We start from the raw sequence: 110,948 nt of genomic DNA, 5'->3' as shown, positions 1-110,948 counted from the left end.
GGATATTTTGGGACGGCTGCCCGAGGGCACGACGGCCGAACGGCTGCTCGAGACGATGCTGACGGCGCCCATCACGGGGAAGCTTCCGGGCCCCTGATCGATCCGGCCGCACGCAACCCTTGCCATCGTCAGGCGTTGACGCCGCATGGCAAGATCACCCCGCGCGCCCTGGAAACGTCAGAACCCGCGCAAGCGCGCGGGCAAGGCGTCCAAACATCTCAGTCCGGCACAGAAATCGGCGGCGAAAGCACGCGCGCGCCGCGCCGGCCGCCGCTATCCCAACCTCGTGGACAACATGCGCATGGCAGCGAAGAAAACGTCGAAGGCGAAAAAATCCGCGACGAAGAAATCAGCGAAGACGACCCGCAAGCGCAAGACGGCGAAGAAGACTGCAAAGACCTCGCGCAAGCGCAGCGCATCGGTGAAGGAAAAGGATCCGCGCGGCGGCCTGACCGCAGCGGGCCGCAAGGCTTTTGCGCGCAAGCAGGGCGCTCATTTGCGGCCCGGCGTCACCAAGAAAGAGTCCGAGATGACGCCGCAGGAGATGCGGCGAAAGGGAAGCTGGGCCGTCCGCTTCTACGGCCGCGCGAAATTGCCGCCGCTGGTCGACGCCAAGGGGCGGCCGACCCGGCACGCGCTGTCGGCGCATGCCTGGGGCGAGCCCGTGCCGAAGACGGCCGCGGCGGCACGGCGTATTGCCGCGAAAGGTGAGCGACTGCTGGCGCGCTATCGCCGCGCCAAGGTGAAGGCCTAGCGCACACGGGCTCATTTGGCGGGCTGCCTGCGGCGATCGATGCATGCGTTGCATCTTGAAGTTGTGATGTGTTTGGAGGAGTATGGCCATCCACAGTGTATTTCGACTGTGATTTTGGTTGGCCTTTTCCCATGTCAGACATTTCTCCTGAAGTCTTAAGCAAGCTCACTGAACTGATTAAGGCCGCCGGAGGCGTCGCAACGCCTCGTGTCGATGGTCCTACATGGCTGGAGCTCCTGAAAGGCTTCACCGAGTTTCTGAATGCGATCGCTTGGCCGGCTGCGGTCGTCCTCTGCGTGTTTCTTTTCCGTCAGCAGGTGACCAAATTTCTTGGTGACGTGGAGACTGTCAAAGTATTTGGAGCTGAAGTTTCGCGAAAAATAGACAAGCAGATCGAGCAATCAGCGAAAGAAGCCCAGGCCAAATCGGAGACGGAGCTGCGTTCCGGACCGTCCAAGGCTGACCTCGAGCGCGCCAAGACGGTCAAGGAATTGGCGGCAAACGCAACCAGCGCCGTAGTCATATCGCAAGCTGAATCTCTATCCGCAGAGTATGAGCGCGTGCGTGCGTCGATGCCGTCCGGAGGTGACCGGACACGTGCCATGGAGGTCGTCGTTTCAAAGATGCGCACGATTGGGCAGGCCTTTTTTCCATTTCGTCACGAGTTCGCCGGGTCCGCATCTCCGGGAAGGCGACTCATGGTCATTACAACGCTCCAGGTCTTTTTTGATTTCGAGATGCTTGACTGGCTGGTGCAACGCGTTGGTTCGGAAAAGCCGTTTCTGCAGTACCAAGCCCTGGTCGCCATTCTTCTCGGCATACAGGGGAAAAATGCGAAAGCTTATGTTCCGAGTCTGGAAGCTGCGGTCAGTGAATTGGGCCGGTTCAAAGCTAGCTTTGGCAGCGACACAAGTCGGACGGGTACGCTTGAGGACATCGAGAGCCTCTTGGGCGAGCTCAAGCAAGCCACCCAAAAGAGAGGCTAGTTGAGCCCAAGCCTAACGCATCGTCGCCAGCTCGACGGCGCGGCCGCGCGTGCCGATGACCTTCACCTCGTCCTTGCCGCAAGTGAAGCCGCGGGCGAACTCGTCCGCGGCCTTGCGGGCCAGCTCATTGGCGGCGGGGTTGGCGATGGCATCGACATAGGCGACGTGGCAGACCGGGCCCGGCGGCAGCCGGGTGACGACCAGCATGGCCTTGGTGTTCGGCCGTCCCTGCTTGTCGGGATCGCTGCCATCGGCGATGTGCCAGCGCTGGATGATCGCGAACGGTTTCGTACCCGCCGTCCGCCACTCGACGGTGGTTTCGGACGAGTTGAACGGGGCGAACCAGACTTTTGCCGCCGGTTCCTCCGCTGCAACCTTGCGATTGCGGCCGACCGAGACGACCTCGCGCAGATCGTCCTCGGCGATCAGCACCACGAGACCGTCCTTGCCCGGGCAGACCCGCGTGGTGCTGCCGTCGAGCTCGCTGGGCTTGCCGATCTGGCGGCAATCCCTTGGCGCTGTGGAGGAGTAGGTGCTGCCCATGGATTGGGCGGCGGCGCTGTTCAGGCCGATGCAAGCCATCAAGACAGCCAGGCCGATACTGGTCATCCGGTTCATCATGAGGCCTTTGGTGCGGGAACTCTCTCCGTCAGACGTCTTCATTGTGGGCAAGGTTCAAACAGAGGCGGGATATACCTGACAGCGGCGCGGAATCGTTCTAGAAGGGCGCCTTCCGTCGGCGCTTACCGCGCTCCGTTCGCGACATCTCATTCGATCATGCCAGCCATCGCTTCCAGCAAATCTTACCGTGTCGGCCGTTCCAAGACCGGACTTGGCCTCTTCGCCACCAAGCCGATCAAGAAGGGGACCCGGATCATCCGTTATTACGGGCCGATCCTGGACTCGCGGATTCCCGAGCAGGATGACATCGAGAACAAGTACCTGTTCGAGCTCAACGGCCGCTGGACCATCGACGGCTCGGTCCGCAAGAACCTCGCGCGCTACATCAACCATTCCTGCCGCCCGAACGCCGAGTCCGACGTCCGGCCGCGCGAGCGCAAGGTCTTCATCCGCGCCATCAAGAACATCGAGCCGGGCGACGAGATCAACTACGATTACGGCACCGACTACTTCAAAGCCTATCTGAAGCCGATCGGCTGCAAATGCGCCTCCTGCGAGACCAAGCGCAAGAAGCTGCGCGCCGAGGCCCGCGCCGAACGCACCAAGGTGAAGGCGCGCACGGAGGGCAAGGCGGAGAAGGCGGGCGCCAAGAGCCCGAACAAGGCCGCCAAAAAGAAGAAGCTCAACGGTCATGCCGTTGGCAAGAAGAACGGCCGCGCGCGGGCGTAGCCCGAAACTGGAGCCTTTGGCTCAACTGTCGTGCCCCGGCTCGACCGGGGCCTCCAGTGCGTCGCGGCTTATCCGCATATGACGACCGTCTCCGGAATACGCGGTCGCCCGGTCAAGCCGGGCGACGACTGGCAGCGGTGATGCGGTCGACCTGATGCCTCAGGCCGTCACCACACACCCGCTCTTCCGCAATCCCACATATTGCAGCTCCGCGAACACGCCGGTCGCGATCGCCTGCGCGACGACCATGAGCTCGCCGGCAAGGTTCGGCGACACCGCGCCGGAGAACAGCAGCGCAATGCTGCCGACCGTCCAGGCCGCGTTGCCGACCACGACCAGCAGCACCAGCGGCCTCGCTACGGAGGCGCGCGAGGCAAGCCAGCCGACCAGCGCGGTGTAGGCGATCAGGAACAGGCCGGTCTCACGCAGCAGCGCTTCCGGCAGGTTGAACAGCGACGCGAACGCGCTTGCGCCGAAGGTGAAGCCTGTCGCGGCGATGCCGCTGAAGATGGCGTCGGCGAGAAGCGCGCGGCGGAGGAAGGTGGATGCGTCGATCATCGTGGTCTCCATGGCTGGGTTGGGCTTGGGGTGAATTCAGTGCCGTCCGCGCCACCAGGCGCGGAGCAGGCGGGCGATGCGGAACGGGCAGAGGCTCTTGCCGACGCTGTGCTCGAAGGCCGTGACCTGCGCGACGACATAGTCGCCGGTCGAATGCACCAGCGGCTCGGGCATGTTGAGGCTGCGCGCCAGCATCCGGGTCGCGAGCGTCGCGGCCCAGGGAACAAGGCGGTCGGCGATGGTCTGGTAGAGCAGCAGCGCGATCATGGTCATCTCCTGTTGCGACCGAAGATGCGCCGTGGCGGGGACCAATTCGATTACCTCGCGGGTAATGGAAGGTCTGAAATCTGCATGCTAGGTTTTCGACCATGAACGCACATGCATCCACGGCCCACACTGAGCGAAGCCAGCCGGTCCATATCGGCGACCATTTGCGCGAATGGCGGCAGCGCCGTCGCATGAGCCAGCTTGATCTGGCGGGCGAAGCCGAGATCTCGGCGCGGCACTTAAGCTTCGTCGAGACCGGCCGCGCCGCGCCGTCGCGCGACATGGTGCTCAGGCTCGCCGAACGTCTCGACGTACCCCTGCGCGAACGCAACGTGCTGCTGGTCGCTGCCGGCTACGCGCCGGCCTTTCCACAGCGCCCGCTGGAGGATCCCGCCTTGAAATCAGCCCGCCAGGCGATCGACCTCGTCCTCAAAGCACATGAGCCCAATCCTGCGCTGGCCTATGACCGGCACTGGAATCTGGTCTCCGCCAACCGCATGGTGGCGCCGCTGCTCGACGGCATCCCGCAGCGGCTGCTCGGCCAGCCCTTCAACGTGCTGCGGCTCGCCTTTCACCCCGAAGCGCTGGCGCCGCGCACGGTCAATCTGGCGGAATGGTGCGGGCATCTTCTGGAGCGGCTGCACCGGCAATGCGAGGTGACGGCCGATCCCGAGTTGATCAAGCTCTATAACGACCTCAAGAGCTATCCAATTCCGGCGCGCGCGGCGCCGCTGTCGAGCGACAATGTCGCGATCCCCTTCAAGCTGCGGCTCGGCGGGGAGATACTGAGTTTCTTCTCCACCACCATGGTGTTCGGCACGCCCGTGGATATCACGTTGTCGGAGCTGGCGCTGGAGACGTTCTTTCCGGCGGACGAGCGCACCGCGGAGCGGCTGAAACAGATGGCGGCCGGATTGCCATAGCGGGCGTTTACAGGCAGAAGCGGGGCCCGCATAATCTGCCGATGGACACACGCTCGTCCCGGACATTGCGGCCGGCCAATCCCGTCGGCGATCTCCTGCGCGCCTGGCGCATGCGCCGTGCGTTGAGCCAGGCGGAGCTGGCGTTCGAGGCCGGCATCTCGATCAAGCATCTGAGCTATGTCGAGACCGGCAAGGCGGCAGCAAGCCGCGACATCCTGCTGCAACTCGCATCCGCCCTCGATTTGTCGCTGCGTGACCGCAACGCGCTGCTCGAGGCCGGCGGATTCGCACGGCAATATGGCGAGCGCGACCTGGCCGCGCCGGAGCTTGCCGATGCGCGCCGCGCCATCGACCTTCTGCTCCGGAGGCACGAGCCGTTCCCCGCGATCGTCACTGATCGGCGCTGGAATGTGATGCAGGCCAACGGTGCCGCCTCGCGCCTGATGACCATGCTGCTCGGCTCCGAACGCATGCAGCGGCCGCTCAATCACATGCGCATGTTTCTCGCGCCGAACGAGCTCAAGCCGTTCGTCGAGAACTGGCCGGCCGTTGCGGCTGCGCTCCTGGCGCGAGCGCGGCATGAGGCGATGGCGGCGCCGCTCGATGAGGCGCTGCAGTCAACTTGGCGCGAATTGATGCGGCTGCCGGAGCTTCCGGCGCCCGAGATCGAGGACAGCGCCGTGCCGGGGCCGCTCTGCGAGGTGCGGCTGCGCAAGGGCGATGTCGGCATCGGCCTGATCGGTGCGGTTCTGACGCTCGGCACGCCGCAGGACGTCACGCTTCAGGAGCTTCGCGTCGAGATGTTCATGCCGGCCGATGCCGCATCCGAGGCGACCCTGATCGCGCTTGCGGCTCAGGACGCCTGAGCCTGCACGGCGTCGCGCCGCTCGAAGCTCATCGCCTGCATCACTTCCGCAAACGGACCGTTGCGATCGCTCAGCGTCGCCGTCGTGAGGCCCGCGCCATTGGCCCCGACGCGCGTGGCGGCGCGGATCAATATCCATTCGCCCTCCGGCGGACGGAAGAAATAGAGGCTGATCTCCGGATTGATGAAAGTCCAGCTGCGCATGTCGACGATCTGTGCGACGCCGCTGGCGAAGTCGGCGGCCTGCACGGCCTGGAGCAGCGGCGTGTTCGGCTCGCCCTCGACCAGCGGCGCATCGAGCCGCATCCAGGCGGCGGCCGGACCGGGCTTCTCCAGCGCGCCCTCGATCAGCCGTACCGAGACGTTCTGGAAATAGCGGCTCCATTTCTGTGCGAAGGCCGGCGGCGCGGTGCCGGCCTCGGGTGCCTTGTCGATCGCCGCAGGCCTCGCGAAGGGATCGACGGGGGACTCTCCACCCTGTGCCGTCAGGAGCGCCGTGCAACGGCCGATCTCGGTTTCGCCGTCCATCAACCGCACCTGCGCAGTCTTGGCCTTGCGGCCGTCGCGCAACAATTCGGCGATGGTCCTGAACGCGCGCAGTCCCGCCGGCCGCCAGAGGTCGAAGGTCAGACGCCGCACCGCAAAGCCGGATTCGACGGCGAGGCGCTCGATGTCACGGGTCATCAGGGCGGTGGTGGCACTTCCCTGTAACATGTCCGGCGACCACGGGCCGCCGGCATGCTCCGTGGCCCGGAACTGATGGCCTTCCGGCTTGAAAATGGCGGTCATCGCGGTCTCCCTCGGGCTTGATCCTCGCCGCGAGTATCGGAGCGGGTGGGAGCAGTCACAATAACCGCAGAGGTGAAGTCCTGAGCCATGCAGGGCCGACGCCTTGCGCCGCCTCTGGTTCGGCTTATCTTGGCACGGACCCGCACCGCCCGAAGGAGGCGCCTGATATGAGCACGCTGAAACCGCTCCAGATCGATGTCGTCTCCGACGTGGTGTGTCCCTGGTGCTATATCGGCAAGCACCGGATCGAGAGCGCGCTGGCGCTCGTGCCCGACGTTCCCGTCAAGCTCAATTTCCGTCCCTTCTTCCTCAATCCGTGGGTGCCGCGCGAGGGCATCAGCCGCGAGGACTATCTCACCACCAAATTCGGCTCGGTCGAGGCCTATAAGGGCATTGCCGGCCGCGTCGTCGCGGCTGCGAGCGAGGAGGGCCTCGTCTACAAGCCCGAGCTGGTCGCGCGTCAGCCCAACACGACCGACTGTCATCGTCTGATCCTCTGGGCCGAGACGATCGGCAAGGCGCCCGAGATGAAGCAGCGCCTGATGGAGTTGTACTTCCGCGACGGCGGCGACCTCACCGACGTGAATGTGCTGGTGCAGGCGGCCGCCGATGTCGGCCTCGATGCCGGCGACGTGCGCAAGCGCCTTGCCACCGACGAGGACGTCGCGCGCGTTTCGGCCGACGCGCAGGAAGCCGCCGAGAAGGGTATCTCCGGCGTGCCGACCTACGTGTTTGCGCAGAAATACGCCGTCTCCGGCGCGCAGGATCCGGAGATGCTTGCGCGTGCCATCCGCCAGGTCTCGGCAGAGATCAACGCGCAGGCGGCGGAGTAGCTAGCTGTCCTATTTACGAAGCAGGCGAACTGCGCGGCGTGCCGCCGCGTAGGTGATGCCGTGCGCCGCGAGCGCGCCGTGAATGAGCGCCACGACCGGATCGTTCCGCCGCAGCGGGATCAGCACGTCGCCGATGGCGAAGCGTCCACGCCAGATCGGGTTGATCATGGGATGGTCGGCGCTCGCCGTGGAATCCGCGCTGGCGATGGCGGGATCGGCGCAGTGATGGCGGGTGAGGTCGAGCGTGAGCTGCACGCCCGGCGAATATCTTGCAAAGCGTTCGTCGATACCGAGCTTGAAGAAGAAGGCGCGATCCTGGTGGCGTAGCACGATGCCGGCTGCCACCGGCGTCGTGCCGGCGCGCAGTGTGATGACCTCGCACTGCGCGGTCTCTGCCAGCGCGGGGACCGCGCGGCGAATGAAGGCCGCATCGCCCGCATGCTGGATCAGCGCGGTGCCGCGCTTGCCTTTCCAGCCGCTGGCTTCGAGTTGCAGGAATGTTTCGAGGGCTGGCCCAATCTCGTCAGGCCTGCGCGCGATTTCGAAGGCGATGGGCCCATGCTCTTCGAGGCGATGGCGCTGGCGGCGAAGCTCCTTGAGCTTTTTGGCGCCGAGCGCCTCGTGCAACAGCGTTTCACCATCCTGCGTCGCGTCGAGGCTGGCGCGGATGTAGGAGGAGAGGACACGCGGCTTCAGGCCGTCGCGACTGAGAACCTCGCCGAGCGAATTCATTGCCGCACCGTCGAGCGCGACGTCGTTCAGCACGAGCGCATGCGCGCCGGCCTGCCGCGCCTGCTGCAACAGACGCGTGGCTGCCTCGACCGGCGTGGCGCGGTCAATTAGGGGGCTGCACAGCGTGCCATAGGGATGCGCGCTCACCAGTGCGGGCAGGGGGATCTTCCAGGCGCGCCAGAGCGAGATCACCGGCATCAGTCCGATCAGTCGCGACGACGAACCGTCGAATGCGGCAAGGGCCGAGGCATCGGTGCGGCCCCGCGCGGTGGCGCTCACGGCGAGTTCCCAGCCCGGCAGGTAATAGCCATTCGGCTCGATCGCCTGCTGCGCGAGCGCGCGCCATTGGCCGGCTTCGATCGCCGTGAGCGGGACGAGCGCGCGCGCTGCCGCGGCACCCCTTGCCGATGCCGGATTGATCGCTGCCTGATGCGCGATATCGACCACGTCCCGTCGTCCCCGTTCGCGCGGGCTACGCCCGTGTTACGTGGTCATGCTTAGCGCAAAGATTGGAAAATACCGTTGGGACGCCGCTTCAATTCGAATGGTAATATTAACGTCTCGTTGAGCATTCGGGCGGCAAGCCGCAGGATGCCTGACGGAAGCTCTCGACCTGGAGGATCACAATGATCGCCACACCTTTCACGCCGATGGCGTCGCTCCTTGGTGGCGCGCTGATCGGTCTGGCCGCCGTGCTCCTGATGTGGGCGACGGGACGGATCGCCGGTGTCAGCGGCATCGCGGCGCGGCTGTTTCCGCCTTACGAGGATCGCGAGTTCGCCGGCCGGCTTGCTTTCGTCGCCGGCCTCGTCGCCGCGCCCATCCTGGTGCGCATCGCCGGCGGAAGCTTGCCGGCGCAGACCATCGCGGCAGGAACGCCGGTGCTGATCGTCGCCGGGTTGCTCACGGGCTTCGGTGCGGTGTGGGGCAGCGGCTGCACATCCGGCCATGGCGTCTGCGGCCTGTCGCGGCTGTCGCTGCGATCGCTGGTCGCGACCATCACCTTCATGGCGGCGGGCATCGCCACTGTCTTTGTGATGCGGCACTGGAGCTGACGCCAATGGCAATCATCATTCAATTCGCGATCGGCCTCGTCTTCGGTATCGGGCTCATCGTCTCCGGCATGTCCAATCCTGCAAAGGTGCTGAACTTCCTGGACATCGGCGGCATTCCCGCCGGAACGTGGGATGCGAGCCTTGCTTTCGTGATGGCAGGTGCGGTCGCGGTAACCTTCATCGGCTTCAGCCGCGTATTGAAACAGGCGCGACCGTTTTTCGCCGACCGCTTCTATGTTCCGACGCGAACGGACATCGATCCGAGAATTATCGCCGGTCCTGCCATCTTCGGCATCGGATGGGGGCTCGCAGGCTTTTGTCCAGGCCCTGCGCTCACCGCGCTTGGATCCGGCTCGGCATCCGCTTTCATCTTCGTCGCCGCGATGTGTGCCGGCATGGTGCTCGCGCGCTTCATCGCGAACCTGCCGTCTTCTGCGCGTGTCGCCACGCCGGCCGATCCGCTCGAAACATGACATGGACAGGACCGGGCGAGTTATCTCGTCCGGTCCTGTCCTATTACAATTTCATTGACTACCAGCGGTCCACACCGACGCCAACGCTGACGCCGGGCGCGCGAATGCCGACGCCGCCGCGCGGACCATCGTCCCAGTCGCGATAGGTGCGGCGCTCGTAGTAGCGGTCGCGCGGCATGGTCGCATAGGAGTCGCGCACGATCACGCGCGAGCCGCCACGGGTGCGATAGCAATTGCCGGCATCGTCGCAAACGAGCCGCACTTCCTGAATGAGATCGGGGCTGGTGTATTCGCTGGTCGTGTAGATGTCCGCGGCTTTCGCGCCACTCGCCGCAGCGAGGGCGCCGACGCCAGCCAGCAGTGCGATCGTGAATGTCCTCATCGTGTCCTCCTCCAAAACTGCCCTTGGCGGTAACAAGAAGGGGAGGCAGCGATCGTTCCGGTCGAATTACAGGTTTTTCCCGGAACCTTTGCGCGTCTCGATGTAATTGTTCCTAGATCGGCTCGTAGCTTTCCGATCCGCAGATGTCGTCCGCTTCCGCGCGGCGGCGATCGACCACCTTTCCACCTGATATCGTCACGATGTAGATCTGGGTGCCGAGCGCGGAGCCGGTCGCGGAGGTGAGCTGCGCGCGGACGCAGGCCGTCCAGCCCGGTCCCCGCACCTCGCGATGGGGTGGGGCGACGTTCACCTCGCGCGGATAGGACGTGTTGAGGAAGACCACGTTGATCTGCTCGCGTACCACGCGCTTGACGTCAGGGGGCGCTTCGGGTGGCGGCTGCTCGGCCTCCTTCAGGCGCATGAATTCGGGCACCGGCGCGCGGCTATCGGCAAAGCCGCAAGAACCGAGCGCGAGGGCGCCGGCTATCAGCGCCGCATGAGCAATAATCCGCAACATCCGTGGAAGTCCCCTGCGGGCCAACAGATAGGCAGGAATGCGACCGGGCAAAGTCCCGGCCGATCAAGATTTGCTGAAGCCGGGTTTAACTGAGGGCCCGAAACTCGCGGCATTGGCTATTGCGGGATTGCAGGCTAGTTTGTGCCCCGGATGAGGGGGATTGCGCCAATGAGGATATTGGTCATAGCGGCCGCAGTGCTCGCACTGACGGCTGCGTCGGTGCAGGCGCAGGGCCGCGGCAGGGGCCAGCCGAATGAGGCCGGCCAGAAGTCGGACAACAAGCCCAAGGTCGACGAGAAGGCCTATAAGGCCGCGCTCGAGCGCATTCCCGAGCCGAAGGAGAAGTACGACCCGTGGAGCGGGGCCCGTCCGGCCGAGCCTGCCAAGAAGCCGAAATAGGTGAGGCGGGCGTTGGCGGCCCGCCTGTTCCATTCGGCCGCCGTCATCCTGCTCCTGTTGTTTTCGCTGCGGCCTGCGCCGCTCTGCTTGCGAGAGGCAGTTCGCGGAGGCCCGTAGCAAGGGGGCGTTCGCGCCGCCCTCGACGCAAGGCACGCCGGAGTTTCCGTTTACCGGCGGCCACTCAGAGGCGGGCACCTCGATCATCGACAGCGTCGTTGCGTTTCGCCCGGCACGGGTGAAGGGCCGTCGCTGTGGTCGCGCGCCATCGATCGCCCGGGCGGACGATTTTGCGTGTCCGTCGTCAGCAATGGCGTTCGCGATCATCGCGCTGATGATCACGAGCCTGCGCTGGCATCGTCGACGTCGTATAGAGCAAGCATGATGATGCGTTGTGTATGCGATGCGAACAGTAGTTCACATCGCGCGCGCTATCGTTCGAAAGCGAGGCCGATGCGCCTGTCATTGCGCCAAACGGTGCGGCAATTCCGTACGAAATTGTCGCGCGCGATCGAGAGTGTGAATGATTGCGGCAATGTGACGGGGGAATCGAGGTCGATCGCCGCGCCGCCTTCCGACATGTTTCGCACCGTGCACGCGATTCCACTGTTTTCAAAGGTGATCGTTCCACCCTTGAAAACGCGGTAACGCTGGGCTGTACGTTTCTCGATCATCCGCATTAATCCATAACGACGATTGTAAAGTAGTGCATAGAAATTACGTTGAACTAAACTCAATACTGGCGCTACTTGCACAGCGCTTCAGACTTCGTTTACGACGTTGAAGCGGTGAGTCACTCCGCCGACTTGTCCCACAATCCTTTCTTTTATGGCGTTTCGCGCCGATGGAGATTCCGATGAAGACCACGCTTTCGCTTCTGTTCGCCGCAGCGCTCTCGCTGTCATCGATGTCCGCCCACGCCGTCAAGTGGGACCTCTCGACCATGAGCTGCAAGCAGTTCCTCGAGAGCGGCGAAGACAACATCGCGGTCGTGCTGACCTGGATGGACGGCTGGTACAAGGGCGACGAAGACAACGCGATCATCGACACCGACGTTTTCATCGAGAATGCGAAGAAGTTCGGTGCCTATTGCGGAAAGAATCCGACCGTCAGCGTCGTCACCGCGGCTGACGAGATCCTCGGCAAGTAATTCTTGAAGTGTGCCGACTGAGGCGCGATCGCAATCGCGCCTCGGTCGCTCGCTGCGATACGATCGTCAACGGGAGCCGCGTTGCGCATTGCGCTGACGCGGCTCCCGTGTTTTTTAGATCACCCCGGCAACATTGCGAACGCACTCGACACCATCGCCACCGGCTTGTTGTCGGTGGCCGAGAGCAGCGTGACACGGCCGAAGCTCATGGTGCGTCCGAGCCGCACCACGCGGGCGTCGGCGAGCACGTCCGACGAGGAGACCGCGCGCATGAAGTGCGTGGTCTGGTCGACCGTCGTCATCGGACGATAGCCGCGGTTGGCGGCGAGGTTCGCGATCACCATCGCGGTGTCGGCGAGTGCCATCAGCGCCTGGCCGCACACCACGCCGCCGTTGCGGCACAACCGCTCCGAGAACGGCATGCGCAAGAGCGCCGCCGGCTGCCAGTCCGGCGCGTCCGGCGGCGGCAGGTGCTCGATGCGCTCGACCGAGAGGTTGAGATCCTGGATCCAGGGCGCGAAGACCTCGCCGAGTATGCGTCTGGCGTCAGTGATGCCGAACTCGGCTTCTGGCTGCGATGGCATTGCTGTCGTGTCCTCCAATGTTGCCGGATGTTTCGGCCATTCTGCGCGCATCGGCGCGGCAAAGTCACCCGGTCTTCCGCCGGCTCCGTCGGCTTGAAAATGCCTGACTTGGCCCGATATGATACCGGGCTTGGGAGCGGGTGGACGATGTTGCGTCAGTATGTCCTCGTGTTTTGGCTGGTAGCGCTCGGTCTCGCGCTGAACGGGTGCACCAGATGCGGCCCGATCTGGGACGACTGGCTGCATGCGCCGAAATCGTGCCGATCGGACCGGCTCTAGCGCGCCATTCGGCCCTGAGGGGCCGTTGACAGGGATGACAAGGCGCGGTTGATCCGCACCTGTATGGAAATCAAGGAGTCGATGATGAAGCTTTTCCGTATGGCGGCGGTGCTGCTGGCCGTGCTGGCGGGACCGGCCTACGCGCAAATGCCCAATCTCAATCTGCTGCAGGACGGCCCGAGCAAGACCCCCGAGGAGAAGGCCGCGGAAGCCGAGCGTGACAAGGCCTACAAGGAAACGCTGAAGAAGATTCCGGACTCCAAGGGCTCCAACGATCCCTGGGGCGGCATGCGTTCCGATCCGCCGAAGCAGGCGGCCGCGCCGAAGGCCTCGGCCGCAACCAGCGCGCCCAAGAAGAAGTCCGGCACGACCGCCAATTGACCCTTCCGCCGGATCGGAGGCGGCTGACGCCCCCGGCCGGGACTCCTCTTCGGCCGGCCTGCTTCCTACATCTTCGGAAGCGTATTGCGTTGAGGAGGAACGGCATGGCCGATCGTCCGCGGGATCTCGCCGAGCGGATGGCACGCCGGCGCAAGATGGGCGGCAAGCCGGGCGAGGGCAGCGGCGACGGCTATCTGCGCGAGACGTTCACGCTGCCGCGCGCGGCGGCGCGGGCGAGGGCGGAGGCCTTCTTCGCCCGCTACCCGAAGGCCGGCTATATGAGCGCGGTCGAGACCTGGCGCGAGCTGCCGGGCGGCGACATCGAGTTCACCATGCGGCGGCTGCCCAGCGCCGACTAGACCTCAAGCCTATTCGAAGGTTTCCGCGACGATGCGGATCCGGAACACAGGCTCCTTGGCCTCGTCCAGCAGCTCGAGATGCCATTCGGAATTTTCGTTGAGCTTGCGGGCGATGCCGGCGGCCATGTCGGCGCAGACGCTGGTCATCTGCTTCCAGGCCGCATCGCGATCGGTGAATTCCGTCGCCTGGTCCGCGCAGCCGGAATAGCGGCCGTTCCGAATTTGAAAGAAGTAGAGCGGCATGGCTCGCACCGGTCACATCATGGTCCCGCCTCCCGGGCCATGGCGCGCGCAGTCCAGTCCCAAACCAGGGGCAGATCAATTCCGGGCCGCTACGGACGAGACCTCGCGGGGCGCGTGGCCGCGGAACCCGCTTCAGGCGGTTTCTTCATGCGGTCTTGCTCCATCGCCTTCAGCTCCCGATCGATGCGCAGCTGCACGCGCCGGATCGCCAGCAGATCGATCTTCGTCTCGGTCTTGCCGGTCCTGGTCTCGTCACCGATGCGGAACTGCCACTGCCAGATGCCGGGAAGCGCCGTCTTGGCAATGGTGAACTCAACGCCCCTGTGATTCATGGTCACCTCCACGATTCACCCCCATGTCCCCTGAACATGCTGGGCGTCACGATATTCCCGCGACAAGCGAAATTTGCCTGCATGGCGATTCATCCCCAGTCCGCCGCGCCACCGTCCGCGCCGAGGAACTCTGTTCATGGTGGGAGAACCACGGACGGCCGCAGGCGAGCGCGGTCCGGGTTCCACCTGTGGCTGATGGAACCCGGGCTGCACGCCGCGGCCATTCGAAGCGAACAGGAGTGTTTGACTCTTTTCCACTTTTGCGTGTCATGCATCTATGCTCTGCTGCCGTCGATGGTTGGTTCGAGCGTAATGTCGCGGAAGAGGAAGGCGTGAGCTGGCTCAGACATCTTGTGCTGCGCTGGGGTGCACGGAATTTCTCGCTGACCTGCCCCCATTGCCGGCATCCCGCGTCCTCACCGACGTTCAAGCGCGCGCGCTTCATGCTCGGTGACGATACGCTTTGTTGCGAAGAGTGCGGCGAGACCAGCGTCGTCACGTTCTGGCGTTTCGAAGGACTATCGTGCGGGTCCGATTGCACTGAAGCGATGCGGCGCGCGCCGCTCTCCGATTCGCGGCACTGATTCTTTCTACGCGGGCGCTGCGATCCGGCGCTGTGTCTCGAAGCCCGCGCCATGCGCGCTGCGGCATGTGCCTTGCTTGGCCCCATGACGGCAAACAACATGGGCGCGTCATGCTCGGCATTCCCCGCCGCTACTCTCATTTCGTCTTCGGTGTCATCCAGTCCGGCCTGACCTCGCTGATCGCGGCGGGAATCGCCAGCTTTCCCGCACGGACCGCGACGGTCTTCCTCGCGCACTGGATGGCGTCGTGGCTGATCGCATGGGCCGCGATGCTGCCGATCGTGCTGTTGGCCGCGCCCGCGATCCGCGCCTTCTCGCTGCGGCTGACGCGGGAGGAGAGGGCTCCGTGAAGCGGCGGGCAAGCATGAAAAAACCCGCTTGGGGAGAGCCAAGCGGGTGAAAGGTTATTGGAGGCTGAGGTGCTGGGCTGCAACACCATAGCGAGACGACCCTAGCCGGTTGAGCTTACGACAGCCTGACAGGGCCCGGCGGCTTCCAGGGGCCGCGCGCGTCCGTGCCTGCAAACAGAAAACCCCGCTCTGGGTGGAGCGGGGTCCTCGACTGTATGGAGGCCCGGTGTTGGTCCACCGGACACAGCCAGACTAGGAGACCAGGCTTACGGGTGCCTGACGGCGGCACCGGAATCCGCCAAGGCCGCACACTGGCCCCGCACCGGTCCCAATTCGGCCATCTGATCGCACCACTGGAGCCACACCCCTCGGCGAGATTTCGTCGTCTGGTGACGCCATGGGGGAAACGTGGCGCGCCGGCAGCGGGGTGGCATCATGGATAACGTAGAGCGGTCATTCGCCGCCGCGACGGCGGCTGGCTTCGTCGTGCTGGTGATCGGCCTCGTGCTGCTCGCGGTGCTGTAGGGCGGTCCGGCGAGCGTGCCGAGAGGCGCTCCGATCCTGGGTGGCCGCCCAGGACGCCGACGCGCTCATCTAAAAAATGGAAAACAACCCCATGCACAGTAGGGTGCTGGGAAATTTCATTGCGCAATCAATGGCTTATTTGAGGTGTTTAGATGCCTCAATCGCCCGAAACTGTCTCCGAGGCGACCCGACTGGCTTCCCCGGGTCCTCGACATGAACAGAAGGCCGCTCCTGGCGGCCACCCTTTGCGACGCGCAGTCCCGACCGGCCGGTGCGGGCGGCTTCTGCCCATCGCCGGCGCAGCGTCTGGTCAGATCCAAAGCCGGTCAGGCTTAGTGGACCTTGATCTCGCCGAGGGGAAGGCGGAGTTCGGCGGCGCGCTCTTCGCGGTCCTTCTTGCGAAACTCGTTCTCCTTCCGCTCGAACTTCACCATCTCCTCCTGCGCCGCCTCGAGGAGGTGATTGCGCCTGACGGCTTCGTTGTGCGTGTCTTCCGTCATGATCCAGATCCCCGTCGTTGCGATCCCATCCGGGAGAAAGCCGGACACCGCAGAAAGGTTCGGTGCCGCAGGATTGCGGAATTATGACGGCGCTCAGCCAATGCGTCTTTGATGCGCGTCATCTTCAGTCGAAGGCTGACCCGTGGCGGCGATTGAATGCTTGCGAAACCATTTTGGCCGGCTCGCCTGGATGAGAAGCATTGCCCCAAAATACACGTTTAAGTAAGCTTGAACGGTGAGAGGCGCACATGACCGAGCAGAAGGAAGTCGAACACAGCTGCCCCGAATGTGACGGGACGGGTCAGGACACCGGCATGAAACCCATTCGCCTTGGTGAAAAGATCGAGTTTCGTCCCTGCACGAAATGCGGTGGATCGGGCAAAATCAAAAAGGCCGCCAGCTAAGGCGGCCTTTCTTTGAATCGCTTCACTGCTAGTGGCAGGGCTTGCCCCGCATCTGGGCGTACCTGCTGTGGCAGCCGTCGTGCAATTGAGACCTCTTCGTAATCTTTGCGCCGGCTTTCAGTGTGCCCGATGACGTCGCGGCATTCGAGATCTGGGCGTGCGCTGACATCGATCCGGCGAAGACGGACAGCGCGAGAGCGATCCTGATAATTGACTTCATGATGCCTCCTGAGGTTGTTCGAACAGTACGTTATGTAGCGCTACAAAAATTAGCGTTACATATTGTAGCGTTAAAATTCAAGGTCTCCTTCGGAAGCGGAAGAAGACCCGGCGCCCTCTCGGTGGAGGCTGGAAGATTTCATTTCGAAGATTTTGAAACCTGGGAGGCGCCGCTGTCGCAAAGCAGCGGCCCTTTGCTTGGGACCCGCAGAGGGGAAAGAGGGCGCTCAGGGCTGGCCGTCGCCAGGGCGGCCATTCCCGCCGGGGATAGAGGCCGCCGACTGAGGCTGGTGGTCGTCCAAATCCAAATTCGGACAACCCGGGGCCGGTGGTGTCCTGATTGGGGCGCCCCGACAATCGATTTAGGACACTGCGTTTTCACATAGGATAACGCGCAGGGCCTCAATCTATGCTTGCATGGGATTTCTTGGCACTCTTGCCAGCCCCGGAGTGCCGGGCAGAAAGCAAAAACGCCGCCCGCTTAAATAATCGCGGCTTTCCAGCCCCGGGTGGGTTAGCAAAACCCGGTACTGATTAGTCTGCACAAGTTGTGCCAAGGTTTTATGTCGCGTTAAGGGACACCCGCGGACGGGAACTGGGCACCCAAATACCGACAGCCTGTGGTTTCAAATCGTTTTGCCGAGGCAGCCAACTGGGGCGGCCTTACTCCTGTCCTTCTTTGGGAAAGGGCTCTTGTTTGGGAAAGGGCTCTCGGGTTTTGCGGCCCAGGAAGGTGCTGGGCGGTGGCAGTTTTGCAATCGCCCGCTCCAGCTCGGTCGCGATGGCCCGGTAGCGCGCGAGCAGCCTCGCGAACAGATCGCGCCTGATTTCACTTGTCGCGGAATCATGAAGCCGCTCGCATTCGGCGATCTGCTCGCGAAGCATCGCCAGATGCGCAAGCATTTCTTTCATGAGGCGGGTGCTCCCCTTTGGGAACCATCTTAGCGCTAAAGCAAATCAGGGCAGCTTGAAACTGAACTTAGGGCACTGGGGTCGCATACGGACAGCACCAAAATCCGCAAAAGAACACATTGCGAACAGAGAACAGATGGGGTACATTGCTTTTATCGACGAGCCGCCTCGCCAATCGTTTGTCCCTCACGCGAATCCTCGCCATAAGGAGCACGACCCAATGTCCGCCACTGCCCTGCGTATCGTCGAAGGATCTTCCATGGACAAGAGTAAAGCCCTGGCCGCCGCGCTCTCCCAGATCGAGCGCCAATTCGGCAAGGGATCGGTGATGAAGCTCGGCAAGAGCGACCGCTCCATGGACATCGAGGCGGTCTCCTCCGGCTCGCTCGGGCTCGATATCGCGCTCGGCATCGGTGGCCTGCCCAAGGGGCGTATCGTCGAGATCTACGGGCCGGAATCTTCGGGCAAGACCACCCTGGCGCTGCATACGGTGGCGGAAGCTCAGAAGAAGGGCGGCATCTGCGCGTTCATCGACGCCGAGCACGCGCTCGACCCGGTCTATGCCCGCAAGCTCGGCGTCAACATCGACGAGCTCCTGATCTCGCAGCCGGACACCGGCGAGCAGGCGCTGGAGATCTGCGACACGCTGGTTCGCTCGGGCGCGGTCGACGTGATGGTGATCGACTCGGTCGCGGCGCTGGTGCCGAAGGCCGAGCTCGAAGGCGAGATGGGCGATGCGCTGCCGGGTCTTCAGGCCCGTCTGATGAGCCAGGCGCTGCGCAAGCTGACGGCCTCCATCAACAAGTCCAACACCATGGTGATCTTCATCAACCAGATCCGCATGAAGATCGGTGTGATGTACGGCTCGCCGGAAACCACGACCGGCGGCAACGCGCTGAAGTTCTACGCCTCCGTCCGCCTCGACATCCGCCGCATCGGCGCGATCAAGGAGCGTGACGAAGTGGTCGGCAACACCACGCGCGTCAAGGTGGTGAAGAACAAGCTGGCGCCGCCCTTCAAGCAGGTCGAGTTCGACATCATGTACGGCGAGGGCGTTTCCAAGATGGGCGAGATCCTCGATCTCGGCGTCAAGGCCGGCATCGTCGAAAAATCCGGCGCCTGGTTCTCCTATGACAGCCAGCGCCTCGGCCAGGGCCGCGAGAACTCGAAAGCATTCTTGAAGGCCAACCCCGACATCACCGCCAAGATCGAGACCTCGATCCGCCAGAACTCCGGCTTGATCGCGGAGCAGATTCTCGCAGGCACGCCCGAGCGCGACGCCGACGGCGAGGAGCCGGCGGAGGAGTAAGCCGTAACGCGAAAAATTTTCGCGAGAAGCGGGCGTTGAGGACGTTGAGTTGCCGACGTCGTCAGTGCCCGCTTCGTTTTGTGATATAGGAGATACCGGATCAGTTGATGAGACCGGGATCGCCGTGAGTTAGAATCAATCCGAGGTCATAGCTGCTCGCCAGATCATTATTGAGACGGCGAAGGGCATACTTTCCGGAAGCGTGTCCCCGGTGGAAGGTGCCAGGACAATTGCAAGGCACAGCTTTAGGGCACGCCTCGAAGAAGATCCCGATCTCCTGCCCTTTGTCGGAATTGCTTCGGAGACCGAATCCTTGCCACTTGGACGCGATAGGGCGCACTGGCAGGCGCAAGCGCTCGCTGATCTCCAGGGCAAGATCAATGAATCCCAAGCCTGGGCGCTCACAGTTGCGAGCACTCATTGCCAGAGCCTTGTGGCGCGATCGCAAAGTCTGATGTGTTGGCCCGGCGGCGAGGGTCGTAGGGTGGATTAGCCGAAGGCGTAATCCACCACTATTCGTCTCTGCGGCAGCAGAAGCGGTGGGTTACGCCGGCGACTGCGCTTTGCGCAGCCGCCAGCTAACCCACCCTACGAAGTTACTCCGCGGCTTCCGCGTAATCGCTGACCGGCGGGCAGGAGCACACGAGGTTGCGGTCGCCATAGACGTTGTCGACGCGGCCCACGGGGCACCAGTATTTGTCGGTGCGCGAGGTGCCGGCAGGGAAGCAGCCTTCGCTGCGGGTGTAGGCGCGATTCCATGCATCATCCGCGATGTCGTGCACGGTGTGCGGGGCGTTCCGCAGCGGCGACGCCTCGATCTTGAAGCGGCCGGCCTCGACCTCGGCGATCTCCTTGCGGATCGCGATCATGGCGTCGCAGAAGCGATCCAGCTCCGCCTTGGATTCCGATTCGGTCGGCTCGATCATCAGCGTGCCCGGCACCGGGAAGCTCATGGTGGGCGCGTGGAAGCCGTAGTCGATCAGGCGCTTGGCGATGTCGTCGACGGTGACGCCGGACGTCGTCTTCAGCGGCCTGGGATCGACGATGCACTCATGCGCGACGCGGCCCCGGGCGTTCTTGTAGAGCACCGGGAAGTGCGGCTCTAACCTTGCCGCGATGTAGTTGGCATTGAGGATCGCGATCTCGGTGGCGCGCTTCAGGCCGTCGCCGCCCATCATCAGGATGTAGATGTAGGAGATGGTCAGGATCGACGCCGAGCCGAACGGCGCGGCCGAGACCGGGCCGACCGGAGCTTCACCGTTCGTCACGGGGTGGCCGGGGAGGAATGGCGCAAGATGCGCCTTGACGCCGATCGGGCCCATGCCGGGGCCGCCGCCGCCATGCGGGATGCAGAAGGTCTTGTGCAGATTGAGATGGCTGACGTCGGCGCCGTAATCGCCGGGCCGGCTAAGGCCGACCTGCGCGTTGAGATTGGCGCCGTCCAGATAGACCTGGCCGCCATGGCCATGGACGATGTCGCAGATCTCGCGGATATGCTCCTCGAACACGCCATGCGTCGAGGGATAGGTGATCATCACCGCGGCGAGATCGTTCGAGTGCTTCTCGGCCTTGGCGCGGAGATCATTGACGTCGACGTCGCCGTTCTTCTCGCAGGCGACCACCACCACGTCCATGCCGACCATCGCGGCCGAGGCCGGGTTGGTACCGTGGGCGGAGGAGGGGATCAGGCAGATTTTTCGGTGTGTCTCTCCGCGCGCGGCGTGATAGCCGCGGATCGCCAAAAGCCCGGCATATTCGCCCTGCGCGCCCGAGTTCGGCTGCAGCGAGATCGCGTCATAGCCGGTGATGTCGCACAGCCATTTTTCCAGCCGCGCGAATAGCGCGTGATAGCCCTTGGCCTGTTCGCGCGGGACGAACGGGTGCAAGGAGCCAAACTCCGGCCGGGTCAGCGGCATCATCTCGGTGGTCGCGTTCAGCTTCATCGTGCAGGAGCCGAGCGGGATCATCGCGCGGTCGAGCGCGAGGTCGCGGTCGCTGAGCTTGCGCATGTAGCGCAGCATCTCGGTCTCCGAGCGATGTGCGTGGAAGACCGGATGCGTCAGGAAGGCGGTCCCGCGCTTCAGCGCCTCCGGCAGCGCCTCGCGCGTGGTCGCGTCGATTTCGGCGTAAGCGAGCGTGCCGCCAAACGCGCGCCAGACCGCTTCCACCGTTGCCGGCGTGGTGGTCTCGTCGAGCGCGATGCGCAGTGCGGTGTCACCGACACCCAGATTGATCTTCTCGGCGGCCGCGCGCGCGACGATCTCGGCGCGCTTGGCCCCGGCATCCACGCTCAGCGTGTCGAAGAAGGCCTCCGACTGCGGCGCAAAGCCGAGCTTGCGCAGGCCGGCGGCCAGCACGGCGGCGCGGCGGTGCACATTGCGCGCGATCTGCGTCAGGCCCTCGGGGCCGTGATAGACGGCGTACATCGAGGCGATCACGGCGAGCAGCACCTGCGCGGTGCAGATGTTGGAGGTCGCCTTCTCGCGGCGGATGTGCTGCTCGCGGGTCTGCAGCGCGAGGCGATAGGCAGGCTGCCCACGCGAGTCCACGGAGAGGCCGACGAGACGGCCGGGCAGCGAGCGCTTCAGCGCATCGCGCACCGCCATATAGGCCGCGTGCGGTCCGCCATAGCCCATCGGCACGCCAAAGCGCTGCGCCGAGCCGACAGCGATATCGGCGCCGAGCTCGCCGGGCGAGGCGAGCAAAGTGAGCGCCAGCAGATCGGCGGCAACGATCGCGAGTGCGCCCTTGGCCTTCAGAGTAGCGATCGCGGGCCTGAGGTCGCGTACCGCGCCCGAAGAGCCCGGATATTGCAGCAGCGCGCCGAGCACGTCGGTCTTGTCGAGATCGGTGAGGGGATCGCCGACGACCAAGGTCCAGCCCAGCGGCTCGGCGCGGGTGCGCATCACCGCCAGCGTCTGCGGATGCACGTCCTTGTCGACGAAGAAGGCTTTCGCTTCGACCCGTGAGTGCCGCTCCGCGAGCGCCATCGCTTCGGCCGCCGCGGTCGCCTCGTCGAGCAGCGAGGCGTTGGCGACGTCGAGCCCGGTGAGGTCGCAGATCATGGTCTGGAAGTTGAGCAGCGCCTCCAGCCGGCCCTGGCTGATCTCGGGCTGATAGGGCGTATACGCCGTGTACCAGGCCGGATTCTCAAGGATGTTGCGCTGGATCACCGCGGGCAAAATCGTGCCGGAATAGCCTTGGCCGATCAGCGAGGTGAAGACCTGGTTCTGCGCGGCGAGTTCGCCCATATGCGCGATCGCCTCGGTCTCGCTCAAGGGCTTGCCGAGATCGAGCGGGGAGGTCTGCCGGATCGAGGCCGGCAGCGTCTCCGCCATCAGTGCGTCGACGCTCTTGGCGTTGACGGTCTCGAGCATGGCGGTGACATCGTGCGCCGAGGGGCCGATGTGGCGGCGAACGAAGGAGGTGGCGGTGTCGCCGTTCGATTTGCGGTGCGCGGTCATCATGGGTCCTCGCTAAATTTCGCTGTCGCTGTCATGCCCCGCGAAGGCGGGGCATCCAGTACACGCAGGCGTCACGGCTTGAGCCGAGAAGCTGCGGCGTACTGGATCGCCCGCCTGCGCGGGCGATGACACCGAATATGAGGTCACAGTTCGCTTCATCTCACGCCGTATGTGCCTTGTAGGCGGCTTCATCCATGAGGCCGCCGAGCTCGCTCTTGTCGGCAATCCTGATCTTGAAGAACCACGCCTTGCCTTGCGCGTCCGAGTTCACCAACGCCGGCTCGGCGGCCAGCGCGTCGTTGGTCTCGAGCACTTCGCCGGAGATTGGCGCGTAGACATCGGAGGCGGCCTTCACCGATTCCACGACGGCTGCGGCTTCCGCCTTCTTCAGCGTGCGGCCGGCCTTGGGCAGCTCGACGAACACGACGTCGCCGAGCTGCGACTGGGCGTAGTCGGTGATGCCGACGGTGGCGACGTCGCCGTCGATGGCCAGCCATTCATGGTCGGAGGTGTACAGCGTCGTGGTCATTTTCTTGTCCTCAGCGTTTGTAGGTGTTTTTCACGAAAGGCATGGCGGCGACCGTGAGCGGCAGCCGCTGGCCGCGCACTTCGGCGAAGACTTGCGTGCCGAGCGCGCTCTGGCTGGTGGGCAGATAGCCCATCGCGACCGGCGCATTCAGGCTCGGGCCGAAGCCGCCCGAGGTGACCGTTCCGATCGGCTCGCCGCCGGCGCTATCAGCAAACAGCAGCGCGCCCTCGCGCACCGGGGCGCGGCCCTGGGCGAGCAGGCCGACGCGGCGGCGGGACGCGCCGTTGTCGAAGTGGGCGAGGATCTTTTCGGCACCGGGAAAGCCGCCGGCGCGGGCGCCGCCGGTGCGGCGGCTTTTCTGCACCGACCATTCCAGTCCGGCCTCGACCGGCGTGGTCCCGGTGTCGATGTCGTGCCCGTAGAGGCAGAGACCAGCCTCCAGCCGCAGGCTGTCGCGGGCCCCCAAGCCGATCGGCATCACATCGGGATTGTCGAGCAGCGTCTTCGCCAGGTGCTCGGCATCGGCAGCGGGGACCGAAATCTCGAAGCCGTCCTCGCCGGTGTAGCCGGAACGCGAGACGAAACAGTCGATCCCGGCAACCCGGTGCGGACCGGCATCCATGAATTTCATGGAGGGCGCCTCTGCACACAATTTCGCCAGCACGGATTCCGCTTTCGGGCCCTGCAAAGCGATCAGGGCGCGGTCGGCAAGCGAATCGATGACGCAGTCGCCGGAGAGGTTCGCACGCAGATGCGCCTCGTCCTCGGCCTTGCAGGCGGCATTGACGACCAGGAAGAGGTGATCGCCGAAATTGGCGACCATGAGATCGTCGAGGAGCCCGCCATCGGCATTGGTGAACTGGGCGTAGCGCTGCCGTCCCGGCGCAATCGCCACGATATCCTGCGGTACCAGCCGCTCCAGCGCGCGGGCGGCGTCCTCGACCTTGCCCGACTTCGGCCGGAGCGCGATCTGGCCCATATGGGAGACATCGAACAGGCCGGCGGCGTTGCGGGTCTGGAGGTGCTCCTTCAGGACGCCCGCGGGGTACTGCACGGGCATGTCATAGCCCGCGAACGGCACCATCTTGCCGCCGAGCGACACGTGAAGGTCGTAAAGGGGGGTACGTTTCAGGGAATCTTTGTCGTCACGCACTGACATCACAGGGGCCCTCGGCGGTTCCCCGGGAACGATTTCCCGTGGACACCAGTCGAAGCCCCATCTGTCGCTGTGCCTGAGAGTATTATCCCGTCGGCGGACGTCGTCCGGGACTAAGCCCGTCGGCGCCTCTTTCCAGATGTCGTCAAAGCCACGCGGTCCTTTTGCCTGAGAGTTTCCGGGGCGGTTGCTCCTTCGGCGCCGGCTGCCTAAAGCCGGTCTCTCCCGACGTGGCCGTACGATACAGATGGGTACAGACCACAGGGCAGCCAAGCCTGTCAACGCGGCAACGGCGCCTTTCAACGGGATTGAGCGCCTGCGGCAACCCACTGATCCGTCTGCACAGTTTCTGGACAGCGAAGCTGGCCTTGTCTAAAAGCGCTTTGGCCCGCAGATATCAGCCCAAACTCAGCGGTTTGGATGGCTGGGAAGCGGGTCCAAGCACACCCGATTGGATGAACATGAGCGGCGTCAACGAGATCAGGTCGACCTTTCTGAACTTCTTTGCCGAGAACGGCCACGAGATCGTGTCGTCCTCGCCATTGGTGCCGCGCAACGATCCGACGTTGATGTTCACCAATGCCGGCATGGTGCAGTTCAAGAACGTCTTCACCGGCGTCGAGAAGCGCCCCTACCAGCGCGCCACCACGTCGCAGAAATGCGTGCGCGCCGGCGGCAAGCACAACGACCTCGACAATGTCGGCTACACCGCGCGCCATCTCACCTTCTTCGAGATGCTCGGCAATTTCTCGTTCGGCGACTACTTCAAGGAGCGCGCGATCGAGCTTGCCTGGACGCTGATCACCCGCGAGTTCGGGCTCAAGAAGGACAAGCTGCTCGTCACCGTCTACCACACCGACGACGAGGCGGCCGGCCTGTGGAAGAAGATCGCCGGCTTCTCCGACGACCGCATCATCCGCATCCCGACCTCGGACAATTTCTGGGCGATGGGCGACACCGGCCCGTGCGGCCCGTGCTCGGAGATCTTCATCGACCGCGGCGATCACATCTGGGGCGGGCCTCCCGGCTCGCCGGAAGAGGACGGCGACCGCTTCCTCGAATTCTGGAACCTCGTGTTCATGCAATACGAGCAGGTGACGAAGGAGCAGCGCGTTGACCTGCCGCGTCCCTCGATCGACACCGGCATGGGCCTCGAGCGCATGGCCTGCATCATGCAGGGCGTCGAGAGCGTGTTCGAGACCGACCTGTTCCGGCACCTGATCGACGCGACCTCGTCCGCTCTCGGCAGCGGGCCGAACGAGCAGACCGTGGCCTCGTTCCGCGTCATCGCCGACCATCTGCGCTCCTCGGCCTTCCTGGTCACGGACGGCGTGCTGCCCTCGAACGAGGGACGCGGTTATGTGCTGCGCCGGATCATGCGCCGCGCGATGCGCCATGCGCAGCTGCTCGGTGCGAAAGAGCCGCTGATGCATCGCCTGGTCTGGGCGCTGGTGCGCGAGATGGGCCAGGCCTATCCCGACCTGATGCGCGCGGAGAATCTGATCGAGGAAACGCTGCGGCTGGAAGAGACCCGCTTCCGCAAGACCCTGTCGCGCGGCCTCGCCATCCTCGACGAGAAGAGCGCTGGTCTGAAGAAGGGCGACATGTTCGACGGCGACGTCGCCTTCACGCTGTACGACACCTACGGTTTCCCGCTCGACCTCACGCAGGACGCGCTGAAGTCGCGCGGCATCGGCGTCGACCAGGCCTCGTTCACCGACGCGATGGAGCGCCAGAAGGCCAAGGCGCGCGAGTCCTGGAAGGGTTCGGGTGAAGCGGCGTCCGAAGCGATCTGGTTCCCGCTGCGGGAAAAGCTCGGGGCCACCGAATTTTTGGGCTACGAGACCGAGAGCGCTGAAGGCGTTGTCGCGGCGCTGGTGAAGGATGGGCAGGAAGCCACGAGCCTGAAGGCCGGCGAGACCGGCGCGATCGTGCTGAACCAGACGCCGTTCTATGCGGAGTCCGGCGGCCAGGTCGGCGACACCGGCGTGCTGCTCGGGGACGGCGGGATCAAGTTCCGCGTCACCGACACGCAGAAGAAGCTCGGCGATTTCTTCGTTCACGTCGGCACATTGGAGAGCGGCGAGCTGAAGCTCGGCACCGCGCTCCAGCTCGAGGTCGATCATTCGCGGCGATCCTCGATCCGCGCGCACCATTCGGCGACGCATCTGATCCACGAGGCGCTGCGCCAGGTGCTTGGCGATCACATCGCCCAGCGCGGCTCGATGGTCGCGCCCGACCGGCTGCGCTTCGACTTCGTGCATCCGAAGCCTATCACGGCGGAAGAGCTCGCGCGTGTCGAGGACATCGCCAACGACGTGGTGCTGGAGAACGACGAGGTCACGACCCGCGTCATGGGCGTCGATGAAGCACGTGAGGCCGGGGCGCGCGCCCTGTTCGGCGAGAAGTACGGCGACGAGGTCCGCGTGGTCTCGATGGGCAGGACCGCGCGCGAGCGCGGCGCCAATGCGCTCGGCTGGTCGGTCGAGCTCTGCGGCGGCACCCATGTTCGGCGCACCGGCGATATCGGCCTGATCACGCTGACCGGCGAGAGCGCGGTCGCCTCCGGCGTGCGCCGCATCGAGGCGCTGACCGGCAATTACGCGCGCAGGCATGCCAACGAGACCATGGCGCTGGCGAAGACCGCGGCTAGCGAACTGCGCACCTCGATCGACGACGTCCCGGCGCGCATCGCCGCGCTGATGGACGAGCGCAAGAAGCTCGAGCGCGAACTCTCCGACGCCCGCAAGAAGCTCGCGATGGGCGGGGGCGGTTCTTTCACCGGGAACGGCGCAGCCGCGGGCGTGCGCGATGTCGGCGACGTCAAGCTGATGGCGCGCGCGGTCGAGGGCATCGAGATGAAGGATCTCAAGAGCCTTGCGGACGACGGCAAGAAGCAGATCGGCTCTGGCGTGGTCGCCATCGTCGGCGTCACCGAGGACGGCAAGGCCGGTGTCGTGGTCGGCGTCACTGCCGACCTGACCTCGCGCTTCAATGCAGTCAATCTGGTGAAAATCGCTTCCGAGGCGCTCGGCGGCAAGGGCGGCGGCGGCCGGCCCGACATGGCGCAGGCCGGCGGCCCCGACGGGGCCAAGGCGCCCGAGGCGCTCGCGGCGATCGAAAAAGCGATGGCAGGCGCTTAAATTGCGATGCGCCTCGTTCCGCGAGGACATGGGCTTCGCGATCCGAACTTGAGGGATCGCCTCTACGAATTGCTGGAGCACGATCCGCTGGCCTACTCCGCCGGATCGCGCTTCATCCAGCTGATCATCGGCGTCATCGTGCTCAATGTCGCGGCGATGGTTCTCGCCTCGGTGCCGGAGCTCGATGATCGGTTCGGCACGCTGTTTTCGGCGATCACCATCCTGTCCGTGATCGTGTTCGCGCTGGAATATGCCGCGCGAATGTGGACGGTGGCGGGCCATACGCCGCGCACGGGCTCCGCGCTCGCCGACCGGCTCGGCTATGCCTTCTCGGCGCTCGGCATCATCGATCTCATGGCGTTCCTGCCCGCCGCAATCGTGCTGACCACGGGGCGGCACGCGACGCTGGCCGCGCTCGGCGTGCTGCCGTTCTTCAAGCTGATACGTTATTCGCCGGCGATGCGCTCGCTGCTCGCCGCCGTGCATGCCGAGCGGCGCGCGCTGATCGGCTGCATCGTCATCCTGATCGGCGCGGTCCTCACGTTTGCCTCGCTGCTCTACGCCATCGAGCGCGACGTGCAGCCGGACAAGCTCGGCACCATCCCGCAGGCGATGTGGTGGGCGATCGTGACCCTCGGCACCGTCGGCTATGGCGACGTCGTGCCGGTGACGCCGCTCGGAAAATTCATCTCGGTGTTCGCGATCATCTCAGGCTTCGCCATGATCGCGCTGCCGGTCGCGATCATCTCCTCTGCCTTCGCCGAAGAGGTGAGGCGCCGCGACTTCGTCGTGACCTGGGGCATGCTGGCGCGGGTGCCGCTGTTCTCGCATCTGTCGGCAGCTGAAATCGCCGACATCATGCGGCTGTTGCGGGCGCGCACCGTGGAGCAGGGCGAAATTCTGGTGCGGCGAGGTGATGCCGCCTCGTCGATGTATTTCATCACCGCCGGCGAGGTCGAGATCGCGCTGCCGAGCCAGCAGGTGCGGCTCACCGACGGGACCTTCTTCGGCGAGATCGCGCTGCTGCACAAAACCAAACGCAGCGGCACGGTGACGGCGACGCGCAAGACGCGGCTGCTCGTGCTCGACGCCCAGGATTTTCACGCCCTGATCGCGCGCATGCCGACGCTCGCTGACCACGTCCAGATGACCGCGAAAGCGCGGCTGGAGGAGAGCGGCGATCTCGCGGCGGCAGAGCTCGCGCAGGCCGAGCGCGAGGTCACCGACCGCTGAGCGGTCAGCCCTTCTTCAGGAAGACATACTCCGCCGAATACGGCGCGCTTTTGAACTCGCCGGCCTTGTCGCAGGCGCCGTCGAGCTTGCCGCCATGGGTGTTGATGCGCTGGACCGTGGTGACGGGTGTGAGCACGCCGCTGCCGCGGCGGGAAGCGACCTCCAGCTTCAGCCAGGGGATGTCGGCGGGCGTTGCGCCCGGCGCGTTGCCAATGGCCTTGCCGACCACGGCGCTGCCGTCGGCGAGCTCCCAATTCGGGCCGGCATAGTGGCGGCCGATGGTCTTGCCTTCGGCGAGCAGCGTTGCGATCGGCTCGCGAAAAGCCCAGGCGAGCTTGCCGTCGGTGCCGGCCTTGCACTCATAGACCTGCGCGCCCTCGGCGTGGACGCTGAGCACGACGGTTTCGCCGGGCGCGGCGATGGTATCGGGAAGTGGCTCGGCGGCGGCCGGGCCGGCCATCGCGGCAAGCAACATCAGGCAGGGGACGGCTGGCTTGATCGACATGGTCGCATCTCCGCGCGAGGGGTCTCAAAAAAAGGGCCGCGCTTTTGGCGCGGCCCCTGATGATGTCTGGCCCAGTCGGGCGAAATTGCGGATGGCAGCTTAGGCCGCCAGCGCCTTCGTCAGGTTCTCCGAGACCTTGTCGAGGAAGCCGGTGGTCGAGAGCCAGCGCTGGTCGGCGCCGACCAGCAGCGCGAGGTCCTTGGTCATGTAGCCGGCCTCGACGGTGTCGACGCAGACCTTCTCCAGGGTTGCCGCGAACTTGGCGAGCTCGGCATTGTTGTCGAGCTTGGCGCGGTGCGACAGGCCACGGGTCCAGGCGAAGATCGACGCGATCGAGTTGGTCGAGGTCTCCTTGCCCTTCTGGTGCTCGCGGTAGTGGCGGGTCACCGTGCCGTGGGCGGCTTCGGCCTCGACGGTCTTGCCGTCGGGGGTGAGCAGCACCGAGGTCATCAGGCCGAGCGAGCCGTAGCCCTGCGCGACCGTGTCGGACTGCACGTCGCCGTCGTAGTTCTTACAGGCCCAGACATAGCCGCCGGACCATTTCAGGGCGGAGGCCACCATGTCGTCGATCAGGCGGTGCTCGTAGGTCAGGCCCTTGGCGTCGAATTCCTTCTTGAATTCGCGGTCGAAGACGTCCTGGAAGATGTCCTTGAAGCGACCGTCATAGACCTTCATGATCGTATTCTTGGTCGAGAGATAGACCGGGTAGTTGCGCAGCAGGCCATAGTTCAACGAAGCGCGGGCGAAGTCGATGATGGAGTCGTCGAGATTGTACATCTGCATCGCGACGCCGGAGCCCGGGGTCTTGAACACTTCCTTCTCGATGACGGTGCCGTCCTCGCCGACGAACTTCATCGTCAGCGTGCCCTTGCCGGGGAACTTGATGTCGGTGGCGCGGTACTGGTCGCCATAGGCGTGGCGGCCGATGATGATCGGCTTGGTCCAGCCGGGAACCAGGCGCGGCACGTTCTTGCAGATGATCGGCTCGCGGAAGATCACGCCGCCGAGAATGTTGCGGATGGTGCCGTTCGGCGACTTCCACATCTGCTTGAGGTTGAACTCCTTCACCCGGGCCTCGTCCGGGGTGATGGTGGCGCACTTGACGCCGACGCCGACCTTCTTGATGGCTTCGGCGGCGTCGATGGTGACCTGATCGTTGGTGTGGTCGCGGTACTCCATGCCCAGGTCGAAATAGAGCAGCTCGACATCGAGGTACGGGTTGATCAGCTTGTCCTTGATGTACTGCCAGATGATCCGGGTCATCTCGTCGCCATCGAGTTCGACGACGGGTTGGGACACCTTGATTTTTGCCATGATCGGGAAAGCCTTCTTGGGAACGGCGCCGCCGGCGCCAAATTGAATATCCGCCGCCTCTTAGCACCTGATAGCAGCGGGTGAAAGCCAAGTGATTATGCACTTTTAGCTCATCCAGCTTCCACAGATGGGGGGCGGGATGGGGCCCGGCCGGAGGGGCGGACGTCAAGTTTCAGACGAGATTCAAAAACCGAATCTAACCCCGTTATTTTCCTTGAGAATTCTGTCAGGACAGGCAAACGACAGGCGAACCGGCAAAGTCGGCCCCATGGCCACTTTGAATCATTTCCTAAGAAGGCCCTGCCAAGGCCTTGAGAACCAGTGTGAAAGCGAAGCGAGATGTCGGGGACTGACAAGAGCAAGGCGGGCCTTTCCCTCGACGGTCCCATCGTGATCCTGGTCGAGCCGCAGCTTGGCGAGAATATCGGCATGGCCGCGCGCGCCATGGGCAATTTCGCGCTTGGTGCCTTGCGCATCGTCAACCCCCGCGACGGCTGGCCGAATATCGCCGCCCAGCGCGCCGCGGCCGGTGCCGACCATATTCTGGAAAAGGTCGAATTGTTCGACACGGTCGAGCAGGCGGTCGCTGACCTCGACCTGCTGTTCGCCACCACGGCTCGCCCCCACGACCAGGCCAAGCCCGTGGTCGGGCCGGAGGCCGCCGCCGGCGAGATCGCCGGGCACGTCGCGACCGGCGGCAAGGCCGGCATCCTGTTCGGCCGGGAGCGCTGGGGTCTGACCAACGAGGAGGTCGGGCTCTCCAACCGCATCATCACCTTCCCGGTCAATCCGGGCTTTGCCTCGCTGAACCTCGCCCAGGCCGTGCTGCTGGTCGGCTACGAATGGTTCAAGCGCGCGACCTCGGGCGAGCTGCCGCACGCCATGCCGGAGCGCTCCGAGCGCGCCTCGCAGCACCAGATGCAGGCCTTCTTCGACAACCTCATCCGCGAGCTCGACCGGGTCGAATTCCTGCGCCCGGCCGAGAAGCGCGACACCATGCTGGTGAATCTGCGCAACATCTTCAGCCGGATGGAGCCGACCAAGCAGGACATGCACACCCTGCACGGGGTGGTCATGGCGATCGCGGAGGGGCGCAAGGGCCCGGCCAAGGGCGGTGTGCTCGACGGCGAGCAGGCCACGCGCCTTCGCGCGCTCCTGGCCGAGCACGGACAGGGCGGCGTGCCCGACAGCGGCTCCACGGTGCGCGGCCTCGCGCGCCTGCTCCGCCGCAACCCGACCGACGCCGAGCGCCTGCTCTGGCAGGCGCTCACGCGCGACCGCCGCTTTGCCGGCCAGTTCAAGCGCCAGACCCCTGTGGGTCGCCACATCCCGGACTTCGTTTCTTTCCCGCACCGGATCGCGATCGAGCTGGTCAATCCGGGTGAGGGCGAGACCATCGCCGCCGACCGCGCGTCGCGGCGGGCGTGGCTGGAGGCGCGCGACTATCGGGTGATCGACATTCGCGCGTCGGATGTGGAGCGCGATCTCGAGGCGGAGCTGGTGCGGCTTGCCGGGATGGTCGAGCAGGCGACGTAGGTCTCGTAGGGTGGGTTAGTCCTGCGGCTGCGCGAAGCGCAGTCCGCCGGGCGTAACCCACCTCTTTACTATCCGCGTGGACAGAGAAGTGGTGGGTTATGCTGACGCTAACCCACCCTACGAACCTTGCCTCAGGCAGCGCCTGCGACCGGGCCTTTCTGACTGCTCTGCTGGAGGCGACGCAGCGCGGCGAGGTTGGTCTCGACCGAGGCGAGGCAGCAGCGCGACTTGCCGCTCGACTTCGCTTCGTAGAGTGCGGCATCGGCGACTGCGAGCAATTCGTCGACCTCGGCGCCATGATCCGGCGACATCGCAATGCCGACGCTGGCGCCGACACTGGCGCGCACCTCGCCGCGCAGCTCATAGGAGACGGCAACCTCGCGGATGAGGCGGTATCCCATCTCCTGCGCCAGTTCGGCGGTGACGCCATCGACGAGTACGACGAATTCGTCGCCGCCCATCCGGGCGACCACCGCGCCGTCCGGCAGCGCCCGGCGGACGCGCCCGGCCACCGCTTTCAGCACCTCGTCACCTGCCGCATGTCCGAACGTGTCGTTGATCGGCTTGAAATTGTCGAGATCGAAGAACATCACCGCGAACCGCCGTTCGGCATGAACCAGGAGTCGCGCACCGAGCGCCTCGACGAAGCCCGCGCGATTGAGCAGGCCCGTGAGGGCGTCATGATGGGCGCGATGGCTGTTCTCGCGCTCGGCACGCATGGTGGTGACCAGCATCCGGTTGAGGCGGAAGGCAGCGGCCGTCATTGCGGCCAGATACATCGGCACCTGCAGGTAGACGATGTAGAACAGCGGTTCGGCCGAGAGCGCAGCGCCCGGGACGATCGGACCGAGGCTCAGCAGGATCATGGTCCCGGCCAGCCGCGGCGCGCTGAAATTGCGGAAGCAGATGCCGCCGACCATTGCTGCAGCAGACAGGGACGCCAGCATGGCGACGACCCAGTCGCCGCTGGCGAGGCTGACAATGATGCCAAATCCGACGCTGGCGCTCCAGGCGACCGCGAGCAGGAGATGAAGGTCGGTCGGCGTCGGGCGATGGGCGCGTGCCCTGCGCTGCGCGAGAACCAGCACGACCAGGCGGGCCAGGCAGATCACGATCTCCATGACCAGCCAGGCAATGAACGGTGCAGTCTGCTTCCGGCCCGCGATCACGGCGGCGACGGCAATGGTGTTGACGGCGCCCGCGGCAAAAACCGGCAGCGATCCATAGAGCTGGGCAATGAGTGCTGCGCGGATGTCGTCGGGCACGCTGGGCCCCGGCTCGGCCAGCCAGCGCGTCAGGCGCCAGCGCGGCGCACTGTAGAGTCCCTTGTCCGATTGCATGGCAGAGCGTCCCCGTATTCCGGGCGCCAACAACGATGACCGCTCCTAACAGCCTTTTAAGGCGGTTGTCGAATGCTTGCCGTGCTTGACGCAAGGTAAACCGCCGCCAGCGCGGCCGTGCTGGTGCAGGCGAATGCGGATCGATGCAGGCTGGCGAGGATCACTGATCGAACGCTCCGTAAGTTGGGTTGGCCGAAGGCGCAACCCACCAACTTCGTCCTGCGTTTGCTGAAGCATGTAGATTACGCCGGCGGACTACGCTTCGCGCAGCCGCGGGCTAATCAACCCTAAGCACCTATCGCCCGAGCTGCACGTCGCGTTCGACGGCAATCCATGTTGTCCTCGCCACCGCCAGCAACTTCCCGGCTTCATCATGGGCCGCAGCGTCCGCGGTGCGCTTGCGGCCGTCGCGGCCGGTGGGCCAGGCCGTGATGATGCAGCGGTCGCCGGGGCGCGGGCGGGCCTCGATCCGTGCCGACATCCGGCCGAGCAGGAGGGGCGTCTTGTCGTAGGTGCCGGCCTGCGGATTGCAATTGCAGGCAAAGCCGGTGGGACAATCGAGTGCCGACCAGAGGAATTCGGGAGCGACCAGGCCGTCCTCGGCGGCCAGGTTCGCATCCGGTATCCAGCTCGCTGCGAGAACGGGAGTCTGTGCATGACGGCTGAGCGGCCCGGCGAAGATACGCAGGCCGTCGCCTTGTGCCCTTGCGGGGCCACATACGAAACAGTTCGGCAGCGGATGCTCGTCCGGCTCGAACAGCGCCAGCAATTCGGCCGCGCGGGCCTTCTCGAAGCTGGCTGTCTCCACGCGTGCAAGCTCGACGCTCGTCGCACGTCCGGTCGCGACGACTTTTGTGCCGTCGCGAAGCTCCCATGTCGCGTCGTTCGTCGCCACCGCATCGAGCGGCGTGCCCAGGGGAGGCGGTGCGCGCAGCGTCACTTCCGCAGCCCCAGGAATATGCCGGGCCAGCCGGCCGCAGACGTAACCGCCGTTGCCGGAGTTCGGAGGACCGCAAAAGCGCTTGTCGATGATGATCTCTGTCATCGGTCTCTTTTCTCCTGCCGTCGGCAGCTCATCTTACCTGATTTTGAGGACAATTCTTCCCTGAACCGTCCGATTGGCTACCGCGTGCATGGCGTCGCCGGCCTCCTCCAAAGGGAGGACGCGATCGATATGCGGACGGATTTTTCCGTCGGCCAGCCATTGCACCAGCTTGTCATTCATGCGCGCGGCCTCCGCGGAGAATTTCTCCGCCCAGGCGCCGGCGAACACACCCAGAATGGAATAGTTCTTCAGAAGCGGCAGATTCATCGGGATCTGTGGAATTTCGCCGCTGGTGAAGCCGATCGGCATCAGCCGTCCGCCCCATGTCATCAGCCGGGCCATCTGCTCGAAAATCGCGCCGCCAACATTGTCGAAGCCGATATCGACGCCGTCGCCACCGGTGATCGACTTGATCCGGTCGCGCAGATCTTCGCTGCGATAGTTTACGACATCGCCGGCCCCGTAACTCCTCACCAGGGCAGCCTTGTCGTCGGAGCCGACGCCGGCGACGACGCGCAGGCCGAGATGGCGGCCGAGATCGACGGCGGCAAGGCCAACGCCGCCGGCAGCGCCGGTGACGAACAGCGTTTCGCCGCGTTGCGCCCGTGCCCGCTCCACCAGCGCATAACAGGCCGTGCCGTAATTGTGCAGCACCGTCGCCGCGGCTTCGAACGCGACGCCGTCGGGCAGCCGCACGCTCTTCGATTCCTTGGCAATCATCCGTTCGGCGTAGCCGCCGGTCCATGCGCTGCAGGCAACGCGATCGCCGGGTGCGAATGTCGTGACCTTGTCGCCGACTGCGACGACGACACCGGACGCTTCGGTGCCGGGCACGAACGGCGTCGGCGGCCGCATCTGATAGAGGCCGGAGACCAGCAACTGGTCCATGAAGCTGACCGAGGCCGCATGGACGTCGACGAGAATCTCGTCGCCGGCCGGTTTGGGCTCGTCGATCTCGCCGAGGCACAGGTCTTTCGGCCCGGTGAACGCGCTGCAGAGGATCGCTCTCATCGTGGTGCTCCAGCAGGCCGGCGACCTTCCGTCTCGCGACGACCGAAAAGACGCGGCACCAGCATGGGAACGCGCCGGCGATAGTCCTGATAGGTCGCGCCGAACTCGGCGATCAGATCACGCTCCTCGAACTGCAATGCGACCAGGATGTACGCCGTGTTCGCGATCGCGAACAGCAGATGGCCTGATGTCATCTCGGGTGTGGCCCAGAACGCGAGCAGAAAGCCCAGCATGAGCGGGTGCCGCACGATCTTGTAGAGCAGTGGCGTCCTGAAGGACTGGCCTGATATCTCGGCTCCGCGCAGCGCGACAAAAGCCTGGCGCAGGCCGAACAAATCGAAATGATCGATCATGGTGGTCGCGGCAAACGCGATCAGCCAGCCGAGCCAATGCACGCCGGTCAGCAACCAGGCCGCTATTCCACTGGCCTGCCAGATCGGTGTTGGGATCGGACGCCATTGCCAGAACAGCAACAGCAGGATCAGGCTGGAGAGCAGCACATAGGTGCTGCGTTGACAGGCTGCGGGAATAAATCCGGCCGACCATCGCTTGAAGGCCGGGCGGGCCATGACGCTGTGCTGGATGGCGAACAGGCCCAGCAGCAGCAGGTTGACGACGATGGCCTCGCTCAAACCGGTTTGGCTGCCGACGTCGATCGACTTCGGCACGACATAATTGCCGACGAAACCGAGCGCATAGAGAAATGAAACCGTGAATACGGCATAGCTCACGATGGCGTAGAGCAGGATTGCGAGGCGCGCGAACATGGTTTTTCCTATTGTGCCTGATACGGCGGTGCCGCATGCGGGAGCCTGAATCGCTCGATGGCTGTCAGGCTCGATCTCGCCAGACCGTTACCGCCGGACCGTCCCCCGTGCGTCCCCCCGGGGACGCCGGCCGGGGAGGGAGGATCTCATGACGGCTTTCTCGCTCGGCACGTTCGGGTTCCCCGAGGTCCACGCTGACGGCCGCACGATCAAGCTGAACCTGCGCAAGGGCCTTGCGCTGCTGGTCTATCTCGCAGAGGCGAAGGGCGCGGTTGCGCGCGACGTCATCGCCACGCTGCTGTGGCCCGAAACGTCCCGCGAGACCGGTCTCGCTCGATTGCGACGGCTGCTTCACCGTGTCGAGCTCACGCTCGGCCAGCCGGTTTTCGAGACCGACCGCACCAGCGTGCGATGGTCTCCCGAGGTCGCGTTGAAGCTCGACTCGCAACTGTTCGAGAGCGCCTGCAACCGCGGCGCGTTTGAACAGGCCTGCCGGATTTACCGGAGTGACTTCCTCGCAGGCTTCGCTCCGGAGGACTGTCCTGAATTCGACGATTGGGCGTTCTTTCGCCGGGAGGCGCTGCGGGGGCGGCTCATGCATGCCTTGGAGCGTCTCGTGCAGGACAGGAATGCCGCCGGCGATCATTTTGCCGCCATCCTGTATGCGGGACGTCTGGTCGAGCTCGATCCGCTCAGCGAAGTCTATGGCCGGCATCTGATCCGCAGCCTGCTGCTGGCCGGCGATCGAAGCGCGGCGGAGCGGCAACACGCAGCGCTCACACAGCGGCTGCGCGACGAGCTTGGCGTTGCGCCGGAAGCCGAGACGGAAGCGCTCATGGCTCCTGCGGCCGCGCCGCTGCGCGATGCAGTGCCGGCAACACGCTACGTGAAGGGCGCCGGCGTGCATCTGGCGTATCAGACCTATGGAAGCGGCGCGCTCGATATCCTGGTCATGCCCGGCTTCGTCTCGCATGTGGAACGCGCCTGGGAGCATCCGGCGAGCCGGACGTTTCTGGCCTCATTGACGAGGCTTGGACGCCTGATCGTTTTCGATCGCCGCGGCATCGGCCTGTCCGACCGGGTCGGGTCGGCTCCTGATATCGACGTCACCGCGGAGGATATCGGCACCGTGCTGCGCGCGGCGGACTCGCGCCGCGTCGTGTTGTTTGGCGCATCCGAATGCGGGCCGGCCTGCATTAAATTTGCGGTCGATGAATCCAGCCGCGTCGCCGGGCTCATCCTGTTCGGCGCACTGGCAAAAGGCTGCTGGTCAGAGGACTATCCGCACGCGTTGCGCGCCAGCCAGTATGACGCCTGGAGGAAGCATCTCATCGCGCAATGGGGCGGCCCGGTCGGGATCGAGGCCTTCGCGCCGAGCCTTGCCAACGATCCGCAGGCGCGCGCCTGGTGGGCGGGACTATTGCGCGCAGCCTCCAGTCCCGGCGGCATCTCGGCCGTGCTGGAGGCGTTTCGCGACGCCGATGTGCGGCACCTTCTGCCGCGCATTGCCGTGCCGACATTGGTGCTGCACCGGCGGGACGACAAGGCCGTGCGCATTGCCGCGGGCCGCGATGTCGCGAGCCGCATCACCGGTGCAGAATTCGTCGAGCTCGACGGCAATGATCACTGGTTCTTTGCCGGCGATCAGCAGCCGGTGCTCGATGCGATCAAGCGATTTACGGAGGCTTTGCCACGTGGAGCGAGGGCGCGGGCGTGAAACCCCAGCCTCATTTATTGGCACGTTTCGTGCCTCCCAAAGCGGCACGAACGATGCGCCACAATGTCTAGCCAAGGGAGACCCTGACATGAAACGCGAAGACCTCACCGAAAAGCTGCTCGACATCAAGCGCGAGAAGGGCTGGAGCTGGAAACACATCTGCGAGAAGATCGGCGGCTATTCCGAAGTGCTGATCGTCGGCGCGATCATGGGCCAGATGAAGCTGACGAAGCCGCAGGCCGCCAATGCCGGCGAGCTGTTCGGCCTGTCGAAGGCCGAGACCGCGATGCTCAACGAGGTGCCGATGCGCGGCACCGGCACGCCGATGCCGCCGACCGATCCGCTGATCTATCGCTTCTACGAGATGGTGATGGTGAACGGCCCGGCGTGGAAGGCGCTGATCGAGGAGGAATTCGGCGACGGCATCATGTCGGCGATCGATTTCGACATGGGGATCGAGCGCGTCGCCAACCCGAAGGGCGATCGCGTCAAGATCACGATGTCGGGCAAATTCCTGCCGTACAAATATTACGGCGCCAGCGGCAACGTGCCGGAGTACGGCTTCAAGGAGGAGTGATCTGGGCGAATGGCGGATTGCGAGTAGCGAACAGGGTTCGGTTCGCTACTCGCCACTTCCTTGTCCGCCTATTTCCCCGCCTTCACCTCGGCCGCCGCCACAGCGATCAATTCGCTCATCTTGGCGCGAATCGCCTGCTCGGTGACGGCCACGTTCTTGGCGGCGAAATCGGCCATGACCTTGCGCAGCACGTCGGCGTCGCCGGCTTCCTCGAAATCGGCGGCGACCACCTCCTTGGCGTAGGCGGTGGCGGCATCGCCGGTGATGCCGAGCTTCTCGGCTGCCCAAAGCCCGAGCAGCCGGTTGCGGCGGGCTTCCGCCTTGAATTTCTGCTCCTCGTCGAGGGCAAATTTCTTCTCGAAGCCTTCCTCGCGTTTGTCCAACGTGCTCATGCCTTTTCCAATTCCCTCTGACTGGACCCGGTGGCCCTCGTTGCGAGGGCCCCGGCGCATGCCTAGATAGGGGGCACGAATCGGCAAAACAACGAGCCGTTAAGCCGCAGGCAAGACGGTATAAGTTGATGCCGGACGGCCGGATCGATTGTGCTGGGACAGCCAATCGGATAGGTTGCCTGAAGGCTAGGTTCCCGTTCTGTTTCCAATGGTTCCAGATGGGGTTCCCGGCCGTTCACGGCAGCTCCGCTGTGGGTCGTAACCTGGTAACCGGAGCACACCAAATACATGGATTTCAACAAAACACGGTACATCCCCATGAGCCGTCGGCGTCGTATTTATGAAGGCAAGGCAAAGGTTCTTTACGAAGGCCCGGAGCCCGGCACCCTGATCCAGCACTTCAAGGATGACGCCACCGCGTTCAATGCGAAAAAGCATCAGGTGATCGAGGGCAAGGGTGTCCTCAACAACCGGATCTCGGAGTACCTGTTTCAGCACCTCAACGACATCGGGGTGCCGACCCATTTCATCCGCCGCCTCAACATGCGCGAACAGTTGATTCGCGAGGTCGAGATCGTGCCGCTCGAGGTGGTGGTGCGGAACGTTGCCGCCGGCTCGCTGTCGCAGCGCCTCGGCATCGAGGAGGGCACGCAGCTGCCCCGTTCGATCATCGAATTCTATTACAAGAACGACCAGCTCAACGACCCCATGGTGTCGGAAGAGCACATCACCGCCTTCGGCTGGGCCACGCCCCAGGAGATCGACGACATCATGGCGCTTGCCATCCGCGTCAACGATTTCCTCACCGGCCTCTTCCTCGGCATCGGCATCCGCCTCGTCGACTTCAAGATGGAGTGCGGCCGCCTGTTCGAGAACGAGATGATGCGGATCATCGTCGCCGACGAGATCTCGCCGGACAGCTGCCGTCTGTGGGACATCAAGTCGAACGAGAAGCTCGACAAGGACCGTTTCCGCCGCGACCTCGGTGGCCTGCTCGAGGCCTATACCGAAGTCGCCAAGCGCCTCGGCATCCTCATGGAGAACGAGCGTCCGCAGGGCACTGGCCCGGTGCTGGTGAAGAGCTGAAGAGGATTTTGACGTGAAGGCACGTGTCACCGTTACCCTGAAGACGGGCATCCTCGATCCGCAAGGCAAGGCCATCGAAGGCGCGCTGAAGTCGCTCGGCGTCGACGGCGTCGCCAGCGTCCGCCAGGGCAAGGTGTTCGACATCGAGCTCGCCGGCGCCGACAAGGCCAAGGCCGAAGCGGCGCTCAAGGATGCCGCCGACAAGCTGCTCGCCAACACCGTGATCGAGAACTATCGGGTCGAGCTGCTCTGATGAAGGCCGCCATCCTCGTCTTCCCCGGCATCAACCGCGAGCGCGACATGGCGCGCGCGCTGAAGCTCATCTCGGGCCATGAGCCCGCGATGGTCTGGCACGCCGAGACCTCGCTGCCTGCGGGCACCGATCTCGTGGTGGTGCCGGGCGGCTTCTCCTACGGCGACTATCTTCGCTGTGGGGCGATTGCGGCGCGGTCGCCGGTGATGGACGCGGTGCGCGACTATGCGGCCAAGGGCGGTCTCGTCCTCGGCGTCTGCAACGGTTTCCAGATCCTCTGCGAATCCGGCCTGCTGCCCGGCGTCTTGATGCGCAATGAGCGGCTGAAATTCATCTGCCACGACGTGCATCTGCGCGTCGAGCGCTCCGACACGCCGTTCACCCGCGGCTACAATGCCGGGCAGGTGATCCGCGTTCCCGTCGCACATGGCGAGGGCAATTACGAGGCGGACGAGGAGACCATCAAGCGGCTCGAAGGCGAGGGGCGGGTGCTCTATCGCTACTGCTCCGCCGACGGCGTGGTCGATGAGGCGCACAACATCAACGGCGCGGCGAATTCCATCGCCGGCATCGTCAACGACAAGGGCAACGTGCTCGGCATGATGCCCCATCCGGAAAACCACGTCGAAGACATCATGGGCTGCACCGACGGCCGTGGCCTGTTCGCCGGCCTCACCGCGCATCTGGAAAAGGCCGCGTGATCCCGTTCCTGCTGAAGCGCGCGCTCGCCGCGGTCGCGGTCATTGCGTTCGCGACTGCCGCGTTCGCGCAGGATTTTCCCAAGCGCCCGATCACGATGATCGTGCCGTTCGCGGCCGGCGGCACCTCGGACGTGATCGCGCGCACGGTTGCCGAGCAGATGGGCATTGCGCTCGGCCAGACCATCGTGATCGAGAACGTTGCCGGCGCCGGCGGCTCGACCGCGCTGGCGCGCGCCTCCCGCGCCGAGCCCGATGGCTACACCATCGCGATCGGCAATGCCGGCACCAATGCCGCGACCTACACGATCTATCCAAAGCTGCCGTTCACGCCGGACTCCTTCGTGCCGATCGGGATGGTTGCGAAGACATTCGGCATCATCGCGCTGCGCAAGGATTTCCCGGCGAAGGACCTGAAGGAGTTCATCGCCTACGCCAAGGCCAATCCGGGCAAGATCAATCTCGGCCATGCCGGCGTCGGCTCGTCGAATTACCTCATTTGCAAGAGCTTTGTGACCGCCGCCGGCATCGATGCGACGCTGGTCGGCTATCGTGGCGCCGCGCCCGCGCTGACCGACGCGGTCGGCAGCCAGATCGACGGCGTCTGCGACGCGGCCGCCTCGGTCTCGCAGTCGATCAACGAGAAGCTGGTGAAGGGCCTCGTGGTCGGCTCGACCGTGCGGCTGGCGACGCTGCCGGATCTGCCGACGTCTGCCGAGGCGGGCCTGCCGGATTTCGAGGCGCAGGGCTGGAACGGCCTGTTCGCGCCCAAGGGCACGCCACCGGCCGTCATCGCCAAGCTGAACGCCGCCGCGCGGACGGCGGTGGAAACCGACGCGGTGAAGAAGCGCTTCGCCGATCTGTCGACAGTTGCGCCCGATCCCGACGAGCATACGCCCGACGTGCTCCAGAAGCTCGTGACACGCGACGTCGAAAAATACCGGAAGATGCTGGCGGACGACGCCAAGCAGTAGCAGCTTTGGCTGCGATCTCATGAACCTCGATCGTATTTGAAGCGACTGACTCCTCGCCGTCATCAAGGCGCGCGGGTCCGGGGTCGCTGATTTCTGCCGGTGTAGACAACTCAAAGTTGTTTCATCGCGTCAGTTGCGATATCAGGAAGCGTGCGCTGTCGTTGTGCTCCCGGATGTCACATGCCCGTCGCTTTGGTCGTTCTGCTGCTGGATATCACGCTGATCTATCACGCATCGCGAACCGGGCGGCTACGGCCCTGGGCCTTCATCATCCTGCTGGTGCCGATGATGGGCGCGCTCGCCTATATCGCGGTCGAGCTCATCCCGGAATGGTTTTCCAGCCCCGGCGCACGGCAGGCGCGGCAGCGCGTCGCCAACCGGCTCGATCCCGAGAAGCGCTATCGCGAGCTGTCCGACCGGCTGGCGGCCACCGACACCATCGCCAACCGCGCCGCGCTGGCGGAAGAGTGCGCGAAGATCGGCAGATTCAGTGAAGCGGAAGCGCATTACGACCACGTCCTGAAGCTGCCGATGGGCCACGATCCCGCTTATGCGCTCGGCAAGGCGCAAGCCGAGTTTTCAGCCAAGCGTCCGGCCGACGCGCTCGCGACGCTGGACGACCTCCAGAAGCAGTGGCCGGACTTCGACTCCGCCGACGCGCATCTGCTCTACGCCCGCGCGCTCGCCGAGGTCGGCCGGCTCGACGAGGCGCTGGAGGAGTACCACGCCGTCTCCGGCTATTTCCCCGGCGCCGAAGCGCGGGTGCGCTACGGCATGCTGCTCCAGATGGTCGGCCGCAGCGCCGAGGCGCGAATGGTCTTCAACGAGCTCCTGATCCAGATGCGGCGCGCGCCAAAGTATCTGCGCGAGGCGCAGGCCGAGTGGCTGTCGATCGCCGAGAAGCAGCTCTCGACCTGAGGAGGTGCACCAGCCGAATGGCTTCAGCCTGAGAATCTCACAGACACCAGCGATATCCAGGGCACGAAGGTGATCAGCAGCAGGCCCAGGAACAGCCAGGCGAGATAGATCCAGATTCGGCGCATGCCGGCGTCCGGCGACACGCCGCCGATGCTGCAGGCCGCGTAGTAGCAGAGCCCGAACGGCGGCGCGAACAGGCCGAGGCCCATGGCGAGGATCACCACCATCGCATAGTGCACCTCGTTGATCCCGAACGTTGCCGCCACCGGGAATAGCAGCGGACCGAACAGCACGATGGCCGGGATGCCCTCCAGCACGCTGCCGAGCACGATGAAGGCGACGACCGAGATCAACAGGAAGCCCCAGGCGCCGCCGGGCACGCCGGCCATACGCGCCGCCAGATCATGTGAGAAGCCGGATTGCGCCAATGCCCATGCCATCGCGCTGGCAGCTCCCACGATGAACAGGATCGACCCGGACAGCGAGGCAGTCTGCACCAGCATCGGCAGCACATTCTTCCAGGCCAGGCTGCCACGATAGATGACCAGGCCGAGCACGAGGCAATAGGCGATGCCGATCGTCGAGACTTCAGTGGCGGTCGCAAAGCCCTCGACCACCGCGCTGCGGATCAGGAACGGCAAGGCCAGGGCCGGCAGCGCCGCCCAGAACGTCTTCGCCACGACAGACATCGGTGCCCGCGCGACCTTGAGCGCGGCGTTCTCCTCCGCGCCCGCCCGGTAGCGCGCGACGAAGGCGAGCACGATCGCCAGCACGATCCCCGGCAGGATGCCGGCGGTGAACAGCGCGGCGATCGAGACACCGGTGACGGAGGCGATCGCGATCAGCACGATCGACGGCGGAATGGTCTCGCTCATCGCGCCTGACGCCGCGAGCAGCGAGACCAGTTCGCCATCCTTCATGCCGCGCTTGCGCATTTCGGGAAACAGCACCGGCGCGATCGCCGCCATATCGGCGGTCTTCGAGCCGGAGATGCCCGAAACCAGCAGCATGGCGCCCAACATCACATAGGAGAGCCCACCCCGGACATGGCCGAGCATAGAGGCGAGGAATGCGACCATGACGCGCGCCATGCCGGTCTGCTCGACCAGTTGTCCCAGCAGCACGAACAGCGGCACCGCGAGCAGGATCAGCGAGCTCATGCCCTCGTCGATCCGCCCGACCACGACCAGCAACGGCGTCCGCGTCGTGGTCAGCAGGAAAGCGACGGTCGCAAGACAAAAGGAAAACGCGATCGGCACGCCCGCCATCACAGCGCAGCCGAGCAGACCGACGAAGAAGATCAGCAGGTTCCAGTTGCCGAGCGACTTCAGCGAGGGGCCTGCGAAATAGAGCACGCCGGCAATCGCCGCAAACAGGATTGCGACGGCAAGCAGGTCCTTCGCGGATCGCTTGACGAGGGTGAGGCAGATGCTGGCGAGCGCGATGATGCACCCGACCGGGATGGCGGCCGCACGAACCATGCCGGACCAGCCGAGCGCCGGCGTCTCCACAAAGGCCTGATCCTCCACATAGTCCAGCGCCGGATGCAGGATGATCGCGAGGAACAGCGCAACCCCGCCGGCCGCGAGCGTCGAGGCCCAGGCCTCCGCACGCGGCGACAGGTACGACGTGAAGAAGGTCAGGCGCATATGCGCCGAGCGCTGCACGGCGATCGCGCTGCCGAGCATCGCCAGCCACAGGAACAGGATGGAGGCGAGCTCGTCGGACCAGATGATCGGCCGGTGGAAGATTCCGCGTGCGACGATGCCGGCGAACAGGATGACGACCTCGGCGACCACGGCGATCGCCGCCGGAATCTCCACCAGCCAGCGCAGCGACTGCTCCAGCCAGCGTCCGCGCAACGGTCGCGCCTCGCCGAGCGTCACCGTCTCCGGCATGCCGATCACCGCGCTCATGCCAGCGCTCCGGCCGCGGCCTCCAGAATCTTCCAGTTGTCCTCGCCGAACTTGCCGCGCCATTCCTTGTAGAAGCCGGCGGCCGACAGCCCCTTGCGGAACGCCTCCTTGTCGGAGACCTCGAAGGTGATGCCCTTGGCGGTCAGCTGGTCCTTCAGTGTCAGATTGAGCTTGGCGGTATCCGCGCGCTGCTCCATCGCGGCCTGGTCGAATTCACGCCGTACGATCGCCTGCAACTCGTCGGGCAGTGCCTTGACCGAGCGGCGGTTGCCGAGAATGAAGAATGGATCCCAGATGTGGTTGGTCTCGGAGATGTATTTCTGCACCTCGTAGATCTTGCCGGCCTCGATGGTAACGAGGCCGTTCTCCTGGCCGTCGACGAGATGGGTCTGGAGCGCCGTGTACAATTCGTTGAAGTTGATCGAGGTCGGGTTGGCGCCCAGCGACTTGAACAGCGAGGTGAAGATCGGCGAGACCGGCACGCGGATGCGGTAACCGGCGAGATCGGCCGGCGTCTTGATCGGCTTGGTGAACGACGAAACCTGCCGGAACGTGTTGTCGGCGGGCTTGGCCATCACCAGCGCGCCGGTCTTCTCGATCTGGCTTGCGATCAGCTTGCCGAGGTCTCCGTCCATCGCATTCCAGACCTGGCCGTAGTCCGAGAACGCGAAGCCGACATTGGCGATGCCGGCGATCGGCGCTACCGTCGACAGCACGGAGCCCGCGATGTTAAGGAAATCGACGCCGCCGCTGCGGATCTGGGTCAAGAGATCGGTGTCCGAGCCGAGCTGCGAGGCGGGAAAGAACTTGATCTCCAGCCGGCCGCCGCTCGCTTCCCTGATCCGCTTCACGGCCTGATCGAGGCGGGTGTTGATCGGCTGCGTCAGCGACTGGCCGGTGGCGAGCTTGTATTCGAACTCCGCGGCCTGCGCCGGCCGGGTGCGGATCGCGACCAGTGGAACGGCCGCAGCCGCGACCATGAAGTTGCGCCGTGAAATCCTGTGGCCCTTGCCCGACATCGTTGGTCCTCCCTGATGATCTTGTGCGGCGCCTTTGTCGGCGCACGTGCTCGTTGCCGCGCGCGGTCTTCGCCGCGCCGGTGTCGTCAAAATCGCTGTGGCTGGTGAAAGGGCCTCGCCCTGCGTTCCTTCCCCCCGGGCGGACCGGCGCTCTGCGCCCGTCCTGTTTCCTCTGTCGGCACCCGTCTGCCGCGGGTTGCCTTGAGCCTGAAGCCTAGATCGCTGGTCACGCACGACAATTGAATTATATTCGCCGTCACTTTAGCTGACCTAAAAGGTTTCCTGATGCAGATACCGTTCCGCGCCATCATTGTCTTCCACGCGGTGGCGCGCGCGGGCAGCATTTCCCGTGCGGCGGACGAATTACGGGTGACGCCTTCGGCCGTCAGCCAGCAGATCCAGGCGCTCGAGCTGCACCTCGGCACGGCGCTGACCTCGCGGGTCGGGCGTAACATCACGCTGACCGAGGCCGGCGAGCGCTATTTCGAGATGATCAGCCGCGAGATCGAGCACGTCACCGACGTGACGCAGCATGTCCGCGGCATCCGCTCCGCCACCACATTGACGGTACGCGCAGCCCCGAGCGTGTCGAGCAAATGGCTGCTGCCGCGGCTCGCGAGCTTCGTTGATGCCAATCCGGACATCGAATTGCGGCTCGACGGCACCAACGAGCCGACCGATTTCCGCAAGGAAAATGTCGACCTGGAGATCCGCCACGGCGAAGGCGGCTGGGCCGGTCTGTTCGTCGAAAGCCTGGGCAAGGAGCGCTTCTTTCCGCTGTGTGCGCCTTCGTTCTTTGCGGCGGGCAGCCTCGTAGCCCAGGACCTGCTCGAGCACCGGCTGATCCATTCGGTGAAATCGCAGATGCAATGGCCGCGCTGGTTCACGGAGGCCGGCATCGAGCCTGCGGAACGCTGGAAACGCGTGCTGTTCGACCGCAGCCACATGGCGATCGACGCCGCCGTCGACGGCCTTGGCATCGGGCTGGAAAGCGAGCTGCTGGCCTGGCGCGAATTACGCGACGGCCGCCTGGTTTGCCCCGTGAAGAACCCGCCGGAGGTCGCGCTGACCACGCAATGGATCGTCTGCCCGCACGGCCATCTGCGCCACCGCAAGACCCGCACCTTTCTCGACTGGCTGCGCGCGGAGCGCGACGCCTGGAGCGCGCGCTAGCGCATCATCCGGAAAGGTCTGAAGCGGTTTTCCCAGCGACCGACGCGAAGCGTTCGCGTGGAGATCATGCGCGCTGAGGGCATGCCGATTGTTTAGCGCGCCTACATCGTTGCGGCAGATAATCTGAATTGCCCTCGGATTCGCCGCTGCCTAACGTTTCCGTGCAAGGCGAGCGCGGCCGGACGTCACGGCCGCAACAACGCCGTCACCCGAGGAACGCTTAAGGAAATCCAGATGAATCTCCATCGCATGCTGCTGGAGCGCAAGGCGGCCGGCAAGCCTGTTACCATCGGCCTGATTGGGGCCGGAAAATTCGGCCTGATGTTCCTGTCGCAGGTGCGCCAGACCGACGGCATGCATCTCGTCGGCGTTGCCGACCTGAACACCTCGCGCGCCCGGGCGCAGCTCAAGCTCGGTTGCTGGCCGGAAGAGCAATACGCGGCTGCCACGATCGACGATGCGCTCAAGCATGGCCGCACCGTCGTCACCGACAACGCCGATGCGCTGATCACCCATCCGGCGATCGAGGTCATCATCGAGGCGACCGGCGATCCCGGCGCCGGCATCCGCTTTGCGATGAAGGCGATCGAGAACGGCAAGCACATCGTGATGGTCAATGTCGAGGCGGACGCAGTCGCAGGTCCGATCCTGGCGCGCAAGGCCAAGCAGGCCGGCGTCGTCTATTCACTCGCCTGGGGCGACCAGCCGGCGCTGATCGCCGATCACGTCGACTGGGCACGTGCCGCCGGATTCAAGGTCGTCGCCGCCGGCAAGGGGACGCGCTATCACCCGACCTATCACCAGTCGACGCCGGATACGGTCTGGGACATCCTCGACAAATACATGAAGATCAAGGATCGCAACTCGATCAACCCGAAGATGTTCAACTCCTTCGTCGACGGCACCAAGTCGGGCATCGAAATGACGGCGGTGTGCAATGCGACCGGGCTGCATGCGCAGAGCGAGGGGCTGTCGTTCCCGCCGGCAACGCGGTTCGAGCACGCCGAAATCTGCAAGCCGAAATCCGACGGTGGCATGCTGGAGAAGTCGGGCGTCACCGAGGTCACGTCCTCGGTCTATCGTGACGGCACCGACGTCCCGCAGAGCCTCGTGATGGGCACCTATGTCGTGTTCGAGACCGACAGCGCCTATTCCGAGGAATGCTTCCGCGAATACAGCATGCTGCCGGACAAGACCGGCAAATACGCCTCGTTGTACCGGCCGATCCATATGATCGGGCTCGAACTCGGTATCTCCGTGGCTTCTGCGGCGCTGCGCAAGGAGCCGACCGGTGCGCCGATCGTGTTCAATTCGGACGTGGTGGCGACCGCCAAGCGCAAGCTGAAGGCCGGCGAGATGCTCGACGGCGAGGGCGGCTTCTGCGTGTGGGGTAAGCAGACCCCGGCCGACGCCTCTCTGAAGCAGGGCTATCTGCCGCTCGGCCTCGCCCACCAGGTCAAGCTCAAGACCGACATCGCGGAAGGCCAGCGTCTGAGATGGGAGGACGTGGAGTACGATCCCAACAGTCTCGCCGTGCGGGTGCGCCGCGAGATGGAAGCGGCCTTCCGGCAACCCAACATGGCGGCTTGATTGGCGCCCGCTACCGCCACTTGAGTCGTTCGGCCGGCACCGTCATCGCGGCGACGCCGGCCATGACCAGCAATAGCCCCAGTGCCAGGTTCGACGGCACGCTCTCGCCGAGCAGCAGCACGGAGAGGCCGACGCCGATCGGGATGCGCAGATAGCCTTGTGCGTTCGTGGTCAGCGTGCCGAGGCGGCCGAGGCAGACGTAGAACAGCATCAGCCCCAGCGCGCTGGAGACGATGCCCATGACGATGGTGGCGACGATCGCCGTTGGTGTCGGGTGAAGCGTCCAGGGCTGGTCGATGATGAGCGAGGGCGGCAGCAGCACGAGGCCGCCGAACAGCAGCGAGCCGGTGGCCACCACCATCGGATCGTATTCGGAGAGGCGGAGGCCGAAGATGGTCGCGCAGGCAAAGGAGATGGTGGCGAGCAGGATCGCGATCTCCGCCACGATCTCGCTGCCGAAGCCGCGCAGCGCATCGAGGCCGACGATGACGATGGTGCCGGCAAGGCCGAGGATCGCGCCCGCGAGCTTCAGCAACGTCGCCGGCTCGTGCCGCGTGATCAGCGAGGTGATCAGGAAGGCGAAGATCGGCGTCGTCGAGGCCAGCACCACCGTGTTCGATGCCGGCACATAGAGCTGCGACCAGGTGATGACAAGGAACGGAAAGGTCGAGTTAATCAGCTGCTGGACCGCGAACAGCTTCCAGGCCTTCACATCCGTCGGCAGGCTGACTCCGCGCATCCACAGGATCGCGAACAGGAAGGCGGCCGCGATCAGCGAACGCGCCGAGATGAAGGTCACAGGCGGGATCGTGTCCAGCGCAAGCTTGGCCAGCGGATAGGTCGAGCTCCAGCAGCAGGCCAGCGCGAACAGCAGCGCGTAATCGCGCCAGTTGCGCGCGCCGGTGGCGGGTATGGACGGCAACGGCGATGCTACGGAGGCTGCCGTGCGCCCCGCCCTCGATGTGCTCTGCGGCACCTTGGTCTTGCTCCCCGGCGCGACAGCGCTCGGCACAAGTCTGGGCGAGGGGGCGCCAAAAGGGAAGGCGCCGAGCTATGCGTTTGGCTGAGGTTGCGCCTTCCGCTTCACCCGCTTGATCGTCCCGGAAAAGGTGAACAGCTGCCTGTTGCCTGACATCATCTTGCCGCGCAGGAAAATCAGCGAACCGCCGGCCCGGCTCACTTCTCCGGTACATTCGATCAGCTCGCCCTCCCGTGCCGCGTCGAGGAATTCGCAGGTAAAATTGGTCGTCACGGCCCGTCCGTCCAGGACGTGGGTGGCGATCGCAAACAGGGAGTAGTCGGCAAAGGCCATGTAGCAGCCGCCATGGACGTTCCCCGAGCCGTTGAGGTGCTTTTTCTCGACCCGGAAGGCGCTGCGGACGCTGCCGTCCTCCTCGATCCGGTGCCAGAAGGGGCCGACATGGGACTCAAAACTGTCGCGAATCCAGGTCCGCCAGCCCTGGAATTCCCCCTCGGTGGCGATGTGGAGGTCGGGACGGCGGGGCGGGGGCGTTTTGGTGAGTTCGTGCAAGGAAATGGGCCTTCAATTGCGGGTCTTTTGCCCTTAAATCCGATCCTTACGCGCGGTGCAATTCCTGTTCCCGCAGCCCCCCGCCGCAAAACGTGGGACAGCGGGAAAATGCGCCATAAAGGGCTTTTCCAAGCCGTCCGATGTTCCTAAGAACGGCCAACCGCCGCCGAAAGCCTCGAATCCATGAAGAACGAACCCAAGATCACCCCCGAACTGGTTGCCGCCCACGGGCTCAAGCCCGACGAGTATGAGCGCATCCTGAAGCTGATCGGGCGGGAGCCGACCTTCACCGAGCTCGGCATCTTCTCGGCGATGTGGAACGAGCATTGCTCGTACAAGTCCTCGCGCATCCATCTGCGCGGCCTGCCGACCAAGGCACCCTGGGTGATCCAGGGCCCCGGCGAGAATGCCGGCGTGATCGACATCGGCGACGGCCAGGCCGTGGTCTTCAAGATGGAGAGCCACAACCACCCGAGCTACATCGAGCCCTATCAGGGCGCGACCACCGGCGTCGGCGGCATCTTGCGCGACGTCTTCACCATGGGCGCGAGGCCGATCGCCTGCCTCAATGCACTGAGCTTCGGTGCGCCCGAGCATGCCAGGACCCGGCACCTCGTCTCCGGCGTCGTCGCCGGTGTCGGCGGCTATGGCAATTCCTTCGGCGTGCCGACCGTCGGCGGCCAGGTGCGCTTCCACACCCGCTATGACGGCAACATCCTCGTCAACGCGATGGCCGTCGGCCTCGCCGACGCGGACAAGATCTTCTATGCGGCCGCCTCCGGCGTGAACATGCCGATCGTCTATCTCGGCTCCAAGACCGGCCGCGACGGCATCCACGGCGCCTCGATGGCCTCGGCCGAGTTCGACGACAAATCCGAGGAGAAGCGCCCGACCGTGCAGGTCGGCGATCCCTTCGCCGAAAAGCTGCTGCTCGAGGCCTGCCTCGAAATCATGGAGAAGGGCTGCGTCATCGCGATCCAGGACATGGGCGCGGCGGGCCTGACCTGCTCGGCGGTCGAGATGGGCGCCAAGGGCGACCTCGGCGTCGACCTCGATCTCGACGCGGTGCCGACCCGCGAAACCGGCATGAGCGCCTACGAGATGATGCTCTCGGAAAGCCAGGAGCGCATGCTCATGGTGCTCAAGCCCGAGAAGGAAAAGGAAGCCGAGGCGATCTTCACGAAGTGGGGGCTCGATTTTGCCATCGTCGGCTACACCACGCCGAGCAAGCGCTTCGTGGTCAAGCATGGCGGCGACGTGATGGCCGATTTGCCGATCAAGGAGCTTGGCGACGAGGCGCCGCTCTATGACCGCCCGCATGTCCCTTCCGCCGCGCTGCCGGTCGTGCATGCGCGCGAGGTACCGGCGCCGATGGCCGTCGGTGCCGCGCTGGAGAAGCTGATCGGCACGCCCGACATGTGCAGCAAGCGCTGGGTCTGGGAGCAGTACGATCACGTCATTCTCGGCAACACCGTGCAGCGCCCCGGCGGCGATGCCGCCGTAGTGCGCGTGCAGGACGGGCCGAAGGGCCTGGCGCTGACCGTCGACGTCACGCCGCGCTATTGCGAGGCCGACCCGTTCGAGGGCGGCAAGCAGGCGGTGGCGGAAGCCTGGCGCAACATCACCGCGGTCGGCGGCAAGCCGCTCGCGATCACCGACAATCTCAATTTCGGCAATCCCGAGCGGCCCGAGATCATGGGCCAGTTCGTCGGCTGCCTGAAGGGCATCTCCGAAGCCTGCCGCACGCTCGACTTCCCGGTCGTCTCGGGCAACGTCTCGCTCTACAACGAGACCAACGGCCGCGCGATCCTGCCGACGCCTTCGATCGGCGGCGTCGGCCTGCTCGACGATTTCACCAAATCGGCTTCGCTGGCCTTCAAGGCCGAGGGCGAGGCCATCCTGCTGGTCGGCGAAACCCACGGCTGGCTCGGCCAGTCGGTGTATCTGCGCGACATCTGCGGTCGCGAGGAGGGCGCGCCGCCGCCGGTCGATCTCGCCGCCGAGAAGCGCAATGGCGATTGCGTGCGCGGCATGATCCATGCGGGCACCGCCACCGCCGTGCACGACCTCTCCGACGGTGGTCTCCTGATCGCACTCGCCGAGATGGCGATGGCGAGCGGCATCGGCGCAAAACTGCTGGCGGCGCCGACCTCGCTTGTCTCGCAGGCCTACTGGTTCGGCGAGGACCAGGCGCGCTATCTCGTCACCGTGCCGGAAACCGAAGCCGGCCGCGTGCTCGCGAAGATGCGCGGCTGCGAGGTGCCCTGCGTGCGCATCGGCACCACCGGCGGCGATGCGATCACGATCGCGGGCGAAGCGCCTGTGACGATTGACAGCTTGCGGAAGTCATTCGAGCGCTGGCTGCCGGAGTATATGGGCGGGAAGGCGGCTTAGGGCGCCGCCGCAGTCTCAGTCCCGTAGTCCGGATGGAGCCAACGGGTCGGCGCGAAGCGCCGCCTGATGACAGGCTCCGCGAAATCCGGGCTACGACCATTGCGCTCGCAATGATGGAGACCGTCAGTGTCACAGCACCTTCGTTGCCCCGGGGATCTGGCGCAAGGCGCGCGTTAGCGCCCAACTGAACGCGACCGTCAGCACGAACCCGATCGTCGCCTTGACGATCGCTGGCAGGTCATAGTCGAACAGCCAGTATTGCAGCCAAAGCGCGATCGGGTAGTGCACCAAAAACATGCCGTAGGCATCCGCCTGCATCGGATCGAGTAGCCTGGCCGAGCCTGATTGCTTGAACCTCTGGAAAAAGGCCAGGATCAGAAACATGATGGCCACGCTGAAGACAGCGAAGCAGATGGCGTAGAGCCCCTCATACCAGTTCGGCAGCGGCGACGGATTTCCCAGTATTTCGCGCTTGATGAAGATCAGCACCCAGAGCAGGCAATACGGAACGATCGCCAAGACCATCCAGTCCCAGCTGACCTTCGCCATCCGGCCGTCCGCCGCGAGCAGGCCGCGATCCATATTCGCGACTCCAATGCCGGCACCGAAAAAGAAGTAGCTCGCATAGAGCATCACACGCCCGTGCTGCAACGAGAACGGCCCGAACTCGAACCAGCTGCTAGGTCCATAGTACATCAGCCCGGGAACATAGAACGCTGCGGTGACGGCAAGCATGACCGCGAAGAACAACTCGGGCCGACGGCGACCGTCCAGCGAGAGGCGGTTGATCGGATCGAGCAGGTTTGGCGACAGCCGATGCAGTATGCAGGCCACCACGTCGAAGCCGAGCAGGACCCAAAGGAACCAGATCGGCCCGCTCGGCCACGGTCCCTTCGTGACCATATTCCACCAGTATTCCGAAAAGCCGATCTCGGGATGATGTCGGAGCGAGATGGCGTAATAGGCGAGCGGAATGATCGTGAATGCGCAGATCACGAATGGCAGGCCAAGCCGAAGCAGGCGATCTGCCAGATAGTTCAGCGCGCCCTTGCGGGCGATGCCCGACCACGCAAACAAGCCCGACAGGAAGAAGAACATCGCCATGAAGAAGCTGTCGGTGGCCAGCACGATCATATCGAAGCCGAAGAAGAATTTCGGGTCGGTATGACCGAAGTAAGTATAGGGGATGACGGCATGGTGCAGCAGCACCACCAGCGTCAGGAAGGTACGGGCACGATCGAGCGCCTGGTTGCGCGTCTTGCTCTTTGGCGCAGCATGCGCTTCCGTGCCGATCGTCGCAGAAGGTGAGATCGTGGTCATGGTCGCCCCGGTTGCGTCGTTCTCCCAACCGGACTGTGCAGCCGGGAACCCGATTCAGCAAGGGCAGTTTCGCTCATTCGTCGCTTCCGACCGGCTCCTCTGGAACCAGTCCCGCGTCGCGAAGTTAGCGTTCGCGAAATGGTTGAGGGCCGCTTGAGGTGGCACCGAGGTCTCGGAGTTGGCTATGACGATCCTGAAATGGGCGCTGATCTTTCTCTTGATCTCGATCGTGGCCGGCGTGCTCGGCTTCACCGGCATCTCGGCCGCCTCGGCCGATGTCGCCCGCTTCCTGTTCTATATCTTCGTCGTGATCTTCCTGGTGCTGCTGATACTGGGGCTCACGATCTTCAGGGCTTAGCCGGGCAGACGATCAAATCGGGACAGCGCGCCGACCTGGAGGCACCGCCCTCAATTGCCTGCGAACGGTCTTACGCGGGCCGCCAACTCCGCCAGAAACTCATCGGGACGGTTGAACGGAATGAAATGATCGCCGCCGCGAATCCAGACAAATTCCTTATGCGGGGCTCTGATCTGGTTGAAATACTGCTCGGCAGGCCCGCCTGGCGTCACGCCATCCGCATCGCCCTCAAAAAAGAACATGGGTATCGAAAATTCGAATCCGATCGAAGCCATGTCGTGCTGAAACATCGGACCGTCTCTCCCGGTCAGATACTTTTTGGAGAAGGCGTCGCCTTTGCGCCAGTAGTACCAGTCGAGCAGCGAGAAATCCGGCATGAAGAGCGGCGGGATCAGGCCGGCCGGCTGGAGGCGATCGGCGGGCGGCAGGGCCAACACGCTGCTCCACTTTTCCGCAATCAGGCGATTTTCCTGGGTCATGGTCGGCCGTGCGGCGACCGGCGCCAGCTCTGCCAGCGCCTCGCTGTTTCCAGTGGACGCCGCCCGCGTTTGCAGGCGCGCGATCGTGAGCTCGAATGCCTTCTCGAAGGTCGTCCTGCCAACCACCTGGCCAGTGCCGACATAGGCATAGAACAGTTCCGGACGTTGCTTCGCCATGTGAATTCCCAGGAATGAACCCCAGGAATGGCCGACCAGGATGATCCTGTCCTTGTGCAAATGCGCCCGCAGATATTCGGTCAGCTCAAGACCATCCCGAGTCATTCGCTCCAATGTCATGGTCGGCGCGAGCGCATCTCCAGCGGCGCCGTAAGTGCGGCCGGTGCCGCGCTGGTCCCACTGCACAACGGTGAACTGCTTTTCCCAGCGCCGCCAGCCCGACGTGATCGGCAAGGTGGTGCCTCCGGGCCCGCCGTGGACGAACAGGAGAACCGGATTGTTCCGATCCTCGCCGCGGATTTGAACCCATTGCCTGATGCCGCCGACGTCGACGAAACTGCCCTCCTGCACCCCCATGGGGGAATGGATGGCGAGAGTTTCCGCAGCAAGGTGCTGGCGATAGGCACGAAACCCGAGGCCCGCGGCGACCACCGCGATGACGACGCCGGTTGCTCCGAGCAACGAGATCCCAATCAGTCGTCCGGCCTTGTGCGGCATCAGTGGCCTGCATCGACTGAGAGGAGGCGATCCATGATTGCCCTGGCGTCACAGCGCCGTGAGACTACCCCACTTCCTCGATCTTCACCTTGTCCGGATAGAAGGCGAGATGGCCGGAAATCTCCGCCATGGCGGGGAAGGGCGTCTCATAGGTCCAGATCGCGTTGTCGAGCGTCTTGCCGTCGGCCTTGACGCTGTAATAGCTCGCGTCACCCTTGTAGGGGCAATGGGTGACGCGGTCGGTACGCTCGAGCAGAGCCATGTTGGCGTCCTCCCGCGGCACATATTGCACCGCCGGATATCTGGCCTCCTTCAGCGTCAGCGCCTTGCTGGTCTCGGCGATCACGATGTCGCCAGCCATGACGCGGACGCGGCGGGGGTTTTGGGTGATGGTGATGGGGTGGTCGGGCCCTGGAAGCTTCATGACTTCACGCCTTTTCGATCAATCTGCCGCGCGCGGCACTTTGTCGTGCCTTTATCCTGGTGGGATCAGGGATATAGTGCCGGAAAGCGTGACGTAGAAGGCCGTTCACGCTAAGTTTGCCCTGCCGGCGAGGGGACCCCGGCAGCGATTCGACGACGAGACTGAAAGCCGAGACAAGGAGCACGACCCGAATGCCCATGGACGCCCACGATATCGAGGCGATGATCAAGGCAGCGATCCCCGATGCCGACGTGACCATCCGTGACCTCGCCGGCGATGGCGATCATTATGCCGCGACCGTGATCTCGGAATCCTTCCGCGGCAAGTCCCGCGTCCAGCAGCACCAGATCGTCTATCAGTCCCTGCGCGGCCAGATGGGCGGCGTTCTGCATGCCCTGGCGCTGCAAACCGGGGTACCCGGGAGCCCCGGGGCCTGATCTGATCCGCGTGACGGGGGGATGACGATGGCTGCGGACAATCCTCGCGGCGCGATGTTTCGCGTCATCGCGCCGAACCAGCACAGCCGCGTCACCAACGCCGAACTGTTCTTCGACCTCGTCTTCGTGTTTGCCGTCACGCAGGTCTCGCACACCCTGCTGCACCATTTCACGCCGCTCGGCGCGGTGCATGTCACGGTGCTCTTCCTCGCGGTGTGGTGGGTATGGGTCTACACCGCCTGGGTCACCAACTGGCTCAATCCCGAGCTGACGCCGGTCCGCATCCTGCTCTTCCTGATGATGCTGGGCGGCCTCGTGCTGTCGACGACGATCCCGACAGCCTTCGAGGGACGGGGCCTGTGGTTCGCGATCGCCTACGCGACCATGCAGGTCGGACGGACCGCCTTCTGGCTGTTCGCGACCCCGCGCCACCGGACCGCCGTCCGGCACAATGCGATCCGCATCCTCGTCTGGCTCTGCGGCTCCGCGATCTTCTGGATCCTCGGCGGCCTTGCGCATGACGAGGCGCGGCTGTGGTTCTGGATCGTGGCGCTGACGATCGAATACATCTCGCCGGCGGTCCGCTTCTGGGTCCCGAAGCTGGGCTTCTCGTCGGTCGAGGCCTGGGCCGTCGAGGGCGGCCACATGGCCGAGCGCTGCTCTCTCTTCGTCATCATCGCGCTCGGTGAGGCCGTCGTCGTCAACGGCGCGACCTTCGCCGAGCTGGAATGGACCGCCAGCAACATGCTGGCCTTCGTCTCCGCGCTGGTCGGCGCGATCGCGATGTGGTGGGTCTATTTCCACAAGGGCGCGGAGGCCGGGTCCGAGCGCATCTCGAAATCCACCGAATCCGGCCGGCTGGCGCGGCTCGCCTACACCTATCTGCACATGCCGATCATCGCCGGCATCATCCTGACCGCGGTGTCGGACGAGCTGGTGCTGAAGCACCCGACCGGCCACTCCGATGTGCGCACCATCGTCAGCACGATCGGTGGTCCCTTGGTGTTCCTGGTCGGCACCATCCTGTTCAAGCATTCGATCCGCGGCTTCCTCCAGCTCTCGCACGGCATCGGCATCATCCTGCTGCTGGTGCTGTGGTGGTTCGCCGCCGATCTCTCGCCGCTCTGGCTGTCGGTCGCGACCAGCGTGATCATGATCGTGGTCGCGGTGTGGGAGTCGATGTCGTTGGGGTCGAAGACGGAAGAGGCCGAGGAGCATTGAACCGCGCGCGGGGGTAGCGCCCGAGCGCGCGCCTCGTCCTTCGAGACGACCGCTCCGCGGTCTCCTCAGGATGAGGCTAATCGGCATCGATGCCCGTTGAGACTGCTGCCGCGCACTCCGTCCTCATCCTGAGGAGCCCGCGTAGAGCGGGCGTCTCGAAGGATGGGCCGCAGCAAACCGCTCTGGCCGCGCCGGAGTTTCTACTCCGCCACCTCCAGCGCGTGTACCGAGAACATCTTCGCCGCATCGGTCCAGCTTTCGCGCACCCGCCAGCCCGCACCCTGCGCCAGCGTCGCAAAACGCTCGAGACTGTATTTGTAGCTGTTCTCGGTATGAATGCTCTCGCCGGGGCGGAACGAGAAGCTGGTGCCGAGCAGGCGCACGGTCTGGCTCTTCTTGCTGATCAGATGCATCTCGATGCGGTGCCGCTCGCGATTGTAGATCGCGCGATGGGTGAAGGCGGACAGGTCGAAATTGCCGCCGAGCTCGCGGTTGATCCGCACGAGCACATTGAGGTTGAAGCGCGCGGTGACGCCGGCCGCATCGTTGTAGGCGTCATAGAGCACGCGCTCTTCCTTCTCGAGGTCGGCGCCGATGATCATCTGCGCACCCTTGCCCAGGATCTTGCGAGCGCTCTTCAGGAAGGCCTGGGCTTCGTGCGGCTCGAAATTGCCGATGGTCGAGCCGGGAAAGAAGCCGACCTTGGGCATTGACGCGACTGCCCGGGGCAGCTCGAACGGCGTTGTGAAGTCAGCCGCTACCGGATAGATGCCGAGCGAGGGAAAATCCCGCTTCAGGCCGTCGGCCTGTGCCGTCAGGAAGTCGCCGGATATGTCGACGGGCACATAGGCCGCGAACTTGCAGTGGTTGAGCAGCAGGCGGACTTTTGTGGTCGCGCCGGCGCCGAACTCGACCAACGCCGCATGCTCCGGAATGATCTTCGCGATCTCGCTGCCGCGCTCTTTCAGGATCGCAAGCTCGGTGCGCGTCGGGTAATACTCCGGCAGGCGCGTGATCGCCTCGAACAGCTCCGATCCGGTCGCGTCGTAGAAATATTTCGGCGACAGTTTTTTCGGCTGCTGCGAGAGGTCCCCGATGGCCTCCCGGGCGAATGCGGTGGTCTGCTCGTCGGGGAGATGGGCTTCGGCCAAAGCGCTGGCGTGCACATTCATGATACTCTCCTGAACGCGCTGTCCGGCGCGCGGTTGTCGTCGGATGAGAACTAGTCGTAGTCGGCGAGCCGCAGTCCGGTGAACTGCCAGCGATGGTGCGGATAGAAGAAATTGCGATAGGTGATACGGCTGTGCCCTTCCGGGGTTGCAAGCGAGGAGCCGCGCAGTACCAGCTGGTTGATCATGAACTTGCCGTTGTATTCGCCGAGCGCGCCCTCGACGGCGCGATAGCCGGGGTAGGGCGAGTAGGACGATCGCGTCCACTGCCAGACGATGCCGAAGGCGTCGTTGAGCTGGCCGGCGCGGGCCGCGACCTCCCATTCCATCTCGGTGGGCAGATGCTTTCCGGACCAGCGCGCGTAGGCATCCGCTTCGTAATAGCTGACATGGCAGACCGGCGCGTCGGGATCGACCGGCCTGAGGCCGGCCAGCGTCATCACATGCCACTGGCCGTCGATCTCGCGCCAATGGCCGGGAGCGTCCCAGCCCTCGTTGTTCACGGTGGCGGAGCCGTCCATCAGCCACAGCGTTGCGGTCCGGTAGCCGCCGTCGCGCATGAAGGCGAGCCATTCGCCATTGGTGACGAGATTGCGTGCGACCCTGACAGGGCCGACGAGGGCACGGTGCGCCGGCTTCTCATTGTCGAAATGGAAGCTGTCGTCGACATGGCCGACGGTGTGGATGCCCTCGTTCAGCGCCAGCCAGTCCTCACCCGCGCGTGTCGAAGCCGGGAAGCGCCAATCCGGATCATAGGCCGGCGGGATCGGGTTCTGCGCGAACGCGTGCAGGATGTCGGTGAACATCAATTCCTGATGCTGTTGCTCGTGATTGAGCCCGACCTCGATCAGCGGTGCGATCTCGCGAAGCTTGTCCGCGCCGGCTTCCCGAAGGAATTTTACGACGGCCGCGTCGACGTATTTTCGGTAGGCGCCGACCTGCTCAGCGCTGGGGCGGGTGATGTCGCCGCGGTGATTGCGGGAATGGCGCGGGCCGGCACTGACGTAATAGGAATTGAACAGGAACGCGAAGTCGGGGTGGAAGGGCCGGTAGCCAGTCGTGTGCTCGCCGAGCAGGAATTGCTCCCAGAACCAGGTGGTGTGTGCCCGGTGCCATTTCGTCGGGCTCGCATCCGGCATGGACTGGATCTGCTGGTCTTCGGGCGACAGCGGCGCCGCCCGGCGCTCCGTCTCGTTGCGGACGGCAAGAAACGCGTCTTCCAGCCTCCGGGCGAGGCCGCCCAAATCGGTCGACAGTGACGAAAGCGGGGCGGTGGCCGTGGCGGAGGCTGGTTTCGTCACGTTTTTCTCCAGACAGGACAAGAGAACGTTGTTGGCGTTGCCCGGTTCCAAAACCTGGGTTTGTCCTAGATAGGGGCTCCGTGACGGTATGAAAGTCCTGCCCGGCGATGATATTCGTTCCATCATGCAATGCGGCCGGCATGGCCTGGACCGGCCGGCCAGGGGCCGTTGGCCGGCTGTTCGCCGCCATTTTACTTTGGATGCACAACGGTTTGGGCTACATATATAGGCAGGTATCGGGTTAGATCGGCTGAGCCGACCCGAAGGAATCGTTGAGGGCTCCGCCCCGGAAGGACACGGATATGAGCATCGAGGAATTCATCGCCAACGAAGTGAAGTCGAACGACGTGGTTCTGTTCATGAAGGGTACGCCGCAATTTCCGCAGTGCGGTTTCTCCGGCCAGGTCGTCCAGATTCTCGACCATATCGGCGTTGGCTATAAGGGCCTCAACGTCCTCGAATCCGCTGAACTGCGTAATGGCATCAAGGAATACTCGAACTGGCCGACCATCCCGCAGCTCTATGTGAAGGGCGAGTTCATCGGCGGCTGCGATATCGTCCGCGAGATGTTCCAGGCCGGCGAACTGCAGCAGCTCTTCTCCGAGAAGGGCGTCGCGGTCGCGGCCTGAGGCTTGACCCGGCTGACGCGCCGGATCGGCGGCGCTGAGCTCGAGGTCATCGTCGCTGACATCACGACACTCGGCGTTGACGCCATCGTCAACGCCGCAAATTCGTCTCTCCTTGGCGGAGGCGGCGTGGATGGTGCGATCCACGACGCTGCCGGTCCCGAGCTTCTGGCCGAGTGCCGGACGCTCGGCGGATGCCCGACCGGCGATGCCAGGATCACCAAGGGCTACCTTCTGCCCGCGCGCCATGTGATCCACGCGGTCGGCCCCGTCTGGCACGGTGGTGGCCGCGGCGAAGCCGAGGCGCTGGGCTTCTGTTATCGCCGCGCGCTTGAGCTCTCCCAGGCCAACGAGCTGAACTCGCTGGCCTTTCCTGCGATCTCGACCGGGGTCTATCGCTTCCCGGCCGACCAGGCTGCGAAGATTGCCGTTCATGCGACCATTGAAGCGCTGCCGGCTGCGCCGCTGGTCGCCCGCGTCATATTTTGTTGTTTCTCGGAGACAAGCGCCGCTCTCCACACGGACGTTTTGGCGCGCTACAGCAGCCCTTGTGCCTGATGGGACGGTCAGTACACTCCGCCGGACCATGTTCCGGGGAGGGGATATGATTTTGCATTTTGGACTGCGCTCGTTGGTCTATGGCGCGTTGATGTCGCTCGGTGCGATGTCGTTCGCGCAGGCGGAAGGCACCTACGAGATTCCCGCCGGTGCGCATTTCAATCAGGACAAGCTCGCCAAGATCGGCGAGTTCTTCAAGAACGAGGTCGCGACCGGCAAGATCGCCGGTGCAACCGTCTTGATCCAGCAGCATGGCAAGCCGGTCTTCCGCGAAGCCTTCGGCGTGCAGGACGTGGTGAGCAAGGCGCCGATCACGGACAAGACCATTTTCCGCCTGTTCTCGATGAGCAAGGCGATCACCTCCGTCGTCGCGGTGCAGTTGATCGAGGACGGCAAGATCAAGCTCGACGATCCCGTCTCAAAGTACATTCCTTCGTTCGCCAACGTGAAGGTCGGCGTCGAGAAGAAGGCCGAGGACGGCTCCAAGTCGCTCGAACTGGTGCCGCCCACGCGGCCGATGACCGTGCTCGACCTGATGCGCCACACCTCCGGCGTCACCTATGGCTTCTATGGCGACAGCCTGGTCCGCAAGGCCTACCGGGACGCCAAGATCTATGACGGCGATTTCGACCTCGCCGAGTTCGCCGAGCGCATCGCAAAGCTGCCGCTGCACAACCAGCCGGGCGCGCTCTGGCAGTACGGCCATTCCACCGACATTCTGGCGCGCGTGATGGAGATCGCGGCCGGCAAGCCATTGATCGAGATCGAGCAGGAGAAGCTGCTGGGTCCGCTCGGCATGGTCGATACCGGCTTCTTCGTCACCGCCCCCGAGAAGCAGAAGCTGCTGGCGCAGCCGGTGCCGAACGACAGCGATTTCCGGGTCGGCCGGATCAACGATCCGACAGTCGTCAAGAAGATCCAATTCGCCAGCGGCGGCATGGTCACGACCATGGCCGACTATGCGCGCTTTGCGCAGATGCTGCTCAACGGCGGCAGTCTCGACGGCAAGACCATTCTCAAGCCCGAGACGTTCAAGCTGATGGTGACCGATCAGGTCGGCCCGAACTCCGGCGTCGATCGCGATTATTTCTATTTCCCCGGCGACGGTTTTGGCTTCGGCCTTGGCCTTGCAGTCCGCACCGATCCCGGCAACGCCAAGCCGCCGCCGCCCGGCGATCTCGGTGAATTGAAGTGGGACGGCGCCTCCGGCTGCTATTTCGTGATCGACCCCAAGCAGGACATGTTCTTCGTGCTGCTGGAGCAGACCCCGACCGAGCGCCAGCGCGTGCAGCGGACATTGAAGCAGTTGGTCTATGAAGCCATGGAGAAGTGACAGGTCCGGGCGCCGCGCGATCATCGCGGCGCTCGTTCTTCTGGTCGGCGCCGTCGGTGCGAAAGCGGGCTCAGAGGGGCGCGCGGCGCGCGCCTTCTCGCCCGAAGGCCTGGCAAAGGTCTCGGATTTCATCCGCAACGAGATCGTCACCGGCAAGATCCCCGGTGCCATCCTGCTGCTCCAGCAGCACGGCAAACCGGTCTATTTCGAGAATTTCGGCGTCCGCGACGTTGCGACCGAGATGTCGATGAGCGCGGACACGATCTTCCGGCTCTATTCGATGTCGAAGCCGATCACCTCGGTCATGGCGATGATGCTGGTCGAGGAGGGCAAGCTTTCGCTCGACGATCCCGTCTCGAAATACATTCCGGCCTTTGCCGGCATGAAGGTCGGCGTCGAGAAGAAGGCCGAGAACGGCAAGGTTTCGATGGCGCTGGAGCCGGTGAATCGTCCGGTCACGATCAAGGACCTGATGCGCCACACCTCCGGCCTGTCTTACGGCTGGTATGGCGGGGGCATGGTGCGCGAGCTCTATGCCGACGCGAATCTCTTCAACAGCGATCTCAGCAACGCCGACTTCGCCGCGAAGATCGCCAGGTTGCCGCTGGTCGAGCAGCCGGGCACCGTGTGGGATTACGGCTTTTCCACCGACGTGCTTGGCCGCGTCGTCGAGGTGGTTTCGGGAAAGACGCTGCTCCAGTTCGAGAAGGAGCGGCTGCTCGATCCGCTCGGCATGACCGAGACGGCGTTCTTCGTCGCCGATCCCGCCAAATTCCCGCGCATCGCCGAGCCGATGCCGGAAGATCGCAACATCAACCCGACAACGCCGGTTCGCGACATCAGACGGCCGGTAAAATGGGAATCGGGCGGCGGCGGCATGGTCGGCACGATCGGCGACTACGCCCGCTTTGCGCAGATGCTGCTCAATGGCGGCACCTATGAAGGCCGGCGCTATCTCAAGCCCGAGACCATCGCCCTGATGGCGTCGGACCACATCGGCCCCGGGACGAAGATCGCACGCGACCAGAACTATTACCCAGGCGAGACGAGTGGCTTCGGCCTCGGCTTTGCCGTGCGCACTTCGGTGCCATCGGGTACATCGTGGCCGCTTGGCGAATATCGCTGGGACGGCGTCGGCGGCACGTTCTTCTTCATCGATCCCGAAGACGATCTGTTCGGGATCTTCATGGTGCAGACCCCGACACAGCGCGGCCGGATTCAATTGTCGCTGAAGACGCTGATCTATCAGGCGATGGGGCGGTGATCGCGGTTTGCTTGTAGCCCGGATGAGCGAAGCGACATCCGGGGTCACCGCGAGTGACGTCCCGGGTATCGCTGCGCTCACCCGGGCTACGAGACGGAGCCTTACGCCCCGCGCACGATCTCGCGCACGTGCCCGATCGTCTCCTCGATCTGGCTCGCATTGACGTCGAGATGGGTGCAGGCGCGGATGCGGCCGTCCATCATCGCGAGCGTCACGCCGCGCTGACGAAGTGCGGCAACCATCTTGTCGCCGGGAATGCCGGCGCCGTCAGGCTTGAAGAACACGAGATTGGTCTCGGGCTCCTGCACCTCGACGCCCGCGATCTGCGACAGCCCGCGGGCCAGGGCGCGCGCATTGGCGTGGTCGTCGGCGAGGCGGTCGACATGATGGTCGAGCGCGTAGATGCAGGCGGCCGCACAGACGCCGGCCTGCCGCATCGAGCCGCCGAGGCGCTGCTTCCACTGCCAGACCGCGTCGATGAAAGCGCGCGAGCCTGCGAGCACGCCGCCGATCGGCGCACCCAGCCCCTTGGAGAAGTCGATCCAGGCGGAGTCCCACCCCGCGGTCATGTCGCGCGGGGAGATGCCGCTCGCCACGGTGGCGTTGAGCAGGCGCGCGCCGTCCATGTGGGTGATGAGGCCATGTTGCTTGGCGATCGCGACGATCTCGTCGAGCGCGGACTTCTTCCAGATCGTGCCGCCGCCGATATTGGCAGTCTGCTCGACGCTGACCACGGTCTGCGGCGGCTGATAGCGCGTGCGCGGGTGCAGCGCCTTGCGGAACGTCTCCGGCGTGAACTGGCCGTCGGGTCCCTTCAATTGCGTGACCTGGAAGCCGCCGATCGCGGCATGCGCGCCGCCTTCGCGGGCGATGATATGGGCGGTCTCGTGGGCAAGGATCTCGTCGCCGGGACGGCAATGCACCAGCGTCGCCGTGACGTTGCACATCGTGCCCGAGGGCATGTAGACCGCGGCCTCCTTGCCGAGCAGCGCGGCGACGCGCTCGCACAGCGCATTCACGGTCGGATCGTCGCCGACCTGCTCGTCGCCGACCTCGGCCCGCGCCATCGCCTCGCGCATCGCAGCCGTCGGCCTGGTCTGCGTGTCCGAGAGCAGATTGATGCGCACCGGCGGCGCTTTGGGATCGATCGGGGGAGGGGTGTAGAGCATGGCTGGTCTCGTCATTTGGTCGAACAATTGCGACGTGTTGCGTGCGTGTCCTGATGACCTGTACTAGCCACGAGAACGTTGAGCGACGCGCTGTCGCGCGGCGAGGAGGATTTGGTCTGGCGTGCCGGCTGTGAAGATATTGCAATCAGGCAGAGCGAACAGCCCCTGATATCGGCAGATCTGCTCATCGCGGGAGAGGGGCTCCCACGCTCGAAGCGCCGCTTCAGTTGGCGTTGCCGAAGGCAGAGAGTTGGCGAACTGGTGGGCCATGCGAGACATCGATGGCATGTTACCAAACGAAAAGGCCCCGGAAAACCGGGGCCTTTGAATGTCGATCTGCCGAACTATCAGCGCGAATAGAATTCGACGACCAGATGCGGCTCCATCTGCACCGGGAACGGCACGTCGGAGAGGCCGGGGATGCGCGCATACTTCGCGGTCATCTTGCCGTGGTCGACTTCGAGATAATCGGGAATGTCGCGCTCGGAGAGCTGGCTGGCTTCGAGCACGTGGGCGAGCTGCTTGGAGGCTTCCTTGACCTCGATCACGTCGCCGACCTTGAGCTGGTAGCTCGAGATGTTGACCTTGCGGCCGTTCACCTTGATGTGGCCGTGGTTGATGAACTGGCGCGCGGCGAAGATCGTGGAGACGAACTTGGCGCGGTACACGACCGCGTCGAGACGACGCTCCAAGAGGCCGATCAGGTTCTCGCCGGTGTCACCCTTGAGGCGGCTCGCCTCGACATAGATGCCGTGGAACTGGCGCTCGGAAATGTTGGCGTAGTAGCCCTTCAGCTTCTGCTTGGCGCGCAGCTGCACGCCGAAGTCGGAGAGCTTGCCCTTGCGGCGCTGGCCGTGCTGGCCGGGGCCGTATTCGCGGCGGTTCACGGGGCTCTTCGGGCGGCCCCAGATGTTCTGGCCCATACGGCGATCGATCTTGTACTTCGCCTCACTGCGCTTAGTCATCGCGTCCTCTTCAGGTACATGGTTTGAGGAAACGCGCCCTCCTGTGTGACGGGCTGGGCCCGGCACCGACAGGTCCGATCCCCAAAGCATAGGGGACAGGACCACGGGTCGCGAAACGCTTCGCGGGCCGAAATCGGCCCGCGAGCAGGCGGCTTTTAGGGGAATGTAGGCCGTTCTGTCAATGCGAATGGCCGTAAAATCAGGTCGCTACGGCCCGGATCGGCTTCGGGCCTGCCGTCCGTAATTCGGCAGCGATTTCAGTGTTCAGGACCTGTTCCAGCCGGGTCAGAACCCGGGCGATCGGGGCGGCGTCGGTGACCCTGTGATCCCAGCGGATGACGACATGGATGGTCTGGTCGGGCTCGACCACCCCATAACTGACGATGTAGGGGCCCGGCGTGACCGGATGGAGCTCGCCGCCGCCATAGGCGGCCACCGAGCTCACCGCGAAGCTGCCGAACCAGTTGCCCCGCTGTCGGCCGAAATTGAGCCCGATCGCCCAGGACAGGCGCCGTAGCGGCAGCGGCAGGCGGGTCGCCCGCATGATCTTGCGGAACATCGGGACGTCCTCGATCGGGGCCGTCTTGGCGCGCCGGATCTCGGCATCGACCGCGGCCAGCGCCATGGCCTCGGGGGCCGCGATTCGCTGCGGCATCACGCATTCCTCGCCGTCCTCGACCCGGGCGATCGCTACCGACGCCACGCTGTTCGGCAATTCGTAGAGCATCGGCCAGGGCCATTTGGCGTAGACGGTGCGCAAGACCGGCTCGTCCCTGGCCACGATGGCGAAGGCCTTGACGAATATCGCGGCCCAGCCGGCCGGCTCCATCGCGCCCGCGCGGGCCTCCAGCAGGGGGCGGATATCGAGCGAACGGGAGAGCGAAACGAACGGCACGTCCATCGACGCGCGCATGAGGTCGCAAATCAGGCGGCGCGGCAGTGAAATGGTCCTGGCTTTCCCGCGCATCGCTCTCCGGTTCCCGCGGATTAAAATATGTGCAGCGAGCAGGGTTCCGCTCGCCGCCCGCTCTAGCACGAACCAACCCGGTTGGGCCCGGTCGGTTCGCCGCACCATCAAGGCGCCGGCGTGGCCAGCGGCTTGGTTTTGTCGAAAATATAAATACCTATTATTTTCAGAGGCTTATCGCCGTGAGTCTTGGCGTCGTGCACGACGCCCGCCGGGATCACATAGGAATCGCCCGCCTTCAACTGCTTTGCCGGCTGTCCGTCAACAAGCAGTTCGACTTCGCCCTCCAGAACGTAGCCCGTCTCGACGCCGGGGTGGGTGTGCCGGCCGGCGGCGCCGCCTGGCGGGACCTCGGCGATGGCGGTGACGGTCGTGTAACCGTCCGGAAATTCGATCTTCTGCAGCGGGGTGCGCTTGATGCCGGGCTGCTGGGCAAGGGCCGTGAAGGCGAGGCCGGTGAAGGCAAGGCTGGCGAAGGTCAGAGCGAGCAAAGTCTTTTTAGGCATTGTTTCCTCCCTGGAACGGCCGACCCTAGCAGCGCCGCCATTCCCGGCAAGGTGGCAATCGGCCTGTTCAGCGCCTGATGCCGTCGAATGCGGCCATGATGCCGCGCTGGAACAGCGACCAGTCGAAACCGAGGGCGATCGCGCGGTAGCCGCGGTCGATCAGCTGGTTGGCCTGGTCGGCGGTGCGGGCGACGCCGCCGATCGGCACGCCGCTTTTGAGGATGCCGGCCTCGGCGCGGGCGACCAGCTCCAGCAATTCCGGATCGTCCATCTGCCCGCGCTTGTTGATGGATGTCGCGAGATCGCCGGGGCCGATCACCGCGACGTCGATGCCCGGCGTCGCCATGATCTCGTCGATGCGGTTGACGGCATCGACATGCTCGATGGTGATCATGCAGATCATCTCGTCGTCGGCCGCGGCCATGTAGTCCGGCATCGACTGGCCCCAGCGGAACGGCGCGTGGAAGGGACCCCAGAGACGGTCGCCGCGTGGCGGATAGCGCACGCTGCGCACCGCCTTCTCGGCTTCGGCGCGATTGGTGATCATCGGGAAATTGATGCCGAAGGCGCCGATGTCCATCGGCGCCTTTGCAAGCCACGGCTCGTTCGCCGCGATCCGCACCAGGGGCGTGCATGGCGTGCCGGTGGTGGCCGCGATCATCGCGTGCGCTTCGGTCAGTCCAATCGGGCCATGCTCGAGATCGACGATGATCCAGTCGAGCGAGCGCGCCATGATCTGCACCATCTGCACGCTCGGGATCGTCGCGATCGCGCCGAAGGCCGGGCGGCCCTCGCGCCAGAGCTGGCGGAGACGGTTGAGCGGTAGTGTCGGGACCGACATGGAGAAGACCTGCGCGGAGATGACGACGGCGGAGCCTAGCAGCGCGTCGTGAACCCGAAAAGTCAGGCCGGCACGCGGCCGCCGAAGAACGGCGTCAGCGTGGCGCTGAGGCCATGCGCGCGGTTCGAGGTGAAGATCATCTCGGCGCCGGATTGCGCGATGCCGCCGATGCGCGCCCCGAGCAGGTCGGAGACGCGGCGGGCGATGGCCGGCGCCGGATCGATCCAGTCGACCGGCCAGGGGGCGAGCCGCTTCAGCCGGTCGAGCAGCAGCGGATAATGCGTGCAGGCGAGCACCACGATGTCGGTGCGCGCGCCCGCATCCTGGGGATCGCCGACGAAGCAGGGGGTAAGTTCGGCGAGGATGGCATCGTCGCTGACGGAAGAGCCGCTGAGCGCGGCTTCAGCCAGCGAGGCCAGTTCGGGCGAGCCGACCAGTGTCACCTCGCAACCCAGCGCGAAATCGCGGATCAGCGCCTTGGTGTATTCCCGCTTCACCGTGCCCTTGGTGCCGAGGACCGAAACGCGCCGGGTCTTCGACTGCGCGCAGGCGGGCTTGATCGCTGGCACGGTGCCGACGAAGGGCAGGGAATATGCGGCGCGCAAGTGAGATAGGACCAGGGTGGACGCCGTGTTGCAGGCGATGACGACGAGCTCGGGATCGTGCGCGGCGATCAGTTCCCCCATCAGCGGCACGACGCGGGCGATGATCTCGTCCTCGCTGTGGTGGCCGTAGGGGAAGAAGGCGTCGTCCGCGACATAGACGTAATGCGCGTCCGGGCGTGCGGCCACGACCTCACGGAGCACCGTGAGTCCGCCAAGGCCGGAATCGAACACCAGGATCGTCGGAGAATTGGTCACGTCGCTACCTTAAGGGCACCATGGTTACCATTCGGTTTTTGGGGCGGTTTTGCGGCGGGGCCGTTTGGGACCAGTTTGGAACGATTCAATTTCAGGATTACCGCAAGTTCCCGCTATCAGCAGCTCCGCTGCGGACGGGGACATATCCGCAAAACTCCGGAGAGCCGACATGATCAGAAACACCAGTAACGGCTGGGGCAGCATCTCGCGGTGGCTGCACTGGGGTCTGGCCCTGGCCATCATCGGGATGATCGGCTTCGGCTGGTGGATGAACCACATCCCGGCCCGTCCCGACCGCTTCTTTTACCGCTCGATCCACGCCGATATCGGCTATGTGATCCTGCTGCTCACGGTGCTGCGGCTGGTCTGGCGCGCCGTCAACCCGACGCCGGCGATGCCGACCGAGACCTCGCGCTGGCAGAAGATCGCGGCGCATGTCAGCCATGGCGCGCTCTATCTCGCCGTGATCGTCGTCATCATGCTCGGCTGGGCGCATTCCGGCGCGCACACGCCCGACTATTCGGACTTCTTCGGCCTGTTTCACGTGCCGCAATTCACCTCGCCGGACCGTGCGGCGGCGGGGGCCTATGAGGACCGCCACATCCTGTTTGCCTATGTGCTGCTCGCGCTGATCGGCATCCACCTGCTCGCCGCGCTCTGGCATCACTTTATCCGCCGCGACCGCGTCGTGGCGCGGATGGTGACCGACGAGGCGGGGTAGGGGCACGAGGTCTCGGTGTTGTGGCAGCGCGTTTCTATCCGACGCTGTCATGCCCCGCCTTCGCGGGCGATGACAGTGAAGCTTCGCTGCGCGCGCAATGACGGAGTAGGATGAGCCGTCACGGCTTATCCAACTCACGGTCGCAGGAGGCGTCATGCTCACCGTCCACCATCTCGGCAAGTCGCAATCCGAGCGCATCGTCTGGCTCTGCGAGGAGCTGGGAATTCCCTACGAGCTGAAGTGCTATGCCCGCGATCCCGTCACCATGCTGGCGCCTCCCGACTACAAGGCGCTGCACCCCATCGGGGCGGCGCCCGTCATCACCGACGGCGATCTCGTGCTCGCCGAGTCCGGCGCCATCGTCGATTACATCATGGCCAAATACGGCAATGGACGCCTTGTGCTCCGCCCTGATGATCCTGATTTCGCGCGTTTCCTGTACTGGTTTCACTTCGCCAACGGCACGTTGCAGGCCGGCATGGGGCGGCTGATGATCCTGAACCGGCTCAAGCTTGCCGGGGACAATCCGATGCTGGTCGCGACCAGGGGGCGCGTCGACCGCGCTTTCGACCTCGTCGATGCGCGCGTACGGGATGCCGAATATCTGGCGGGCAACACCTTCACCACCGCCGACATCATGATGGGCTTCTCGCTCACCACGATGCGCTACTTCCAGCCCTATGATCTCGAGCGCTGTCCGAACGTTGTGGAATATCTCGGTCGTATCGGCGCCCGCCCGGCCTATCGGCGGGCGATGGAAAAGGGCGATCCCGGTATGGCGCTGCTCCTGGACTGAGCGGCGGCGCCGGTCACGCGATCCTGTTGGTGGTGGCCGCCCGCTCGGTCGCGAGCTGCTTCTGCAAGCGGTCGATGTTCTGCAACAGGCGCTGGCTGGTCAGCACGAGGAAGTAATAGCCGAACTGCGGGTCCTGGAAATAGATCTCGAGCAACCGGTCATAGGTGATCGTCAGCACCTGGCCGTCTTCGATGCATTCGATCGTTCCGGTGCGGCGGTTGTCCGGCGTCAGGAAGCCGAGCTCGCCCATCAGGGCGCCGGGCCCGATCTCGACATTGATCTCCTTGACGAGGAATTTGCCGGTGACCGTGAGCAGCATCTCCTTGGCTGGATCGCCCAGCTTGAAGAGCGTGTCGCCGCGGCGATATTTGCGCTCGGTCATGAACGGCTTGAGCCACTCGATGGACATGTCGCCTTCGGCCGCATGGCGCGCCTTCTTGACGAGCTTGAGCATCTGCCGCAGCCGCAAGGCGTTGATCGGAAGCAGCAGAAGATAGAGGAGGAACGTCGAGACGTTGGCCGAGAGCGCGCCGAAAACGGCGAAGAGCGCACAGCCGATCATGTTGGCGACGCGCAGGGGCACCATCGTCCGCATCAAGAGCGTGGCGACGAAGAAGCCGGCGCCGACCGCGGCGAACAGATTGGCCAGCGTGATGTTCTGAACAAAGATCTCCAGCAGCCGGTTGAAGATCGCATCGTAGGTGACGTTGTTGGGATCGAGGCCCATCTGGATCAGGATCTTCGCGATCCTGAGATTGTCCGTCGCCGCATCGAGAATGCGGTCGAGGATCGAGGAAATGTCTGCACTGCCGGACGGCATGGTAATGTTCCCGCGTAAGGCCTTCAGTCCCGGTCGATACCCGTATAGCCGAAATCGAATGACGACCGCTTGAATGAAGCCTCAGGCCGTCCTGTCGCAAGAGGCAAATTTTAGCCTGATCGGGCGTTTCGGCAATTGCCCCTTGGTTGTGCGTATGGCCGCGGCGCCCCCGTGATTCGGGGGCGGAGGGGTGCGGGCTTTGGCGTCGTGGACGGACCCGGGCGCACCGGCGACGTGAGGCGCGGGCAATCTCCGCCTTACGGCTTGGCGGCGGGCTGGATGACCTGCTGTTCGACGAGGGTCAGGTGCCCCGGCAGCGCTCCGGCACGCAGCAGCATGGCGACGCTGTTGGCCTCCTCGAGGGTAAAATTGCCGGAGATCTGGCCCGAGCCGCCGGTGATGGGCTCGCGGATCACGGGGGCGGAGATCACCTTGCCGTCGAGCACGATGGCGAAGGGCTTTCCGATGTTCTCCGCGGTGACGTGGGCAAAGCGCCGCGTGCCGCGGCCGTTGAAGCGGAACGAGGCGATCGGGTCCTTCGTGCCGCTGGCAAATCCCGGGCCGGCATAGCTGATGTCGTCGCCGTCCAGTGCGCTGTCCGTGGCCACCAGATAAGGTCGCTTGTCCTTGAAGCCGAGCAGAATTTCCGTACCCGTCGGTGGCGTACCGGATTGCGCCTGCTCCGGCGGCATCGAGAGATCGACCAGGCGGAAGCTGACCTTGACCTTCCGGGCGAAGATCGCGGTGATGCGCTCGGGGTCCGTCACGCCGGGCAGGAAGATGCGGATGCTGTTGGTCCCGTCAGGGACGACGCTGACAAGCTTGACGCCGGCGTCCTTGAGGCGCTGCTCGATCATGGCGATGGAATCTTCGACGAGGTCATTCAGCCGTGCGGCGGATGCCGCATCGGTCGGTGCGAGCCTGACCAGTCCGTCGCCGCTGTCTGTCACGTTGAGCGCATGCGATGGCAATCCCTCCGCGGCTGAGGCGAGCTTGCGTTCGAGCTGTTCGCGGCCCTTGGCGTCGGCGATCTTCAACTCGACGCCGCCGTCGCGGATCACAAGACCGGAGAAGGCGATCTTGCCCTCGCGCAGGGTCTTGACGACGTCGTCGCGCAAATCCGTGACGACGCTCTCGCGCAAGCCATCAGTATCGACCTTGTAGACGATGCGCGATCCGCCCAGCTTCTCCATCTTGTCGCCGACAAAGGCCACGATCTTGGCGCGCATCTTGTCGAACTGGCTGTCCGCGGCGAGCGTCGCGCGGGGCAGGGCGATTGCCGCTGCCATGGCGAGCACGACGATCAGCCGTGTGATGCGCTCTCGCAGGGGCGTGGTCATGATCACCTCAAGTCTTGCGGCAGGACGCTGGCAGGCGAGTCCAATGCATGTTCTTGGTCCCGGGATCGGGCGCGGAGGTTCAAAGGCCTCTCATCCGGGTGCTACGACCGTAGCCGTTAAGTCATGGACGAACGCTCAATCATCCATCATTCTGTCCGCGCTCGACCGACCATCGGTCGAGGCCTCGCCGAACCAAAATGTCAAAAAGACACCGGGCGGGGACAAGCACTGAGGGAGGACAGAATTCCATGGCGGGCATCCACGCGCTCGATCGCTTCATCGGCAACGACTATCCTGACCTGGCGACCGACGCCGAGGTTCGTACCTTCGAGCAGGTCCCTTACGCCGATCGCGTCGCGGCCGAGAGCACTTATGACGCCGTCAGGTTAGGGGCGGCGCGCAATCCCGACGGGGCCGCGATCCAGTTCCTGCAAAATGCCGATCCGGCCGATACGCCGGTCGTGGTGACGTACCGCGATCTGATCGCGCGCGTCACGCAGGCCGCCAACATGTTTCACGCCCTCGGCGTGGAGAAGGGCGATGTCGTCAGCTTCATGTTGCCGCTGGTGCCGGATGCCTTCGTGACGCTGCTCGGTGCGGAGGCAGCGGGCATCGCCAATCCCGTCAATCCGCTGCTCGAGCCGCACCAGATCGCGGAGATTCTCGAAGCCGCGAACACCAAGATCCTGGTGGCGCTGGGGCCGATGCCGGGCACCGACATCTGGCAGAAGGTCGAGCAGATCCGCCCTTCACTCAAACACCTCAAGGCGATCGTGCAGGTGTTCGGTGGCGGCGATCCGGAGAAGGGCATCTTTGCCTTCAGCGACCTGATCAAGCAGCAGCCGTCCGATCGGCTTATCAGCGGGCGCAAGATTCTCGGCAGCGATATCGCTGCCTATTTCCACACCGGCGGTACCACCGGCACACCGAAACTGGTGCGGCACACCCATGCCAATCAGGTCTACCAGGCCTGGGCGCTCAATCTGCTGCTGAAGACCAGGCCGGGCTCCAATCTGCTGTTCGGCATGCCGCTATTCCACGTCGGTGGATCGCTGACGCAGGTGCTGCTGACGCTGTCGAGCGGCGGCTCGCTGGTCGTGCTGTCGCCGAGCGGATGGCGCAATCCAAACTCGGTGAAGAACATCTGGGGGCTGGTCGAGCGCTTCAAGCCCGAGGCGCTGTCGAGCGTGCCGACGGTGCTCGCGGCGACGCTCGCGGTGCCACCGGGTAACGCTGACATCTCCAGCCTGAAATATGCCGCCGGCGGCGGTTCGGCGATCCCCGTCGCCGTCGGCTCCGCGATCCAGGACAAGCTCAAGCTGCCGGTGGTTGAGGTCTACGGCATGACCGAGACGTCGAGCGTGCATACGCTGGCTTATCCGTCACGGCCGATTCGGCTCGGCTCGGTCGGTCTTCCCATGCCCTATGCGCGGGTGCGCATCGTGCAGCTCGATGCCGACGGCCGGCTGATCCGCGACTGCGCGCCTGACGAGATCGGTGTCGTCATCATGGCGGGGCCCGGCGTGTTCGGCGGCTATCTCAACGACGAGCACAACAAGGGCGCCTTCGTCGACGAGGTCTGGGTCAATTCCGGCGACCTCGGCCGGCTGGACGCCGACGGCTATCTCTGGATCACCGGCCGCGCCAAGGATCTCGTGATCCGCGGCGGCCACAATATCGATCCGGCGCCGATCGAGGAGATCATGTTTCGCCATCCCGCCGTTGGCTTCGCCGCGGTGGTCGGTCAGCCCGATGCCTATGCCGGCGAGTTGCCGGTCGGTTACGTGCAGCTGAAGCCGGGCGCCAAGATCGAGCCGGGCGAGCTGGAGACGTGGGTGCGCGAGCGCACGCCGGAACGCGCGGCTGTTCCGGTGCAGGTCATTCCGATCGATCCGATGCCTGTGACCGGTGTCGGCAAGGTGTTCAAGCCGCAGCTGCGCTGGGACGCGGCGCAGCGGGTGTTCACCAAGGTGCTGTCGCCGCTCGCCGCGCGCGGCATCGACTGCAAGGTGAAGGTCGGCGCCCACGGCAGCCATGGCTCGATCGCCACCGTGACGCTGGCGGGTCTGCCGGCGGACCAACGCGAGGTGGTGACCGGTGAGGTGGACACGCTGCTTGCGCCCTTCGTGATGCGGCACGAGGTGGTTTTCGCCTGACCGGCATGGCCCAGCCGGTAAGCCCAATGGGGCCGCGTACGGCGCGGCCCCAACTCTCCGATGGGACAAGCATCGCCGCTACCCGCGGATCGCCGCATTGGCTCTTTCGGCCGCGCCCGTCATCGCATCCTTCGCCGATTTCGCACCATTGACCACTTCATTGACGCCGATCATGAAGGCGTCGAGGATCGGTCTCGATTGCGGATGGAAGAGGATTGCCTTGGCGCGGTCGACATCCGCATTCTGCAAGTTGGTCAGCGCCGCCTCGGCGGCCTGTGAGCCGAATGCCTTCTTGAAGCCCTCGCTCGACCAGGCCGACACGCGTGTCGTCGCCAGCCCCGCTGCAGCAGTCTGCAGCGAGGTCGCCTTGCTCGTCGCCCAGAGCAGGAACAGGAAAGCCGCCCGCTTGTTTCGAGATTTGGAATTGATGCACGCCTGCCAGTGCGACATGAAGGGGACGGGTCCGCGACCGGCGAGATGCGGAAAGATTGCAAACCCGGCCTGGTTGGCGACACGGCTTTTCGCTGGATTGGAGATGTCGGTCGCGAAGTTGCTGCTGTCGATGGCCATGGCCGTCCGACCCTGCAGGAAGTCGTCCAGCACGTGGTACCATTCATAGCTGCCGACGCCGGCAGGCCCGGCCTGACTGAGCAGCTGTCCGTACATCTCGACGGCCGCTATCGCCTGCGGGCTCGCGAAAGCGACCCTGTTGTGCTCGACCATGGCCCCACCGTAGGAGAACACGAAGCCCATGGCCGGTGGGGAGGAATTGCCACCGGCCTGGGCCCGCATGGCGATTCCCGACATGCCGCTGGTCTTGACCGCCTTGGCGGTGACAAGCAACTCTTCGAAGGTCTGGGGAATCGGCTGGTCCTTGGCTGCCAGCGCATCCTTGTTGATGAACAGGGTCATCGCCTCTGAGGTAATCGGGACGGCGTACCGTTCGCCGTCCGACCACAGCGGGAAGGCTCGGGCCGTCTTGAGCAGGTCGTTCTCGTCATACCAGGCGGGGTCGGTCAGCGACCTGTTGGAAAAATAGCCGTTCAGCGGCTCCAGCCATCCGTTCGAGATGCCCTGGCCATAGGTCGTGAACATGAAGACATCGGGCGTGCTACTGCCGCGAGCGAGCCTGATCGGCAGCGCGCCGAGATAGGTGGTTTCCAGCTGGAAATCGATGGTGACGTTGATGCCGGTGAGTATGGTGAACTCCGGCAGCAGCGGCGTGATCGCATTCGACCACGGATGGATTGCACCCGAAAGCGCGATCGACTGTCCCGCAAATTGCTTCCAGTCGATCGCGGCGCTGGCGTGGGTCACGGCGGCGCCTTGGGCAAAACTCCACCGCGGCAGCGCGCCAAGGGCCGGCAGCACCGCCCCCGCTGCGCCCAATCCCCTGATGAAACTGCGCCGGCTGGCCGGCATTTGACGGTTCAGTGTGTTTTCACCCTGCGCCATGCCAATGCTCCTTCACCAAGGCAGTCATTCATGACACGTGAGCGGGCCGCCGCACCCTGCGACATCGTGGCCCTCGCCAGACGACTTACGGGGGCCGAAGCCGATGTAACCTGATCAGTTTCCCGGCTCACCCATGCGGGCCTATCCATGCTATCATCCTAGCAATGCTCTGGCCTTGGCACCAGAAGACGCGCCGGTCACGCCAGCATGACCCTAGGCAGATGTCAGCGCCTGCTCCGGCCCTGTCTTCGCGATGGTTTGCGCGTCCGCTGATCCTTGCGGTCGCAGTGCTCGTGGGCCTGTTTGTCGCGACCAGCTTGCTCGGCCTGCAATATTGGCAGGAGCGGCAGGCAGCTCACCACTTCACCGAGCATAGCCGCCAAGTACTCGAAACGCTCGATCGGCTGAGGGCGATCATCGCGGAACTGGAGGCCGAAAGGCGCGGGTATCTCATGACCCTCGACCCCGCCTATCTCAAGGCCTACGGCGTTTCCGACGAAAGTGTACGACGGGAAGCTCAGGCGCTGCAGACGCTGGTCGCAGAGGATCCGTTGCAGGGCCTTCGGGCCGGACATCTGGCACTGACCGTTGCCGCAACGCTGCGCGAGATCGACGAGCTGCTGAAGACGGCCGGCAAGTCCGGACTGGCCGCGCTGGCAATGATCCGCAGCATGGACGAGATCCGCTCGCAAATCGACCAGATGGTGGATCACGAGCGCTTTCGGCTCGCCGACCGGGAGGCGCGCGCCGAGGCATTCGAGCATCGCTGGACCTCGCTGATCGCCGGCGCCGTTGTTCTCGTCGTCGCGCTGGCCGGAGCGGCGCTGGCGCTCGCGCGGCTCGAGGCGAAACAGCGGAGAAAGGCGACCGAGGAGAACATCCAGCTTCAGAGTGATCTTGCTGCACGGGATATCAAGATCAGGCGCCTGTTCGACGCCAACATCATCGGCATCATCATCTGGGAGGTCGAGGGGCGCATTCTCGAGGCCAATGATGCGTTCCTGCGCATCGTGGGATACGACCGGGAAGATCTCAGCTCAGGGCGCCTGCATCGGACCGACCTCACGCCGCCGGAATGGCGCGACCGCGACTTGCATACCGTGGCGGAACTAAAGCGGCTCGGGACGGCCCAACCATTTGAGAAGGAGTATGTGCGGAAGGACGGCAACCGTGTGCCCGTGCTGATCGGCGGGACCATGTTTGGAGAAGGTACGGATCAAGGCGTCGGCTTTGTCCTCGATTTGACGGCCCTCAAGCGGGCGGAAGCCGAAGCCCGCGAACACGAGCGACGCTACCGTGAAGCCCTGATGGAGCTCGCGCACGCAAATCGCGTCACCACGATGGGGCAGCTCACCGCTTCGATTGCCCATGAAGTCAACCAGCCGATCGCCGCGATCGTTGCGAACGCCGAGGCCGGGCTGAATTGGCTGGAGGCTCAACCGCCAAATCTGGAGCGGGTTCGACAGTCGTTCGACTGGATCACCGGTGACGGCATGCGAGCCGGCGACGTCATCGGCAGGATCCGGGCGCTCATCAGGAAGGCGCCCCCGCAAAAGGAGGATATGGAGATCAATCAGGCGGTGCTTGAGGTCATCGCGCTGACGCGCAGCGAAGCGTTCAAGAACGGCGTCTCGGTGCGAACGCAACTTGCCGAAGGCCTGCCGCCCATTCAGGCAGATCGCGTTCAACTCCAGCAAGTGGTGCTCAACCTGATTGTCAACGCGATCGAGGCGATGGCCGCGGTCGGCGAGGGAGGACGCGAGTTGCTGATCAGCACCGGTCGGGATGCATCGAACGGCGTGCACGTCACCTTGCGGGATTCCGGTCCGGGGCTGGATCCGAAGAATGTAGAGTGCCTGTTCGAGGCCTTCTACACCACCAAGCCCACAGGAATGGGGATGGGTCTCGCCATCTGCCGCTCGATCATCGAGGCGCATGGCGGACAGTTGTGGGCCGGCGCAAACGAGCCCCGGGGCGCCGTCTTTCAGTTCACCCTGCCTTTCGCGCCAGACGAGACCGCATCTCGCCTGCTTCACTCGGGTGAGCCAGCGGATCTACGCTCTGCAGCCCAATGACGGGCCCTGCGTACCCCTTTTTTCCGGAGTCTGGTTCGGATGAGCGAAGCATGGTGACGCCTTGCCGCATGGTTATGAGCAGCCTTGAAGCACGTTGTGTGATGAATGTCACATAGGGGAGAATTGGCATTCGGCAATGATCCGAATAGTCTCATGGAATTGCATCCGGGGGGGGGCGCACGTGATTTCGCTTCGGTTATTTGCTTTGTTGATATTTGCGATGGGCTTCGCTTGCGGACCGGCACATGCCGACCGGCGGGTCGCGCTCGTCATCGGCAATTCCGCCTACAAGAGCGCGCCCAAGCTCGGCAATCCCGTGAACGATGCCACGCTGGTCGGCGGCATGTTCAAGAAGGCCGGCTTCGACTCCGTGGACGTCAGGCTTGATCTCAGCGCCAGCGAGATGCGGCGCATGCTGCGTGAGTTTGCCGGCAGGACGCGCGATGCGGACATGGCGGTGATCTATTACGCCGGCCACGGTATCGAGCTCGACGGCAACAACTACCTCATCCCGACCGACGCAACGCTGGAAACGGACGGCGACGTTCTCGACGAGACCATCCCGGTCGAGCGCGCATTGTTCGCGGTCGAGCCGGCCAAGCAACTGCGCCTGATCATCCTCGACGCCTGCCGCGACAATCCCTTCTCAAAGACCATGAAGCGCACGCTGGCCTCGCGCGCGATCGGACGCGGCCTGGCCAAGGTCGAGCCGACCAGCCCCAACACCATGATTGCCTTCGCCGCGAAAGCCGGTTCGACCGCATCCGACGGCGATTCCAGAAACAGCCCGTTCGCCGTCGCGCTGGTCGAGCACCTGCCGAAGCCCGGCCTCGATCTGCGCAAGGCCTTCGGCTTCGTGCGCGACGACGTACTCAAGGCTACCGGCTACAAGCAGGAGCCCTATGTCTACGGCTCGCTCGGTGGCGACGACGTGCCCCTGGTTGTAGTCAAGCCGGTCGCGACCGGTCCGCAGGCCAACCCGCAAGACGCTATTCGCAGGGATTACGAGCTGGCGCTCCAGCTGGCCACGCGAGATGCCTGGGAGGCGTTTCTGGCGGCGTATCCCGATGGGTTCTACGCCAACCTCGCCAAGGGCCAGTTGAACAAGATAGGCGCTGAAGAAACGCGCGTGGCGGCCGAGCAAAAGGCCAGGGCGGCCGAGCAGGAAAAGACGAGACTGATTGCCGAGCGCGCCCAGAAAGCCGAGCAAGAGAAAGCGGCCGCGGCGGCCAAGGCCGCCGAGGAGGCGCGGATCGCGGCGGAGAAGCAAAAGCAGATCGAGCAGGCGAAAGCCGAAGCAGCCGAGCGCGAGCGCAAGGTGGCCGAGGCGGCGGCTGCGAAGGCGCTGGCCGAGAAGCAGGCAGCGGAGAAAGCCAAGGCCGAGCTTGCCGCCAAGCTGGCCGCGGAGAAAGCGGAGCAGGCTGCAAAGCCGGCGGCCGATCGTCAGATGCCCGAGGTCGAGCAAAAGGTTGCGGCCCTTTCGCCTGCGCCGGCATCGACATTGTCAGCGGCCGATCTGACAAAATCCGTGCAGAGCGAATTGCGCCGCGTCGGCTGTCTGTCCGCCGCAGCTGATGGCGATTGGAACGGCACATCTCAGCGCTCGCTGACACTGTTCAACAAATATGCCGGCACCCAGTTCGACGTGAAGCTTGCCAGCGTCGACGCCCTCGATGCGCTGAAGGCGAAGCCTGGACGGGTCTGCCCGCTCGTGTGCAATTTCGGTTTCAAGGCCGACGGCGATCAATGCGTGAAAATCACCTGCCGCGCCGGCTATCGCGTCGGTGACGACAACGAGTGCGAGAAGATCCAGGAGAAGAAGCCGGTCGCGACGCGCGAGGATTCGAGGAGGCGCGATACGGACCGAAAACAAACCGAGGGCGCGCCATCGACGCCGCAGGCCTCGGGACAGATGATCTGCAACAATGCCGGATGCAGGCCGATTGCCAAGGGATGCCGGCTCGGGACGGCCAATCATCCGTCCAATCCTGCCGCAAAAATACCAGCCGAAATCTGCAACTAGCGACGAAGCGTAACCTTCGGGCGGACGACGCGAGGCTTGCACGCCTCGCTGCAAGCGAGCATCATCCCTAAAAAAATGGGGGAAACCGATGCCTCGACTCTCGCGCCGCCGCCACCTTCAGCAATTGTCGGCCGTGTTCGGGTCCGCTGCGCTGTCCGGGTGGTCGAGGTCCGCATGGGCTTCTGAAGCCGACATTCCGCCCGAGGGTATCGGCAAGGGCATCAAGCACATCTCCTACAGCGACATCGGCGGTCGGCCCGACAGCGTGCAGGTGATGTTCAACCGGCAGCATGTCTATGTCGGGCACATGTTCAGCGACGGCGTGACGATCCTGGACGCGTCCGATCCGCGTGCGCTGAAGCCGGTCAATTTCTTCACCGCGGGACAATACACCCGCACCCACCATCTCCAGGTGGCGGAAGACATGCTGCTGCTTGCGAACGGCGCCAACATCGTCGCGATGCAGTCCTACGACAACATGCGCGGCTATTTCGAGAACACGCTGGCCGACAGCATCACCAAGGCCAAGAAATTCCGCTGTGGCCTCTCGATCCACGACATCTCGAAGCCGGGCGAGATGCGCGAGATCGCGTTCCTCGAAATGCCCGGCTTCGGCATCAATCGTCTCTGGTGGCCGGGCGGCCGCTATGCCTATGTGTCGGCGCATTTCGACGGCTTCACCGACCACATCCTCTGCGTGGTCGATCTCAAGACCATCACGAAGCCGGAGATCGTCGCGAAATGGTGGCTGCCGGGCATGAACCGCGCGGCCGGCGAGCCGGCGACACCCAAGGGCAAGCGCTTTGCGCTGCATCACATGATCACGGCGGGTGATCGCGGCTATGCCGCCTGGCGTGACGGCGGTTTCACCATCCATGACATCAGCGATCCCACCAATCCGAAGCTGCTGTCCCACATCAACTGGTCGCCGCCGTTTGCCGGCGGCACGCATACGCCGCTGCCGCTGCCCAAGCGTCAGCTCGCGATCGTCGCGGATGAAGCCAATGCCGACCAGTGCGCTAAGGGCCTGTTCCACACATTCGTGCTCGACGTGCGCGCGCCGCAAAATCCGGTGCCGATCGCAACTCTCCCGACCCCGCGCGATCGCGACTTTTGCGCGAACGGCACCTTCGGTCCGCATAATCTGCACGAGAATCGTCCGGGCGCATTCCAGAGCGAGGAGACGATCTTTGCGACCTACAACAATGCCGGCGTCAGGGTGTTCGACGTCAAGGACGCCTTTGCGCCGAAGGAGATCGCGTATTGGGTGCCGCCGACGCCGAAAAAGCTGATCGATCCCCGCCCGAACGTCGCGCTCGCAGCCAAGACCTGTGACGCCTATGTCCGGCCGGACGGGCTGATGTTCGTCTCCGACTGGAACGCCGGGATGCACGTGCTGCAGTATGAAGGGTAAGGTGCTGCTCCGGTGACGCTGCCGTAGGGTGGGCAAAGGCGCGCAGCGCCGTGCCCACCATGCGCAATGGTGGGCACGCTTTCGCTTTGCCCACCCTACGATACTAACCCACCCTGCGAATGCCTATGCCGGCATCCGCGTCTCGACCAGGCGCGCCCAGAACGACGCGCCATGGCCGAGGATGTTGTCGTTGAACACGTACGCCGGATGGTGGCACTCGTTGCCGTCGCCCATGCCGACCAGCACCATCGCGCCGGGACGCGCTTCCAGCATGAACGAGAAGTCCTCGGCGCCCATCATCGGAATGAACCTGTCGTTGACGCGCTCGGCGCCGACGATGTCGCGGGCGACGTCGGCGGCAAGGCCGGCCTCGCGCGCATGGTTCATCGTCACCGGATACATCCGCGTGTACTTGGTCTCGGCCGAGCCGCCATAGGCACGGGCGACGCTCTCGGCGACCTCGCCGATGCGGCGCTCGACGAGATCGCGCACCTCGGGATCGAGCGTGCGCACGGTGCCGCCGAGCTCGGCGACTTCAGGGATGATGTTGAAGGCCGTGCCGGAGTGGAATTGCGTGATCGAGATGACGGCCGATTTCAGCGGATCGACGTTGCGCGCGACGATCGATTGCAGCGCGTTGACGATCTGCGAGCCGATCAGCACGCTGTCGACGGATTTGTGCGGACCGGCGCCGGCGTGGCCGCCCTTGCCGCGGACGATGATCTGGATGTTGTCCGAGGAGGCGAGCATCGCGCCGGGCGTGGTCGCGAAATGGCCCTCGGGCAGGCCGGGCATGTTGTGCATGCCGTAGACCTCCTCGATGTTCCAGCGCGTCATCAGCCCGTCCTCGACCATGGCCTTGCCGCCGCCGCCGCCTTCTTCGGCGGGCTGGAAGATCATGATCGCGGTGCCGTCGAAATTGCGCGTCTCGGTGAGATATTTGGCGGCGCCCAGCAGCATGGCGGTGTGGCCGTCATGGCCGCAGGCGTGCATCTTGCCGGGGACCTTGGAGGCGTAGGCGACGCCCGACGTCTCCATGATCGGCAGCGCATCCATGTCGGCGCGCAGGCCAATGGTCTTGCCCGAGGCGGACTTGCGGCCGCGGATCACGCCGACGACGCCGGTGCGGCCGATGCCGGTCACCACCTCGTCGCAGCCGAATTCGCGCAAGCGATCGGCGACGATGCCGGCGGTGCGATGGACCTCGTAGAGCAGCTCCGGGTTCTCATGGAAGTCATGGCGCCAGGCGGCCATTTCGTCGGAGAGGGCGGCAACGCGGTTGACGATGGGCATGAGGGGATCCGTTTCTGATGTGCTGTAGCCCGGATGAGCGACGCGACATCCGGGTCTGTGCGAGTGAGGTCCCGGGTATCGCTGCGCTCACCCGGGCTGCGCAAGCGCCGCTCAGCTCTCGCCGAACACGCGCTTGAAGATCGTGTCGACGTGCTTGAGGTGGTAGCCGAGGTCGAACTGCTCCTCGATCTTGGCGTCGGTGAGATATTTCTTCACCTCAGCGTCCTTCTTCAGGAGCTGGAGGAAGTCGCCTTCGCCGCGCCAGACCGGCATGGCGTTGCGCTGCACGAGCTTGTAGGCGTCCTCGCGGCTCGCGCCCTTCTGGGTCAGCGCCAGCAGCACGCGCTGCGAGTGCACCAGGCCGCCGAGGCGGTCGAGGTTCTTCTGCATGTTGGCGGGGTACACCAGCAGCTTGTCGATCAGGCCGGCGAGGCGCACCAGCGCGAAATCGAGCGTCACGGTCGCGTCCGGGCCCATCATGCGCTCGGCGGAGGAGTGCGAGATGTCGCGCTCGTGCCAGAGCACGACGTTCTCCAGCGCCGGCGTCACATAGGCGCGCACCATGCGGGACAGGCCGGTGAGGTTTTCCGACAGCACCGGGTTGCGCTTGTGCGGCATCGCGGAGGAGCCCTTCTGCCCTTCGGAGAAGAACTCCTCGGCCTCCAGCACCTCGGTGCGCTGCATGTGGCGGATTTCCACTGCGATGCGCTCGATCGAGGAGGCGATGACGCCAAGCACCGAGAAATACATCGCGTGGCGGTCGCGCGGGATCACCTGCGTCGAGATCGGCTCGGGCACGAGGCCCATCGCCTTGGCGACATGTGCTTCGACGCGCGGGTCGATCTGCGCGAAGGTGCCGACGGCGCCGGAGATGGCGCAGGTCGCAACCTCCTTGCGAGCCGCGATCAGGCGCTCCTTGGCGCGGGTGAATTCGGCGTATGCATAAGCGAGCTTGAGGCCGAAGGTGACGGGCTCGGCATGGATGCCGTGGCTGCGGCCGATGGTCGGCGTCATCTTGTGCTCAAAGGCGCGCTTCTTCAGCGCGGCCAGCACCTTGTCGAGATCGGCGAGCAGGAGGTCGGCGGCGCGGGTGAGCTGGACGTTGAGGCAGGTGTCGAGCACGTCGGAGGAGGTCATGCCCTGGTGCACGAAGCGCGCTTCGGGGCCGACGATCTCGGCGAGGTGGGTGAGGAAGGCGATGACGTCGTGCTTGGTCTCGCGCTCGATCTCGTCGATGCGGGCGACGTCGAAGGTGGCATCCTTGGCCTTGGCCCAGACCGTCCTGGCGGCCTCCTTGGGGATCGTCCCGAGCTCGGCGAGGGCGTCCGCCGCATGCGCCTCGATCTCGAACCAGATCTTGAACCGGGTCTGCGGCTCCCAGATCGAGGCCATTTCGGGACGGGTATAGCGGGGGATCATGGGACGGCTCCAGGAGAGGTGGGCGGGCGGCCCGAAGGGGTGCGACCTGCCAAAATGCTTTTTACGCCGTGATTTAACAGAGCGGGCGGGGCGAAACAAACAATCTGGGCCTGGGAAGAGGGGGATCGTCGAGCTATCCACCGGGCCGGCCAACCAGGACGAGCGCGGCCGGAGCGATCCGTCCGCAAAAATCAGCTGTCAATCACGGATCATTGACTGACAGATATTGAAATCTGTCAGCGAGACGTGTATATCCGTTCACGGACGCTCCGATTGGGCGTCCCGTGGTCATCCCGCCCGGGGAGCCCGAGGTCCGAAACATTTGCGGATCGCGGGACGTAATTCGGAGGTGGGGACCGCGGACGAATGGAGACTTAAGACAATGACGACCGAAATCATCAACTTCACCGGGACGATTGGGCATTGGCTCAATTTACTGGTGGCGCGCCAGATCGCGGCGCAGGCTGCAAAACTGCCTCATTAGGGCGAGAGCTTTCCGAAACGACCGGCAGGGGCGCTTCGGAAGCAGCTCGATCGCCGGGTGAACCCTGAACGGGAACAAGGTGCTGGCATGAATGAAGCCGTTGTCCTGACGCCGGAGCGGATCCTCGAAGTCACCGAGGACGTTCTGCGGCGCTACGGACTTGCCAAAGCCACCGTGGTTGACGTTGCCCGTGCGCTCGATGTGAGCCACGGCAGCGTCTATCGCCATTTCCCGAGCAAGGCCTCGCTGCGCGAAGCTGTTGCCAAACGCTGGCTGGACCGCATCGACGCGCCGTTGCGCCAGATCGCCGAGGAGAGGGGCCCCGCGCCCGACAGGCTCGATCGCTGGCTGCGCATGCTGTTCGCCGCCAAGCGTTCGCGCGTGCTCGACGACCCCGAGATGTTCGAGACCTATCTGACCCTGGCGCGTGAGGCCTGCGCGGCCGTCAGGTGCCACAAGGACACCATGATCGACCAGATCTCGGCGATCCTGTCCGACGGCGTCAAGCAGGGCGTGTTCGAGGTGGGCGACGTCAAGGCGACTGCGCGCGCGCTGTTTGACGCGACCTGCCGCTTCCATCATCCGGCCCATGCCGACGAGTGGAAGGACGCAGATCTGCCGGCGCGGGTCGATGCGACGCTCGCGCTGGTGCTGCGCGGGTTGAAGGCGGCCTAGACCGATACCCTCCCTCCAGAACGCGTAAGAGCCGATTCAGCCTTTTGCCTTGCGCAGTAGGGTCTCCTCGCGAAGGGGCGCCGAGGGGGCAGATTGTCTCCGCGCGTGAAAACCGGCGCCGGACGCTGGGACAACCGGCGGGCTCTGCGGATATGCATTCACCGCGATTTCGACGGCGTCCTTTGACCGCCTCCGAAGGCGGTAGAAAGTTAGCTCCTGATCGAGTGCGGGGCAGTGGAAGTGGACGACGGCCGTATCCGGTAAGCGGCAGAGTTCGTCGATGAGTTCACCCACCGTGAGGAGCGGATGATCGACGACCGTTCGGTGCATAGCCTTACTCATGGCGCAACTCCTTCACTCTGCTGCTAACCAAAGCGCGACGGTGTCGGTTCCATTCCGCTCGCCCGAAGCGCTGGATAAAGATGCGAATTGCGCGCTAGAGCGCGGATCCCGACCGCAAGCCGCGCGACCGCAATATGCCGAACGGGTCTTCCCGCCCGGCCAGTCTGCGATACGTTGCAAGGTCGTCAAGCGTCGGACCCTCCCCACGTCTGGCATTCCCACTCGTTCCAACCGAAATCGACGTGCCGAGGCCGGCATAGAGATAGTTGTCGCCGAACGCCTTCTTGAGCGCGGCAAAAGTCGGCTCACCGGTGCAATGTCCTGGTGCTACGGCGTCGACCTTGAACCTGTCCTTCAGAGCGGTCACAACTTTTGCGATGGCCTCGTCAGGTGCGACGACCAGATGAAATCCGCCTGCGATGAGATGAATCCTGGGATTGATGATGCTTGCCGCCTCGACGATGCGCTCGATCCCGGGGTGCGAACAACCGACCAGAAGGATTACACCGTCTGCCGTGTTGACAGCCAAGGACAGCTCCTTGAGCTCTCTTGTCCCGGGCGCGTCGGAGATCAGCGAAATGAGCGTGATACCGGGAGCAATCTCGGTCGTCTGATCGATCAGCTCGAAGTTCGCGTTGGCCCATGCCGAGCCAAACTTCATCACTGCCGGGGGCTTGCCTCCATAGTACCGCATCTCCGGCGGCAAGGCCTCGTCTTTCCGGTAGAAGCCGGAAGGCAGCGAAGAGCCGTAGATGCCAAACCCTTCCTTCGGCGCGTAGATCTTGACGGTCGGATTGACGCTCAGGACGTAGGACAGACCCGCCATGTGATCGGAGTGGCGGTGCGAAAGAACGACAAAGTCGAGGTCAGAGAGATTGACGCCCTTGGCCTTCACGTTTGCCGCGAAGATGTCGGGATCGTTACCCGTATCGAACAAGATGCGTTTTCCCGCGATCTCGACGAGGGCGGAAAAACCCCAGTCCTTTGTCATCGCGTCATTCGTGCCGAAGGCGTCGTAAAGAATGGTGATCTGGTCTTTCGCCTCGGTTGCTGCGCATTCGGTGGTTCCGGTCGCGAAAACGGTGAAGGCGATCAGTGCCGCAAGAAGACTGTCCCTGATGGTCATGGAAGCGTCTCCTGCTGTTGTGCGAAACATACAACGGGAACGAGGGTGGCTTCGATGCCGTGCCGGCGATCGAGCCTAGCACAATCTGAGGGAGGCTGGAGATCTTCGTTGGGGCAGCAGAGCTTTGATGAGGGGGCCTTGGGAACTTATGCGAGCAGGCCGTCGCTAAGCTTTAAATCCTCGTCAGCCCGCAACTCGCCGCCAGCCGTACGAGCTGTGCGTCGGTGCGCGCGCCGGTCTTGGTCTTGATCAGGTAGTGATAGTTCTGCACCGTCTTGACGCTGAGATTGAGATGCGCAGCAATCTGCTCGGTGGTCGCGCCGCCGGCGAATTGCCGCAGGATCTCGATCTCGCGCTCACCCAGCTGATCCAGCGCCGAGCCCGCCGACAGGCTGTCCTCGGCCAGAATATGGGCGATGTCGTCGCTCATGGCGCGCTCGCCGCGCGCGACGCTGCGGATCGCGGTGACGACCGCGGATGGCTCGCTGCTCTTGGTGACGAAGCCACTGGCGCCCGCGCCGAAGGCGGCTTTCACCAGCACGGCTTCGTTGTGCATGGTGAAGACGAGGATGCGCGCCCGCGGGCTGCGCGCGCGGATGTTGCGGATCGCCTCCAGCCCGCTCGCCCCGGGCATCGAGATATCAAGCACGACGACATCGGGGTCGTGCGTCTTGAAGGCGCCGTAGGCGTCCGCCGCATTGTCGGCTTCCGCCACGACATGGAGATCGCCCTGACTCTCCAGCACGCGCCGGTAGCCTTGCCGCACGATCGGATGGTCGTCGACCAGCAGCACGGAGATGCCTGTTGCCGCAACCTCGCTCATGCCTTCCTCACGCGGCAAGCGGAATGGTGGCGGCGACGCTGAGGCCGCGATTGGCGGGGAGGATCGACAATGATCCGCCGGCCGCCGCGACCCGCTCGCGGATGCCGGTGAGGCCGAAGCCGGCCGACTGCGCCACGCGTGCCGCATCGCCGCCGCCGTCGTCCTCGACGCGGATCAGCAACGCGTCGTCGTCACCGGCGCGCCGCTCGATGCGCAAGGAGATCTCGCGCGCCGAGCTGTGGCGCAGTGCGTTGGTCAGGCATTCCTGGGCCACGCGATAGGCGGTGGTGGCGGCCGGGCCGCTGATGTCGGTGAGGTCGCCCTTGACGTCGAGCCGGATGGTCGGCTGCGCCGCGCTTTGCGAGCGCCAGCTGTCCACCAGATTCACGAGGCTCGCTTCCAGCCCGAGCTCCTCGGGCAGGGGATTGCGCAGGCGTTTGAGCGCATCGCGCAGCGAGGCCATCAGATGATGGGTGGCCTGAGAGATCATGCGCGCGTCCTGCGCGATACCGTTGTCCTTGCTCTCCTTCGCGCTCGCCATTTCGATCGTGTTCGCGAAGGCGAGGATGGCGGAGAGATTTTGGCCGAACTCGTCGTGCAGCTCGCGGGCGAGCGCACGGCGTTCGTCGTCGCGGATCTCGATCAGCCGCCTTGTCAGCGCCGCGCGTTGTTCGGTGGCTTCCTCCAATCGACCGCCAAGCTCGCCGACGGCGCTGCCGATCATCGCCAGCTCCATCGAGCGGAAGCGCGGGAGCTTGGTGCGATACTGGCCCCGCGCCATGCGCTGGAGCGCGGTGACGATGGTGCGCGCCGGCGCCAGCGCGTGCGCGATGGCAAGCGACGCCAGGAGCGCGATCGCCGCCGCCATCAGCAGCGCGACATCGACCACGTTGAGGAGATACTCCCAGGCAAGCGAGATGGCCGCTGCGGCATCCGGCGTCGCGACGACCGTTCCGGCAGTTGCCGCGCGGGGGCTGACGGGCCTTATCACTTCGGCATGGCTGCCGAGGAAGACGGGGACAATTGCGGCGAACCAGTGCGGCGGCGTCTTGCCCAGCCCCACGCTCTGGCCGCAGAGCGGCCTTTCGAATGCGATGGCCGGCTGGAACTCGACGCACACGCCGGGCGAGATCAGCTTCATCGTCTCCAGCGTGCGCCACTCCGGAACCGGCAAGAGCTGCTCGCGGGTTCTGCTGCTGCGCAACAAGAACTCGTGCCAGTACAGTGCCTGAAGCGCCTGCGCGACCCGCTGCGCCGAGGCCGCAGTCGCCCGGTCGACGCTGCGATAGGCGTCGAACGTGGCCCAGACAGTCGCAGCGCCAAGGCAGAGCGCGACGATGAGAAGCAGACGGGCGACAAGCTGAAGCACGAGGCGCATGCGATCATCCCCGACGTTTGGTAAGGTCAGCCTAACAACGCCGCCGCGCCTTGCCAATTGCGGGAGCGGCAGGATTTGCTGCTCGGGCAAATTTCCCAAGCCGGATTGGGCATGGCTCTTTGGACCGGGCGCGGCGGCTTTGATCTAATGGGTGAGGAATCGTTGCAGGCGAATCCCTGCAGGTCAGGAGCAGTGCAGCATGAGTTCGATGACGATTGGACCGATCGCGGGCCAGGCTGCCGACCCATCCGAGCGTAGCGCGCTGCTGTTCTGGATGATCTTCACAGGGCTGTCGATCTTCGCCGTCGTGCTGCTGTGGCGGTTCGGCCTGATCCGCCTGATGCTGACATCGGACCGGACTTACATTTCCAGCGTCATCGCGCTGCTCTATGTCCTGACCTGCGGCCACTGCTTCCTGCGGACGCGGGCGATCGCCCGTGAAGGCGCCGCGGCGCGGCGTTGCCGCGAGGCGCTCGCGGCGCCCGGCGGCAGCAAGGTGCTCGATGCCGGCACGGCGAAGCTGCCGCGCGGGCTGGTGCGGGACCATATCGAGAGCCTCGTGACGAAAGCGGCCGCACAGGACTACCGGCCGGTCGACCAGACGCTGCTGCTGCGGAATCTCGCCGACCGGCTGCGCGGCTCCAACGGGTTCGGCGCCTTCGTCTCCGACACGCTGATGAAGCTCGGCCTGCTCGGCACCATCATCGGCTTCATCATCATGCTGGCGCCGATCGCGGGGCTGGATGCCGCCGACAAGGTCGCGATGCGCTCCTCGATGGGGCTGATGAGCGACGGCATGGCGGTCGCGATGTACACGACGCTGGCGGGCCTCGTCGGCTCGATCCTGGTCCGTATCCAGTATTACATGCTGGATGCCGCGACCCAGCGGGTGTTCTCGGACGCGGTGGTGCTGACCGAGACCTATGTGACGCCGGTGCTGGAGCGCAAGGGCACTGGGACGCCGTCATGATGGATGATTTCGGTCTCTATCCGCGCGAGGAGCCGTTCGATCCGCTGGGCGTGATGCTGTTCAAGGCGCTCCAGGTGATCGCCTTCCTGTTCTTTCTCGCCCTGCTTGCGGTCTCGCCCGATGCAAAGGACGGCAAGATCGACTCCAAGGCCGAGTTCATGATCACGCTGGACTGGCCGGACAACCACCCCGACGATCTCGACCTGTTCGTGCAGGACCCTGCCGGCAACGTTGCCTGGTATCGTCACCGCGAGGCCGGCTTCCTCACGCTCGACCGCGACGATCGCGGCGGGGCCAACGACTTCATCATGGTCGCCGGCAAGAAGATTGCCTCGCCCATCCGCGAGGAGATCGTCACGCTGCGCGGCATCCTCGCCGGCGAATACACGGTGAACGTCTCGCATTTCGTCGCGACGACCGGCGAGCCCGTGACGGCCAATGTGAAGGTGCAGAAGCTCAATCCGACGGCGCAGGTGGTCTTCGACAACAAGTTCACGCTCGACCACACCGGCGATGAGAAGACCGCGGTGCGATTCCGGCTCGACACGGAGGGCAAGGTCGTCGATGTGAATCAGCGGCCGAAATCGCTGCTCGAGACGTTCCGTAGCAGCTGGCGCAACGGCGCCGATCTCGACCCGAGGACCGGTGTGAGCAGTAACGCCAAGAGGATACGCCGTGACTAATCTGCCAACGGTCATCCTCACGCTGTCGGTCGCCTACGCCGTGATCGGCGCGCTGCTGCTGGTCGTGCTGGTCTATGCGCGGCTGCACTGGTCGTTCAAGGCCGTCGCGGTAATCGTGACCAGCGCGTTCTATGTCGTCAGCTTCACGGAGATGCGCGGGCTGCTCGGCTGGGCCAGCACGGACCGGCTGCCGACCACCTTCAAGCTGCTGAAGGCCCGCATCGTCGAGCCGCATTCGCTGGAGGGCGATCCCGGCTCGATCTATCTCTGGGTCGAGCAGCTGGACGAGGACAATCGCCCGAGCGGCGTCCCGCGTGCCTTTCGTGTGCCCTACAATGACAGGCTGGCCGACAAGACCCATGCCGCCGAGAACGAGATCGCATTGGGACATCCGCAAGGCGGCCGCGCCGCCGATTTCGGCGGCGGCGACGGCAGCCTGATCGATATGGTCCGGGAATATGTGACGCCGAAGACCATTTTGGAGACCACCGGCGGCGATTCCTCGACCGGCGAATTCCTGGCACCGCCGGCCGGCGCGCAGGGCGCCGTGTTCACGCCGATCCCGCCGCCCCGGATGCCGCCGAAGGACGAGCAATAGGCCCTTCACCATTGCGTCAGGCTAGCGCTGGAAAACGGACCGGCGCTGGCGCATCTTCTTGACGTCCCTCAATTTGGCCTTATCGGCTCCCGATAAGGTTTGAGGGTGGAGGGTGCGTGCTTCTCGCTGTCTTCTCGGATATCCACGGCAACCGGCAGGCGTTCGAGGCCTGTCTGAAGGTGGCCCGCGCGAAGGGCGCGGAGCGGTTCGTCCTGCTCGGCGACTTCGTCGGCTATGGCGCCGACCCGGAATGGGTCGTGGATACCGCGATGGAGCTGGTCGGGGAGGGCGCCGTCGCCGTCCGCGGCAATCATGACGAGGCGGTCAACACCACGACCGAGGCCATGAATGCGGAGGCGCAGATCGCGATCGAATGGACGCGCGGGCGACTCGACGTCGCGCAGCGGCGGTTCCTCGCCGAACTGCCGATGCTGGTGGAGGACGCCGATCTCCTGTTCGTGCATTCGGAAGCCTCCAGCCCGCAGCGCTGGCACTATGTCCGTTCGACGGCGGATGCCGCCAAGAGCCTGATATCGACGCCCGCCCATGTCACCTTCTGCGGCCACATCCACCGTCCGGCGCTTTATTCGATGTCGGTGACGGCGAAGATGACGGGCCTCGTGCCCAAGACCGACGTCTCCGTGCCGCTGCTGCGCGGGCGGCAATGGCTGGCCGTGCTGGGCTCGGTCGGCCAGCCTCGCGATGGCGATCCATCCGCGGCCTTCGTGCTGTTCGACACCGTGTCGTGTCAGATCACCTATTGCCGCGCGCCCTATGACATCCAGACCGCTGCGAGCCGCATCCGCGAGAACGGCTTGCCGCATTGGCTGGCCGACCGGCTGTCGCAGGGGCGCTAGAGGCCGATGCCGCAATCCCTGGTCAAATCGGGCGCCGAGATCGACGGCTACACTATCGGCGAATGCGTCCATGCCGGCGGCATGGCGACGCTGTGGACCGTCACCCATCCCGGCATCGACGTGCCGCTGCTGATGAAGATTCCGCGGGTGTCGGAGGGCGAGGATCCCGCCGCGATCGTCTCCTTCGAGATGGAGATGATGATCCTGCCGCGGCTCGCGGGACCGCACGTTCCGTCCTGTTTCGGCACCGGCGATTTCGCCCACCAGGCCTATGTCGTGATCGAGCGCATCGTCGGGACCACGCTCTACAAGCGGCTGCCGGACCTGCCGCTGCCTTATGACGAGGCGCGGCAGCTCGTCGCCAAGGTCGCGACCGCGCTCGCCGATCTGCACCGGCAGAACGTGATTCATCATGACATCAAGCCGAGCAGCATCATGTTCCGCGACTCCGGCGAGGCGGTGCTGATCGACTACGGCCTGTCGCATCACGACCACCTGCCTGATCTGCTGCAGGAGGAATTCCGCCTGCCTTACGGCACTGCGCCCTACATGGCTCCCGAGCGATTACTGGGGGTGCGCGACGATCCGCGCAGCGATCTGTTTTCGCTCGGCGTGCTGCTCTATTTCTTCACCACCGGCGAGCGGCCGTTCGGCGAGGGCGAGACGCTGCGCGCGATGCGGCGCCGGCTCTGGCGCGATCCGCATCCGCCGCGCGGCCTGCGCGCGGACTATCCGCCCTGGCTCCAGGAGATCGTGCTGCGGTGTCTCGAGATCGAGCCGGTGTGGCGCTATCCGACCGCCTCCCAGCTTGCCTTCGATCTGGCCCATCCGGATCAGGTCAAGCTCACCGCGCGTTCGGAACGGTTGAAGCGCGATCCCCTCAGCGTCGCTTGGCGGCGGCGCTTCAACCAGGGTGTGATGGCGCCGCGCGCGAAATCGGACGTCGCCGCGCAAATCGCCTCCAGCCCGATCCTCGCGGTGGCGCTCGACACGGTGGAAGGCGCGGGCGAGCTGAACGAGGCGCTGCGCGTGACGACCGAGCGCATTCTCGCGACGCTGCCCTCGGCGCGGCTCGCCTGCGTCAACGTGCTCAAGCTCAACCGCATCGCGATCGACCGGACGCTCGACGAGCAGGGCTCCAACAAGCATATCGACCGTCTGGTCGCGCTCCGGCATTGGGCGACGCCGCTCAAGCTGGATGAGAGCCGGTTGTCGGTCCACGTGCTGGAAGCCGTCGACCCCGCCGCGGCGCTCCTGGAGTTCGCCGAGGTCAACCAGGTCGACCACGTCATCATCGGCGCGCGGCAGAGCTCGTTCCGCCGCACGCTGCTGGGCAGCGTCTCGGCGAAGGTGGCCTCGGAAGCCGCCTGCACCGTCACCGTGGTGCGGCCGCCGCGGATGGCTGGGGATGCGGATGAGGCGGCCGGATAGGGCCGCGCCCCTGGATCTTGGAAGAGATCAGGCCGCGTGGGCGGCGTGGACCGAACGCTTGCGGCGGATCGGCCAGCAGAATTGCGGGCCGGGCTCGCCGTGATCCGCGCTGCCGCCGAAATACTGGATGATCTCGCGGCAGGGCTCGCAGTTGAAGAGGTTACGCGACGCGGATGCCTTGGTCATTTCCTTCAGGCAGTTCGGGCAGTGCGGTTTCATCAGGCAAGAGTCCGATCAAGAATTTCAATACCGGTGCGGTGACCGGAACGGGTAGTCCGGGTCCGCCGTCTCGGGCCCGGTGTCGTCGCGCATCTCGCCTTCGGTGCGTTCGAGCTGGCCGAAGAAATAGTCGAGGTCAGGATGCGGGCGCCGCGGGATGCGGCACCTGCGCTTCGGCTGACGTTTCACGAGCGCGATCCGCACGGGCTCACGCCCGGTGCGGGTTGCGACGGACGATGCGGGCCGAACGTGCCGGGACCTGCACCGGTCCGGCCGACGGGCCAAACACAACAAACGCACAAAAACCAAGCCACAACGCCACGCCAGTCCAAACCAGGGTCGTCGTCATGATGTGCTCCCGCGAAACAGGCAAGAATCACTAGCAGTGATTTGCGCGAATCAGGGAAGTCCGGAGGAGTACGGACTGAGGTTGCAATCTTAGCAATTGCGCGCTGCTGCGACCGTAAGAGCCGCAGTTTTTCGCGTGTGCTGCATCTTTCCCGTGCGCGCGCCTTCGAGAATATCCCGGACGCGCGGAGTGTCTCGAACACAGCGAAACCCGTAGCGGCCGGTGTAGTCGGTATCGGGCGAACGGGTCGATCGCCCCGACGCGAAGTTGAGGTGGCCGGCGCCACGGCCGATGTCGAGGATTTCAAGGACTGCGTCCATGGCCTCGAACGGCGTCTGGCTCACCGTCCGTCTGCCCCAGGCCGTTCGCAGGATCAGCGCGCGGCGATCGGTGATCAGATAGAGCGTCTGCAGGTCTTGCAGCAGCAGCACCAGCGGAGCTGCAACCATCGCAACTCCGAGCATCGCGAGAGGATGGGCCGCCTGGTCGATCCAATCGTTCCTGACGGCGACGACGGTCAGCAACAGCCAGGGGAATCCGATCCACCACAGAAATCGCCACATCATCATCCGGGCGACGCCGTCGGGCCGGCCCTGCCAGACCACGTGCTCGCCGTCCTGCAAGGCCTCGGCGAGCAGGCGCCGCAAGCCTGCGGAAAACGGAGTGGCGCGGATTTCATCCATTGCCATTGGTCGCAGCGGCCACAAGGCCGGTTCGGACCGCGAATGGCCGTCAGATGGCCTCGCCGCGCGCCCCTAGCGCCGCGTTGCGGATCGCGGCGATGTTGGTCTTGTAGGCGTCCTGCGTGCCGCCCTTGAACACGGAGGTGCCGGCGACGAAGGCGTTGGCGCCGGCTGCGGCGAGGGGGCCTGCGACGTCGGGGCCGACGCCGCCATCGACCTCGATGTCGATCGGCCTGCCCGCCGTCATCGCGCGGATGTCGCGGATCTTGGAGATCGCGGAGGGGATGAAGGCCTGGCCGCCGAAGCCGGGATTGACCGACATCACCAGCACGAGGTCGACGAGGTCGATAACGTATTCGAGCACGCTGATCGGCGTGCCCGGGTTGAGCGAGACGCCGGCCTTCTTGCCGAGCGCGCGGATCGCCTGCAGCGAGCGGTGCAGATGGGGACCCGCCTCCGCATGCACGGTGATGTGGTCGCAGCCGGCCTTGGCGAAGGCCTCGAGATAGGGGTCGCAGGGCGAGATCATCAGATGCGCGTCGAAAATCTTCTTGGTGTGCGGGCGCATCGCCTTGATGACGTCGGGGCCGTAGGAGATGTTGGGCACGAAGTGCCCGTCCATCACGTCGAGATGGATCCAGTCGGCGCCGGCGGCGTCCACCGCGCGCACCTCCTCGCCGAGCTTTGAGAAGTCCGAGGCCAGGATCGAGGGCGCGATTGCCAGGGGGCGGGGGGCGAAGGCTTGGGTCATGGCGCGGTTTCCCGTGGCGGCCGTGAAGGATGGACCTCGCCTAACATGGGCCTCCACGCCGGGCAATGCAGGGGTGGCGTGCTTCCTGTGGGCGGAAATTTCTGCCGCGACCGGCATGAATTGCCGGTGTTCCCTCGCCGCGGCAAGCGCGGCGAAGTCGGATTTCATTGAGCTTTTTACGCTGGCACGACGCTTGCTGACTTCACCTCCAGAACATTGGTCGCGGCGTGCCGCATCGGTTGGAGTTGTGCAATGTTGTTTGCCCTTGGCGCCGTATCGAGTGCGCTCGACGCGATCCAGTCGCTGACGAACTCGAAGTCGTCCTCGTCGACCCAGAAGACGGGATCTTCGCAAGGCGCGACCAATCCGTTCGCGATCGACAGCGGCAGCAGCACGACCAGCGGCGCGACCTCGTCGGTCAATGCAGGCAAATATCCGCAGATCTCGCCGGAGACGATGAACGCGCTGTTCGCGGCGCAAAGCCAGTCGACGGACAGCACGAGCAGTGCAACGACCTCGACGAGCTCGACCTCATCGACGTCGACGAGCCGTGACGCGGCGCTCAAGGACCTGTTCTCGCAGATCGACGCGGACGGCGACGGCAGCATCACCAAGTCCGAATTCGAGAACGCGCTCGGCGCCGGCGGCACCAACCTCGCGCAGGCCGACGACGTCTTCTCGAAGATGGATTCGAATTCGGACGGCAGCGTGAGCCTGGACGAGATGTCGAAGGCGCTGAAGAGCGGCCATCACGGTCACCACGCGCAAGGCGCGGGCGACTCCGGCGATGGATCGGATTCCTCGTCGAAGTCCGGCGGCGGATCGACCTCGACCACGACGACCGCGGCCGACGGCTCGACCACCACCACCGTCACCTATGCCGACGGCTTCAAGATGTCGACGACGGTCCCCGGCGCTTCTTCCCGTAATTCGGCCTACGATCTGTTCGCGCAGTTCATGCAGCAGCAAGGCGGGCAGGGGCAGGGCGCCTCAACGGCAGCCGGCTCGTCCATGTCGATGAGCGTTTGAGCGAGAAGCCCTCTCTCCGCACATCAAGCTGTCATGCCCCGGCTTGACCGGGGCATCCAGTACGCCGCGCCCTCTCGGTTCCATCACGCCCGTCTCTGGAATACTGGATCGCCCGGTCTTCGCCGGGCCATGACGCGCGTTGCGTGGCAGGAGGCGAATGCCCCTTACCCGCCAAACCGGTCCTTCCACGCCGGCAGCGCGCCGGGGAACGGCAGGGCTGTCGCGCTGTAGATGCCGCGTGCGACCGCGCGCGCGACCACGTTGGCGGCGACCGTGCCGAGCTCGGTGAGGCCGACCAACGGCTCGATCGGCTTCTCGCCGGTCGCGGCCGCGAACAGCACGTCGCCGTCGGTCGGGGCATGCACCGGGTAGATGGCGCGGGCAAAGCCGGTGTGCGCGATCATCGCAAGCCGCTTGGCCTGGGGCTTGGTCAGCACCGCGTCGGTGACGACGGCGCCGATGGTGGTATTTTCGCGCGCGCTCGCAGCGGGACCGCCCTTGATGCGCATGCGGAGCATGTCGTCGGTGAACTTGTCGGGCAGGCCGCGTCCGCCGAATTCGCCTGCTACCTCGAACGGCGCCGCCCAGAACCACGGCCCGTTACCGACCGTGACGGTGCCCACCGCGTTGACGGCGACGATCGCTGCGACCTTGACGCCATCAGGTGTCACCGCCGAGGCCGAGCCGAGCCCGCCCTTGAACGTCGCAGTGGTGGCACCGAGGCCGGCGCCGGCGCTGCCGAGCGCGAAGTCGGCGCCGGCGGCGGCCGCCGCTGCGTAGCCGAGGTCACGATAGGGCGAGAAGCGTCCCCAGGCCTTGTCACCGCCGTTGAGGAGATCGAACAGGATTGCGCCCGGCACGATCGGGATCAGCGCTTCGCGAACCCGGTGGCCGCGGCCCTGCTCGGCGAGCCAGGCCTGCACGCCGCCGCCGGTATCGAGGCCAAAGGCGGAGCCGCCCGACAGCGCGATCGCGTCGACGCGCTCGACGGTGTTGGCGAGATCGAGCAGCGCGTCCTCGCGCGTGCCGGGCCCGCCGCCGCGAACGTCGATCGCCGCGACCGCGGGGGCATCGAAGATGATCGCAGTCGCGCCGGAGGCAACTTTGGCATCTTCGGCATGGCCGACGCGGACGCCGGCGATATCGGTGAGCAGATTTTTCAAGGCCGGCACTCCATGCGCTTCAGGCATCAGCGATAGCGCACTGCTGCAGCAGGCTCAACTCGCCAGCGCGGTCCTGAGCATCTTGGCAAGCTCGGATTTGCGGTAGGGCTTGGCCAGCAGCAGCACGCCGGAATCGAGCCGGCCGTGATGGACGATGGCGTTCTCGGTGTAGCCCGATGTGAACAGCGTCTTCAGGTCGGGACGCCGTCGCGCCGCCTCGTCCGCGAGCTGGCGGCCGTTCATGTGGCCCGGCATGATGATGTCGGTGAAGAGCAGGTCGATCCCCTTGTCGGCATCGATGATGGTGAGGGCTTCGGCCGCGTTGGCGGCCTCGAGCGCGGCATAACCGAGGCTCTTGATCTGGGTCACGACGTATTGCCGCACCAGCGCGTCGTCCTCGACGATCAGGATTTTCTCGTCGCCGCCGGTGATGGGCACGTTCTGGAGCGCCTCGAACTCGGCCTCCTGCGCGCCGCTCGAGCGCGGCAGGTAGATCTTCACGCTCGTGCCGTGACCTTCCTCGCTGTAGATCTTGATGTGGCCGCCGGACTGCTTGACGAAGCCGAACACCATGCTGAGCCCGAGGCCGGTGCCCTTGCCGACCTCCTTGGTGGTGAAGAACGGGTCAAACACCCGCTCGACCAGGTCCGGCGGAATGCCGGTGCCAGTGTCGCTGACCGCGATCATCACATAGCTGCCGGCGACGACGTCGGGATTCATGCTGGCATAGCCGTCGTCGAGGAAGATGTTGCGGGTCTCCAGCACCAGGGTGCCGCCGTCCGGCATGGCGTCGCGCGCGTTGAGCGCGAGATTGAGGATCGCGGTGGAGAGCTGGCCCGGGTCGACCAGCGCCGGCCAGGCATCCTCGGTGAGCTGCGGCATGATGGTGATCTGCTCGCCGAGGGTCGGGTGCAGCAGCTTGGCGGCCTCGAGCGCCAGCGCATTGACGTCGATCTCGCGCGGCTGGAGCGGCTGCTTGCGGGCAAAGGCGAGCAGGTGCTTTGTCAGTTGCGCGCCGCGCTCGGCGGCGTCGTCGATCAGCTTGGTGATGGCGGCGAGCTCGGGACGGTCGGCCACCGCATCAGCGAGGATGCCGATCGTGCCGGTGATGACGGTCAGCACGTTGTTGAAATCGTGGGCGACGCCGCCGGTCAGCTGGCCGATGGAGTCCATCTTCTGGACCTGCCTGAGCTGGGCTTCTGCGGCTTGCTTCTCGGTGAGGTCGCGGCCGATGAAGAAATGGCGCTTCACCGGCTCCGACCAGGTGCCCATCCAGTTCAGCGTCACCTCGTGACCGTCGTAATGGTAGTAGCGCGCCTCGAAGCTGCGCTTGACCGCGCCACGCCGCGCCGCGCGCATCTCGCCCCGCGTCTTGTCGAGGTCATCGGGGTGAATGAACTCGATGGCGCTGTGCCCGATCATGTCCTCCGGCTTGAACCCGAGGATGTCCTTCACGCTGGGGCTGATCTGGATGAAATTGCCGTAACCGTCCGTGACGAGGATCAGGTCCTGCGAGGTCTCGAAGATGCGCTGGCGCTCCTCGATCTCGCGGTTGAGGGCGGATTCCGCCCGCTTCCGCTCGGTGATGTCGCGGGCGACCTTGGAGGCGCCGATGATCTTGCCGTCGGTCGATCGCAGCGGGACTTGGCTCAGCAAGACGTCGATCGGCTGGCCGCTCTTGTGCAGCCGCACGGTCTCGTGCTGGTCGATGACCTCGCCGTTGCGGGTGCGGGCCAGCATTTCGGCGACTTCCTCGCGCTGCCCCTCGGGCATGATGATGTCGACCTGGCGGCCGATCGCCTCGTTGGCGGAGTAGCCGAAGACGCGCTCGGCCGCGTTGTTCCAGGACGTGATGGTGCCATCGAGCGACTTGGTGATGATGGCGTCGTTGGAGGATTCGACGACGGCGCTGAACAGCCGCTCGCGCTCGGCATAATAGTTCCGCTCCGAGCTCGACTGCCGCTGTAGCGCACCGACCATGCCTGCCGTATTGGCCTGAAGGCGCACGTTCTCGATGAGCAGCACCGCGAGCACGAAGCTCGACGCGCCGAGGCCGTAGAGCCGGCCGGCATAGAACCCGAGGTCGAAACGGGCGACGTTGACGATCGCCGACAGCGCAATGTCGAACAGCCAGGCGCACATCGTGACCATCAGCCAGACGTCGATCACCGTGTGCGGCTTGCGAAACCACAGCGTGACCAGCGCGGCGAAGCTCAGGGACCACACGAACGACACCACGCCGATCATGGTGGTGGTGTAGTGGCCGTCCTTGAGCAGCACCGGCAGCAGGCCGTGCTGCGCAGTCACCAGCCAGGCGAAGACGGTCATCGCGACGATCACGCCGGCGACGGAGAGTGCTATCGCGGAAGCTGTCGAGCCTTCAATTCTGCCGCCGCCATTGCCGTCCTTCAGCCAGGCATAGGACAGCACGAACAGCGGGAAACCGCCGTGCCAGATCATGTAGAGCCAGACGGTGGTCTGCGGGCCTGCACCGAACAATCCGGCCGGGGCGAACAGTCCGGGGAAGGTGAGGGCATGGGTCACCGCGGCGGCCGCGGTGAACAGATAGCCGGTCGCCAGCAGCAGCAGCCCGCGGCTGCGCAGTACGGCGAACTGCGACAGCAGCAGAACGGCGGTGATGATGTCGCTGACCGCGAGCGCCGACTGGTAGCTCGCCACGAAGGCCGGCACCTGTACGAGCGGCATTCCTGCAAAGGGTACCGCCAGCGCGAACAGGATCGCGCTGACGCCGACGATTGCCAATGCCGCGGTGCGATCGCTCCGCGTAGCCGGCAAGGTCGACAGGAATGTGCTTCGGTCGTTGGGCGCTAGCACGTCGATCTCTCGTAAGCCGGCATGATGACCTCCTACGTCAATCCCTTCCGGCCGGGAAGCCGTTACCTTCATGGTAGCGCGCTCCGGGCGCGCATCCTGACAGAAAGCGGGTGCGACTCAACCGAGGGTTACAGCTTACTTAACTTGGAGGGGGACTCGGAACGGGTAACTGGTAAGAGGTGCTTTACTAGGATCGACTCATACTGCCTTGCCGTCCCTTTGCGGTGAATTGAACCAAATAATGATATGAATCCGGGAGTTGTTCCCTATGCCCCGTGTCCTCATTGTCGACGACCAGAAGGACGTCCGCGCCATGGTCGCGATCGTGCTTCGGGTCAACCGGTTCGACGTGGTCGAGGCCGATAGCGGCGCAGCGGGCCTGAAGGCCTTCAGCGAGGACGCCTTCGATGCTGCGATTGTCGACATTTTCCTGGCCGATACCAGCGGCGTCGACGTCATGGTGGCCATCCGTGAGCGAGTTCCCGGGTTTCCGATCGTCGCGGTCTCCGGAATGACCGCGCTGGATTTCATGGGCGAGGCGCCTGGTCTTGCCGACGTGGTATGTTTGCAAAAGCCGTTTCGGCCGAACGATCTCCTGCAAGCACTCCGGAAGGCCCAGGCTGCGGCGGGCGGCGAGCTCTCTGCAGCGGTCTGACCGTACGGCAAAAGAAAACGCCCCGGCGAACCGGGGCGTTGGGATCGAAAAGGTCAGGCATCCTGTCTCAGGTGCCGTTGCCCTTGATCTCGGCGTAGCCGCCCTTGGCGTCCCACTTGTAGACGACATAGTCGAGCTGCTTGATGTCGCCCTTGGCGTCATACTCGATCGGGCCGATCACGGTGTCCCACTTGCCGGCCTTGATCGCCGCCATGACCTTCTTGGCGTCAGTGGTGTTGGCCTTCTTCGCCGCCTGCGACCAGACCTGCATCGCCGCGTAGGTGTAGAGCGTATAGCCCTCGGGGTCGATGTTCTTGGCCTTGAAGGCGTCGACGATCTTCTTCGCGGTCGGCTTGTTGCGCGGATCGGGGCCGAAGGTGAACAGCGTGCCTTCGCCGGCCGGGCCGGTGATGGAGGCGTACTCCTTGTCGGCGAGCGCATCGCCGGCCATCAGGATCGTCTTGAGGCCCTGGTCACGCATCTGGCGCAGGATCAGGCCGCTCTCCTGATGGTAGCCGCCGACATAGACGAGGTCGATGTTGTCGCGCTTCAGGCGCGAGACGATCGCGTTGAAGTCCTTGTCGCCCTTGTTGTAGGACTCGTACATCTTCTCGGTGATGCCGGCCTTGTTGAGCGCCTTCTTGGTCTCATCGGCGAGACCCTTGCCGTAGGTGGTCTTGTCGTTGAGGATGGCGATGTTCTTGCCCTTGTAGTTCTTGGCGATGTACTGCGCGGCAACCAGGCCCTGCTGGTCGTCGCGGCCGCAGACGCGCGCCACGTTCCACAGCCCGCTATCGGTGAACTTCGGGTTGGTGGAGGCCGGCGTGATCTGGAGTACGTTGCCGTCGGCATACGCTTCGGAGGCGGGGATCGACGACGACGAGCAATAGTGCCCGGCGACGAACGGGATTTTCGCGCCGGCGATCTTCTCGGCGATCGAGCGTGCCTGTTTCGGGTCGCAGGCGTCGTCCTCGACGGTGAGCGCGAGCTTCTTGCCGTTGACGCCGCCGGCGGCGTTGATGTCAGCCACGGCCATCTCGGCGCCGTTCTTCATCTGGCGGCCGAAGGCGGACTCGCCGCCGGTCATCGGGCCTGCGACTGCGACGGTGACATCCTGCGCGAACGCCGCGCTCGACAGCGCGAGCGACGCGCCGAATGCCAGACCGATGAGCTTCAGTGATTTCATGAGATACCTCGCGGGTGGTCGCCTGTGGAAGTTGCCGGGTTCGCCCCGGTTCAAACCGGCGCCATTCTTGAATGAATCCTGGGAGAAGTCACCGGCAAAATACGGGCACTGGCGGAGATATCTCGCCACATTCGGCCGCACGTGCTCCGCACCGGGTGCCGCTCTGGGCAGCCTCAGCCGTGCCGGCCGCCTTCCAGGTAGGCGGCGCGAATCTCGGGGCGCTGCAACAACTCGGCGCCGGTCCCGGCCAGCGTGATCAGGCCGTTGACCATGACGTAGCCGCGATGGGCGAGCTTCAGCGCATGGTTGGCGTTCTGCTCGACGATCAGCACGGTCAGGCCGTCCTGCCGGTTGAGGGTGCGGATCGCATCGAAGATCTGGCGGGCGATCAAAGGCGCCAGGCCGAGAGAGGGCTCGTCGAGCAGAAGCAGGCGGGGACGGCTCATCAGGGCGCGGCCGATTGCCAGCATCTGCTGCTCGCCGCCGGACAGCGTTCCGCCGCGCTGGGCGTAGCGCTCCTTCAGGCGCGGAAACAGCGTGAACACGCGTTGCAGCGTGGCCTCGCGTTCCGCGTCCGTGCATTCGGTGGCGTCCGCCCCCATCTGGAGGTTTTCCGCCACGCTCATGCGCGGGAAGATGCGGCGGCCTTCCGGCGATTGCGCGATTCGCAGATGCGCGATCTCATGGGTCGGAACGTCGGTGATGTCGCGGCCTTCGTACAGGATCTGGCCGGAGCGGGCGCGCGGCTTGCCGAAGATCGTCATCATCAGCGTCGACTTGCCGGCGCCGTTGGCGCCGATCAGGGCGACGATCTCACCGGCATTGATCTCGACGTCGACGCCTTTCAGCGCCTCGATCTTGCCATAGGCGGCGCGCAGCCCGCGGATCGCGAGCAGGGGAGCTGGCGACGTCACGACCCGCTCTCCATCACTGCCACGGCCTCTTCCTCGTCGGTGCCGAGATAGGCCGCGATCACCTTGGGATCGTCGCGGATCTCGCGCGGCGAGCCTTCCGCGATCTTGACGCCATGGTCCATCACCACGATCTGGTCGGAGATCTCCATCACCACCGACATATCGTGCTCGATCAGCAGGATCGAGGTGCCGAGCTCGTTGCGGATCGAGAGCAGGAGCTCGCTCAAGGCGGCGCTCTCGCGCGCGTTGAGACCTGCGGCGGGCTCGTCCAGGCACAGCAGCGCGGGCTCGGTGCACATCGCGCGCGCGATCTCGAGCCGGCGCTGGTCGCCATAGGCGAGATTGCCGGCCGCGTCGTCGGCCCGATCGAGCAGATGGACCCGCCTGAGCCAGTCGGTGGCGAGATCGATCGCGCGCTTTTCGGCCTCCCGGTAAACCGGGGCGCCGACGAGGCCCAGGAAGGTGAAGCCGGAGGCGCGCATCAACGCGTTGTGCTGCGCCACCATCAGGTTTTCCAGCGCGGTCATGCCGGGAAACAGGCGGATGTTCTGGAAGGTGCGCGCCACCCTGGCCTGCTTGGCGATGCGGAAATCGTTGAGCCGCTCCAGCGCGACCACCTTGCCGTCGTCATGGGTGAGGCGAATGGCGCCGCCGCTCGGCTTGTAGAAGCCGGTGATGCAATTGAACACGGTGGTCTTGCCGGCGCCGTTCGGTCCGATCAGCGCGGTGATCTTCTTCCGCTCGGCCGCAAACGACAGGTCCTGCACGGCGACGATGCCGCCGAAGCGCATGGTCAGCCGGTCGACGCCAAGAATCTTGTCGCTGGTCTTGTCGCCGCTCATCCGTGCCCTTCCTTGACGAGGTCGGAGGAGATCGCCTGCGCCTTGGTCAGATACACGGTCGGTGCGCGATGGCCGATCAGGCCGCGCGGCCGCCAGATCATGATCAGCACCATGGCCATGCCGAACACCAGCATGCGGTAGGTCTCGAGGCTGCGGAACAGCTCGAAGCCGCCGATCATGGCCAGCGCGGCGAGCGCGACGCCGAGCTGCGAGCCCATGCCGCCGAGCACGACGATTGCTAGCACCAGCGCCGATTCCTGGAAGGTGAAGGATTCCGGGCTGATGAAGCCCTGGCGCGTTGCGAAGAACGCGCCGGCGAAGCCGCCGAACATGGCGCCGGTCGCGAACGCCGTGAGCTTGGTGGTCGTGGTGTTGATGCCGAGCGCGCGGCAGGCGACCTCGTCCTCGCGCAGGGCTTCCCATGCGCGGCCGATCGGCAGGCGACGCAGCCGGATCGTCACCCAGTTGGTGAGCAGCGCGAGCGCCAGGATCAGGTAGAACAGGAAGACGATGCGGTGGGTCGGCGAATATTCGATGCCGAGTTTTGCCGCGAGCCCGTTGTCGCTGTTGTCGAGCGGGATGCCGAAGAAGGAGGGGCGCGGAATGCTGGAAACCCCGTTGGGCCCGCCGGTGAGTTCCTGCCAGTTGATGATGACGAGGCGGATGATCTCGCCGAAGGCGAGCGTCACGATGGCGAGATAGTCGCCGCGCAAGCGCAGCACGGGGAAGCCGAGCAGCACGCCCCAGAACGCGGCGAGGATGCCGGCAAGCGGCAGGCAGACCCAGAACGACCAGCCGAAATTGGTCGCAAGCAGCGCGTAGGAATAAGCACCCACCGCATAAAAGGCGACGTAGCCGAGGTCGAGCAGGCCGGCGAGCCCGACCACGACGTTGAGGCCCCAGCCCAGCATCACGTAGGTGAGCACGAGGATCGCGAGATCCAGGATGTAGCGCTGGTCATAGAAGATGACCGGCACCAGCAGCGTGAAGATCAGGAGCGCGGGTGCGAGGTAGCGGCCGACGAACGATATTCCGCTCTGCACCGCCGGCGGCACCAGCTTCTCTGCGCCGGTCGGGCCGATCCATTGCCTGAGCAGCTCGATCACGATCGAGCCGCCGAACACGGCGGCCACGAGGGAGGCGACCTCGCCGAAGCGCGTCCAATAGGTGAGCTGGCCGTCGGAACCCGCTTCGGTGCGGATGCCGACCATCAGCGAGAACAGCACCAGCGCGATCAGGGCGTTGATGAAGGCCGTCTTCAGGAGAGCGGGGATGCCCGTTGCAGGTTTGGCCGTGTTGGTCGAGGGAGCTGTCACGCGTGACCGTCAGACTTTTTCGACTTCGGGACGGCCGAGCAGGCCGGTCGGCATGAAGATCAGCACGACGATCAGGATCGAGAACGCCGCGACGTCCTTGTACTCGACCGAGAAATAGGCCGACCAGAACGTCTCGATCAGGCCGATCGCGAGACCGCCCAGCATGGCGCCGGGCAGCGAGCCGATGCCGCCGAGCACGGCCGCCGTGAACGCCTTGATGCCGGCGACGAAGCCCATGAAGAAATCCACCAGGCCGTAATAGAGCAGGTACATCAGGCCCGCGACCGCGGCGAGCGCGGCGCCGATCACGAAGGTCATGGAGATGGTGCGGTCGACGTTGACGCCGAGCAGCGCCGCCATGGTCTGGTCCTGCTCGCAGGCGCGCATGTCGCGCCCGAGCCGGGTGCGCGACACCAGCCAGGTGAAGAGCGCCAGCAGCACGATGGTGGTGACGACCACCATGATCTGGATGTTGGAGAGCTGGATGACGAAGCCGTCCGTGCTCTCATGCAGGGTGTAGCCGCCGGTGATGAAGGGCGGGATCGGCTTGACGCGCGCGCCCTGCGCCACCTGCGAGTAATTCGTCAGCACGAATGACATGCCGATCGCAGACAGCATCGGGGCGAGACGGAAGGAATGGCGCAGCGGCCGGTAGGCGATGCGCTCGATGGTCCAGCCATAGAGCGCAGTGATCGCCATCGCGACCAGCAGCACCACAAGCAGGATCACCGGGATCGCAGTCAGGCCGAGCGAGACCAGGATCAGGAAGGTGATCAGGGCGATGAAGCCGCCGATCATGAAGACATCGCCATGGGCGAAATTGATCATGCCGACGATGCCGTAGACCATCGTATAACCGATGGCGATCAGGCCGTAGATCGAGCCCAGAACGAGACCGTTGATGAGCTGCTGGGCGAAATAATCCATGGGCTGCCGTTACCAAACCTGACGCGGCTCAAAGGGAGCTATTCGAGAGAGTGTGCTTGAGTTTCTTCTCGGGCCCCGGCAGCCCCTAAGCATTCTTCCCGTTTTGTAACAGGAGGGAACTGGCGGCTGCAACTGGCCGGGCATCGACATAAGGGCTTGTACAGAGGTCATTTCATTACGAATGTCATCTCCGGGGTTCCGCAGCTGCGAGGAACCGGGTTCCGCACAGAACCAAAATGGATGGCGGCCGTTGTTTCCCCTCTGGCGTCTAACAAGGGAGTTTCCCCCATGACGAAGCAGCAGAACCAGAATCCGGGCCAGCAGTCTCAGAACCCCGGCCAGCAGCGCCCCGGGCAGCAGCAGGGCGGCGGCCAGAAACCCGGACAGCAGCAGCAGGATCCGCAGCGCCAGGGCGAAAAGCCCGGCCAGCAGCAGGGCGGCCAGCACGGTCAGGACAATTAGTTTGGGAGCACAGGAGGACGGGGCCCCGCCGAAAGGCGGGGCCTTTTCTTGGGACACGCCCGCCCGGCGGGCCGGTTAAGGTAAACAAAGGGTTTAAATTGCCGCCATAGTCTGATGCGAGTTAGCTCCCCGCAAAGCCTTCCCATTGAAGGCGCGTAAGCTGGCGAAGCGGGAAGCGGTATGTTCAGGAATTGGCGGATCGGTTCGGTCAACGGCGCCCTGCTGGCGGCCTATTTCATTCCGGCCTGGACGCTTGTGGCCTTCAACATCATGGTGGCGCCGGTGCACGGCCTCTATGAGCGGCCGAGTGTCGCGGTGGCGCTGTTCCTCAGCGACCATCTCCAGATGGCGGGGATGGACACGGTGCGTGCCGCCTGGCTGCTGGCGCTGGGCCGGCTGACGGTCGTTGCGTTCTTCGCCATCTATCTGGTGCTGCTGTGCATCCCTCGTGTCCGCAAGAACGGCGGCAGCGACGAGGCGCTCGGCATTGCGCTGGCAATCGGTAGCCTGATCTCGTTCACGAGCATGGTGATGGCCTCGAAGGTCGGCGAGCTGGCCGCACTCCGCCTGCACGCCACCGAGCTGTTGCTCTTGCTCGGTGCCGCCATCGTCGTGGTGATCGAACGGCCGGACCCGGCGCCCAAGATCGTTCAGGAGACCGTCGAGACCGCAGCGCCGCTAGGTCTTGAGCAGGCCGAGCTCCTGCACAATCGCTGAGGCTTCCTTGACGGCGTGATTCACCGCCGGCACGCCGCAGTAGATCGCCTGCTGCAGCAGGATTTCCTTGATGTCGTCGGGCGTGAAGCCACCCTCGGCGAGCGCCGCGCGCACGTGCAGGCGGAATTCGTCCCACTGCCCCAGCGCGACCATGGTGCCGATCACGAGCACGCGCCGCGTGCGCTCGTCGAAATGCGGCCGTGTCCAGATCTCACCCCAGGCATAGCGCGTGATCATGTCCTGGAAATCGGTGTTGAACGCGTTGCGACCCGCGATCGACTTGTCGACCCAGGCATTGCCCAGGACTTTCCGGCGCACGTTCATGCCGGCATCGCGGCGCTTCTGGTCGTCCATGTTGTTTCCTCCTTCGTCATTGCGAGGAGCGTAGCGACGAAGCAATCCAGTCTGTCACCGCGGAGGGATTTCTGGATTGCTTCGCTGCGCTCGCAATGACGACGTTGTGTGGTCAGCGTTGCGTCAAAAAGCCCACCACCGCGTCGGTGAACGCGTGCGGCTGCTCCACGTTGGAAATATGGGCGGCGTCGATGATGGTCATGCTGGCGCCGGGAATGTTCGAGCGGATCAGCTCACCCGCCGAGATCGGCGTCGCCATGTCGTGGCGGCCGGCGATCACCAGCGTCGGACTCTTGATCTTGGCGAGCATCTCGCGCTGGTCGAGCGTCGACAGCGCCTCGCAGCAGGCGAGATACCCCTCGACAGGGGTGGCGAGCAGCATCGACTTCATCCTGGCGGTGATATCAGGCTCGCGCTCGCGGAAATCCTGCGTCAGCCAGCCCGCGACGACGGCGTCGGCAACCGCCGCGATGCCGCCCTTCTTCACGGCGTCGATGCGTTCCAGCCATTTGGTCGGCTCGGCATAATAGCAGGAGGTGTTGGCGAGGATGAGCTTGCCGAATCTTTCAGGCGCATTGGCGCCCAGCCATTGCCCGACCATGCCGCCCATCGACAGGCCGCACCAGTGCACCTTCTCGATGTTGAGGTCGTCGAGGATCGCCAGCACGTCGCGGCCGAAGCGCTCCATCGTATAGGGGGCGGGCGGCACGTTCGACTTGCCGTGGCCGCGGCGGTCGTAGCGGATGACGCGGAACACCTGCGTCAGCGCCTTCATCTGTGGCTCCCACATCTGCAGCGTGCAGCCGAGCGAGTTCGACAGCATCAGCGTCGGCCCGCCATCGCGGCCCTCGACGGAGACGTTGATCAGGCAACCGTCGGCATCGATCATGGGCATGCGGCGTCTCCGTATCTATTCGCGATCGAGGCTGTCGAGCAGCCGGTCGATCAAAGCTTGCGATGCCCCTTGATAGGCCATCGGCTCGAACAATGCCGCAATTTTTTCCGGCGTCAGATGCGCGGTGACTTGCGAATCGGCCGAGAGCACCTCGCGCAGATGCTTCTTCTCGGCGACCGCGCGCTTGCTCGCGGCTTCGACGAGATGATGCGCATCGCTCTTGCCGATCTTGTCGGCCAGCGCAAAGGTGACCGCTTCCGCCATGATCAGGCCGTGGGTCGCATCGAGATTGCTGCGCATGCGCGCGGCATCGACGTCAAGGCCCTCCGCGATGTCGACGATGGCGGCGAGGGCGCCGGAGGCGACCAGCATCAATTGCGGCAGCGTCGGCCATTCCGCATGCCAGGGGCCGGCGCTGCGCTCATGGTCTTGCACCTGAGCCGCGAACAGCGTCGCAGCGAGTTGCGGCGCCATGGTCGCGGCGCCCAGCGCGCTTGCGGCTGCTACCGGGTTGCGCTTGTGCGGCATGGTCGAGGAGCCGCCGCGGCCTTCGCCGGCGGGCTCGAAGGCTTCGCCGACATCGGTCTGCATCATCAGCGAGACGTCGCGCGCGATCTTGCCGCAGCTTCCTGCGAGAATCGCAAAGCATGATGCGGCTTCCGCGATCCGGTCGCGATGGGTGTGCCAGGGCGCTTCCGGCAGCGGCAGGTTGAGCTCCTGCGCCAGCCGCTCTGCCACCGCGAGGCCCTTGTCGCCGAGCGCGGCGAGCGTGCCGGCGGCGCCGCCGAATTGCAGCGCAAGACCCTCGCGGGAGAGCCGCCGCAGGCGGCAGCGGGCGCGGGCGAGGCTTGATGCGTATTCGGCGGCCTTCAACCCGAACGGCATCGGCAGCGCGTGCTGGAGCCAGGTCCGTGCCACCATCGCGGTGTTGCGATGGTTGCGCGCCAGCGCCGCAAAGCCCCTGATGGCGCGGCTGAGGTCGGTGTCCAGCACCTCGATGCCGGCGCGCAATGTGAGCATGGTCGCGGTGTCGATGACATCCTGGCTGGTCGCGCCCCAATGCACGTAGCGCGCGGCCTCGGCGTCAGCCTTGCCGACACTGGCGGTCAGCGCCTTGACCAGCGGAATCGCAAGATTGCCGGATCGCGTCGCGGCCTCGGCCAGCGCGGCCATGTCGAAGGTATCCGCCTTGCAGGCGGCCTCGATAGGGCCCGCCGCGGATGCGGGAATCACGCCGGTGGCGACCTCGGCCCGTGCCAAAGCTGCCTCGAAATCGAGCATGTTCTGGAGGGTAGACCGGTCGTCGCAGACCGCGCGCATGGCTGCGCTCGACAGCATCGGCGCGAGCAGGGGGGAGAGGGATGTGCTCATATCGTGCGGGACCTAACCACCATGCCCCGCCTGTGCCAATCCCAAACCATCAGCGCAAGCTTTTTGCAGTTGCGAATATGCATTGCACGTGACCCTGGGCCGCCCTTTCCTTTGCGGCCTCCGTGCGTTACTTGATCAGCATTATAGTGACGCATCCCGGGAGGCACCCCATGGCCATGACAATGAACGGCGAAGTCCAGCTTGCGGCGCCGCGCGAGGCCGTGTGGGAGAAGCTCAATAATCCCGAGGTGCTGAAGGCTTGCATCCCCGGCTGCGAGGAGCTGGAGAAAACCGACGACGGCGGCTTTCGCGCGACGGCGAAAATGAAGGTCGGGCCGGTGTCGGCGCGCTTCAAGGGCAAGGTCACGCTCTCCGATCTGGACCCGCCGAACGGCTACAAGATCTCCGGTGAAGGCGAGGGCGGGGTGGCCGGCTTTGCCAAGGGCGGCGCCGTGGTCAAGCTGGCGGAGAAGGACGGCGGCACGCTGCTCTCCTACGACGTCGAGGCGCAGATCGGCGGCAAGTTGGCGCAGCTCGGCCAGCGCCTGATCAACGGCACCGCCAAGAAACTGGCCGACGAATTTTTCGCGAACTTCGCCAAGGCGGTACAGGGCTGAACCCCGGCTTCAGCACTGC

The 110,948-nt window shown here is 64.8% G+C and carries 114 protein-coding genes, 2 pseudogenes and 1 riboswitch (1 of these 117 only partly in view); of the genes and pseudogenes, 55 read left to right on the top strand and 61 right to left on the bottom strand.

Annotation, left to right across the window (positions count from 1 at the left end; translation table 11 throughout):
- The 3 genes from NLM25_RS29680 to NLM25_RS29670 all read left to right on the top strand — a co-directional run.
- Positions 1-97 carry the 3' portion of a TetR/AcrR family transcriptional regulator gene (locus NLM25_RS29680; RefSeq protein ID WP_254139347.1) on the top strand. Its footprint begins 641 nt before the window's first position, so the window shows 97 of its 738 coding nt (coding positions 642-738); its start codon lies beyond the left edge, outside the window; its stop codon occupies positions 95-97.
- A gap of 48 nt (positions 98-145) precedes the next feature.
- A complete protein-coding gene (locus tag NLM25_RS29675; RefSeq protein ID WP_254139346.1) occupies positions 146-754 on the top strand; it encodes a DUF6321 domain-containing protein in 609 nt (202 codons plus the stop codon).
- 131 nt (positions 755-885) lie between these two features.
- Positions 886-1,740, top strand: a complete 855-nt coding sequence (locus NLM25_RS29670) for a hypothetical protein (RefSeq protein WP_254139345.1) — start codon at positions 886-888, stop codon at positions 1,738-1,740.
- Between the two features lie 12 nt (positions 1,741-1,752).
- On the opposite strand, the gene NLM25_RS29665 is transcribed toward NLM25_RS29670, so the two are convergent.
- Complete coding sequence (locus NLM25_RS29665; protein ID WP_254141288.1) at positions 1,753-2,358, bottom strand: hypothetical protein; 606 nt, start codon at positions 2,356-2,358, stop codon at positions 1,753-1,755.
- 159 nt (positions 2,359-2,517) lie between these two features.
- Between NLM25_RS29665 and NLM25_RS29660 the strand changes: the two genes are divergently transcribed.
- Complete coding sequence (locus tag NLM25_RS29660) at positions 2,518-3,090, top strand: SET domain-containing protein (protein WP_254121202.1); 573 nt, start codon at positions 2,518-2,520, stop codon at positions 3,088-3,090.
- A gap of 159 nt (positions 3,091-3,249) precedes the next feature.
- On the opposite strand, the gene NLM25_RS29655 is transcribed toward NLM25_RS29660, so the two are convergent.
- Together NLM25_RS29655 and NLM25_RS29650 are read right to left on the bottom strand one after the other, a co-directional pair.
- Positions 3,250-3,648, bottom strand: coding sequence for a hypothetical protein (locus NLM25_RS29655; protein ID WP_254139344.1), 399 nt, complete (start codon positions 3,646-3,648; stop codon positions 3,250-3,252).
- A gap of 36 nt (positions 3,649-3,684) precedes the next feature.
- Positions 3,685-3,915 (bottom strand): hypothetical protein, encoded by a 231-nt coding sequence (locus tag NLM25_RS29650; RefSeq protein ID WP_254121198.1) that lies wholly within the window; start codon positions 3,913-3,915, stop codon positions 3,685-3,687.
- A gap of 101 nt (positions 3,916-4,016) precedes the next feature.
- Here NLM25_RS29650 and NLM25_RS29645 point away from each other — a divergent pair, with 101 nt between their 5' ends.
- The gene (locus NLM25_RS29645) at positions 4,017-4,838 is read left to right on the top strand and encodes a helix-turn-helix domain-containing protein (protein WP_254139343.1); all 822 of its coding nucleotides are present in this window, start codon (positions 4,017-4,019) and stop codon (positions 4,836-4,838) included.
- Positions 4,839-4,879: 41 nt separating this feature from the next.
- Positions 4,880-5,704, top strand: coding sequence for a helix-turn-helix domain-containing protein (locus tag NLM25_RS29640; RefSeq protein WP_254139342.1), 825 nt, complete (start codon positions 4,880-4,882; stop codon positions 5,702-5,704).
- Here the strand turns inward: NLM25_RS29640 and NLM25_RS29635 are convergent.
- Positions 5,692-6,492, bottom strand: coding sequence for a thioesterase family protein (locus NLM25_RS29635; RefSeq protein ID WP_254139341.1), 801 nt, complete (start codon positions 6,490-6,492; stop codon positions 5,692-5,694). The genes NLM25_RS29640 and NLM25_RS29635 overlap by 13 nt on opposite strands.
- Positions 6,493-6,659: 167 nt before the next feature.
- Between NLM25_RS29635 and NLM25_RS29630 the strand changes: the two genes are divergently transcribed.
- A complete protein-coding gene (locus tag NLM25_RS29630; protein WP_254139340.1) occupies positions 6,660-7,325 on the top strand; it encodes a DsbA family oxidoreductase in 666 nt (221 codons plus the stop codon).
- A 9-nt stretch (positions 7,326-7,334) separates the two neighbouring features.
- Here NLM25_RS29630 and NLM25_RS29625 read toward each other — a convergent pair whose 3' ends face one another.
- Positions 7,335-8,504, bottom strand: a complete 1,170-nt coding sequence (locus NLM25_RS29625; RefSeq protein WP_254139339.1) for a GNAT family N-acetyltransferase — start codon at positions 8,502-8,504, stop codon at positions 7,335-7,337.
- A 179-nt stretch (positions 8,505-8,683) separates the two neighbouring features.
- Between NLM25_RS29625 and NLM25_RS29620 the strand changes: the two genes are divergently transcribed.
- Positions 8,684-9,112 carry a YeeE/YedE family protein gene (locus tag NLM25_RS29620; RefSeq protein WP_254139338.1) on the top strand — a complete coding sequence of 143 codons (429 nt, stop codon included), beginning with the start codon at positions 8,684-8,686 and terminating at the stop codon, positions 9,110-9,112.
- 5 nt (positions 9,113-9,117) lie between these two features.
- The gene (locus NLM25_RS29615; protein WP_254139337.1) at positions 9,118-9,585 is read left to right on the top strand and encodes a DUF6691 family protein; all 468 of its coding nucleotides are present in this window, start codon (positions 9,118-9,120) and stop codon (positions 9,583-9,585) included.
- Between the two features lie 58 nt (positions 9,586-9,643).
- On the opposite strand, the gene NLM25_RS29610 is transcribed toward NLM25_RS29615, so the two are convergent.
- Together NLM25_RS29610 and NLM25_RS29605 are read right to left on the bottom strand one after the other, a co-directional pair.
- Positions 9,644-9,967 (bottom strand): hypothetical protein, encoded by a 324-nt coding sequence (locus NLM25_RS29610; RefSeq protein WP_254121187.1) that lies wholly within the window; start codon positions 9,965-9,967, stop codon positions 9,644-9,646.
- 112 nt (positions 9,968-10,079) lie between these two features.
- A complete protein-coding gene (locus tag NLM25_RS29605) occupies positions 10,080-10,484 on the bottom strand; it encodes a hypothetical protein (RefSeq protein ID WP_254121185.1) in 405 nt (134 codons plus the stop codon).
- 168 nt (positions 10,485-10,652) lie between these two features.
- On the opposite strand from NLM25_RS29605, the gene NLM25_RS29600 reads away from it, so the two are divergent.
- Positions 10,653-10,883, top strand: coding sequence for a hypothetical protein (locus tag NLM25_RS29600; protein ID WP_254121183.1), 231 nt, complete (start codon positions 10,653-10,655; stop codon positions 10,881-10,883).
- A 428-nt stretch (positions 10,884-11,311) separates the two neighbouring features.
- On the opposite strand, the gene NLM25_RS29595 is transcribed toward NLM25_RS29600, so the two are convergent.
- Positions 11,312-11,554, bottom strand: a complete 243-nt coding sequence (locus NLM25_RS29595) for a PilZ domain-containing protein (protein WP_254139336.1) — start codon at positions 11,552-11,554, stop codon at positions 11,312-11,314.
- 182 nt (positions 11,555-11,736) lie between these two features.
- Here NLM25_RS29595 and NLM25_RS29590 point away from each other — a divergent pair, with 182 nt between their 5' ends.
- Positions 11,737-12,030 carry an HdeA family protein gene (locus NLM25_RS29590; protein ID WP_254139335.1) on the top strand — a complete coding sequence of 98 codons (294 nt, stop codon included), beginning with the start codon at positions 11,737-11,739 and terminating at the stop codon, positions 12,028-12,030.
- Positions 12,031-12,149: 119 nt separating this feature from the next.
- Here the strand turns inward: NLM25_RS29590 and NLM25_RS29585 are convergent, their stop codons facing one another.
- The gene (locus tag NLM25_RS29585) at positions 12,150-12,614 is read right to left on the bottom strand and encodes a PaaI family thioesterase (RefSeq protein ID WP_254139334.1); all 465 of its coding nucleotides are present in this window, start codon (positions 12,612-12,614) and stop codon (positions 12,150-12,152) included.
- A 363-nt stretch (positions 12,615-12,977) separates the two neighbouring features.
- Here NLM25_RS29585 and NLM25_RS29580 point away from each other — a divergent pair, with 363 nt between their 5' ends.
- Both NLM25_RS29580 and NLM25_RS29575 read left to right on the top strand, forming a co-directional pair.
- Positions 12,978-13,274, top strand: coding sequence for a hypothetical protein (locus tag NLM25_RS29580; RefSeq protein WP_254121175.1), 297 nt, complete (start codon positions 12,978-12,980; stop codon positions 13,272-13,274).
- A 104-nt stretch (positions 13,275-13,378) separates the two neighbouring features.
- A complete protein-coding gene (locus NLM25_RS29575) occupies positions 13,379-13,633 on the top strand; it encodes a hypothetical protein (protein ID WP_254121173.1) in 255 nt (84 codons plus the stop codon).
- A 9-nt stretch (positions 13,634-13,642) separates the two neighbouring features.
- Here NLM25_RS29575 and NLM25_RS29570 read toward each other — a convergent pair whose 3' ends face one another.
- Together NLM25_RS29570 and NLM25_RS29565 are read right to left on the bottom strand one after the other, a co-directional pair.
- Complete coding sequence (locus NLM25_RS29570; RefSeq protein ID WP_254139333.1) at positions 13,643-13,876, bottom strand: DUF6894 family protein; 234 nt, start codon at positions 13,874-13,876, stop codon at positions 13,643-13,645.
- Between the two features lie 89 nt (positions 13,877-13,965).
- On the bottom strand, positions 13,966-14,208 hold the full coding sequence (locus NLM25_RS29565) for a hypothetical protein (RefSeq protein ID WP_254121169.1): 243 nt from the start codon (positions 14,206-14,208) through the stop codon (positions 13,966-13,968).
- A gap of 23 nt (positions 14,209-14,231) precedes the next feature.
- Here NLM25_RS29565 and NLM25_RS29560 point away from each other — a divergent pair, with 23 nt between their 5' ends.
- Both NLM25_RS29560 and NLM25_RS29555 read left to right on the top strand, forming a co-directional pair.
- Complete coding sequence (locus NLM25_RS29560) at positions 14,232-14,792, top strand: hypothetical protein (protein WP_254139332.1); 561 nt, start codon at positions 14,232-14,234, stop codon at positions 14,790-14,792.
- Between the two features lie 110 nt (positions 14,793-14,902).
- A complete protein-coding gene (locus NLM25_RS29555) occupies positions 14,903-15,142 on the top strand; it encodes a DUF2798 domain-containing protein (protein WP_254121165.1) in 240 nt (79 codons plus the stop codon).
- An 857-nt stretch (positions 15,143-15,999) separates the two neighbouring features.
- Here the strand turns inward: NLM25_RS29555 and NLM25_RS29550 are convergent.
- On the bottom strand, positions 16,000-16,167 hold the full coding sequence (locus NLM25_RS29550) for a hypothetical protein (RefSeq protein ID WP_254121163.1): 168 nt from the start codon (positions 16,165-16,167) through the stop codon (positions 16,000-16,002).
- 248 nt (positions 16,168-16,415) lie between these two features.
- Here NLM25_RS29550 and NLM25_RS29545 point away from each other — a divergent pair, with 248 nt between their 5' ends.
- On the top strand, positions 16,416-16,571 hold the full coding sequence (locus NLM25_RS29545) for a hypothetical protein (RefSeq protein ID WP_254121161.1): 156 nt from the start codon (positions 16,416-16,418) through the stop codon (positions 16,569-16,571).
- An 882-nt stretch (positions 16,572-17,453) separates the two neighbouring features.
- Here NLM25_RS29545 and NLM25_RS29540 read toward each other — a convergent pair.
- Positions 17,454-17,702 carry a hypothetical protein gene (locus NLM25_RS29540; protein ID WP_254139331.1) on the bottom strand — a complete coding sequence of 83 codons (249 nt, stop codon included), beginning with the start codon at positions 17,700-17,702 and terminating at the stop codon, positions 17,454-17,456.
- Positions 17,703-17,922: 220 nt separating this feature from the next.
- Between NLM25_RS29540 and recA the strand changes: the two genes are divergently transcribed.
- Positions 17,923-19,011: a recombinase RecA gene (recA, locus tag NLM25_RS29535; protein ID WP_254121158.1), complete on the top strand. Its 1,089-nt coding sequence runs from the start codon at positions 17,923-17,925 to the stop codon at positions 19,009-19,011.
- 596 nt (positions 19,012-19,607) lie between these two features.
- On the opposite strand, the gene gcvP is transcribed toward recA, so the two are convergent.
- From gcvP to gcvT, 3 genes are all read right to left on the bottom strand, one after another.
- Entirely contained in the window at positions 19,608-22,475 is a 2,868-nt protein-coding gene (gcvP, locus tag NLM25_RS29530) for an aminomethyl-transferring glycine dehydrogenase (RefSeq protein ID WP_254141287.1), read from the bottom strand.
- A 160-nt stretch (positions 22,476-22,635) separates the two neighbouring features.
- Positions 22,636-23,004 carry a glycine cleavage system protein GcvH gene (gene gcvH / locus NLM25_RS29525; RefSeq protein ID WP_254121153.1) on the bottom strand — a complete coding sequence of 123 codons (369 nt, stop codon included), beginning with the start codon at positions 23,002-23,004 and terminating at the stop codon, positions 22,636-22,638.
- 10 nt (positions 23,005-23,014) lie between these two features.
- Positions 23,015-24,163, bottom strand: coding sequence for a glycine cleavage system aminomethyltransferase GcvT (gene gcvT / locus NLM25_RS29520; RefSeq protein WP_254139330.1), 1,149 nt, complete (start codon positions 24,161-24,163; stop codon positions 23,015-23,017).
- 144 nt (positions 24,164-24,307) lie between these two features.
- Positions 24,308-24,398: riboswitch (glycine riboswitch) on the bottom strand.
- A 223-nt stretch (positions 24,399-24,621) separates the two neighbouring features.
- On the opposite strand from gcvT, the gene alaS reads away from it, so the two are divergent.
- Both alaS and NLM25_RS29510 read left to right on the top strand, forming a co-directional pair.
- A complete protein-coding gene (gene alaS / locus NLM25_RS29515) occupies positions 24,622-27,303 on the top strand; it encodes an alanine--tRNA ligase (protein WP_254139329.1) in 2,682 nt (893 codons plus the stop codon).
- Between the two features lie 6 nt (positions 27,304-27,309).
- Positions 27,310-28,536, top strand: a complete 1,227-nt coding sequence (locus tag NLM25_RS29510; protein WP_254139328.1) for a cyclic nucleotide-gated ion channel — start codon at positions 27,310-27,312, stop codon at positions 28,534-28,536.
- A gap of 4 nt (positions 28,537-28,540) precedes the next feature.
- Here the strand turns inward: NLM25_RS29510 and NLM25_RS29505 are convergent, their stop codons facing one another.
- On the bottom strand, positions 28,541-29,041 hold the full coding sequence (locus NLM25_RS29505; RefSeq protein ID WP_254139327.1) for a DUF3455 domain-containing protein: 501 nt from the start codon (positions 29,039-29,041) through the stop codon (positions 28,541-28,543).
- A 99-nt stretch (positions 29,042-29,140) separates the two neighbouring features.
- Positions 29,141-30,355 carry an NADP-dependent isocitrate dehydrogenase gene (locus NLM25_RS29500; protein WP_254121139.1) on the bottom strand — a complete coding sequence of 405 codons (1,215 nt, stop codon included), beginning with the start codon at positions 30,353-30,355 and terminating at the stop codon, positions 29,141-29,143.
- 339 nt (positions 30,356-30,694) lie between these two features.
- On the opposite strand from NLM25_RS29500, the gene NLM25_RS29495 reads away from it, so the two are divergent.
- Positions 30,695-31,891 carry a TrmJ/YjtD family RNA methyltransferase gene (locus tag NLM25_RS29495; RefSeq protein WP_254139326.1) on the top strand — a complete coding sequence of 399 codons (1,197 nt, stop codon included), beginning with the start codon at positions 30,695-30,697 and terminating at the stop codon, positions 31,889-31,891.
- A gap of 131 nt (positions 31,892-32,022) precedes the next feature.
- Here NLM25_RS29495 and NLM25_RS29490 read toward each other — a convergent pair whose 3' ends face one another.
- The 4 genes from NLM25_RS29490 to mddA all read right to left on the bottom strand — a co-directional run bounded on the left by NLM25_RS29490 (position 32,023) and on the right by mddA (position 36,054).
- Positions 32,023-33,231, bottom strand: coding sequence for a GGDEF domain-containing protein (locus tag NLM25_RS29490; RefSeq protein WP_254139325.1), 1,209 nt, complete (start codon positions 33,229-33,231; stop codon positions 32,023-32,025).
- 295 nt (positions 33,232-33,526) lie between these two features.
- Entirely contained in the window at positions 33,527-34,276 is a 750-nt protein-coding gene (locus NLM25_RS29485; protein WP_254139324.1) for a PaaI family thioesterase, read from the bottom strand.
- Positions 34,277-34,309: 33 nt separating this feature from the next.
- On the bottom strand, positions 34,310-35,287 hold the full coding sequence (locus tag NLM25_RS29480; RefSeq protein WP_254139323.1) for an NADPH:quinone oxidoreductase family protein: 978 nt from the start codon (positions 35,285-35,287) through the stop codon (positions 34,310-34,312).
- Positions 35,284-36,054 (bottom strand): methanethiol S-methyltransferase, encoded by a 771-nt coding sequence (gene mddA / locus NLM25_RS29475; RefSeq protein ID WP_254139322.1) that lies wholly within the window; start codon positions 36,052-36,054, stop codon positions 35,284-35,286. Before mddA ends, NLM25_RS29480 begins: the two co-directional genes overlap by 4 nt.
- A 148-nt stretch (positions 36,055-36,202) precedes the next feature.
- On the opposite strand from mddA, the gene NLM25_RS29470 reads away from it, so the two are divergent.
- Both NLM25_RS29470 and cynS read left to right on the top strand, forming a co-directional pair.
- Positions 36,203-37,771, top strand: a complete 1,569-nt coding sequence (locus tag NLM25_RS29470) for an alpha/beta fold hydrolase (RefSeq protein ID WP_254139321.1) — start codon at positions 36,203-36,205, stop codon at positions 37,769-37,771.
- 88 nt (positions 37,772-37,859) lie between these two features.
- A complete protein-coding gene (cynS, locus tag NLM25_RS29465; protein WP_145628604.1) occupies positions 37,860-38,348 on the top strand; it encodes a cyanase in 489 nt (162 codons plus the stop codon).
- 68 nt (positions 38,349-38,416) lie between these two features.
- On the opposite strand, the gene NLM25_RS29460 is transcribed toward cynS, so the two are convergent.
- Positions 38,417-38,740, bottom strand: coding sequence for a DUF1476 domain-containing protein (locus tag NLM25_RS29460; RefSeq protein WP_254121112.1), 324 nt, complete (start codon positions 38,738-38,740; stop codon positions 38,417-38,419).
- A gap of 318 nt (positions 38,741-39,058) precedes the next feature.
- On the opposite strand from NLM25_RS29460, the gene purC reads away from it, so the two are divergent.
- From purC to NLM25_RS29435, 5 genes are all read left to right on the top strand, one after another.
- Complete coding sequence (gene purC, locus NLM25_RS29455) at positions 39,059-39,826, top strand: phosphoribosylaminoimidazolesuccinocarboxamide synthase (RefSeq protein ID WP_172782948.1); 768 nt, start codon at positions 39,059-39,061, stop codon at positions 39,824-39,826.
- Between the two features lie 13 nt (positions 39,827-39,839).
- Positions 39,840-40,079 (top strand): phosphoribosylformylglycinamidine synthase subunit PurS, encoded by a 240-nt coding sequence (gene purS, locus NLM25_RS29450; RefSeq protein WP_015685059.1) that lies wholly within the window; start codon positions 39,840-39,842, stop codon positions 40,077-40,079.
- Positions 40,079-40,780: a phosphoribosylformylglycinamidine synthase subunit PurQ gene (gene purQ, locus NLM25_RS29445; RefSeq protein ID WP_254139320.1), complete on the top strand. Its 702-nt coding sequence runs from the start codon at positions 40,079-40,081 to the stop codon at positions 40,778-40,780. Before purS ends, purQ begins: the two co-directional genes overlap by 1 nt.
- The gene (locus tag NLM25_RS29440; protein WP_254121108.1) at positions 40,777-41,751 is read left to right on the top strand and encodes a tripartite tricarboxylate transporter substrate binding protein BugD; all 975 of its coding nucleotides are present in this window, start codon (positions 40,777-40,779) and stop codon (positions 41,749-41,751) included. Before purQ ends, NLM25_RS29440 begins: the two co-directional genes overlap by 4 nt.
- A 180-nt stretch (positions 41,752-41,931) precedes the next feature.
- Positions 41,932-42,669, top strand: coding sequence for a tetratricopeptide repeat protein (locus NLM25_RS29435; protein WP_254121106.1), 738 nt, complete (start codon positions 41,932-41,934; stop codon positions 42,667-42,669).
- 23 nt (positions 42,670-42,692) lie between these two features.
- On the opposite strand, the gene NLM25_RS29430 is transcribed toward NLM25_RS29435, so the two are convergent.
- Positions 42,693-44,585, bottom strand: coding sequence for a TRAP transporter large permease subunit (locus NLM25_RS29430; protein ID WP_375167849.1), 1,893 nt, complete (start codon positions 44,583-44,585; stop codon positions 42,693-42,695).
- A complete protein-coding gene (locus NLM25_RS29425) occupies positions 44,582-45,604 on the bottom strand; it encodes a TRAP transporter substrate-binding protein (protein WP_254139319.1) in 1,023 nt (340 codons plus the stop codon). Before NLM25_RS29425 ends, NLM25_RS29430 begins: the two co-directional genes overlap by 4 nt.
- Positions 45,605-45,889: 285 nt before the next feature.
- Between NLM25_RS29425 and NLM25_RS29420 the strand changes: the two genes are divergently transcribed.
- Together NLM25_RS29420 and NLM25_RS29415 are read left to right on the top strand one after the other, a co-directional pair.
- A complete protein-coding gene (locus NLM25_RS29420; RefSeq protein ID WP_254139318.1) occupies positions 45,890-46,777 on the top strand; it encodes a LysR substrate-binding domain-containing protein in 888 nt (295 codons plus the stop codon).
- A gap of 234 nt (positions 46,778-47,011) precedes the next feature.
- A complete protein-coding gene (locus NLM25_RS29415; protein ID WP_254139317.1) occupies positions 47,012-48,367 on the top strand; it encodes an NAD(P)H-dependent oxidoreductase in 1,356 nt (451 codons plus the stop codon).
- A gap of 10 nt (positions 48,368-48,377) precedes the next feature.
- Here the strand turns inward: NLM25_RS29415 and NLM25_RS29410 are convergent, their stop codons facing one another.
- Positions 48,378-49,343 (bottom strand): DMT family transporter, encoded by a 966-nt coding sequence (locus tag NLM25_RS29410; protein WP_254139316.1) that lies wholly within the window; start codon positions 49,341-49,343, stop codon positions 48,378-48,380.
- 75 nt (positions 49,344-49,418) lie between these two features.
- Positions 49,419-49,898 (bottom strand): PaaI family thioesterase, encoded by a 480-nt coding sequence (locus NLM25_RS29405; protein WP_254121099.1) that lies wholly within the window; start codon positions 49,896-49,898, stop codon positions 49,419-49,421.
- A 183-nt stretch (positions 49,899-50,081) separates the two neighbouring features.
- Between NLM25_RS29405 and purL the strand changes: the two genes are divergently transcribed.
- A complete protein-coding gene (purL, locus tag NLM25_RS29400; protein WP_254139315.1) occupies positions 50,082-52,292 on the top strand; it encodes a phosphoribosylformylglycinamidine synthase subunit PurL in 2,211 nt (736 codons plus the stop codon).
- Between the two features lie 129 nt (positions 52,293-52,421).
- Here the strand turns inward: purL and NLM25_RS29395 are convergent, their stop codons facing one another.
- A complete protein-coding gene (locus NLM25_RS29395) occupies positions 52,422-53,612 on the bottom strand; it encodes an acyltransferase (protein WP_254139314.1) in 1,191 nt (396 codons plus the stop codon).
- Between the two features lie 184 nt (positions 53,613-53,796).
- Between NLM25_RS29395 and NLM25_RS29390 the strand changes: the two genes are divergently transcribed.
- A complete protein-coding gene (locus NLM25_RS29390; RefSeq protein ID WP_148742381.1) occupies positions 53,797-53,970 on the top strand; it encodes a DUF1328 domain-containing protein in 174 nt (57 codons plus the stop codon).
- Between the two features lie 50 nt (positions 53,971-54,020).
- Here NLM25_RS29390 and NLM25_RS29385 read toward each other — a convergent pair whose 3' ends face one another.
- Together NLM25_RS29385 and NLM25_RS29380 are read right to left on the bottom strand one after the other, a co-directional pair.
- Positions 54,021-55,124, bottom strand: coding sequence for an alpha/beta fold hydrolase (locus NLM25_RS29385; RefSeq protein WP_254139313.1), 1,104 nt, complete (start codon positions 55,122-55,124; stop codon positions 54,021-54,023).
- A 64-nt stretch (positions 55,125-55,188) separates the two neighbouring features.
- Entirely contained in the window at positions 55,189-55,548 is a 360-nt protein-coding gene (locus NLM25_RS29380; RefSeq protein ID WP_254139312.1) for a DUF427 domain-containing protein, read from the bottom strand.
- 191 nt (positions 55,549-55,739) lie between these two features.
- Here NLM25_RS29380 and NLM25_RS29375 point away from each other — a divergent pair, with 191 nt between their 5' ends.
- Both NLM25_RS29375 and NLM25_RS29370 read left to right on the top strand, forming a co-directional pair.
- A complete protein-coding gene (locus tag NLM25_RS29375; RefSeq protein WP_254121086.1) occupies positions 55,740-55,985 on the top strand; it encodes a BolA family protein in 246 nt (81 codons plus the stop codon).
- Positions 55,986-56,012: 27 nt separating this feature from the next.
- Positions 56,013-57,206, top strand: coding sequence for a low temperature requirement protein A (locus tag NLM25_RS29370; RefSeq protein WP_254139311.1), 1,194 nt, complete (start codon positions 56,013-56,015; stop codon positions 57,204-57,206).
- Positions 57,207-57,406: 200 nt separating this feature from the next.
- On the opposite strand, the gene egtD is transcribed toward NLM25_RS29370, so the two are convergent.
- The gene (egtD, locus tag NLM25_RS29365) at positions 57,407-58,378 is read right to left on the bottom strand and encodes an L-histidine N(alpha)-methyltransferase (RefSeq protein ID WP_254121084.1); all 972 of its coding nucleotides are present in this window, start codon (positions 58,376-58,378) and stop codon (positions 57,407-57,409) included.
- 50 nt (positions 58,379-58,428) lie between these two features.
- Positions 58,429-59,727 carry an ergothioneine biosynthesis protein EgtB gene (gene egtB, locus NLM25_RS29360; RefSeq protein WP_254139310.1) on the bottom strand — a complete coding sequence of 433 codons (1,299 nt, stop codon included), beginning with the start codon at positions 59,725-59,727 and terminating at the stop codon, positions 58,429-58,431.
- Positions 59,728-59,978: 251 nt separating this feature from the next.
- On the opposite strand from egtB, the gene grxD reads away from it, so the two are divergent.
- From grxD to NLM25_RS29340, 4 genes are read left to right on the top strand one after another with little or no spacing between them, the layout of a single operon-like run.
- Positions 59,979-60,305, top strand: a complete 327-nt coding sequence (gene grxD / locus NLM25_RS29355) for a Grx4 family monothiol glutaredoxin (protein ID WP_254121080.1) — start codon at positions 59,979-59,981, stop codon at positions 60,303-60,305.
- Positions 60,306-60,308: 3 nt separating this feature from the next.
- Complete coding sequence (locus tag NLM25_RS29350; RefSeq protein ID WP_254139309.1) at positions 60,309-60,860, top strand: O-acetyl-ADP-ribose deacetylase; 552 nt, start codon at positions 60,309-60,311, stop codon at positions 60,858-60,860.
- Between the two features lie 46 nt (positions 60,861-60,906).
- Positions 60,907-62,193 carry a serine hydrolase gene (locus NLM25_RS29345; protein WP_254139308.1) on the top strand — a complete coding sequence of 429 codons (1,287 nt, stop codon included), beginning with the start codon at positions 60,907-60,909 and terminating at the stop codon, positions 62,191-62,193.
- Positions 62,174-63,457, top strand: coding sequence for a serine hydrolase (locus NLM25_RS29340; RefSeq protein ID WP_254139307.1), 1,284 nt, complete (start codon positions 62,174-62,176; stop codon positions 63,455-63,457). Before NLM25_RS29345 ends, NLM25_RS29340 begins: the two co-directional genes overlap by 20 nt.
- A 101-nt stretch (positions 63,458-63,558) precedes the next feature.
- Here the strand turns inward: NLM25_RS29340 and NLM25_RS29335 are convergent, their stop codons facing one another.
- The 6 genes from NLM25_RS29335 to murI all read right to left on the bottom strand — a co-directional run bounded on the left by NLM25_RS29335 (position 63,559) and on the right by murI (position 68,765).
- Positions 63,559-64,626 (bottom strand): low specificity L-threonine aldolase, encoded by a 1,068-nt coding sequence (locus NLM25_RS29335; protein WP_254121066.1) that lies wholly within the window; start codon positions 64,624-64,626, stop codon positions 63,559-63,561.
- 347 nt (positions 64,627-64,973) lie between these two features.
- Entirely contained in the window at positions 64,974-65,591 is a 618-nt protein-coding gene (rpsD, locus tag NLM25_RS29330; RefSeq protein WP_254121064.1) for a 30S ribosomal protein S4, read from the bottom strand.
- Between the two features lie 199 nt (positions 65,592-65,790).
- Positions 65,791-66,558: an acyltransferase gene (locus tag NLM25_RS29325; RefSeq protein WP_254139306.1), complete on the bottom strand. Its 768-nt coding sequence runs from the start codon at positions 66,556-66,558 to the stop codon at positions 65,791-65,793.
- 107 nt (positions 66,559-66,665) lie between these two features.
- On the bottom strand, positions 66,666-67,064 hold the full coding sequence (locus tag NLM25_RS29320; protein ID WP_254139305.1) for a cupin domain-containing protein: 399 nt from the start codon (positions 67,062-67,064) through the stop codon (positions 66,666-66,668).
- A gap of 67 nt (positions 67,065-67,131) precedes the next feature.
- Complete coding sequence (locus tag NLM25_RS29315) at positions 67,132-67,905, bottom strand: HpcH/HpaI aldolase/citrate lyase family protein (RefSeq protein ID WP_254139304.1); 774 nt, start codon at positions 67,903-67,905, stop codon at positions 67,132-67,134.
- Between the two features lie 62 nt (positions 67,906-67,967).
- On the bottom strand, positions 67,968-68,765 hold the full coding sequence (gene murI, locus NLM25_RS29310; protein WP_254139303.1) for a glutamate racemase: 798 nt from the start codon (positions 68,763-68,765) through the stop codon (positions 67,968-67,970).
- Between the two features lie 169 nt (positions 68,766-68,934).
- On the opposite strand from murI, the gene NLM25_RS29305 reads away from it, so the two are divergent.
- Together NLM25_RS29305 and NLM25_RS29300 are read left to right on the top strand one after the other, a co-directional pair.
- Entirely contained in the window at positions 68,935-69,486 is a 552-nt protein-coding gene (locus tag NLM25_RS29305) for a cytochrome b (protein ID WP_254139302.1), read from the top strand.
- A gap of 154 nt (positions 69,487-69,640) precedes the next feature.
- Entirely contained in the window at positions 69,641-70,282 is a 642-nt protein-coding gene (locus NLM25_RS29300) for a glutathione S-transferase family protein (protein WP_254139301.1), read from the top strand.
- Positions 70,283-70,295: 13 nt separating this feature from the next.
- Here the strand turns inward: NLM25_RS29300 and NLM25_RS29295 are convergent, their stop codons facing one another.
- Together NLM25_RS29295 and NLM25_RS29290 are read right to left on the bottom strand one after the other, a co-directional pair.
- A complete protein-coding gene (locus NLM25_RS29295) occupies positions 70,296-71,102 on the bottom strand; it encodes a Crp/Fnr family transcriptional regulator (RefSeq protein ID WP_254121042.1) in 807 nt (268 codons plus the stop codon).
- A gap of 257 nt (positions 71,103-71,359) precedes the next feature.
- Complete coding sequence (locus NLM25_RS29290) at positions 71,360-72,442, bottom strand: preprotein translocase subunit SecD (protein ID WP_254139300.1); 1,083 nt, start codon at positions 72,440-72,442, stop codon at positions 71,360-71,362.
- Positions 72,443-72,690: 248 nt separating this feature from the next.
- Here NLM25_RS29290 and NLM25_RS29285 point away from each other — a divergent pair, with 248 nt between their 5' ends.
- On the top strand, positions 72,691-74,598 hold the full coding sequence (locus NLM25_RS29285; RefSeq protein WP_254139299.1) for an acyl-CoA synthetase: 1,908 nt from the start codon (positions 72,691-72,693) through the stop codon (positions 74,596-74,598).
- Positions 74,599-74,676: 78 nt separating this feature from the next.
- Here the strand turns inward: NLM25_RS29285 and NLM25_RS29280 are convergent, their stop codons facing one another.
- Positions 74,677-76,053 (bottom strand): ABC transporter substrate-binding protein, encoded by a 1,377-nt coding sequence (locus tag NLM25_RS29280; RefSeq protein ID WP_254139298.1) that lies wholly within the window; start codon positions 76,051-76,053, stop codon positions 74,677-74,679.
- Positions 76,054-76,217: 164 nt separating this feature from the next.
- Here NLM25_RS29280 and NLM25_RS44480 point away from each other — a divergent pair.
- The 4 genes and pseudogenes from NLM25_RS44480 to NLM25_RS29260 all read left to right on the top strand — a co-directional run.
- Positions 76,218-76,739 (top strand): annotated as a pseudogene (locus NLM25_RS44480) (CHASE3 domain-containing protein); the annotation flags it as partial.
- A 126-nt stretch (positions 76,740-76,865) separates the two neighbouring features.
- Positions 76,866-78,128, top strand: a pseudogene (locus NLM25_RS29270) (sensor histidine kinase); the annotation flags it as partial.
- A 220-nt stretch (positions 78,129-78,348) separates the two neighbouring features.
- Positions 78,349-80,151 (top strand): caspase family protein, encoded by a 1,803-nt coding sequence (locus NLM25_RS29265; RefSeq protein WP_254139297.1) that lies wholly within the window; start codon positions 78,349-78,351, stop codon positions 80,149-80,151.
- An 88-nt stretch (positions 80,152-80,239) separates the two neighbouring features.
- Positions 80,240-81,565, top strand: a complete 1,326-nt coding sequence (locus NLM25_RS29260; protein WP_254121035.1) for an LVIVD repeat-containing protein — start codon at positions 80,240-80,242, stop codon at positions 81,563-81,565.
- Positions 81,566-81,688: 123 nt separating this feature from the next.
- Here NLM25_RS29260 and NLM25_RS29255 read toward each other — a convergent pair whose 3' ends face one another.
- Both NLM25_RS29255 and purB read right to left on the bottom strand, forming a co-directional pair.
- Complete coding sequence (locus NLM25_RS29255; RefSeq protein WP_254121034.1) at positions 81,689-82,858, bottom strand: M20 aminoacylase family protein; 1,170 nt, start codon at positions 82,856-82,858, stop codon at positions 81,689-81,691.
- Between the two features lie 111 nt (positions 82,859-82,969).
- Positions 82,970-84,277 carry an adenylosuccinate lyase gene (gene purB / locus NLM25_RS29250; protein ID WP_254139296.1) on the bottom strand — a complete coding sequence of 436 codons (1,308 nt, stop codon included), beginning with the start codon at positions 84,275-84,277 and terminating at the stop codon, positions 82,970-82,972.
- A gap of 571 nt (positions 84,278-84,848) precedes the next feature.
- Here purB and NLM25_RS29245 point away from each other — a divergent pair.
- Positions 84,849-85,436 carry a TetR family transcriptional regulator gene (locus NLM25_RS29245; RefSeq protein WP_254139295.1) on the top strand — a complete coding sequence of 196 codons (588 nt, stop codon included), beginning with the start codon at positions 84,849-84,851 and terminating at the stop codon, positions 85,434-85,436.
- Between the two features lie 436 nt (positions 85,437-85,872).
- Here NLM25_RS29245 and NLM25_RS29240 read toward each other — a convergent pair whose 3' ends face one another.
- The 3 genes from NLM25_RS29240 to NLM25_RS29230 form a co-directional block, all read right to left on the bottom strand.
- Positions 85,873-86,904: an MBL fold metallo-hydrolase gene (locus NLM25_RS29240; protein ID WP_254139294.1), complete on the bottom strand. Its 1,032-nt coding sequence runs from the start codon at positions 86,902-86,904 to the stop codon at positions 85,873-85,875.
- A gap of 172 nt (positions 86,905-87,076) precedes the next feature.
- Positions 87,077-87,727, bottom strand: a complete 651-nt coding sequence (locus tag NLM25_RS29235) for a response regulator transcription factor (RefSeq protein ID WP_254121030.1) — start codon at positions 87,725-87,727, stop codon at positions 87,077-87,079.
- Positions 87,728-87,734: 7 nt separating this feature from the next.
- Entirely contained in the window at positions 87,735-89,105 is a 1,371-nt protein-coding gene (locus NLM25_RS29230) for a sensor histidine kinase (RefSeq protein ID WP_254139293.1), read from the bottom strand.
- A gap of 199 nt (positions 89,106-89,304) precedes the next feature.
- On the opposite strand from NLM25_RS29230, the gene NLM25_RS29225 reads away from it, so the two are divergent.
- The 5 genes from NLM25_RS29225 to NLM25_RS29205 all read left to right on the top strand — a co-directional run bounded on the left by NLM25_RS29225 (position 89,305) and on the right by NLM25_RS29205 (position 93,644).
- Positions 89,305-90,075, top strand: a complete 771-nt coding sequence (locus tag NLM25_RS29225) for a MotA/TolQ/ExbB proton channel family protein (RefSeq protein ID WP_254139292.1) — start codon at positions 89,305-89,307, stop codon at positions 90,073-90,075.
- Positions 90,072-90,758 carry a hypothetical protein gene (locus tag NLM25_RS29220; RefSeq protein WP_254121025.1) on the top strand — a complete coding sequence of 229 codons (687 nt, stop codon included), beginning with the start codon at positions 90,072-90,074 and terminating at the stop codon, positions 90,756-90,758. Before NLM25_RS29225 ends, NLM25_RS29220 begins: the two co-directional genes overlap by 4 nt.
- Positions 90,751-91,356: a hypothetical protein gene (locus NLM25_RS29215; protein ID WP_254139291.1), complete on the top strand. Its 606-nt coding sequence runs from the start codon at positions 90,751-90,753 to the stop codon at positions 91,354-91,356. Before NLM25_RS29220 ends, NLM25_RS29215 begins: the two co-directional genes overlap by 8 nt.
- Before the next feature lie 116 nt (positions 91,357-91,472).
- On the top strand, positions 91,473-92,213 hold the full coding sequence (locus NLM25_RS29210) for a metallophosphoesterase (protein ID WP_254139290.1): 741 nt from the start codon (positions 91,473-91,475) through the stop codon (positions 92,211-92,213).
- A gap of 6 nt (positions 92,214-92,219) precedes the next feature.
- On the top strand, positions 92,220-93,644 hold the full coding sequence (locus tag NLM25_RS29205; protein ID WP_254139289.1) for a bifunctional serine/threonine-protein kinase/universal stress protein: 1,425 nt from the start codon (positions 92,220-92,222) through the stop codon (positions 93,642-93,644).
- A 27-nt stretch (positions 93,645-93,671) separates the two neighbouring features.
- On the opposite strand, the gene NLM25_RS29200 is transcribed toward NLM25_RS29205, so the two are convergent.
- The 5 genes from NLM25_RS29200 to rpe form a co-directional block, all read right to left on the bottom strand.
- Positions 93,672-93,863, bottom strand: coding sequence for a hypothetical protein (locus NLM25_RS29200; RefSeq protein WP_212487404.1), 192 nt, complete (start codon positions 93,861-93,863; stop codon positions 93,672-93,674).
- A gap of 24 nt (positions 93,864-93,887) precedes the next feature.
- Positions 93,888-94,052, bottom strand: a complete 165-nt coding sequence (locus NLM25_RS29195; protein WP_254139288.1) for a hypothetical protein — start codon at positions 94,050-94,052, stop codon at positions 93,888-93,890.
- Positions 94,053-94,071: 19 nt separating this feature from the next.
- A complete protein-coding gene (locus NLM25_RS29190; RefSeq protein WP_254121016.1) occupies positions 94,072-94,212 on the bottom strand; it encodes a hypothetical protein in 141 nt (46 codons plus the stop codon).
- Between the two features lie 89 nt (positions 94,213-94,301).
- On the bottom strand, positions 94,302-94,895 hold the full coding sequence (locus NLM25_RS29185; RefSeq protein ID WP_254139287.1) for a hypothetical protein: 594 nt from the start codon (positions 94,893-94,895) through the stop codon (positions 94,302-94,304).
- Positions 94,896-94,944: 49 nt separating this feature from the next.
- The gene (gene rpe, locus NLM25_RS29180) at positions 94,945-95,646 is read right to left on the bottom strand and encodes a ribulose-phosphate 3-epimerase (protein ID WP_254139286.1); all 702 of its coding nucleotides are present in this window, start codon (positions 95,644-95,646) and stop codon (positions 94,945-94,947) included.
- 252 nt (positions 95,647-95,898) lie between these two features.
- Between rpe and NLM25_RS29175 the strand changes: the two genes are divergently transcribed.
- The gene (locus NLM25_RS29175; RefSeq protein WP_254139285.1) at positions 95,899-96,675 is read left to right on the top strand and encodes an EF-hand domain-containing protein; all 777 of its coding nucleotides are present in this window, start codon (positions 95,899-95,901) and stop codon (positions 96,673-96,675) included.
- 164 nt (positions 96,676-96,839) lie between these two features.
- Here NLM25_RS29175 and NLM25_RS29170 read toward each other — a convergent pair whose 3' ends face one another.
- Positions 96,840-97,838 (bottom strand): P1 family peptidase, encoded by a 999-nt coding sequence (locus NLM25_RS29170; protein ID WP_254139284.1) that lies wholly within the window; start codon positions 97,836-97,838, stop codon positions 96,840-96,842.
- Between the two features lie 54 nt (positions 97,839-97,892).
- Positions 97,893-100,745, bottom strand: a complete 2,853-nt coding sequence (locus NLM25_RS29165; RefSeq protein WP_254139283.1) for a PAS domain S-box protein — start codon at positions 100,743-100,745, stop codon at positions 97,893-97,895.
- 196 nt (positions 100,746-100,941) lie between these two features.
- Here NLM25_RS29165 and NLM25_RS29160 point away from each other — a divergent pair, with 196 nt between their 5' ends.
- On the top strand, positions 100,942-101,328 hold the full coding sequence (locus NLM25_RS29160; protein ID WP_254121004.1) for a response regulator: 387 nt from the start codon (positions 100,942-100,944) through the stop codon (positions 101,326-101,328).
- A 67-nt stretch (positions 101,329-101,395) separates the two neighbouring features.
- Here NLM25_RS29160 and NLM25_RS29155 read toward each other — a convergent pair whose 3' ends face one another.
- The 5 genes from NLM25_RS29155 to NLM25_RS29135 all read right to left on the bottom strand — a co-directional run bounded on the left by NLM25_RS29155 (position 101,396) and on the right by NLM25_RS29135 (position 106,513).
- Entirely contained in the window at positions 101,396-102,514 is a 1,119-nt protein-coding gene (locus tag NLM25_RS29155; RefSeq protein WP_254121002.1) for a branched-chain amino acid ABC transporter substrate-binding protein, read from the bottom strand.
- Between the two features lie 173 nt (positions 102,515-102,687).
- Positions 102,688-103,428 carry an ABC transporter ATP-binding protein gene (locus tag NLM25_RS29150; RefSeq protein WP_254139282.1) on the bottom strand — a complete coding sequence of 247 codons (741 nt, stop codon included), beginning with the start codon at positions 103,426-103,428 and terminating at the stop codon, positions 102,688-102,690.
- Entirely contained in the window at positions 103,425-104,270 is an 846-nt protein-coding gene (locus NLM25_RS29145; RefSeq protein WP_254120998.1) for an ABC transporter ATP-binding protein, read from the bottom strand. The genes NLM25_RS29150 and NLM25_RS29145 overlap by 4 nt, the downstream gene beginning before the upstream one ends.
- Positions 104,267-105,586 carry a high-affinity branched-chain amino acid ABC transporter permease LivM gene (livM, locus tag NLM25_RS29140; RefSeq protein ID WP_254120996.1) on the bottom strand — a complete coding sequence of 440 codons (1,320 nt, stop codon included), beginning with the start codon at positions 105,584-105,586 and terminating at the stop codon, positions 104,267-104,269. The genes NLM25_RS29145 and livM overlap by 4 nt, the downstream gene beginning before the upstream one ends.
- A gap of 9 nt (positions 105,587-105,595) precedes the next feature.
- The gene (locus NLM25_RS29135) at positions 105,596-106,513 is read right to left on the bottom strand and encodes a branched-chain amino acid ABC transporter permease LivH (RefSeq protein ID WP_254120994.1); all 918 of its coding nucleotides are present in this window, start codon (positions 106,511-106,513) and stop codon (positions 105,596-105,598) included.
- 288 nt (positions 106,514-106,801) lie between these two features.
- Between NLM25_RS29135 and NLM25_RS29130 the strand changes: the two genes are divergently transcribed.
- Positions 106,802-106,975, top strand: a complete 174-nt coding sequence (locus NLM25_RS29130) for a hypothetical protein (protein ID WP_254139281.1) — start codon at positions 106,802-106,804, stop codon at positions 106,973-106,975.
- A 180-nt stretch (positions 106,976-107,155) separates the two neighbouring features.
- The gene (locus NLM25_RS29125; protein WP_254139280.1) at positions 107,156-107,692 is read left to right on the top strand and encodes a hypothetical protein; all 537 of its coding nucleotides are present in this window, start codon (positions 107,156-107,158) and stop codon (positions 107,690-107,692) included.
- On the opposite strand, the gene NLM25_RS29120 is transcribed toward NLM25_RS29125, so the two are convergent.
- The 3 genes from NLM25_RS29120 to NLM25_RS29110 form a co-directional block, all read right to left on the bottom strand.
- Positions 107,654-108,046, bottom strand: coding sequence for a carboxymuconolactone decarboxylase family protein (locus NLM25_RS29120; RefSeq protein ID WP_254120989.1), 393 nt, complete (start codon positions 108,044-108,046; stop codon positions 107,654-107,656). The genes NLM25_RS29125 and NLM25_RS29120 overlap by 39 nt on opposite strands.
- A 112-nt stretch (positions 108,047-108,158) precedes the next feature.
- Positions 108,159-108,941 (bottom strand): 3-oxoadipate enol-lactonase, encoded by a 783-nt coding sequence (gene pcaD / locus NLM25_RS29115; protein ID WP_254139279.1) that lies wholly within the window; start codon positions 108,939-108,941, stop codon positions 108,159-108,161.
- Positions 108,942-108,956: 15 nt separating this feature from the next.
- Positions 108,957-110,312 (bottom strand): 3-carboxy-cis,cis-muconate cycloisomerase, encoded by a 1,356-nt coding sequence (locus NLM25_RS29110; RefSeq protein ID WP_254139278.1) that lies wholly within the window; start codon positions 110,310-110,312, stop codon positions 108,957-108,959.
- A gap of 170 nt (positions 110,313-110,482) precedes the next feature.
- On the opposite strand from NLM25_RS29110, the gene NLM25_RS29105 reads away from it, so the two are divergent.
- Entirely contained in the window at positions 110,483-110,929 is a 447-nt protein-coding gene (locus tag NLM25_RS29105; RefSeq protein WP_254120980.1) for a carbon monoxide dehydrogenase subunit G, read from the top strand.
- Positions 110,930-110,948 lie beyond the last annotated feature (19 nt).

This window comes from Bradyrhizobium sp. CCGB01 (assembly GCF_024199795.1).
GTDB lineage: Bacteria > Pseudomonadota > Alphaproteobacteria > Rhizobiales > Xanthobacteraceae > Bradyrhizobium.
Note: the sequence above shows the minus strand (reverse complement) of the source record. Positions and strands in the feature narration are given on the sequence as shown.

Coding starts and splice junctions, on each gene's coding strand:
- NLM25_RS29675 (WP_254139346.1), top strand. CDS start 146: ATGGCAAGATCACCCCGCGCGCCCTGGAAACGTCAGAACCCGCGCAAG.
- NLM25_RS29670 (WP_254139345.1), top strand. CDS start 886: ATGTCAGACATTTCTCCTGAAGTCTTAAGCAAGCTCACTGAACTGATT.
- NLM25_RS29665 (WP_254141288.1), bottom strand. CDS start 2,358: ATGAACCGGATGACCAGTATCGGCCTGGCTGTCTTGATGGCTTGCATC.
- NLM25_RS29660 (WP_254121202.1), top strand. CDS start 2,518: ATGCCAGCCATCGCTTCCAGCAAATCTTACCGTGTCGGCCGTTCCAAG.
- NLM25_RS29655 (WP_254139344.1), bottom strand. CDS start 3,648: ATGATCGACGCATCCACCTTCCTCCGCCGCGCGCTTCTCGCCGACGCC.
- NLM25_RS29650 (WP_254121198.1), bottom strand. CDS start 3,915: ATGATCGCGCTGCTGCTCTACCAGACCATCGCCGACCGCCTTGTTCCC.
- NLM25_RS29645 (WP_254139343.1), top strand. CDS start 4,017: ATGAACGCACATGCATCCACGGCCCACACTGAGCGAAGCCAGCCGGTC.
- NLM25_RS29640 (WP_254139342.1), top strand. CDS start 4,880: ATGGACACACGCTCGTCCCGGACATTGCGGCCGGCCAATCCCGTCGGC.
- NLM25_RS29635 (WP_254139341.1), bottom strand. CDS start 6,492: ATGACCGCCATTTTCAAGCCGGAAGGCCATCAGTTCCGGGCCACGGAG.
- NLM25_RS29630 (WP_254139340.1), top strand. CDS start 6,660: ATGAGCACGCTGAAACCGCTCCAGATCGATGTCGTCTCCGACGTGGTG.
- NLM25_RS29620 (WP_254139338.1), top strand. CDS start 8,684: ATGATCGCCACACCTTTCACGCCGATGGCGTCGCTCCTTGGTGGCGCG.
- NLM25_RS29615 (WP_254139337.1), top strand. CDS start 9,118: ATGGCAATCATCATTCAATTCGCGATCGGCCTCGTCTTCGGTATCGGG.
- NLM25_RS29610 (WP_254121187.1), bottom strand. CDS start 9,967: ATGAGGACATTCACGATCGCACTGCTGGCTGGCGTCGGCGCCCTCGCT.
- NLM25_RS29605 (WP_254121185.1), bottom strand. CDS start 10,484: ATGTTGCGGATTATTGCTCATGCGGCGCTGATAGCCGGCGCCCTCGCG.
- NLM25_RS29600 (WP_254121183.1), top strand. CDS start 10,653: ATGAGGATATTGGTCATAGCGGCCGCAGTGCTCGCACTGACGGCTGCG.
- NLM25_RS29595 (WP_254139336.1), bottom strand. CDS start 11,554: ATGATCGAGAAACGTACAGCCCAGCGTTACCGCGTTTTCAAGGGTGGA.
- NLM25_RS29590 (WP_254139335.1), top strand. CDS start 11,737: ATGAAGACCACGCTTTCGCTTCTGTTCGCCGCAGCGCTCTCGCTGTCA.
- NLM25_RS29585 (WP_254139334.1), bottom strand. CDS start 12,614: ATGCCATCGCAGCCAGAAGCCGAGTTCGGCATCACTGACGCCAGACGC.
- NLM25_RS29580 (WP_254121175.1), top strand. CDS start 12,978: ATGAAGCTTTTCCGTATGGCGGCGGTGCTGCTGGCCGTGCTGGCGGGA.
- NLM25_RS29575 (WP_254121173.1), top strand. CDS start 13,379: ATGGCCGATCGTCCGCGGGATCTCGCCGAGCGGATGGCACGCCGGCGC.
- NLM25_RS29570 (WP_254139333.1), bottom strand. CDS start 13,876: ATGCCGCTCTACTTCTTTCAAATTCGGAACGGCCGCTATTCCGGCTGC.
- NLM25_RS29565 (WP_254121169.1), bottom strand. CDS start 14,208: ATGAATCACAGGGGCGTTGAGTTCACCATTGCCAAGACGGCGCTTCCC.
- NLM25_RS29560 (WP_254139332.1), top strand. CDS start 14,232: ATGTCCCCTGAACATGCTGGGCGTCACGATATTCCCGCGACAAGCGAA.
- NLM25_RS29555 (WP_254121165.1), top strand. CDS start 14,903: ATGCTCGGCATTCCCCGCCGCTACTCTCATTTCGTCTTCGGTGTCATC.
- NLM25_RS29550 (WP_254121163.1), bottom strand. CDS start 16,167: ATGACGGAAGACACGCACAACGAAGCCGTCAGGCGCAATCACCTCCTC.
- NLM25_RS29545 (WP_254121161.1), top strand. CDS start 16,416: ATGACCGAGCAGAAGGAAGTCGAACACAGCTGCCCCGAATGTGACGGG.
- NLM25_RS29540 (WP_254139331.1), bottom strand. CDS start 17,702: ATGAAAGAAATGCTTGCGCATCTGGCGATGCTTCGCGAGCAGATCGCC.
- recA (WP_254121158.1), top strand. CDS start 17,923: ATGTCCGCCACTGCCCTGCGTATCGTCGAAGGATCTTCCATGGACAAG.
- gcvP (WP_254141287.1), bottom strand. CDS start 22,475: ATGACCGCGCACCGCAAATCGAACGGCGACACCGCCACCTCCTTCGTT.
- gcvH (WP_254121153.1), bottom strand. CDS start 23,004: ATGACCACGACGCTGTACACCTCCGACCATGAATGGCTGGCCATCGAC.
- gcvT (WP_254139330.1), bottom strand. CDS start 24,163: ATGTCAGTGCGTGACGACAAAGATTCCCTGAAACGTACCCCCCTTTAC.
- alaS (WP_254139329.1), top strand. CDS start 24,622: ATGAGCGGCGTCAACGAGATCAGGTCGACCTTTCTGAACTTCTTTGCC.
- NLM25_RS29510 (WP_254139328.1), top strand. CDS start 27,310: ATGCGCCTCGTTCCGCGAGGACATGGGCTTCGCGATCCGAACTTGAGG.
- NLM25_RS29505 (WP_254139327.1), bottom strand. CDS start 29,041: ATGTCGATCAAGCCAGCCGTCCCCTGCCTGATGTTGCTTGCCGCGATG.
- NLM25_RS29500 (WP_254121139.1), bottom strand. CDS start 30,355: ATGGCAAAAATCAAGGTGTCCCAACCCGTCGTCGAACTCGATGGCGAC.
- NLM25_RS29495 (WP_254139326.1), top strand. CDS start 30,695: ATGTCGGGGACTGACAAGAGCAAGGCGGGCCTTTCCCTCGACGGTCCC.
- NLM25_RS29490 (WP_254139325.1), bottom strand. CDS start 33,231: ATGCAATCGGACAAGGGACTCTACAGTGCGCCGCGCTGGCGCCTGACG.
- NLM25_RS29485 (WP_254139324.1), bottom strand. CDS start 34,276: ATGACAGAGATCATCATCGACAAGCGCTTTTGCGGTCCTCCGAACTCC.
- NLM25_RS29480 (WP_254139323.1), bottom strand. CDS start 35,287: ATGAGAGCGATCCTCTGCAGCGCGTTCACCGGGCCGAAAGACCTGTGC.
- mddA (WP_254139322.1), bottom strand. CDS start 36,054: ATGTTCGCGCGCCTCGCAATCCTGCTCTACGCCATCGTGAGCTATGCC.
- NLM25_RS29470 (WP_254139321.1), top strand. CDS start 36,203: ATGACGGCTTTCTCGCTCGGCACGTTCGGGTTCCCCGAGGTCCACGCT.
- cynS (WP_145628604.1), top strand. CDS start 37,860: ATGAAACGCGAAGACCTCACCGAAAAGCTGCTCGACATCAAGCGCGAG.
- NLM25_RS29460 (WP_254121112.1), bottom strand. CDS start 38,740: ATGAGCACGTTGGACAAACGCGAGGAAGGCTTCGAGAAGAAATTTGCC.
- purC (WP_172782948.1), top strand. CDS start 39,059: ATGAGCCGTCGGCGTCGTATTTATGAAGGCAAGGCAAAGGTTCTTTAC.
- purQ (WP_254139320.1), top strand. CDS start 40,079: ATGAAGGCCGCCATCCTCGTCTTCCCCGGCATCAACCGCGAGCGCGAC.
- NLM25_RS29435 (WP_254121106.1), top strand. CDS start 41,932: ATGCCCGTCGCTTTGGTCGTTCTGCTGCTGGATATCACGCTGATCTAT.
- NLM25_RS29430 (WP_375167849.1), bottom strand. CDS start 44,585: ATGAGCGCGGTGATCGGCATGCCGGAGACGGTGACGCTCGGCGAGGCG.
- NLM25_RS29425 (WP_254139319.1), bottom strand. CDS start 45,604: ATGTCGGGCAAGGGCCACAGGATTTCACGGCGCAACTTCATGGTCGCG.
- NLM25_RS29420 (WP_254139318.1), top strand. CDS start 45,890: ATGCAGATACCGTTCCGCGCCATCATTGTCTTCCACGCGGTGGCGCGC.
- NLM25_RS29415 (WP_254139317.1), top strand. CDS start 47,012: ATGAATCTCCATCGCATGCTGCTGGAGCGCAAGGCGGCCGGCAAGCCT.
- purL (WP_254139315.1), top strand. CDS start 50,082: ATGAAGAACGAACCCAAGATCACCCCCGAACTGGTTGCCGCCCACGGG.
- NLM25_RS29395 (WP_254139314.1), bottom strand. CDS start 53,612: ATGACCACGATCTCACCTTCTGCGACGATCGGCACGGAAGCGCATGCT.
- NLM25_RS29390 (WP_148742381.1), top strand. CDS start 53,797: ATGACGATCCTGAAATGGGCGCTGATCTTTCTCTTGATCTCGATCGTG.
- NLM25_RS29385 (WP_254139313.1), bottom strand. CDS start 55,124: ATGCCGCACAAGGCCGGACGACTGATTGGGATCTCGTTGCTCGGAGCA.
- NLM25_RS29380 (WP_254139312.1), bottom strand. CDS start 55,548: ATGAAGCTTCCAGGGCCCGACCACCCCATCACCATCACCCAAAACCCC.
- NLM25_RS29375 (WP_254121086.1), top strand. CDS start 55,740: ATGCCCATGGACGCCCACGATATCGAGGCGATGATCAAGGCAGCGATC.
- NLM25_RS29370 (WP_254139311.1), top strand. CDS start 56,013: ATGGCTGCGGACAATCCTCGCGGCGCGATGTTTCGCGTCATCGCGCCG.
- egtD (WP_254121084.1), bottom strand. CDS start 58,378: ATGAATGTGCACGCCAGCGCTTTGGCCGAAGCCCATCTCCCCGACGAG.
- grxD (WP_254121080.1), top strand. CDS start 59,979: ATGAGCATCGAGGAATTCATCGCCAACGAAGTGAAGTCGAACGACGTG.
- NLM25_RS29345 (WP_254139308.1), top strand. CDS start 60,907: ATGATTTTGCATTTTGGACTGCGCTCGTTGGTCTATGGCGCGTTGATG.
- NLM25_RS29340 (WP_254139307.1), top strand. CDS start 62,174: ATGAAGCCATGGAGAAGTGACAGGTCCGGGCGCCGCGCGATCATCGCG.
- NLM25_RS29335 (WP_254121066.1), bottom strand. CDS start 64,626: ATGCTCTACACCCCTCCCCCGATCGATCCCAAAGCGCCGCCGGTGCGC.
- rpsD (WP_254121064.1), bottom strand. CDS start 65,591: ATGACTAAGCGCAGTGAGGCGAAGTACAAGATCGATCGCCGTATGGGC.
- NLM25_RS29325 (WP_254139306.1), bottom strand. CDS start 66,558: ATGCGCGGGAAAGCCAGGACCATTTCACTGCCGCGCCGCCTGATTTGC.
- NLM25_RS29320 (WP_254139305.1), bottom strand. CDS start 67,064: ATGCCTAAAAAGACTTTGCTCGCTCTGACCTTCGCCAGCCTTGCCTTC.
- NLM25_RS29315 (WP_254139304.1), bottom strand. CDS start 67,905: ATGTCGGTCCCGACACTACCGCTCAACCGTCTCCGCCAGCTCTGGCGC.
- NLM25_RS29305 (WP_254139302.1), top strand. CDS start 68,935: ATGATCAGAAACACCAGTAACGGCTGGGGCAGCATCTCGCGGTGGCTG.
- NLM25_RS29300 (WP_254139301.1), top strand. CDS start 69,641: ATGCTCACCGTCCACCATCTCGGCAAGTCGCAATCCGAGCGCATCGTC.
- NLM25_RS29295 (WP_254121042.1), bottom strand. CDS start 71,102: ATGCCGTCCGGCAGTGCAGACATTTCCTCGATCCTCGACCGCATTCTC.
- NLM25_RS29290 (WP_254139300.1), bottom strand. CDS start 72,442: ATGACCACGCCCCTGCGAGAGCGCATCACACGGCTGATCGTCGTGCTC.
- NLM25_RS29285 (WP_254139299.1), top strand. CDS start 72,691: ATGGCGGGCATCCACGCGCTCGATCGCTTCATCGGCAACGACTATCCT.
- NLM25_RS29280 (WP_254139298.1), bottom strand. CDS start 76,053: ATGGCGCAGGGTGAAAACACACTGAACCGTCAAATGCCGGCCAGCCGG.
- NLM25_RS29265 (WP_254139297.1), top strand. CDS start 78,349: ATGGGCTTCGCTTGCGGACCGGCACATGCCGACCGGCGGGTCGCGCTC.
- NLM25_RS29260 (WP_254121035.1), top strand. CDS start 80,240: ATGCCTCGACTCTCGCGCCGCCGCCACCTTCAGCAATTGTCGGCCGTG.
- NLM25_RS29255 (WP_254121034.1), bottom strand. CDS start 82,858: ATGCCCATCGTCAACCGCGTTGCCGCCCTCTCCGACGAAATGGCCGCC.
- purB (WP_254139296.1), bottom strand. CDS start 84,277: ATGATCCCCCGCTATACCCGTCCCGAAATGGCCTCGATCTGGGAGCCG.
- NLM25_RS29245 (WP_254139295.1), top strand. CDS start 84,849: ATGAATGAAGCCGTTGTCCTGACGCCGGAGCGGATCCTCGAAGTCACC.
- NLM25_RS29240 (WP_254139294.1), bottom strand. CDS start 86,904: ATGACCATCAGGGACAGTCTTCTTGCGGCACTGATCGCCTTCACCGTT.
- NLM25_RS29235 (WP_254121030.1), bottom strand. CDS start 87,727: ATGAGCGAGGTTGCGGCAACAGGCATCTCCGTGCTGCTGGTCGACGAC.
- NLM25_RS29230 (WP_254139293.1), bottom strand. CDS start 89,105: ATGCGCCTCGTGCTTCAGCTTGTCGCCCGTCTGCTTCTCATCGTCGCG.
- NLM25_RS29225 (WP_254139292.1), top strand. CDS start 89,305: ATGAGTTCGATGACGATTGGACCGATCGCGGGCCAGGCTGCCGACCCA.
- NLM25_RS29220 (WP_254121025.1), top strand. CDS start 90,072: ATGATGGATGATTTCGGTCTCTATCCGCGCGAGGAGCCGTTCGATCCG.
- NLM25_RS29205 (WP_254139289.1), top strand. CDS start 92,220: ATGCCGCAATCCCTGGTCAAATCGGGCGCCGAGATCGACGGCTACACT.
- NLM25_RS29200 (WP_212487404.1), bottom strand. CDS start 93,863: ATGAAACCGCACTGCCCGAACTGCCTGAAGGAAATGACCAAGGCATCC.
- NLM25_RS29190 (WP_254121016.1), bottom strand. CDS start 94,212: ATGACGACGACCCTGGTTTGGACTGGCGTGGCGTTGTGGCTTGGTTTT.
- NLM25_RS29185 (WP_254139287.1), bottom strand. CDS start 94,895: ATGGATGAAATCCGCGCCACTCCGTTTTCCGCAGGCTTGCGGCGCCTG.
- rpe (WP_254139286.1), bottom strand. CDS start 95,646: ATGACCCAAGCCTTCGCCCCCCGCCCCCTGGCAATCGCGCCCTCGATC.
- NLM25_RS29175 (WP_254139285.1), top strand. CDS start 95,899: ATGTTGTTTGCCCTTGGCGCCGTATCGAGTGCGCTCGACGCGATCCAG.
- NLM25_RS29165 (WP_254139283.1), bottom strand. CDS start 100,745: ATGAAGGTAACGGCTTCCCGGCCGGAAGGGATTGACGTAGGAGGTCAT.
- NLM25_RS29160 (WP_254121004.1), top strand. CDS start 100,942: ATGCCCCGTGTCCTCATTGTCGACGACCAGAAGGACGTCCGCGCCATG.
- NLM25_RS29155 (WP_254121002.1), bottom strand. CDS start 102,514: ATGAAATCACTGAAGCTCATCGGTCTGGCATTCGGCGCGTCGCTCGCG.
- NLM25_RS29145 (WP_254120998.1), bottom strand. CDS start 104,270: ATGAGCGGCGACAAGACCAGCGACAAGATTCTTGGCGTCGACCGGCTG.
- NLM25_RS29135 (WP_254120994.1), bottom strand. CDS start 106,513: ATGGATTATTTCGCCCAGCAGCTCATCAACGGTCTCGTTCTGGGCTCG.
- NLM25_RS29130 (WP_254139281.1), top strand. CDS start 106,802: ATGACGAAGCAGCAGAACCAGAATCCGGGCCAGCAGTCTCAGAACCCC.
- NLM25_RS29125 (WP_254139280.1), top strand. CDS start 107,156: ATGTTCAGGAATTGGCGGATCGGTTCGGTCAACGGCGCCCTGCTGGCG.
- NLM25_RS29120 (WP_254120989.1), bottom strand. CDS start 108,046: ATGGACGACCAGAAGCGCCGCGATGCCGGCATGAACGTGCGCCGGAAA.
- pcaD (WP_254139279.1), bottom strand. CDS start 108,941: ATGCCCATGATCGATGCCGACGGTTGCCTGATCAACGTCTCCGTCGAG.
- NLM25_RS29110 (WP_254139278.1), bottom strand. CDS start 110,312: ATGAGCACATCCCTCTCCCCCCTGCTCGCGCCGATGCTGTCGAGCGCA.
- NLM25_RS29105 (WP_254120980.1), top strand. CDS start 110,483: ATGGCCATGACAATGAACGGCGAAGTCCAGCTTGCGGCGCCGCGCGAG.